General features: G+C 56.0%; 71 protein-coding genes and 14 pseudogenes. 38 read left to right on the top strand and 47 right to left on the bottom strand.

What is annotated here, in order from left to right; all coding sequences use genetic code 11:
• Positions 1 to 228, top strand: a 228-nt coding sequence (locus tag BSG17_RS19830) for a hypothetical protein (RefSeq protein WP_244531626.1), incomplete at its 5' end; no start/stop codon positions are given.
• A 147-nt stretch (positions 229 to 375) separates the two neighbouring features.
• Here the strand turns inward: BSG17_RS19830 and BSG17_RS28715 are convergent.
• Positions 376 to 456: pseudogene (locus tag BSG17_RS28715) on the bottom strand (DUF7342 family protein); the annotation flags it as partial.
• A gap of 46 nt (positions 457 to 502) precedes the next feature.
• Here BSG17_RS28715 and BSG17_RS26305 point away from each other — a divergent pair.
• Together BSG17_RS26305 and BSG17_RS19825 are read left to right on the top strand one after the other, a co-directional pair.
• Positions 503 to 670, top strand: a pseudogene (locus BSG17_RS26305) (ISH3 family transposase); the annotation flags it as partial.
• 108 nt (positions 671 to 778) lie between these two features.
• Positions 779 to 1,393, top strand: a pseudogene (locus tag BSG17_RS19825) (ISH3 family transposase); the annotation flags it as partial.
• Between the two features lie 186 nt (positions 1,394 to 1,579).
• Here the strand turns inward: BSG17_RS19825 and BSG17_RS19815 are convergent.
• Positions 1,580 to 1,825: pseudogene (locus tag BSG17_RS19815) on the bottom strand (RimK/LysX family protein); the annotation flags it as partial.
• A gap of 177 nt (positions 1,826 to 2,002) precedes the next feature.
• Here BSG17_RS19815 and BSG17_RS19810 point away from each other — a divergent pair.
• A complete protein-coding gene (locus BSG17_RS19810) occupies positions 2,003 to 3,091 on the top strand; it encodes an SPFH domain-containing protein (RefSeq protein ID WP_089827152.1) in 1,089 nt (362 codons plus the stop codon).
• A 355-nt stretch (positions 3,092 to 3,446) separates the two neighbouring features.
• Here the strand turns inward: BSG17_RS19810 and BSG17_RS19800 are convergent.
• Both BSG17_RS19800 and BSG17_RS28710 read right to left on the bottom strand, forming a co-directional pair.
• Positions 3,447 to 3,823: pseudogene (locus BSG17_RS19800) on the bottom strand (DUF7539 family protein).
• A 502-nt stretch (positions 3,824 to 4,325) separates the two neighbouring features.
• The gene (locus BSG17_RS28710) at positions 4,326 to 4,520 is read right to left on the bottom strand and encodes a hypothetical protein (RefSeq protein ID WP_089827150.1); all 195 of its coding nucleotides are present in this window, start codon (positions 4,518 to 4,520) and stop codon (positions 4,326 to 4,328) included.
• A gap of 387 nt (positions 4,521 to 4,907) precedes the next feature.
• Here BSG17_RS28710 and BSG17_RS19790 point away from each other — a divergent pair, with 387 nt between their 5' ends.
• Positions 4,908 to 5,711 carry a TrmB family transcriptional regulator gene (locus tag BSG17_RS19790; protein ID WP_089827149.1) on the top strand — a complete coding sequence of 268 codons (804 nt, stop codon included), beginning with the start codon at positions 4,908 to 4,910 and terminating at the stop codon, positions 5,709 to 5,711.
• Between the two features lie 43 nt (positions 5,712 to 5,754).
• On the opposite strand, the gene BSG17_RS19785 is transcribed toward BSG17_RS19790, so the two are convergent.
• Positions 5,755 to 6,042: a DdfA family disk-determining factor gene (locus BSG17_RS19785; protein WP_089827148.1), complete on the bottom strand. Its 288-nt coding sequence runs from the start codon at positions 6,040 to 6,042 to the stop codon at positions 5,755 to 5,757.
• Between the two features lie 83 nt (positions 6,043 to 6,125).
• On the opposite strand from BSG17_RS19785, the pseudogene BSG17_RS19780 reads away from it, so the two are divergent.
• Positions 6,126 to 6,604 (top strand): annotated as a pseudogene (locus BSG17_RS19780) (hypothetical protein); the annotation flags it as partial.
• Between the two features lie 239 nt (positions 6,605 to 6,843).
• On the opposite strand, the gene BSG17_RS19775 reads toward BSG17_RS19780, so the two are convergent.
• From BSG17_RS19775 to BSG17_RS19760, 4 genes and pseudogenes are all read right to left on the bottom strand, one after another.
• Positions 6,844 to 7,308 (bottom strand): PIN domain-containing protein, encoded by a 465-nt coding sequence (locus BSG17_RS19775; protein WP_089827147.1) that lies wholly within the window; start codon positions 7,306 to 7,308, stop codon positions 6,844 to 6,846.
• Positions 7,305 to 7,556, bottom strand: coding sequence for a ribbon-helix-helix protein, CopG family (locus BSG17_RS19770; protein WP_089827146.1), 252 nt, complete (start codon positions 7,554 to 7,556; stop codon positions 7,305 to 7,307). Before BSG17_RS19770 ends, BSG17_RS19775 begins: the two co-directional genes overlap by 4 nt.
• A gap of 193 nt (positions 7,557 to 7,749) precedes the next feature.
• A pseudogene (locus BSG17_RS19765) lies at positions 7,750 to 8,785 on the bottom strand (phage NrS-1 polymerase family protein); the annotation flags it as partial.
• Positions 8,761 to 9,507: pseudogene (locus BSG17_RS19760) on the bottom strand (DUF955 domain-containing protein); the annotation flags it as partial. The pseudogenes BSG17_RS19760 and BSG17_RS19765, both read right to left, overlap by 25 nt.
• Positions 9,508 to 9,706: 199 nt before the next feature.
• Between BSG17_RS19760 and BSG17_RS19755 the strand changes: the two are divergent.
• Positions 9,707 to 10,114 (top strand): TRAM domain-containing protein, encoded by a 408-nt coding sequence (locus BSG17_RS19755; RefSeq protein ID WP_089827145.1) that lies wholly within the window; start codon positions 9,707 to 9,709, stop codon positions 10,112 to 10,114.
• A gap of 105 nt (positions 10,115 to 10,219) precedes the next feature.
• On the opposite strand, the gene BSG17_RS19750 is transcribed toward BSG17_RS19755, so the two are convergent.
• On the bottom strand, positions 10,220 to 10,519 hold the full coding sequence (locus BSG17_RS19750) for a hypothetical protein (RefSeq protein WP_089827144.1): 300 nt from the start codon (positions 10,517 to 10,519) through the stop codon (positions 10,220 to 10,222).
• A 201-nt stretch (positions 10,520 to 10,720) separates the two neighbouring features.
• Here BSG17_RS19750 and BSG17_RS26295 point away from each other — a divergent pair, with 201 nt between their 5' ends.
• The 3 genes from BSG17_RS26295 to BSG17_RS19740 all read left to right on the top strand — a co-directional run bounded on the left by BSG17_RS26295 (position 10,721) and on the right by BSG17_RS19740 (position 13,801).
• Positions 10,721 to 11,254, top strand: coding sequence for a hypothetical protein (locus tag BSG17_RS26295; protein ID WP_139246721.1), 534 nt, complete (start codon positions 10,721 to 10,723; stop codon positions 11,252 to 11,254).
• A gap of 238 nt (positions 11,255 to 11,492) precedes the next feature.
• A complete protein-coding gene (locus BSG17_RS26290; protein WP_139246720.1) occupies positions 11,493 to 11,879 on the top strand; it encodes a hypothetical protein in 387 nt (128 codons plus the stop codon).
• 167 nt (positions 11,880 to 12,046) lie between these two features.
• Positions 12,047 to 13,801, top strand: coding sequence for a transposase (locus BSG17_RS19740; protein WP_089827142.1), 1,755 nt, complete (start codon positions 12,047 to 12,049; stop codon positions 13,799 to 13,801).
• 387 nt (positions 13,802 to 14,188) lie between these two features.
• On the opposite strand, the pseudogene BSG17_RS19735 reads toward BSG17_RS19740, so the two are convergent.
• Both BSG17_RS19735 and BSG17_RS19730 read right to left on the bottom strand, forming a co-directional pair.
• A pseudogene (locus tag BSG17_RS19735) lies at positions 14,189 to 14,431 on the bottom strand (transposase); the annotation flags it as partial.
• Positions 14,432 to 14,483: 52 nt separating this feature from the next.
• Positions 14,484 to 17,408: a PKD domain-containing protein gene (locus BSG17_RS19730; protein ID WP_089827141.1), complete on the bottom strand. Its 2,925-nt coding sequence runs from the start codon at positions 17,406 to 17,408 to the stop codon at positions 14,484 to 14,486.
• A 225-nt stretch (positions 17,409 to 17,633) separates the two neighbouring features.
• Between BSG17_RS19730 and BSG17_RS19725 the strand changes: the two genes are divergently transcribed.
• The 5 genes from BSG17_RS19725 (at position 17,634) to BSG17_RS19705 (ending at position 23,528) form a co-directional block, all read left to right on the top strand.
• Positions 17,634 to 18,452 carry a helix-turn-helix transcriptional regulator gene (locus BSG17_RS19725; protein ID WP_089827140.1) on the top strand — a complete coding sequence of 273 codons (819 nt, stop codon included), beginning with the start codon at positions 17,634 to 17,636 and terminating at the stop codon, positions 18,450 to 18,452.
• A 543-nt stretch (positions 18,453 to 18,995) separates the two neighbouring features.
• Positions 18,996 to 19,817 (top strand): IS5 family transposase, encoded by an 822-nt coding sequence (locus BSG17_RS19720; protein ID WP_089827139.1) that lies wholly within the window; start codon positions 18,996 to 18,998, stop codon positions 19,815 to 19,817.
• 252 nt (positions 19,818 to 20,069) lie between these two features.
• Positions 20,070 to 20,567: a DUF3592 domain-containing protein gene (locus BSG17_RS19715; protein ID WP_089827138.1), complete on the top strand. Its 498-nt coding sequence runs from the start codon at positions 20,070 to 20,072 to the stop codon at positions 20,565 to 20,567.
• A gap of 324 nt (positions 20,568 to 20,891) precedes the next feature.
• Positions 20,892 to 21,554, top strand: coding sequence for a DUF998 domain-containing protein (locus BSG17_RS19710; protein ID WP_170864886.1), 663 nt, complete (start codon positions 20,892 to 20,894; stop codon positions 21,552 to 21,554).
• 249 nt (positions 21,555 to 21,803) lie between these two features.
• On the top strand, positions 21,804 to 23,528 hold the full coding sequence (locus BSG17_RS19705) for a PKD domain-containing protein (RefSeq protein WP_089827136.1): 1,725 nt from the start codon (positions 21,804 to 21,806) through the stop codon (positions 23,526 to 23,528).
• A gap of 346 nt (positions 23,529 to 23,874) precedes the next feature.
• On the opposite strand, the gene BSG17_RS26285 is transcribed toward BSG17_RS19705, so the two are convergent.
• Genes BSG17_RS26285 through BSG17_RS19685 form a run of 3 tightly spaced genes read right to left on the bottom strand, consistent with a single transcriptional unit; the run spans position 23,875 to position 30,306 of the window.
• Positions 23,875 to 25,548 (bottom strand): hypothetical protein, encoded by a 1,674-nt coding sequence (locus BSG17_RS26285; RefSeq protein ID WP_139246719.1) that lies wholly within the window; start codon positions 25,546 to 25,548, stop codon positions 23,875 to 23,877.
• Positions 25,545 to 27,095 carry a P-loop NTPase family protein gene (locus tag BSG17_RS19690; protein ID WP_139246718.1) on the bottom strand — a complete coding sequence of 517 codons (1,551 nt, stop codon included), beginning with the start codon at positions 27,093 to 27,095 and terminating at the stop codon, positions 25,545 to 25,547. The genes BSG17_RS26285 and BSG17_RS19690 overlap by 4 nt, the downstream gene beginning before the upstream one ends.
• On the bottom strand, positions 27,082 to 30,306 hold the full coding sequence (locus BSG17_RS19685; protein ID WP_089827132.1) for a tubulin-like doman-containing protein: 3,225 nt from the start codon (positions 30,304 to 30,306) through the stop codon (positions 27,082 to 27,084). Before BSG17_RS19685 ends, BSG17_RS19690 begins: the two co-directional genes overlap by 14 nt.
• Before the next feature lie 1,188 nt (positions 30,307 to 31,494).
• Between BSG17_RS19685 and BSG17_RS27980 the strand changes: the two are divergent.
• A pseudogene (locus BSG17_RS27980) lies at positions 31,495 to 31,971 on the top strand (hypothetical protein); the annotation flags it as partial.
• Positions 31,972 to 32,240: 269 nt separating this feature from the next.
• Here BSG17_RS27980 and BSG17_RS19675 read toward each other — a convergent pair.
• From BSG17_RS19675 to BSG17_RS19665, 3 genes and pseudogenes are all read right to left on the bottom strand, one after another.
• Entirely contained in the window at positions 32,241 to 33,182 is a 942-nt protein-coding gene (locus BSG17_RS19675) for an isocitrate lyase/PEP mutase family protein (protein ID WP_089827131.1), read from the bottom strand.
• Positions 33,183 to 33,239: 57 nt separating this feature from the next.
• Positions 33,240 to 33,872, bottom strand: a complete 633-nt coding sequence (locus BSG17_RS19670; protein ID WP_089827130.1) for an isochorismatase family protein — start codon at positions 33,870 to 33,872, stop codon at positions 33,240 to 33,242.
• A 21-nt stretch (positions 33,873 to 33,893) separates the two neighbouring features.
• A pseudogene (locus tag BSG17_RS19665) lies at positions 33,894 to 34,682 on the bottom strand (hydantoinase B/oxoprolinase family protein); the annotation flags it as partial.
• On the opposite strand from BSG17_RS19665, the gene BSG17_RS19660 reads away from it, so the two are divergent.
• Both BSG17_RS19660 and BSG17_RS19655 read left to right on the top strand, forming a co-directional pair.
• Positions 34,660 to 35,142, top strand: a complete 483-nt coding sequence (locus tag BSG17_RS19660) for a helix-turn-helix domain-containing protein (RefSeq protein WP_089827129.1) — start codon at positions 34,660 to 34,662, stop codon at positions 35,140 to 35,142. The pseudogene BSG17_RS19665 and the gene BSG17_RS19660 overlap by 23 nt on opposite strands.
• A gap of 238 nt (positions 35,143 to 35,380) precedes the next feature.
• Positions 35,381 to 36,680, top strand: a pseudogene (locus tag BSG17_RS19655) (IS4 family transposase).
• A 119-nt stretch (positions 36,681 to 36,799) separates the two neighbouring features.
• Here BSG17_RS19655 and BSG17_RS19650 read toward each other — a convergent pair.
• The 3 genes from BSG17_RS19650 to BSG17_RS26275 all read right to left on the bottom strand — a co-directional run bounded on the left by BSG17_RS19650 (position 36,800) and on the right by BSG17_RS26275 (position 40,531).
• Positions 36,800 to 38,710, bottom strand: coding sequence for an FG-GAP repeat protein (locus BSG17_RS19650; RefSeq protein ID WP_089827128.1), 1,911 nt, complete (start codon positions 38,708 to 38,710; stop codon positions 36,800 to 36,802).
• 382 nt (positions 38,711 to 39,092) lie between these two features.
• The gene (locus tag BSG17_RS27225; RefSeq protein WP_170864885.1) at positions 39,093 to 39,488 is read right to left on the bottom strand and encodes an AAA domain-containing protein; all 396 of its coding nucleotides are present in this window, start codon (positions 39,486 to 39,488) and stop codon (positions 39,093 to 39,095) included.
• Between the two features lie 29 nt (positions 39,489 to 39,517).
• Positions 39,518 to 40,531 (bottom strand): AAA family ATPase, encoded by a 1,014-nt coding sequence (locus BSG17_RS26275; protein ID WP_244531620.1) that lies wholly within the window; start codon positions 40,529 to 40,531, stop codon positions 39,518 to 39,520.
• Here BSG17_RS26275 and BSG17_RS28705 point away from each other — a divergent pair.
• Complete coding sequence (locus BSG17_RS28705) at positions 40,505 to 40,756, top strand: hypothetical protein (RefSeq protein WP_394327976.1); 252 nt, start codon at positions 40,505 to 40,507, stop codon at positions 40,754 to 40,756. The two genes, BSG17_RS26275 and BSG17_RS28705, sit on opposite strands and share 27 nt — an antisense overlap.
• A 130-nt stretch (positions 40,757 to 40,886) precedes the next feature.
• Here BSG17_RS28705 and BSG17_RS19640 read toward each other — a convergent pair.
• Positions 40,887 to 41,456, bottom strand: a pseudogene (locus BSG17_RS19640) (TrmB family transcriptional regulator sugar-binding domain-containing protein).
• A 55-nt stretch (positions 41,457 to 41,511) separates the two neighbouring features.
• On the opposite strand from BSG17_RS19640, the gene BSG17_RS19635 reads away from it, so the two are divergent.
• The 3 genes from BSG17_RS19635 to BSG17_RS19625 are packed head-to-tail and all read left to right on the top strand — an operon-like array spanning position 41,512 to position 43,993.
• A complete protein-coding gene (locus BSG17_RS19635; RefSeq protein WP_089827126.1) occupies positions 41,512 to 42,348 on the top strand; it encodes a phosphoenolpyruvate hydrolase family protein in 837 nt (278 codons plus the stop codon).
• A complete protein-coding gene (locus BSG17_RS19630) occupies positions 42,345 to 42,773 on the top strand; it encodes a cupin domain-containing protein (protein ID WP_089827125.1) in 429 nt (142 codons plus the stop codon). The genes BSG17_RS19635 and BSG17_RS19630 overlap by 4 nt, the downstream gene beginning before the upstream one ends.
• Positions 42,773 to 43,993, top strand: a complete 1,221-nt coding sequence (locus tag BSG17_RS19625) for a Tm-1-like ATP-binding domain-containing protein (protein WP_089827124.1) — start codon at positions 42,773 to 42,775, stop codon at positions 43,991 to 43,993. The genes BSG17_RS19630 and BSG17_RS19625 overlap by 1 nt, the downstream gene beginning before the upstream one ends.
• Before the next feature lie 320 nt (positions 43,994 to 44,313).
• Here the strand turns inward: BSG17_RS19625 and BSG17_RS19620 are convergent, their stop codons facing one another.
• The 3 genes from BSG17_RS19620 to BSG17_RS19605 all read right to left on the bottom strand — a co-directional run bounded on the left by BSG17_RS19620 (position 44,314) and on the right by BSG17_RS19605 (position 47,726).
• Entirely contained in the window at positions 44,314 to 44,904 is a 591-nt protein-coding gene (locus tag BSG17_RS19620) for a DUF6653 family protein (protein ID WP_089827123.1), read from the bottom strand.
• A complete protein-coding gene (locus tag BSG17_RS19615) occupies positions 44,904 to 45,269 on the bottom strand; it encodes a hypothetical protein (protein WP_089827122.1) in 366 nt (121 codons plus the stop codon). The genes BSG17_RS19620 and BSG17_RS19615 overlap by 1 nt, the downstream gene beginning before the upstream one ends.
• 870 nt (positions 45,270 to 46,139) lie before the next feature.
• On the bottom strand, positions 46,140 to 47,726 hold the full coding sequence (locus BSG17_RS19605) for a BCCT family transporter (protein WP_244531619.1): 1,587 nt from the start codon (positions 47,724 to 47,726) through the stop codon (positions 46,140 to 46,142).
• Positions 47,727 to 49,464: 1,738 nt separating this feature from the next.
• On the opposite strand from BSG17_RS19605, the gene BSG17_RS19600 reads away from it, so the two are divergent.
• On the top strand, positions 49,465 to 49,818 hold the full coding sequence (locus BSG17_RS19600) for a 4a-hydroxytetrahydrobiopterin dehydratase (RefSeq protein WP_089827120.1): 354 nt from the start codon (positions 49,465 to 49,467) through the stop codon (positions 49,816 to 49,818).
• A 112-nt stretch (positions 49,819 to 49,930) separates the two neighbouring features.
• Here BSG17_RS19600 and BSG17_RS26260 read toward each other — a convergent pair whose 3' ends face one another.
• The gene (locus BSG17_RS26260) at positions 49,931 to 50,116 is read right to left on the bottom strand and encodes a hypothetical protein (RefSeq protein WP_139246715.1); all 186 of its coding nucleotides are present in this window, start codon (positions 50,114 to 50,116) and stop codon (positions 49,931 to 49,933) included.
• Positions 50,117 to 50,272: 156 nt separating this feature from the next.
• Between BSG17_RS26260 and BSG17_RS19595 the strand changes: the two genes are divergently transcribed.
• Positions 50,273 to 50,671, top strand: coding sequence for a hypothetical protein (locus tag BSG17_RS19595; RefSeq protein WP_089827119.1), 399 nt, complete (start codon positions 50,273 to 50,275; stop codon positions 50,669 to 50,671).
• 2 nt (positions 50,672 to 50,673) lie between these two features.
• Here the strand turns inward: BSG17_RS19595 and BSG17_RS19590 are convergent, their stop codons facing one another.
• The 4 genes from BSG17_RS19590 to BSG17_RS19575 are packed head-to-tail and all read right to left on the bottom strand — an operon-like array spanning position 50,674 to position 56,010.
• A complete protein-coding gene (locus BSG17_RS19590; RefSeq protein WP_089827118.1) occupies positions 50,674 to 51,678 on the bottom strand; it encodes a cytochrome b/b6 domain-containing protein in 1,005 nt (334 codons plus the stop codon).
• Positions 51,675 to 52,118: a hypothetical protein gene (locus tag BSG17_RS19585; RefSeq protein WP_244531618.1), complete on the bottom strand. Its 444-nt coding sequence runs from the start codon at positions 52,116 to 52,118 to the stop codon at positions 51,675 to 51,677. Before BSG17_RS19585 ends, BSG17_RS19590 begins: the two co-directional genes overlap by 4 nt.
• On the bottom strand, positions 52,115 to 52,756 hold the full coding sequence (locus BSG17_RS19580; protein ID WP_089827117.1) for a 4Fe-4S dicluster domain-containing protein: 642 nt from the start codon (positions 52,754 to 52,756) through the stop codon (positions 52,115 to 52,117). The genes BSG17_RS19585 and BSG17_RS19580 overlap by 4 nt, the downstream gene beginning before the upstream one ends.
• A gap of 35 nt (positions 52,757 to 52,791) precedes the next feature.
• Positions 52,792 to 56,010 (bottom strand): formate dehydrogenase subunit alpha, encoded by a 3,219-nt coding sequence (locus BSG17_RS19575; protein WP_089827116.1) that lies wholly within the window; start codon positions 56,008 to 56,010, stop codon positions 52,792 to 52,794.
• A gap of 261 nt (positions 56,011 to 56,271) precedes the next feature.
• On the opposite strand from BSG17_RS19575, the gene BSG17_RS19570 reads away from it, so the two are divergent.
• Entirely contained in the window at positions 56,272 to 58,437 is a 2,166-nt protein-coding gene (locus BSG17_RS19570; RefSeq protein WP_089827115.1) for a 4Fe-4S dicluster domain-containing protein, read from the top strand.
• Positions 58,434 to 59,066, top strand: coding sequence for a TorD/DmsD family molecular chaperone (locus BSG17_RS19565; protein WP_089827114.1), 633 nt, complete (start codon positions 58,434 to 58,436; stop codon positions 59,064 to 59,066). Before BSG17_RS19570 ends, BSG17_RS19565 begins: the two co-directional genes overlap by 4 nt.
• 41 nt (positions 59,067 to 59,107) lie before the next feature.
• On the opposite strand, the gene BSG17_RS19560 is transcribed toward BSG17_RS19565, so the two are convergent.
• Genes BSG17_RS19560 through BSG17_RS27220 form a run of 3 tightly spaced genes read right to left on the bottom strand, consistent with a single transcriptional unit; the run spans position 59,108 to position 59,758 of the window.
• Positions 59,108 to 59,344 carry a hypothetical protein gene (locus BSG17_RS19560; RefSeq protein ID WP_089827113.1) on the bottom strand — a complete coding sequence of 79 codons (237 nt, stop codon included), beginning with the start codon at positions 59,342 to 59,344 and terminating at the stop codon, positions 59,108 to 59,110.
• Positions 59,337 to 59,615: a hypothetical protein gene (locus BSG17_RS19555; RefSeq protein WP_089827112.1), complete on the bottom strand. Its 279-nt coding sequence runs from the start codon at positions 59,613 to 59,615 to the stop codon at positions 59,337 to 59,339. The genes BSG17_RS19560 and BSG17_RS19555 overlap by 8 nt, the downstream gene beginning before the upstream one ends.
• Positions 59,612 to 59,758 (bottom strand): hypothetical protein, encoded by a 147-nt coding sequence (locus BSG17_RS27220; protein ID WP_170864883.1) that lies wholly within the window; start codon positions 59,756 to 59,758, stop codon positions 59,612 to 59,614. Before BSG17_RS27220 ends, BSG17_RS19555 begins: the two co-directional genes overlap by 4 nt.
• A gap of 389 nt (positions 59,759 to 60,147) precedes the next feature.
• On the opposite strand from BSG17_RS27220, the gene BSG17_RS19550 reads away from it, so the two are divergent.
• Positions 60,148 to 61,176, top strand: coding sequence for a DUF7405 family protein (locus BSG17_RS19550; RefSeq protein WP_211609234.1), 1,029 nt, complete (start codon positions 60,148 to 60,150; stop codon positions 61,174 to 61,176).
• A gap of 93 nt (positions 61,177 to 61,269) precedes the next feature.
• Here BSG17_RS19550 and BSG17_RS27215 read toward each other — a convergent pair whose 3' ends face one another.
• The 5 genes from BSG17_RS27215 to BSG17_RS19525 form a co-directional block, all read right to left on the bottom strand.
• A complete protein-coding gene (locus tag BSG17_RS27215) occupies positions 61,270 to 61,425 on the bottom strand; it encodes a hypothetical protein (protein ID WP_170864882.1) in 156 nt (51 codons plus the stop codon).
• Positions 61,426 to 61,514: 89 nt separating this feature from the next.
• Positions 61,515 to 61,859 (bottom strand): hypothetical protein, encoded by a 345-nt coding sequence (locus BSG17_RS19540; RefSeq protein ID WP_089827109.1) that lies wholly within the window; start codon positions 61,857 to 61,859, stop codon positions 61,515 to 61,517.
• Between the two features lie 143 nt (positions 61,860 to 62,002).
• Complete coding sequence (locus BSG17_RS19535; RefSeq protein ID WP_089827108.1) at positions 62,003 to 62,230, bottom strand: hypothetical protein; 228 nt, start codon at positions 62,228 to 62,230, stop codon at positions 62,003 to 62,005.
• Between the two features lie 93 nt (positions 62,231 to 62,323).
• Positions 62,324 to 63,124, bottom strand: coding sequence for a DUF7124 domain-containing protein (locus tag BSG17_RS19530; protein ID WP_089827107.1), 801 nt, complete (start codon positions 63,122 to 63,124; stop codon positions 62,324 to 62,326).
• A gap of 3 nt (positions 63,125 to 63,127) precedes the next feature.
• Positions 63,128 to 64,906: an aldehyde ferredoxin oxidoreductase family protein gene (locus BSG17_RS19525; RefSeq protein WP_089827106.1), complete on the bottom strand. Its 1,779-nt coding sequence runs from the start codon at positions 64,904 to 64,906 to the stop codon at positions 63,128 to 63,130.
• Positions 64,907 to 66,028: 1,122 nt separating this feature from the next.
• Between BSG17_RS19525 and BSG17_RS19515 the strand changes: the two genes are divergently transcribed.
• The gene (locus BSG17_RS19515; RefSeq protein ID WP_089827104.1) at positions 66,029 to 66,469 is read left to right on the top strand and encodes an HVO_A0114 family putative DNA-binding protein; all 441 of its coding nucleotides are present in this window, start codon (positions 66,029 to 66,031) and stop codon (positions 66,467 to 66,469) included.
• A 37-nt stretch (positions 66,470 to 66,506) separates the two neighbouring features.
• Here the strand turns inward: BSG17_RS19515 and BSG17_RS19510 are convergent, their stop codons facing one another.
• The 4 genes and pseudogenes from BSG17_RS19510 to BSG17_RS19500 all read right to left on the bottom strand — a co-directional run bounded on the left by BSG17_RS19510 (position 66,507) and on the right by BSG17_RS19500 (position 70,193).
• The gene (locus BSG17_RS19510) at positions 66,507 to 66,737 is read right to left on the bottom strand and encodes a DUF8129 domain-containing protein (RefSeq protein ID WP_089827103.1); all 231 of its coding nucleotides are present in this window, start codon (positions 66,735 to 66,737) and stop codon (positions 66,507 to 66,509) included.
• Between the two features lie 80 nt (positions 66,738 to 66,817).
• Positions 66,818 to 66,940, bottom strand: a pseudogene (locus tag BSG17_RS28965) (DUF7389 domain-containing protein); the annotation flags it as partial.
• 680 nt (positions 66,941 to 67,620) lie between these two features.
• Positions 67,621 to 68,646 (bottom strand): alpha/beta fold hydrolase, encoded by a 1,026-nt coding sequence (locus BSG17_RS19505; RefSeq protein WP_211609233.1) that lies wholly within the window; start codon positions 68,644 to 68,646, stop codon positions 67,621 to 67,623.
• A gap of 353 nt (positions 68,647 to 68,999) precedes the next feature.
• Positions 69,000 to 70,193 carry an MBL fold metallo-hydrolase gene (locus BSG17_RS19500; protein ID WP_139246714.1) on the bottom strand — a complete coding sequence of 398 codons (1,194 nt, stop codon included), beginning with the start codon at positions 70,191 to 70,193 and terminating at the stop codon, positions 69,000 to 69,002.
• A gap of 142 nt (positions 70,194 to 70,335) precedes the next feature.
• Here BSG17_RS19500 and BSG17_RS19495 point away from each other — a divergent pair, with 142 nt between their 5' ends.
• Positions 70,336 to 70,950: a hypothetical protein gene (locus tag BSG17_RS19495; RefSeq protein WP_139246713.1), complete on the top strand. Its 615-nt coding sequence runs from the start codon at positions 70,336 to 70,338 to the stop codon at positions 70,948 to 70,950.
• 369 nt (positions 70,951 to 71,319) lie between these two features.
• Here BSG17_RS19495 and BSG17_RS19490 read toward each other — a convergent pair whose 3' ends face one another.
• The gene (locus BSG17_RS19490; protein WP_089827099.1) at positions 71,320 to 71,646 is read right to left on the bottom strand and encodes an SHOCT domain-containing protein; all 327 of its coding nucleotides are present in this window, start codon (positions 71,644 to 71,646) and stop codon (positions 71,320 to 71,322) included.
• A 580-nt stretch (positions 71,647 to 72,226) separates the two neighbouring features.
• On the opposite strand from BSG17_RS19490, the gene BSG17_RS26255 reads away from it, so the two are divergent.
• Complete coding sequence (locus BSG17_RS26255; RefSeq protein ID WP_139246712.1) at positions 72,227 to 72,424, top strand: hypothetical protein; 198 nt, start codon at positions 72,227 to 72,229, stop codon at positions 72,422 to 72,424.
• An 850-nt stretch (positions 72,425 to 73,274) separates the two neighbouring features.
• Complete coding sequence (locus tag BSG17_RS19480) at positions 73,275 to 74,531, top strand: RNA-guided endonuclease InsQ/TnpB family protein (RefSeq protein ID WP_089827095.1); 1,257 nt, start codon at positions 73,275 to 73,277, stop codon at positions 74,529 to 74,531.
• Between the two features lie 39 nt (positions 74,532 to 74,570).
• On the opposite strand, the gene BSG17_RS19475 is transcribed toward BSG17_RS19480, so the two are convergent.
• Positions 74,571 to 75,257 (bottom strand): universal stress protein, encoded by a 687-nt coding sequence (locus BSG17_RS19475; RefSeq protein WP_139246711.1) that lies wholly within the window; start codon positions 75,255 to 75,257, stop codon positions 74,571 to 74,573.
• Positions 75,258 to 75,363: 106 nt separating this feature from the next.
• Between BSG17_RS19475 and BSG17_RS27590 the strand changes: the two genes are divergently transcribed.
• Together BSG17_RS27590 and BSG17_RS19470 are read left to right on the top strand one after the other, a co-directional pair.
• Positions 75,364 to 75,516, top strand: coding sequence for a hypothetical protein (locus tag BSG17_RS27590; RefSeq protein ID WP_211609232.1), 153 nt, complete (start codon positions 75,364 to 75,366; stop codon positions 75,514 to 75,516).
• Between the two features lie 264 nt (positions 75,517 to 75,780).
• Positions 75,781 to 76,146: an alpha-amylase family protein gene (locus BSG17_RS19470; RefSeq protein ID WP_139246710.1), complete on the top strand. Its 366-nt coding sequence runs from the start codon at positions 75,781 to 75,783 to the stop codon at positions 76,144 to 76,146.
• A 377-nt stretch (positions 76,147 to 76,523) separates the two neighbouring features.
• Here BSG17_RS19470 and BSG17_RS19465 read toward each other — a convergent pair whose 3' ends face one another.
• The 3 genes from BSG17_RS19465 to BSG17_RS19455 all read right to left on the bottom strand — a co-directional run bounded on the left by BSG17_RS19465 (position 76,524) and on the right by BSG17_RS19455 (position 78,876).
• Positions 76,524 to 76,766, bottom strand: coding sequence for a helix-turn-helix domain-containing protein (locus BSG17_RS19465; RefSeq protein ID WP_089827089.1), 243 nt, complete (start codon positions 76,764 to 76,766; stop codon positions 76,524 to 76,526).
• Positions 76,767 to 77,726: 960 nt separating this feature from the next.
• The gene (locus BSG17_RS19460; protein WP_089827087.1) at positions 77,727 to 78,182 is read right to left on the bottom strand and encodes an OsmC family protein; all 456 of its coding nucleotides are present in this window, start codon (positions 78,180 to 78,182) and stop codon (positions 77,727 to 77,729) included.
• Between the two features lie 325 nt (positions 78,183 to 78,507).
• Entirely contained in the window at positions 78,508 to 78,876 is a 369-nt protein-coding gene (locus BSG17_RS19455; protein ID WP_244531617.1) for a hypothetical protein, read from the bottom strand.
• Between the two features lie 284 nt (positions 78,877 to 79,160).
• Here BSG17_RS19455 and BSG17_RS27585 point away from each other — a divergent pair, with 284 nt between their 5' ends.
• The 5 genes from BSG17_RS27585 to BSG17_RS19440 all read left to right on the top strand — a co-directional run bounded on the left by BSG17_RS27585 (position 79,161) and on the right by BSG17_RS19440 (position 82,168).
• Positions 79,161 to 79,304 (top strand): hypothetical protein, encoded by a 144-nt coding sequence (locus BSG17_RS27585; protein WP_211609231.1) that lies wholly within the window; start codon positions 79,161 to 79,163, stop codon positions 79,302 to 79,304.
• A 547-nt stretch (positions 79,305 to 79,851) separates the two neighbouring features.
• Complete coding sequence (locus BSG17_RS19450) at positions 79,852 to 80,385, top strand: hypothetical protein (RefSeq protein ID WP_089827082.1); 534 nt, start codon at positions 79,852 to 79,854, stop codon at positions 80,383 to 80,385.
• 676 nt (positions 80,386 to 81,061) lie between these two features.
• On the top strand, positions 81,062 to 81,226 hold the full coding sequence (locus BSG17_RS27210; RefSeq protein ID WP_170864881.1) for a DUF7987 family protein: 165 nt from the start codon (positions 81,062 to 81,064) through the stop codon (positions 81,224 to 81,226).
• A gap of 206 nt (positions 81,227 to 81,432) precedes the next feature.
• On the top strand, positions 81,433 to 81,621 hold the full coding sequence (locus BSG17_RS19445; RefSeq protein WP_089827080.1) for a hypothetical protein: 189 nt from the start codon (positions 81,433 to 81,435) through the stop codon (positions 81,619 to 81,621).
• 166 nt (positions 81,622 to 81,787) lie between these two features.
• Positions 81,788 to 82,168 carry a hypothetical protein gene (locus tag BSG17_RS19440; RefSeq protein ID WP_089827078.1) on the top strand — a complete coding sequence of 127 codons (381 nt, stop codon included), beginning with the start codon at positions 81,788 to 81,790 and terminating at the stop codon, positions 82,166 to 82,168.
• Positions 82,169 to 82,463 lie beyond the last annotated feature (295 nt).

The raw sequence follows: 82,463 nt of genomic DNA, 5'->3' as shown, positions 1-82,463 counted from the left end.
ACACGAATAATGCGGCATTCGTCAACCCCGTTGACGCCGTCACAGCAAACTGCGCTGGAACTGATCACGCAGGGGAGCGATGAGGACGGGACGATTACGCACGACGCAGCTGTCGATCTCCTCACTGATGGTGGCTTCGAGCGGCCAGAGGCGGAGGACCTTCTCGAGCAGTTGTTGCTGAAGGGGTACGTCTATGAATCGACGAACGGGCTCCGACTCACTCCGTGACGCGTCCCGACAAGGGCCATAAAAATCGAGACATTGAGCGCTTGCCATCCTGTTAACCAACAGTACCGGAATTGTGCAATTTCCGTTGGTTAACTCCACTGTTTCCTAAGCTCTCGGGCGAGCATGAGACGTTCACGAGTCTGGAGGATAGACGCGCTGCTCGACGTCGTCACCACGAAACGCGTCATCGAACGGTGGTGGACCGTCTGGAGACTCGCTATTGTACACTCCTGATCTTGTGTATCTAATGACATCTTCGTTCGTCCTCACAGCGAACTCGCAAGCGAAACGTGGAACAACTGCATTCCACGCCTCCGCCACACTCTACGCACGCGTGAAGAACAAACGCTACACCCTGGCGGTGTGCCGTCTCCAGACGGCGACACCGCCAGCAGTGTCCTCGCAGAGTTTCTTGGCCTCCTCGACGGCCTTGACACTTAGTTCGCAAGCTAAGTCCTGGGAGTAGGCCAATTGTAAGCGCCCGTTCCGACCCTTTTGGAGTACGAATCGATGGATTCGTAGTTGCAATACTTCTCTTACTCACTATGAGGTCAAGGCCGTCTACCTTGATCGCGGATTCTACGACAGCAAGTGTCTCACGCTGTTACAGGTGCACAACTACGCCTACGTTGTCCCGATCATTCAGTGGGGTGAAACGATTCAGCAAGAACTCTCGAAAGGGTGGAGCCGCGTCATCGAGCACGATCTGATAGGGAAACTCGACGGTCACAGCTGGACCGTCGAGTTTCCGGTCTACATCGATTGCACGTACCTGAATGGACGGTACGACGACCACGGCGTGGCGCGTCACGGCTACGCCGCTGACGCGCCGTTCATCGAGACACCGCGAGACGCTCGATACCACTACGCGACACGCTTCGGTATCGAGTCGAGCTATCGGTTGTCGGAGCAAGCGATAGCGACGACAACAACACGAGATGCGGCGGTGAGATTGCTGTACGTTGTGGTGAGCTTACTCTTGCAGAACGTGTGGCGGTATCTCCACTACGAGTTCGTGGCGACGCCCCGCCGAGGCGGGCGTCGCCTCTGGTGGTGGCCGTTCAAGGAGTTCATCAACATGGTCCAACGGGCAGTGTGGACGGCCCTCGCGACGCGTCGGGCCGTCCCCGCAAACCGGCCACCAGACGACCGGTTTGTCCGGTAATCACCACCCAGACAGCCTCCAGCGGGAGTGGCGACGCTGTCGCGTCGGCGGCAGCCGCCGCCGACAGCGACGGCTCTCCGTCGGTTCGCCCAAGATTCTCTCGTCGAGACCGCCAGTGCAACCGCTCCGCCACAGAACTCAGGCTTCAGAAACAGCTAGCCGAGGATGCTTTGTGAGGTACTGAGCATAGCTCTGGAGTAATCCCAGTTGTTCCTCAGGGAGGTCAGTGTTCGTCAGGAGGAGTCGGTTGACGAGCACATCGACAGCGGGTTCCGGATTGACATGGTTGGAGTGGATTCGGATGGTGCTGTTCTCTTCGCGCAGCCAGACTGGCTCGTGTCCGAGATCCTCGACTGCATTGAGGATCGCTTTCGTCTCTTTGCTATTGTGCAGGCTCAACACCCCGACGCTGATCGAATCCGTCGCCGACATATCGTATCATATGCTATCACACCTCAAGTGTTCTCCGTCCATACAGGGTTGTGAGTGGATTGTCGAAGTTCGCTTTGCCAGCCCTGCCCTGGCCGGGTTTGTAACTCACATAATGAAAAATCGGATGCATCTGAAAATATCGTCCTTTGATACAGCCACGGAGTGAATGTGGAACACATGTACGACTCGGCCCCACTGCAGATTGCCACTCCTGTATTCACGATCGTTGGCCTGCTCGTACTGGTGCTGGCAGTGGTAACGGTCTGGCAGATGGTGCGGATCGTCGATGCCTACGATAAACAGGCGCTCACCGTGTTCGGCGAGTACCGCGGCTTGCTCGAACCGGGAATCAACTTCATCCCCCCGTTCGTCTCGCGCACGTACACGTTTGACATGCGTACCCAGACAATGGACGTGCCCCGACAGGAGGCGATCACGCGGGACAACTCGCCTGTGACAGCGGATGCCGTCGTCTACCTCCGCGTGATGGATGCGAAGAAGGCCTTCCTCGAGGTCGAAGACTACAAGACGGCAGTCTCGAACCTCGCCCAGACCACGCTCCGGGCGGTAATCGGCGACATGGAACTGGACGACACGCTGAACAAGCGCCAGGAGATCAACGCTCGCATCCGCAAGGAACTAGACGAACCCACCGACGAATGGGGGATTCGCGTCGAGTCAGTCGAGGTTCGGGAGGTCAACCCCAGCCAGGAGGTGCAGCAAGCGATGGAACAGCAAACCGGCGCGGAGCGGAGACGCCGGGCCACGATCCTCGAAGCACAGGGCGAACGCCGGAGTGCCGTCGAGAAAGCCGAAGGAGACAAGCAGTCGAACATCATTCGAGCGCAGGGCGAAAAACAGAGCCAGATCCTCGAGGCACAGGGCGACGCGATCTCGACGGTGCTGCGCGCGAAATCCGCTGAGTCGATGGGCGAACGCGCCATCATCGATAAAGGGATGGACACGCTCGAGGCGATCGGGCAGGGCGAGTCGACGACGTTCGTCCTCCCGCAGGAACTCACCTCGCTGGTGGGTCGCTACGGCAAGCACCTCACGGGCAGTGACGTGGCGGCCAACGGACACCAGCTAGACAGCCTGCAATTCGACGCCGAGACGCGCGAACTCATCGGGCTCGACGATATCAGGGAGATCCTCGGCGAAATCGACCAGGCCGCTGAGTTGGACATCGAGGAGCTAGAGCAACAGGCCAAGGCGGTCAAGGACGGGGCACCCGAGGGTGCCGCCCACGCCGGTGACGGAGCATGACTTCTGAACAGAACCTCCCGACAGGTTTGGTGCTGGAAACCGAGCGGACGACACACGACGAAGTCATGGGTCGAGACTACACTACGGTTCGCTATCGCCAGGAACACACCAGAAGTGCAGTGTACATTAATGAAGTCATCGACGGAGAGAACGTCTGGAAATACAGCGTGCATCACTCGGGCGGGACGGCGACCTTGGAACCGCCGTCGACCTGGAGACAGCGAAGGAGATGGCGTTCGCATTCATGAACGAGTCCGTCGCAAGCGTGTAATCTCCGCCGCGCTGTCGACGGCAGGGCACTCTAGCTGGATCCAGATAGATGTGCGCGATCACCCGAAGTGGATCTGATCGGGGCTTACCGCTGGGCCTGACGGACGAACTCGTCGAGTTTCGTTTCGATGAGTGTCGCGACGCGCTCGCTGTATTGCCAGAGTGCAGCGTTGAGTCGCTCTTCGGTCTCGTCGTCGAGTTCGTCGGCCCCTCGGAGGACAGAATCTTTGGTGATCTGCGGATGATACACGCAGACCACACCGAGTGAGGTATCCGAACTCGAGGTCCCCGCCGTGTGAATGCCGTACCGATCGGTTCCCCAGACACCATCGCCGCCCTCCCGCTCCAGTTCGGAGTCGAGCGCATCGAGCAGTTGCACCTCTTCGGGGGAGAGGAGGGGGTCGTCACCCTCGAACAGTTCAGTGTACGCTTCCATCCGGGACTTCTCGTCCACTGGTCCAATTGAGAACGCGCCGGCTTTGTTGAAAACCTCTCGCTGTCTTGCGATTTTCTGAGAAGCTAGTTTCTAACTGCAGTCAGTAAAACCGAGGGGAAGAGCGCCCCTCCCGAATGTCAACGCTGAAGGGATTCAACAGAGCCGTTGATCTGTAATTATGCACTGGCTCATCGGATTCGAGTCGAGTGCGAATTGCCCACTTACTGTACCGGGGTTTCCACTCGACGGGGTTTGAATCCAATATCCAGCGTTTGCTGACTCGATGGAAACGCTGCTATCTCAGAAGAGCGTGAAGTAAGCATGGGACGCAAGAGATCGACCCGTATTCCGCGCCACAGAGCACGCCGTGCTGACTGGTCCGTGCGCGAAAGAAGCCGTGCAGGCGACGGCGGACGCCTTCGACGCACTCGTCGAACTCGGCACTGCGAAAACGTCGTACGCCCTCGTCGAGGAGGACGGCGCAATCGTCGGGATGCTCTGCAGGCCGAGTACGCGAGCGCACTCGAATTACGGCGGGGTATCGGTACGGTTGGCGAGCGCGAGCAGTCTATGCCGAGGACTGGGGCCGGTGACGTATCTGCCTCCGGACGTTAGTGTAGATATGAGTTCGACGAACGTCCGTGCGGCGTAGGCACTCAACCCGAACCGTTCGAGTTGCTCGACCGCTGCAGACTGTTGGTCCTCGATTGGATCGATACTCATTGTGTTTCTTCTGTCCAGTCACACGAAATCGGCCACGTAAGGTGGCCGAACCGACACGCAGCGTAATGTGGTTGGGACACAGAACTGGCCTACGTGCCGGTTAAATGCTTATCCCCCATTCCGTATATCTCTTTTGTGATTAAACGGGTTACAATGTCGCTATCGGATTTCTTGGACACTCATATAGTGAATCCAGTGAGTCTATTGTTGTCTCTATAATTGTTACACCGATAGCAGCGAGTCCATGAGAAGGGACTGGAAATCACTTTCAGACCAGCGATTAGCAATACCGAGACGACAGGCCGTCATATCGGGAGTGACAATACCTATCCGTCACGGGAGAGAATAAGTAGTGAACGCCTGGGACTCCCCAGGAGGTTGGGACACATGGATACAGAGGCAAACGTGGAGGAAGCAATCGAGGTCCTCCAACAACTCGGTTTGAAAGAATACGAGGCCCGATGCTTCGTCGGATTGACTCGTCTCAATACGGGTACCGCCAAGAAACTCAGCGATCTAACTGAGGTTCCCCGGACTCGGGTCTATGATGCGATACGAGTCCTCGAGGCCCAGGGGCTGGTCGAAATTCAGCATTCGAGTCCACAGCAGTTTCGTGCAGTCTCGCTGGAGGAGGCAACCGAAACGCTCCGCGACCAGTACGAGGAGCGTGTCGAGCGCCTTCACGATGCCCTCGCGACGGTCGAAATCGTGGATGAGGACGATGAGTCGTCCGTCCAAGAAGTGTGGTCAATGGCCGGGCAGGACGCGATCGAGAACCGGACGGAGCAACTCATCGGGACGGCGACGGACGAGATCGTGCTCGTTATCGGTGATGAATCGCTGTTGACAGAGGATCTCATCGAGACCCTCAACGAGGTTGAGGACGACATCGAGTTGATCATCGGGACGTTGACGCCGTCACTGCAAGAGGAGGTTCACGCGGCTGTGCCGGCCGCCATGACGTTCGTTTCGGGCCTGGAATGGTTGCACGGCGAGAACGCCACCGAAGATGACACGGCAATCGGTCGGCTTCTGTTGGTTGACCGTGGGTCGATCTTGGTGAGTTCGATTATGCCCGAGACAAAGGAGGAACAAGCGATTTTCGGCGAAGGGTTCGGGAACGGGCTCGTTGTGATTGCTCGCCGGCTCATGGCTCAGGGTCTCATACCCGTTCGTGACCCAGCTTCCTGAGCCCCTGTGAGATGGTTCGGACCACCGGCACGTAGTGTATCCGCTATCCCCGTCGTGAGTACTCGTCTGGGGAGGAACGATTTTCGAGCAGTTGGAACGTGAGATACTCCCCGTTGTCGATGGTGAACCGACAGTTGCTATAGACGAACGAGAGCCGTCCACCGGTTCGTGCCGTGCCGTCACATCGGGGGTTGAACAGGGCATCTAACGCATCGGTATCGATGACGTTCGCGAGCGGTGGGAGGGAGAGTGGGTCTCGTCCTTCAACGGCACTCACCGCTCGGATCACGGCCATGCTCACCGGTTCGTCCATCCCGATATCGTACTCCATACGATCGCGTAGTACGAGAGAAGTGAAACAGCTGCCGTATTTCACTCGGATCATCAAAACAGTTCTCGGCTTCGAACAGAGTAGTCATCAATCTCTACACGCTGTGTTCGGATGTCCAGCGCAACGCTGGTGACCTCCGTCAGTCGGTCCGGGAACTCCTGCTTGACCGACTCCATCACGACCAGCCCGTCCACGGTCAGTACGGATCCGTCCAACGAACAACGCGACGTAATCGTAGCCTCAAGGACGACAAGGACGTGCTGCGTGTTCTCGAAGACGCAGGGTCCCTCGCGAACAGGTTTTGGATGTCGATCGCGGGAAAGTCGATGAGGCACTCGACGTGACCGACCGTTCGGAGTCGGCAGTGTACGATATCGAAGAACGGGCGTACGTCCGGAAAGCCGACGTCGACGACGAACACAAGCAAACGCGACTCCAAGGGCTGAAAGATCGACTCACTGCAAGTGACGATCCGGAAGCCGAGCAGTTACGCGAGGAAGTCGAGGCACTCGAACGCCGAATCGAAGAGTTGACCGAGTTCACACCGGGGACTGAAGTTTAGCCTGGTCAGTGTCTTGGTGTACCTGTTCGCTTCCGATACCTACGGTGTTCAGTCGGACAAACTGTCTTCACGCAAGGTTTCGCGATCCCACTGCAGTTCGTGGTTGAGTTCCGCGAGCTGTGCTTGCACTTCGGCTGCGTCACTCTCGGCTTCCATCGCTTGCTTCCACAAGGCCGCTATTCTCTCACTCATCGTGTCCCTTGTTTCCGTTGCCGGACTTGCTCTAATGGTTGCTCACGCTACGTTTCATCGAGCAGTGCAATACCTTGCTCAACGACAGCGTCAGTGATGAACAGACTCGTTTCGGTCTGAAGTGCCCGCATCAGCTCGGCCGCTTCTGCCTTCTCGAGTTCTCCACGGGCGTATACGAGTACGAGAACACCAATCGATCCATGTACTTCGACATCACGGTCGTTCGCAGCGTCTCGCGCTGCCAGGTCGTCCGTCAGGAGTACTGCAGCGCGTTCAGATGCGACCGCGAGTGCAGCTGTTTCACCAGGGTCCAAATCGACGTCAAGGTTAGTTGCGTCGCTCTCGACGAGTTCGTACTCAACGGATTCGAGCGCAGGTGGAACCGTGCCTGCCTCAACCTCTTGGTAGACGGTCTGTGGAATCAGTAATTCATCGATGGCCGAGAGCAACGCAAGTGCGTCTATCTCATCGAGGTGAATAACGGGGCCTGCATCAGCAACCGCGAGAATCACGCATTCAGTCCCCACCGAACGTCGTCTTCGACGGCCTGTAACTCCCGCTCTGCCCGCTTGACACGGTCACGGCCGACGAGACCAATCGCTGTTTCGCGGTCGATTTCGTCGTTCACGTATCGCGAGAGGACGAGGTCGACCCAGAGATCTTCGACGCCGCGTTCTAACGCCTGTTCGAGGATCTCTGACTCGGGGAGGCCCCGCGCTTCGGCGATTTCTTGCACCCGTTCGGTGAGATCCGTGGCCATAGCTAAAGGATTGCGCTGTGGTAACTTAAACGTCTGTGGGCGCTATCGTGGAGTTACTCAGAATCTGTTCCAAGCAATCGCTTCGTTCGTCCCCACAGCGACGACGTCTCTGACTCTGTCTCGTCATTGGTCGCCTCCGTGCGTCTATCGTCGTCGACGTCGACAACATCGGAGGTTCCGGTCTGCGCTGTATCGACATTGGTGAGCCGTGCTACTTCTGCCTCGAGTTCCTCGATACGCTCGTCTCGCTTGTCGAGCGATGCCTCAAGGCTATTCACACGCTCTCGCAACAACCGATTTTTCTCCACGAGGTATGCTCGACTACGCGTGTTGTCGACGTCGTCGCCATCGCTGGTGGGTGTGTCAGTCTCTGCCTCCGCCTTCGACCGTGGTTCGTAGAACTCCGACGTCCGTTCGACCGCACGCTCGATCGTTTTCTCTCCGTACGTCGACCCGTCGGCGTAGTGCACTTCGTCCCACTTCTCGCGGATCAGCCCCGACTGGCGGAACAGCTGGTCCATCTGAGCCGTGTCGCCGCCGCTCCAAAAGGCCAGCAGACAGCACAGCGCCATGTCCGCTTCCGAGTTACTGTCGTAGCCGCTCGTCGACCCGTTCCACAGCCGATCGAACTTCGCTCCGTTCGAGGCGTTGCTCGCTTTCTCGAGGAGGGTGTCGTCGTTCAGTGAGGTGTTGGATGAGGACTCCTCGTGTTCTGTTACACCCGTCAGGGTGTCCGTCGCTTGCGTCGACTCTTCAGCGATGTACTCTCGGTGGATTGCTTCCAGGGCGTCTTGTCTCTGCGACACCGCTGTTGGTGTCCCTGTCACTCGGTCGCCGGTGACGGTGAAGAATCGCGCTGTGTCGTAGCACTCGATCTTCCCTCGTCGGTTGCGTCTGTCGGGTAGTGCACCCTGAATCAAGACGTGATACCCGGTTCCCGACGGCGACACTTCCGTGTAGGACTCCAACCGAGTGATGATGTCCTGTGCATCGTCGTCGACGTCACCACTCTCGGGATCACGACAGTCGTCAAGGTCGACGCCGACGATGGGGTCCTCCTCGGTGAACACAAAGCCGACTCCATCGGCCCGGCCACGTTCGAGATACGCAACTGCAGTCTCGAAGTCTGCCCACGTTTCGGGGTCCGTTGACGACGCAAACGACCCCACCCCAGGCACTACCGGAATCTTCGTCGCCTTCCCGTCGCGTTGCTCCCGTCGCCAACACACTCGAAATGCAACAGCGCGTGCGCGTACTCGTGAACCAACGTCCGTGCAAGGTCGGCCTCGTTCGCCCGATCCTTGACCTCGACAAGTGGCTGGACGTCGATGAGGCTCAGTCGTTGGCAAATACCCCGTGCACTCCCGTGGGACCACTCCTCTTCAGGGACAATTCGGACCGTCACACCAAGTTCATCAGCGGCGTCAGTCAGCTGGGACACGAGATTGCCAGCGTTACCTGTCGCGGCCGTCTCGAGGTCGGGAAGTGGTTCGCCGTCGGTCTGCGAGATGTCGAATACCGGTGCGGGTCTGAACCCGACGAGTCCTCTCGACCACTCTTCAGGTGGTGTTGCGTCGTACTCACAGTCGGTGTTGGCGTGGTAGCTCGGTGAGTTCTCACACTCGGGACACCGCTTGGTGATAATGGGTGCCCAGATCCAGATGGCTTGTTCACCTTCCTCGACGTAGCGGTCAAACTCCTCTTGCCACGCTCGGTACCCAGCGACGCGACTGGCCTCGGGACACTGCTGTTTGATGAGCAGTGTGTTCCGGTAGGAGTAATCGTGGAACTGTCGTTGCACGTCAAGCCACTCCTGGAACTCTACACTCGTTTGTGCGTCGTCGACGGAGTCGACAAGGTCGTTGATCCACTGTTTGATGATACTGTGCATCTCGTCACGTCGGGTGTCGGAGTCGTCGAACGACACCGCTGTGTAGTCACTCGTCGCCATGAATTTCTCGCGAGCACTCCAGTTTGGAATGCCCCGCACCCTTCGGGGGCAGAAAAACTCGCCGGCGAGCAGCGGTTTCTCAGTCTTTGGTTAGGTTCCTATATTCTGAGCTCACAAAGCTGCCGCAGACGAGTCCTCTGTACTGCTAATCACCAGGTTAAGATGAGAGAGCAACAAGATTCACAGACGAGCGTTACATATGCAAATTCCAGATGACTTACTTTGCCTCTTCAGCGCCCGAGTAGATGAGCAGCGAGGCTCATACGTTCTCGAAGTGCCGAAAGAGGAAGTGACAACAGGCGATGTCCAAGTGGGTGATGTTCACCGCGTGGCTGTCTTTGCGACTGACACCACCGATGACACTCCGTCAACCCACGAAGCGGTGCAGAATCGGGAGAACTTCGCACCGGTCGAGAAAGGAGATCAGCGGACCGTTGATATCGAAGATATCGGAGAACAGGGCGATGGCATTGCCCGTACTGATCGTGGATACGTTCTCATCATCCCTGATACTGAACAAGGTGAACGCGTAACTGTTGAGGTCACTGATGTGAGCGAGTCAGTCGGCTTCGCAGATGTGATTGAGCGAAAACCCTACTACGAGTAGCTGAGACTAGATACCGATCTTGGCGCATGGGGGTGACGAGGGGCGGACAAATACCGCCGCGGGATGAGTTACTCAACATCCCCGGAACCAGCCCCGATCTGTTGGTTACTCCTCGAACAAGCAGCGAGCGGCCGCCTCGTTGACAGCGATCGTCTGTTGGTTCTCGTCGATCTCGGCGAAGAGCGTCGCTTGGTCGCCCTCAGATGCTCGGGTCACTTCCGGTCGGTCGTCGATGCCGAACTCGCTCGCCGCTGGTTGGTCGCGTCGTGACTCGCAGTCGCGATGATCGACCTCTGCGCCGGAGTCTTCGAACGAGGTTTTGACGCTCGTTTCGATTACCTCGAGTTGGCTATCGTCGCCAAAAACTGTCTGCTGATGCACCAATCTCTTTGGTCGGTTGCTCATTCATCGCCGCGCTCCCAACGCGTTGTTCTTTGTGAGTGAGCAGACAGCGTTAAGGCTGGTAAAATCATGTTGCTTTACTTTACTGGTCTAAAGCAACGTGGATTCCCAGACTCGAATATCGGCGATAGAGGGCTTAGAACATGAGAATATCTACTAATCAACAATCTGTGAACTGCATCTCGATATACAAAGTACACCAGAGTGGAAGTCGCAGTTGTGGAAAACTGGCGGCCGTTCTGCAGGCGGGTCATCAATGAAGAAGTGTCGGAGCAACAAGCACTACGCAATCTAATTTCCAAAGTTGCAGAACAAAATTCTGAAATACTCAGTCATTACAACCGGGTTTCTGACGAGATAAGTGAATCGTTGGCAAAATCAGACCTCAAATCAACACCAGCCCAACAGACGAGTGACAAGGGGGTGAGTACAATGGACAACCAGCGAGTCTTCCTAAACTACGCTCGCGATGGCGGGAGCGGAGTCCTTGGCCTCCGTGACAGTAAGTACGACGTGGACAAGAATCGACTACAGGCCCTCACCGCGGTTCCTGGCGCAGGGTTAGTGTCGCAATGGGTCGAAACTGACGGGAATGTTTACATTAGTGACGGTGGAGATCACAGAATCATCTGCGACTACTACGAGAACGGTGTCGTGGCTGGTGGGAGCGCGCTATATGAGATATATATATATCTCCAGAAGATGACATCAGAACGTATGCCGAACTGGATACAGTAGGAGGGCCAGTAGAAGGTCAGAAGAGACAGGCAGTCCAGTTGAATCTGAGCGATAACACATTCTACGACATCGGCGTGCGCCTCACTTGTTCAACGTCAGGTATTGCCAAGGCAGCAACTGACTATTATACGGGGAACATCCCAAGCGGAACCAGAACACTCGATATTAATGAGTTAAGAATAGAGCGTATCTAACTCCGCCATAAAGCATATTTTTCATCAAGCTAAACACAGTACCAATGAACATAATAAAAGCTGTGACGGCCGGGAAGCTAGGTGTTGAGAGTGGTAATCTAACACTGAAGAGTATATTAAAGGGACTCGTGTTTGGCGTTCCAATAGCACTCATAGCGACGCTCCCGGTTCCGGATCCAACAAGTGTTTGGGCGCTCTTGCTAGCGGCGGTTAGTCTACTCTTATCTTTCCACGCAGCGCTGAATGAGAAAGCCCGTCATCTTGTTGTCGTCGTCGTCAGTCTCCTCGTCGTCTACGGCTCACTACTATTAATCCGTCCATTTACTGTTGGAATTGAAGCAAACTTGTTCGTGTTTATATTATTCGGATGTGTCATGTTCATTTCCTACTTCATGACGAATAGAATAGCTTCGAAAATAGCTCTCGCGTGATTCAAATCGGCTTTCGCGAATATATCTTTCTATTAATAAACATCCTCTCAATGTCAATAAATAATGTTTTTATTTCATTATTATTCATATCAAATATTTTCTAACTGTTTCTCTTGACGACTAATGTGAAGCGCTGATGGCGCTCACTCCCACGAGTTCCGAACACGATGGAAGCTGAACTCACACCCGCGGTCGCCGACGACGCCCCCGCCCTGGCGGGGGCGATCGTCATCCACGCCCAGAAGCTCTGCAAAACTGCTGACCACCTCTGGCGTGTCCTCTCGGAAGTCTCGATTCCAACGGACGGACTCACTGACGCTCGACAGCAACACAAGGTGACCTTCGGCACCGAGTCGATGGCACGGGTTTACCTCTACCAGACGATCTACGACCTCGCCCAGAGCGAGGTCGCAGATCGCCTCGCGAATCGCCCGTCGCTGCTGAAACGACTCGGCTTGGAGAAGCCACCGACCCAACAGAACATCTCCTACGCTTGGGAGCAGTTCAGTGAGCAAACCAAGACCACGCTCGACGCCGCCGCAACAGGAATCGCGCTGGAAGCACGGGACAACGACGTCATTTCCGACGCATTGGTTCCCATCGACATAGATGAAGACGATGTCGAGGATGATGAGACCGAGCAGACACTATCTCGCGCGCACGTGCGAGAAGAAGGAAGCAAAGTGGTCGAACTCGCCCGAAGGCACGGCTTCGGCGAGTTCGACTCCGGGAGAGCTGACAACAGGATCTACGAGGACGAACAGATCCTCGATCTGTTCGCCACTGCCTGCCTCACGCAAGGCAGCGCTCACTCAGAAGGGGAAGCTGGCTGGTTCCTTGACGAGAACGATGTTTGTGACGACTCAACGTTTCTTCGGGTGATCAAGCAGTTCGCGACGCCAGCAAACGAAGAGGTGACTGCCTCGGTTCAGGAGCTACAGATTGAGGATATCGTTGCGTTCACCGAACGATATCGTGACGCTGTGATGACGTCGTTCGACGAGGCGACCGAAAACATCCTCAGGACGGTTCGTCACGAGGACCCGTTCGACGACCGCCACGTCGTGGCGGCCGTCGATTTCGCACACGTGCCGTACCATGTCTGGCCGTGGATTGACAAGGGCGAGAAGATCCCGAAAGCGGAGTATCCGCCGATGGTAAGCGGCTACAAGGATGATGGGGAAATCAAGCACGGGTACACGTTCGCGACGATCACGATCGTCGGGAACAACGTCCCACTCATCTTGGGTATCGAGCCAGTCAAAGAACATTCCGAGTGGGAACCAAAAGATGCACCGTCTGACTCGAAGGGTGAAGTGGTCGACGTACTGCTGGAGAGAGCCCAGCAGTACGTCGATCTGGACGAAGTGCTGTTGGACCGGGGATTCTACAGCAACGAGGTCTACGCGACGATCCATGACCGCGGACTAGTGTATACGACGCCAGTGCCGAAGTACGAGGACGACTACGAGTCAATCAAGGAGATCAAGACCAGGGACGGAGTTGATGCGGCTGTCAAACACAAGGTTCCGTTCGCCATCGATGGCGAACTCCACCACACTGCGGAGTTCTTGTACGTGCCAGCGACCAGTGACGACGCTGATGGGAACTACGCGGTGTTCGTGACGAACCGCGACCACGTCAATCCCGCCGAAATCAGGCACGTCACCAACAGCTACAGCCGCCGCTGGGATATCGAAAACCAGTATAAGTCGATAAAATCGTTCCTGCCGAAGACCTCGTCGAAAGACTACCGCGTGCGGCTGTTCATCTTCACGTTCGCGGCGTTGCTGTACAATCTCTGGCGGCTCACCGACTACCTGGTGAAGGTCGGGACGGACCGAGAGATTCGTTCACCACCAGTCGTGACCGCCAGGACATTCGTCCGGGCGGTCGGGCGCTCACTCCGCGAAGGTGGCTGAAGAGACGACCACCCTTGTGCTCGCCTGCGGCAAGCCGCAGGACTCGCGTTCTACGCGTGAATTCGGCTGCTATCTCCTACTCGAGCCGTCTTTTCGCACCAGACAGCGATTGATAGGTAGCACGCCCCGACTATCCCTCTGATTTCGTCTCATTCGGTCGATATTCGTTTGTAGACGCTCTATATCCCAGAAGCGTGGGAAGTTGAGACTATATCCGGTATAGGGCACTCTGATGCGTGGATTTAGCCGAATTGAGGAAGAGCAGTCGCTTCGATTCCCTGTCTCACGTCGATTTATTCCGAGACTCTACCTCGTTCTGCTACACAGCAAGCGTCAGGAGAGACCTGCTGCTCACCACCAGGGCGGACGTCGAAACGAGACGTTCGTCTACCCAATCCCTGTCTGCTTCTTCGACAGCGTGAGGACGCTGTTTGCCGTCACCACTGGTGACCGGTCGTATTCCCCCGTCAATTCGACCTGCACGAGGAGATCAACCGATCTCCAAATCGAATACAGCAGGCATGCGAACGCGAAGTAGAAGAACCGCAGCACGAAGTTCTTTGACGTCGTCGCGGCCATGAACCGCTTGATACTCTTGTAACCACTCTCGATCTCCCAGCGATGCCGATACCGTGAAATCAACCGCAGTATGGGGATTCACCAGAGCCAAATATATCCAACACTAACCGAGAACCCGAATAGTGTCAGCACTAATAAATGAATGGTGTCCAATCTGTCCTTTCGCTATTACTGGTACATTGTCCCCCGAAATCAGCGTTTCGGAGAGTTCATCACGTGGTACCTTCAAAAGCAAGTCCGACCGTTCACCGTCAACATGATCTTGGATATTCGGATATCTCACAAATCTATCTGCCACAGCTACAGCACCATTCACGGTGATACTGGATATATCAATATCAGCTAGCGATATATCCAGATTCGTATTGGGAAGTGTGATGTACAGTGAGACCCATCTTCCGCGAGAGTTCGTGTTGAGTGTTTCCGGACGGACAGTGAGGGGGAGCGGCAGCAGGAGCTCATGAGCAGAGCCCAACCGTTCATAGAAGAAGTTCAAGATCTCACGCTGCGTTACTATATCTGGAGAAACTTCGGAATCCACTGTTCCATCACTGTCTGCATCAATTCGTACGTCTATGTCCATAAACGAAGATTGCAACACAGTTTCTTCAGAGACAGAGAGGTTACGATACTCTCTGGTGGTTATCGATTGATCCCTCTCGTCAATAGTGTCGAAGAGGAACGTTACTTCCCCACTATCAGTTCCAATCGCATCCATGGTATACTCGCGGTCTCCGGGAACGATGATGAATTCGTCACGGAGTGGGCCTGAATAAATTGCGCCGGGGATTTCATTTACTGTTTCTGATCCATTTTCTGTCTGTACCCGCCCCGTCTTTCGCCCTGATTCATCAGCCGCTTGAAGGTTTACTGGGGAGAGGGCCATGACCCCCTTCGCGTTTTCCAAGTCCGACTGCGAGAAGCTTTCTAAGTTACACTGTTTTGGTGTGACAAGAGATTCGAGAGCGCTTTCTGGACACGTATCGATATATCGAGGGATCCGTTTATCGACACTAATTTCTTGTGAATTATCTGGCGACGTATATTGAAGGCCGAGTTCACGTAGGTAAACATTTGGATAGTTCTCGGTACGAGCCTCCACCGCGCTACCTAATTCTTTAGTTGATTTTCCAATTGCTGTGAGAGCCAACATCAGGCCTTCAAGAAATTTCAGCCCAATCTGACCCGCTGTGGCGATGAGGATAGTTTTCTCGAAAACTTCATTGTCTACACGGGGTATTGAAACCATCCCAGGACCAAACGAAGAGTCCCACTTGGGACTTTCAAACGTTGGTTCGATGGATTCGATACCAAGCCCTTTGGCGTTCGGAACTTGGATTTCGATGTCAACGTTGATGTAGGCTTCTTGTTCATCTGGTTCATTATCACCGACACCGAATGAGAACGCGTTTTCGACCTCGTCATATACCATCGACCAGACAGTCTCGCGGTTCTCGCCAGCGAAATTGTTCGTCAACTCAATATTGATGTCTGAGCGACTGGGTCGAACAAGAATCTCTTGACTGATTGTGCTGGTATTCCCACTGTCGTCCGTCACCTTGAGGTTCACTGTCTGTCGGCTAGGAGTATTGAATTCATACTCAGCCGTTTCACCTGTCTGTTCGTACGTTCCATCATCATCAAGATCCCATTGATATTCAACAATCGACCCTTCAGGATCCACTGAATCGGATGCATCGAATGTCAATTTTTGGCCCGTTAGAGGTGTTTCTGGAGAAAAACTGAAGCGAGCAGTCGGACTCTGATTTGCTCCAGAACCATCTGTAACTGTCGGGTTGTAGGCAATCACTTCATCGGAGTGCCCAACGACAACTTCCAACTGATCATCTCCATCGACATCACCGACACCGAGAGCTTCGACAGACCGACTGACGGACTGGCGGCCCGTCACGCCAGTCGCGGGGTCAACAATCCCGACGTAATCAGACGTGGCGACGACGAACTTAGTGTCGTCGAACTTGTCTACCGGCCCATCGATGCTCGCATCAATACTGACCTCGGTCGTCTCTTGCGTGGCACCATCAACGATGACGATGTCTGTCTCGCTCCAGAGGACTGCATCGAGAGAATCTCTCCCTCGGTCGAAAATCTGCGATCTGGTACTAGAAAGCCCGGTATCGACTGTCCAGAGAGTCGTTCCATCAGTTCGGTCGAACGCATGAACCTCGCCGTTACTGTAGGCGGCAAGCACTTCTTGCGTCCCATCGCCGTCAACATCCGTGAACCGTGCATCGCGGAGCGGACTGGGGCCAGCTGTCCACTCACTGGAGATGTTGTTCTGATCCTGTTGTTCGGCGAGCGTGAGAGTATCGTTATTGTTCGCAAGCAAGAACTCGGTCGTACCATCACCCTCGAAGTCAAACGCGTCCGTATAGTCATTGATGCCGATACTTCCCTTGAGAAGAACCGAACCATCGTCATTCCAGAGATATAGCGTTCCGGGGATGACGTCGCCGGAAACCACCTCTGCTTTCCCATCACCGTCTACATCCTTGGCAACCCTTGTGCTGGAAAACCGGTCTTGATTTGCCTGCCACAGCCGCGTTCCATCATGTGAGTACGCTCGGACCCATGTGAGACCGCTTCGACCATCGAAGATGATTTCATCTGTTCCATCTCCGGTCACGTCTACCGCTGCTGAGGCATTGATTGCTCCACCACTGGATTCTTGCCAGACAAACGATCCCTCTTTTATTATTCCAAATGTTGGTGTGGGACCGAAGGAACCTTTATCGGCGATTCCAATCTCATCAGTTCCATCGCCATCCGTGTCTCCAACCACAAGAGAGGTATTTTCCTCTGAGAGAGAAACAGACCAAAGCGAACTGAAGCCCGTAGAGTTCGACTGTGCAGCAAGCACAGAATCCACACCGATCCCCGTAAGCGCACCCGCGCCCGCACCCTTCAGTAACGTTCGGCGCAACAGCGCGAGTTCATCCCGTAGGTCATGATTATCCGACCGCTGTTCGTGATTTTTGTTTCGCTGTCCATTGGTATCGTTTGGCATGGTCTAGGGTGTGAGATGACGGCAGAAATCCACTTCATGTTATCTTATACACACTAGTATGAGGGCTGCGAAGCAGGTATACAGGCCAGTGACCCGTTAACGGGTCGGGTTTGCCACTGAACCGATGTACACTCCCTGCACAGTCGTGCAAGGGAGTGACTAACGTTCCAGCGGTTCAGCATAGTCGACTTGTAACTATGATGCTGCCACTCTCAGTACACTACTATGAGGGAGGGAACAGAGGCAGTCGAATTTCTCGCGTGTTCTCAAGCCCGCGTGGACATTCTCATGTCGCTCCGCCAGCACGGGGACATGACAGAGCACGAACTCAGGGAGCGACTCGACTATGCACGGACCACCGTCACCCGAAATCTCAACGCCCTGCACGAGCAGGACTGGATACGGGTCTCTGATGGTCGCTACGCCATTACCACATGCGGGGAACTCATCGTCGAACAGTTCATCAATTTGACTGAGACCACAGCGACCACCACCCAGTTGCAACCGTTCTTACAGTGGGTGCCGAGAGACAACCTGGATTTCGATGTGACGTTGCTTCAGGATGCAGAACTCACAGTTGCTGAGCCCGGAAATCCGCTGAAAATGGTGCATCGACACGTCCAACAACTCAAAGAGACGACAGACCTTCGAGCTGTCGTTCCACTTACCGGGCTTCATCCGTATGAGGTTCAACACCGTCGGATGCTTCAGGAACAACTAGAGGCGGAACACGTCGTCTCGCCAAATGTCGCCGAGACGTTCCAGTCCGATCCTGACTTCGTAGATCTCACCCGTGACATGCTCAACTCCGGTTGGTTTGATGTCTACGTGTACGACAGCAACATTCCGTACTACCTGGGGATTCTCGACGATACAATCCAGATTGGAGCTGACGAAGCAGGGACCCCCCGAGCATTGATCGAAACCACATCTGATGAGGTTCGAGCGTGGGCTGAAGAGACATACAGAGACTACAAAGAAGCGGCTCGGCCGCTTGAAGAGAAGATGACATCCGCCGATGATGTGGCTGAGCAGCGTGTTTGAACTCGTAGCAGGGGAATGGGTAGTAGACCTCAGATTCGAGGACAATCATCGAGCGGCTATTTATAATAGCCCGTTGCACGCTTTCGATATTAGGGAGATAAACCCGACAGTATTGCTGGTACCTCCGAACAGGTTTGGTTACTGGCGACCATCTGGTCACCAGAAACCATTTAATTTTGAAAGTTCAACGAGATATATAAATGTCGGATTTACTCCTTGTTCGAGCTTGAGCAACTTCTTGATCAATCACGGCTGGAATTCTAGCGATATGAAACTACTTCGTTGGAATCCCTGTATAGACACCGTTGGTGATGCCTCTTAGCACTCAAAATCGCTAATACTCCTCAGTCGGCATCACTAACGACTCCGGCTGATACCACTGTACCGGTTGCCCAGAAGAACTTGGAGGTCCATACGGCCGCGCCTTATACTCCGCATCCAAATTCCACACCTCCACCGAGTCCTCTTCATCCTGGGGTTCAAGAATCAGCGGCTCTGTTGAAATCCTTAGTGAGTTACAGGTTCAGTCGGTAGTTTGAGTAGATGCAGTCCCTCCCAAAGTCTCGGTTGCTCCGGTTTGTCGAGGAAGCATTTCAGTTAGCGCAACGTGCCGTAGCTCGATACTCCTCGAAGTTCTCGAAGCAACGCTACACGCTCCATCAGCACATCGTTCTCCTGTGTCTCAAAGTTCGAAAGGATACGACGTACCGGACACTTCTTGACGAGCTCATCGAGATGCCCCGTATTCGGAACGCGATCAATCTCACTGAACTGCCTGCCCCATCAACACTGTGCAAAGCGTTCGATAGACTCGATATGGCCGTCTGGCGAGTGCTTCTCAACCTCTCTGTTTCACTGCTCCCGACCAACGGCGTTGCGGGGATCGATGCTTCGGGATTCGACCGTAGTCACGCCTCGAAACACTACACGAAACGAGCCAAACTCACGATTCAGCAACTCAAAGTAACACTGCTAGTCGATTCCAAAGTGAACACAGTCCTCGATCTACACGTGACGACGACACGAAAACACGATAGCCAGATCGCTCCCTCGTTGATCAAACGCAACCCCGAAGCTATCGACATCCTGCTCGGGGACAAAGGCTACGACGACCAGAAAATCAGACGGCTTGCCCGTCAACACGAGATTCGCCCACTAATCAAGCATCGTGAGTTCACATCGCTTCACAAGGCATGGAATGCACGCTTAGACGCTGACCTCTACGGCCAACGGAGTCAATCAGAGACAGTCAACTCAACGCTCAAGCGGAAGTACGGCGCGTTCGTCCGTTCACGACGCTGGTGGAAGCAATTCCGTGAACTCGCTCTTGCGTGTATCGTCCACAATCTTGACCAAGCAATCTAACGACTAGTACAGGGCAAGCACACATCGCTCAGTACAGCAGGCAGGTGTAAAATTAGTAGAGTACAGAGCGACGGCAGAATCGCACAGTTTCAGCGTCGCGGTAGATTGGTCTGGTTGCCTATGGCAGGAGGAAAAGACAGATAAGCTACAATGCAAGAACAGAATATGTGTACGTCCTCCACGAAGTCCGTCAGCAGTTTCAACACAGACCCTCTCACTTTGTCAAACCCCACCACGCGGTGGTGAAGTAGAATGGGTGACGATGGCCTCTCAATTAACGGCCCAAGTACATTTCGTGGCGCGGTTCTCATGCTGGTGATTGGCCTCATGGCGACCGGCTACGGGGCGTATGACTATACCCAGCAATCCGATGCCGTCGCAGATGCTGTTGAAGTCAACGCTGAAATCACCGAACTCGGTGTCGAATCAACTTCAGCCGGGAGTAGTACCAGTGTGGACTACCACCCAACAGTCCGCTTCACCTACGAGTACGAAGGAACAAGTTACACAAGCACGAATGTGTTCCCCTCAACTATTTCCCCGAATTACGACACCAAATCGGAGGCCCGTTCTGTCCTCAATGAATATTCAGTCAACGAGTCGGCTACTGCCTACCTTGACCCGGCAAATCCCGGAGCCGCGTTTCTAAAAGACCGCACGTCGAACGCACCGCTCCTTGTCGTCGCAATCGGCCTATTCTTCGTCCTCTTCGGCGGCGCGTCAGTGATGAAGCGGTATCGCAGCCGCTGACTCGAACCACTATCAAACAAGCAAACACGATCTCCAATTGGTCGTTCCGAATAAGCCCACCTCCGAATCGACGGAGAAGTGACAGTAAATACGCATCCCTACTTATCGGCCAATTCACCATCGAAGTGGTTGTAATCAACATCGTGGGAAGAGTTCTATGACACCCTAGCTCAGTACAGGGGATGTAGAGACCGGCATCGGTCTCGATCTATCCGGATTTTGGTAGAAGCACTGTGCAAGATTGTGAGGATGTAGTTAGCAGGGACGCACTCATTTTATCTCCGCATAGTCTTATCTCCCGACCCGAAGTACGTCTGCTTGTCAATGAGTGATTCTGCCCCTAATAGAACTCCGGCACCACCCGGGGATTCGGAAGTGTCGATTGCAGGATTTAGTATGGTGTTGTCCGGATTCGTTGCTTTCATGGGGATCATCACGGCAGAAGTCCTCTATCCGAATTATTCGACGCGACAGGACATCAGTGATCTCGGATCAACGCGGCCACCAGATCCGATTATTCACGAGCCCTCCGCAACTATCTTTAATAGTACGATGCTGGTAACGGGGGCACTTGTACTGGTTGCCGCCTATTTTGTTTATCGCTCCATGGATCGCCGTGACTTCCCGGTTGGGCTCGTCATTTTTGGAGTTAGCATACTCGGCGTCGGCGTGTTTCCAGGCAACGTGACTCCGTGGCACGGATTGTTCGCGCTTCTGACCTTCTTTAGTGGCGGTATCACAGTCGTTCTCTCGTCACGGGTTGTCTCCGGACCGTTTTCCGTTCTTTGTGGCCTCTTCGGAGCCGTCTCTCTTCTCATCCTTGTGAGCGTCTTCTTCTATGGACTCGTTATCGGTGGCCCGCACCCGCTGGCGTTTCTTGGGAGCGGGGGAATCGAGCGCTGGGTTGTCTATCCACTCGTTCTTTGGATTCTCGCTTTTGGAGGCTACCTTTTGGGAATCGCTGATACCAACCCTGCGTCGTTCTGACCAGTGAACGATACGCGCTCTATATCTCGCACGACTGTCAAAAAACCTCTTGCAACTGATAGAATCTTCGCCGGTCAGTTCGCATGTGTAGTGTGCAGTAGATTCACGTGAATACATCTCTAAAGAAGAGGGTTTCAACAGAGCCAGCTAAATAGAATCCCCAAGCCATCTATCCGAGTGAAATACAGTTTCATGTCGGTGACTATGGATAGAGGTATGTGCACATACATCATACATTGAAGGTGAGACATGAGGTTTCGAGAGTCGGGAACTCTCAGCGCACTGCTCGTCACTCTCTGTCTTCTTTCGTCTGGGGCTGGGAGTGCAATCGATAGTCCAGCAGCGAGTGCAGGTATCCATGACCTCTCAGTTATCAAAATAGTTGACCGGGATGGTGACGGTGCATATTCCGATTTCAAGCTTGTCGTCCGTGGCGATACCTCCTGCTATGGATGCAATGACGAAGATGACTCGGATATTGAACCACGAATTCGGATCTCCGTTGTTGATGAGAATGAAAACCAAGAACAGATTATCGAGGATGTGTCAGCTACAAACGACTACTCCGGTACCTTCGACGTATTAACTTCAACCGCCCGGGCGGAACTGACCTCAGGACGGATCCAGATTCAAGTGACGCTTATTGACCGAGATGTTGTCTTCCATGAAGAAATCGATGAACAGGCCATCGTCGTTGTTTACGAACCTCGCTCAGATGATGTGAACCGTGCACCGACCGCCTCAATTCACGTTCCAAAGAGTTCTCTCCAGGTTGGCCGGGATGTGGCTTTTGATGGGAGTGAATCGACGGATCCAGAGGGGCAGTCCCTAACATACAATTGGGACTTCAACGGTGATGGTTCATTCGAAACCACGGGTAAGCAGGCATCGTGGACGTTCAACAGCCCAGGAGAGCACAAGATTCGGTTACAAGTTGTCGATAAATGGGGCGCAGAGGACGTTTCGACTACGACAGTGACAGTACACAGAGATTCTGACGGCGATGGACTCACTGACCAACGGGAATCGGAGCTCGGAACAGAAGCAGGGACACCAGACACAGACAATGACGGGATTCCTGACGGAAAAGAAGTCGATCGAGGATGGAATCCCCTTGCCTCCGATACAGATGAAGATGGGCTCAGTGACGGTGAGGAAGACGAGCGGGGGCTTGATCCAGCATCTGCGGACACCGATGGGGACAGAATACCAGACAGGGACGAGCTGAATGGGAAGACGGACCCCCTGGCAAGCGATACAGATACTGACGGATTAGACGACGGCGATGAGCTGGATGCGGGAACGGACCCCGTAGTGAGTGACACCGACGGTGATGGATTGAAAGATGGCGATGAATTAGCTGCTGACGCCAACCCATTATCACCCGACTCTGATAGCGATGGAATCAGGGATGGGCCTGAAGTTGAACAGGGACTTGCCCCAGCGTCAGCTGATACAGACGGCGACGGTCTCAATGATCCTGTGGAACTAAACCAGACAGCAACCAATCCAACTCTGATGGATACGGATGAGGATGGTATCGACGACGGCACTGAGATAGAACTGCGATTAGACCCTCTTTCGAGAGACACTGACAAGGACGGAATAGGCGACGGGTCAGAGCTTGAGCAAGAACTCAATCCAGCGAAGGCCGACACTGATGATGACGGTGTTAATGACGGTCTCGAACTTGAAGAAGGTCTTGACCCTACGGTTGCCGATAGTGATTCGGATGGGCTCAACGATGGAATCGAACTTGAGTCTGGAACCGCCCCACTATCGAGCGACACAGACGACGACGGTGTCAGCGATGGCATCGAAGTGGAACAGAAGATGAATCCGCAGGATCCGGATAGTGATGGGGACTACCTTCGAGACGACATGGATCCAGCACCGACCAACGTGGTGATTCCTTTCGGGGCCGTGCTGGTAGGCCTCGTCTTCCTGGGTATCGCAAAGCGAATTTACGTCTAATTCAACAGTGATGGTGTTCGTCTTCGAAGACGAATGTTCGATGCTGTGCTTACAGCGGCCCGGACGGATGCCAAACGTCCGCTTTTCTGGCCTTGCCGTCAGAATCGCGTGATGTGGTATAGCCATCCCCAGACGAACCAGAGGACAATCATAATGACTAGTGCTCCCGCCAGTTCATTCAGGATTGGTGGATACCCCGGTAGTCCCGCGAGTAGCATGTGCCCAAGTGCTTCTGTCCCACTGTAGATCAGGGGAGCGTATCGTTCGAGATAGAGTGCGACATACGACGCAAAGAGGAGACCGACAACCCCGGAAATTGTATGCGACGTCCCTGAAAGAGTAGCCATTAGTTGTAACCTCGGAACGCTCTATTGCTTACGTCTGAGTGCAGAGGATAAGTCTCAGACGACTTCCGTTTCTCAGCCGCCATCTGGGAACGGCTATCACCGGTGCTACTTTGCCCCGGTCCTAGTAGTACAACTGTCTGCTTATCGAATTCCTGCTGATTTCGACGCGCAGTGACCGTCACAGTATAATTGTCGGCCTTTGATAGCCCAGTAATCACCTTGCTGAACCGACCCCCGTCCATCACTGTCGAATTCAAAGTCTCTGTGTACACCGGCTGATCGCCTGCACTGACTGCGATCACAACCGAGTCTGAATTCGTAGCAATACCCCGAATCGTGAACGTTGAACCATCAAATCGCTGGCCATCAATTGGCTCGTACAGGATAACTGATGCCGGTGGGACGATGCGGACGGGTTCGGGTCGCGTCTGCTGCTTGCCGGCGCTCACAGTGACTTGGTATTGCTCTGTCTCAATGGCAGCAAATTCCATCTCGAAGAGGTGGTTTACTTGGCGCGACAGCTCGAATGTACCATCAGCAGCTGTTGTGACGGGAACAGAGACGGTGTGCGATTGGTTAGAAACGTTCACCAAAACGTATTCTGTTTGCGCCGGTGCTGTCCCGGACAGACTTAGTGTTCCGGTGCTGCTGTTGTAAGTTGGGCTTTCTGTCCAAGTGAGATTACCACTGGATAAATACTCACCGAGTATCGGAACCGCAGCGACTGGTGGTGAGAAGACAGCACCAGTTACAAAGGCTACGACCAAAAGCACCACGACGAAAATAGGGACTGCAGTCGGGATGGAGGTGTCATTCTTGGGTCTGCTCTTGAGTCGACGAACTTCGCTTCGAAGTTCGTCCACTTCTGAAAGCGTCTCACTGGTCGTCGCACGAATTGGTAGTCCAGATTGACGGCAACCCTGATTAATTGCGTTCTTAATATCATCGTTGAGTTTTCCCTCCTCATAGTTGGTTCGACGTCTGATCTGCTGTACCCTGTCGACGATGGCATCGGTGATTGCTTTCATTTCTTTCTCAACGAAATGCTGACTCCAGTGTTCCCGGGCCTCTTGCAGGTCTTTTTTAGTATCCCCAATTGGGTGGAGTTGTTCCGGCCCTCTGGCACTTGGTTTGAGAACAAGGTCAGCCTCGTTGATTTCTGGAACACGACCGTTGTTGCAAATCGCAAAAATACTATTTGTGTGACCTTTTCTTAGCAGCTGCTTCAGCACACGAATACCGAATTGAACGTCGGAGACACCAAAATCAATGCGTCGCTGTTGCTCGAGCAGCCAAGAGATGAGTTGTTCTTTTTGCTCGGAAGAATCTAGCTTAATAGGTGGCTCAGTGAGTCCAAGAAAGGTATTCACTCGGTTATCGTGCGAACTGGTGTCTAACTTCCAACCGAGTTCATCCGCGCGTCGCTCGATGTGATGAGAGCAGTCTTTGAATAACGACTCAATGTCATCACCGGTGAAATGCGCTAAAAATCGATTTGACCGGCTTCCGGGTTGGTTCTGTGCTCGGAACGAACTGATAAGCGTCGGGCGAGGGCTGCTTGTGTCAAGGTAGAGGAGAACGCTTTTCCGATCGAACATCTTGTACCGTTCCTCTGAAGACACATCAGCGTCCACCGGGTCACCAAATCGGTCGTAGATTATGAGTTCACTCATCGTCCTCGCCCAAAGTGGTCTAAGAGTTGGTCAAACCCGACAGGGACCATCTGACCGTCTTCGGTTAGTGATGGGATTCGTTCGACGTTATTTTCCGTCTCTGCTGTTACTGCTGAATGTTCCCGTGTCTGATACCAGACTGGATGTATCATCGACCCGGCCGCTTGATTCACGAGGCTCTGAACTTGTTGTCTACGGGTCAATCGCTCTTGCACGTACTGCTGGAAGTCAGTGAATTGTAAGAGTGGATCAAGTCCAGTCTCCTGCTCAAACTGCTCCGCCAAGAGGTCACATTTCGTTGCGATCAAGAGCACTCTCTTCCCGCTTGTTTTCTCGCAGATTTCGTGATACGTCCCGATCTCCAGAGGCTCCCCAGCGACGTGTTTCTCTACGTCGATGAGAAACACTAACACATCTGCTGCCTTGATGCCCCGCTTAATACTGAGTAGAACATCCAAATTGTCGTAACCTTCCTCGTCGAGGTATTGGTCAAGTTGCTGGTTGTCCATCGTGATGACATCCGGAACAAATTCGAGCCATTCTCCAGCGTAGTCTACTGTGTGGACCTCAACATTTTTCGGGAACGCCGACCCGTGCACGAACTCAAAACCGATGTTCTTCGACTCGTCCGGATTATTCCCAGCTACGGGCCAGTGGATGTCCCCGCTGTTATTCATTCGACGTAAGTTGTCATCAACCTCTCCAAGCACTTGGTAAAACTCAGTGTTTGGCTGGGGAGCATATTTTTCATTGATGTTCTCGGAAGCCTGGTAATACGCCCCGAGCAGCAACAACGACTTGCCTGAGTCAGATGGACCAAGAATGAATAAGTCAGTTTCAGCATCGTATTGAATGAACTTCCCGAGTGTGTATACAAACGTTCCAGTGAGTGCAGCGTCGAACAATGCGCTTCGACCAGGAGGGCTGTCAAGTCCGAAACTCCCCCCTAAAGTTACCGCACTACCGGTGACCTCAAGCGGGTACTGGATATGAGCCTCCACAAATCCAGCGATGACCAGCAGTGACCCTAGATAGAATACCCACTGAGCAGCATCCCGGAACTCGACACTTTGGTTGTCAAGTAGCGACGGAAGGTCTCGCCCTCCACCTAAGACCGTGCCAACAAGAAGGCCAGCCCCGAGCCACTCGAGGTTATCGAATAGATTGAGGTTACCACAGACAAGACCGACCGAGCATAACCCAAGCAAAGCAACGAGGGTTCCAATAACGAGGAACAGTCCCTGAAGTCTTTTCTTCATATCAAATAACAATAACAACAGCAGAAGCCCTAACCAAACGCCGATCAACAATACTGATAGGGGAGGCAGCCCAATGAGCCCCAGTTCGACTGGAATATTCACCAGTAAAAATGCAAGGCCCCCTGTCGTCCAAGCAATCCCGAGCATCGGAGCCAAGAAGGCGGAGGTGACCAGCACCATGACGAAGTATCCAACTACCGAGAGGAACTCGCGGTTATCGGCGAGGGTCGCAAGCATCTCCTCAAAGCGGTTCATCTCTTCAACCGATTCTACTTCAAGCGTCGCCATCGTCCTCGAAGTGGGCTGGCTCATTGCTGGTCTCCACAGCCTCGTCGGTAATGCCCAACTGTCCGTCACCACTGCTCTCATCTTGGAGTGAGACCGTCTCAAACGTGTTGAGGAGCATTCCTTTGACATCCCCCTCCGTTCGCAAGAAACCCTTGACGTCTTCTATATTTTCGACGTTAAACATATTCTTACGTCGGACGAAATAACCCTCCTCTAACCCGAGGGCATGATGAATGAGGATGTCGTCGCCAAGCTTCGCCTTGTAATTGTAGTAGTGCTCTGCGTATCCATTCGGTCCAACAGCAAGACGGATATTGTCGAGAAACACTCCAGTAATGAACGTGGTCATCCCGATGTCCCACGGGCCACCAAAGTCACGCTGCCACTGTCCGTAGTGGGTCGTCAGCTTACTCTTGTCAAGTTCGAATGCATTTTGGAAAGGAGATTCCAGGTTGACAATACCGTGCAGTGACGCTTCGGAGGCGAGCCCGACATTGATGCGTATTCCTTCGTATCGACTTTTGTCACCAATCAGCTTTCGCTTGCGGAGACCACAGTACTGCGCAGACCGTGCTCTGTCCGCAAGTTCGCTGATATAGTCCTGCAGCTGCTGTTTTTCTTTTCGTTCGTCGAGGAGTTCACTATCGGCTAGTCCGTGTTTGCCGGTTGCCCGGAACACATTGTGTGGTTGAACACTTTTCAGGAACGAATATTCTTCGTCGATCGGCGATTGCTGGTGACTAGTCTCCTCTAAGCTTCTGATTCCCTCACGATATGCGTTAACTTCCTGAGCAAACGTCGTCGTTAGTCCATTCAGGTCAGTGATTGCTCTACGTGCGGCCTCAAAGAGTTCCGTCTCGTTCCGCTGTTGCTGCAGCTTCTCTTCGAGTCTGTCGGTTTCTGATTGTAGCTCATCAGCGCCACTGATTTCACGTTCAAGCGCCTGGGAGACGACCTGCCGAAGTTGTTCTTGGTCGCTTCCGTGTTCAAGCTCTTCTCTTAGTCGGGATACATCATCAGGCAGAGGGTCCGTAACGACTCGCTCGAACTCTGTAAGCATATCCTCGACAAGTTCTGTTCGATTCTCATCAATTTTTAGCAGGAGATCTGTGCCATCAAATTCGACCTTGCATTTGAATTCTCCCCCCCTATCCGCCACTTCGAGCACTGCGGTGTCTTGACCACGTAGTTTCGTACGATGCACAGCGAACTGTTTCTGTGCACTTTTGCGCTCTTTCTCCGTCTTCGATTCCCATGGAAAGAATTTGCCAATTCCCTTATCGAGATATACATTAAAGTGGGTAACCCGAGCTTTTTTTGCCGTTTCGACGGCGTCAGTTATGTCTGAGCTCTCGAAATAGACATCGACCCGATTGAGGTTCTCATCAAGTGCCGTAAGTGACTCCCTGATGTCAGTGACTTCGATAGCATCTACCTCGCCAGGGGAGCGTGCCCGCTCTAACTTTCTACGGAAATCCTGCAGACTCCCCCGGAGAGCCTCTACGTTCTGCCGTATCGGTGCCGATTCGAGCGTGTCGAGCTGCTCAAGCTGGGCGTCAACGTTGTCTGCCCACTTGTTCGTCTTCTGTGTGATTTCAGCAGATTGGTTGGTGCGTAACTGCTCAAGTTCCTCACGGGTGCTCTGTAGTTTCGATTCGGTCTGGTTCAGTGCTGTTTGTGCCTGCTCGTACTTGCGGTTCAGCTGGGTCGACTTCGCCCCTGCATTTCCTTCTTGGAGCCCAACTAGATACTCCAAAGCACCCCGTACTTTTGGGTTCGAGACGCCTTTGAGTCGGCGAAGAATGTCTTTTCGACGGCCAAGCAATAGCACGTCCTGTTCAAGTACTTCAGCGAGACGCTGGTCTTCCTTGATCGACGCGTCAAGCTGCTGGAGTGACTTTGCTCGAACTGACTCAACCATGACATCAATAAACTGTTCGAGTCCTTTCGGCGTCTCTTGTTCCTCGGCATCAATTGCCTCTCGCGCTGGTGTAAGTACCTCCGTTCGAAACACCGATGTAGATTCATATTCGAGATCGGAGAACAAATCGAGCGAGATTAACGTTTCAATCTGATCGATACGTCGCTCTAAGTCCACCTCGTCTTCTTCACTCAGTTCTCCCGACACATCGGGGTAGTATATCTCAAGAAATTCATCGATACCATCGTAGAGCCGAGTTTCGGCGTTCATCGACTCTTCTTTGCGTTCAAGATAGGCGTCGATAGTTGCTCGGAACTCTTCGATAGCCGCAATATTGTATCGCAGCACCATGGGGACCGCCATGGAGAACGGTGCGTATGACGACGAGTCAAAGAGGTCTTCTTTCAGCTTCTGCGTATTATAGTAGAGTAGTAACGAATACACAAATGCTTCGTCGAACTCCTGCAGATAATCCACACTCGGGCTCATTTGGTCGATCTTCCCCTTATAGTCCGTGGGCTCAATTGGGAACAGAATCTGTGCAATAAAAGGGTTGGAATCAGTTAACGAGAGGTACTCTAATTCCGAAAGGAGTGCAAATGCATTTGTATTTTCTTTCTTCCCCTCGGCGTTATTCGGCAGAACACCGAAGAGAGTGAGGTTCGCAGTCGACTGTTCTTCTTTGAGGTGGTGGGCGAGGTCTATCAAGAGACCAGCTCCCGTGCCACCCCCCATCCCAACCAGCAGTGCAACTTGTCCCTTTTCGGGCAAATCGATAACCGATTGCAGATCGTCTTCTGCATAGGTTTTGTAGTAGAGTGCCTTGCTCAACCCACGTTTTCGAATCACTCCTTTTGCGAAGTCGAGATTCTCGTTGATATGGCCTGATTGAAGCCACCAATCGTCTCTGGGCATCCCATTACCTGCAGTAATTCGGTCGACTTCCTCGCTGCCTATTAAGTCGAGTTGCCGGTCCAGTCGAATATTCTCTGTGAGCAATTTGTACTTGACATCGATATTGCCGGGTGCATGTTCGGTTTCCTGGTCTCGATATTCACTTCGGATAGATTTAATGTGGCGCTTAATTTCATCAACCCGCTCAAGATCGCCACCCTTCGCCCCACTCTTAGCTTCTTCTTCGGCGGTATCGACAATCGTGACCTCCATCTCACAAGGGGCTCGCTTAGGAGCCAGAATCTCTTCTAGCACCCAGTCACTCTCGAGCAATTCAAACGCCAGTTGCTTTCCTGCGCCACCAAGTGCAAATATTCGGTCCGGAACTTGTATCATACACGTTAACACACCACACAATACTATAAACATTCTGCCATTTTTCGCTAGACAACAGACGCATATTTCAATTATAGTATAATATTAATTGACAGAATTTGGCCTTCCTGATGTATACTGTACCCTCGACGGCAACAGATTGCAGCCCTCAGTGCACTCGTTCAACAGCACATACTGACTGCAGACTTACTTGGCCAGTTCAAGGCCTCGATCCAGGACGGCGACCAACCACCATCATCCCACGCGCGAGCCCAGCGACTACTGGTCGGTTGTGAGACACCAACACGACGACCGGCTTCATCGAGCGTATCCCCCCGCGTCAAGATTCATGACAAAGCACAATCGACGGAGGAGGCGGGTCTTATCCGCCTTTTGAGCCTCATCGATTCACCTGTCCGATTCTTTTTCAGAGAAGTGCTTGACGATCTCCAACCGACGTCCTCTACTCACCCTCTCTCCAAGGCACTCTCAAGATTCAAACGTACTACATCGAGACGAAAGGCCAAGTGTCGAACGAGACGATTGAACGGTATCTCGAACGAACAGAACACGTCTAAGTGCCGGCTTCACATAGGGTCAAACCCCGAGGCACTTGCCTTGTTCGTCTGTAGATTCCTCTGAGAGAACCAGCACTCGCAGTCTGTCGTAGTCACAGGAGTGTTCCGTGTGTGTGTGAACATGGTCACAGTAGCCCTCATATGATCCTCACAAAACATAAATAATTTTATTAGTATTCAAATCTACAAGTCTAGAATGTCTAAACTAGACATCAAATTTGGGAAGATCGCGATTAACCTTGTTACAGATACAACCCGTGACTTAGCTATCTTCTGTGGAACGGCACTCGTACTTGCTGTACTGTTTCTATTCTTTACGAGTAACACTGCGGATGAGCACCCTAATGCTGGGGAATTATCAGAAGGTACTCAACCAACTGAACGGTCCCAGTCACTTCCGACGGGGGCAACCGCCGGTTACGCTCCGAGTCTTCCAAAGATCATCGGAGCAATGGTCGTTATCGGTGCCATAGCGCTGACAGTCGGAAGTCCGCTATTTTAGTCGGTGAGCGTAGATTCTCTTGGTGAACCGAACACGCTCTTACGCGATGTCGAAGGCATCTTGACGCACAGTCTAATAGCGCTGCGAATCACTCGCAGTTGCCCTTTCAACTGTAGTGTGACCAACCCTGATTACGGCACAGTTACCGAGGCTGAACCCGTCACGACGACACAGGTGGTCGAGTCGGACTTCAGCGCCGATGACGAAGTCCGAACCCGAAAGTCTCGACGTCTACGCCGATGCACTGTTGCTCGTCGATGCGCTCGAACGCCACGACGTGACTGATCTGCCCGCATTGGAGACGGACGCACTTGTCAACATCTACACGCTGCTCTCGGACGTCCAATGAGATGCCAACGAATTCCGCCAAGCAGTGGCTGGCATCCTCATCGGCCGCCTACATCATGATCGCCCGCCGCCGGACAGCATGGATCTGTCTAACAGATAAGTCGGCGCAACCGCTCGCTCAAGGATGACGAGGACGTGCTAGCTCGCCTTGCGGAGGCGGGCATCGATCGCGAGCGGGTGCCGAGTGTCGATCGCTCGAAGGTCGACGACGCACTCGAGGTGACGCCACTCTCCGAATCGGCTGTGTATGAGATCGACTAGTTAGATATCTTGATACGTACGGACACCAGTTCGATGCCATCATCGGATATGCCACGAGCAAAACCTACCGGTCGGTTATCGGAGCTGCGTTCGACCGAACCAACGTGAAAGCGACTCTTCTACCTCGTAATCCACCATCACGTCACCTCCGAGAACACTTCAGAACGGAGCATCTCAACGAGTTAGCTACTGCCGTGGGGAAGGTAGGGGAACGATCGACACTGTAACAGTCTCCTTCACAACAGGACTAGGTCCGCTAACAACGACTACGCGACGTCGTCCCCGAGCGACCCATCGTATTTCTCCTGTTCCTCGTCAGGGAGGTACTGTTCTTCCCACTCGACCACATCCGGGAAGCCGGAGAACTCGTGGAGGCTCTCGAAAGGTTGCTCGTTGAACTCGTCGTCGATACGACGCATCGCTGCTACAGGATCGGCAGCAAACGCACTGAAGTCAGCATAGACGTTCGCGATGGTCGAGAGCGTCGCAGCGATGGGGAACAACACGATGTCGAAGCCCCAGTCATCCAACGCCGGCAGGTCAACGTACGGCGAAGACCCGAGGTCACCGACGAAGTTGTAGACAAGTCGCCCGTCGACCTCTCGGCCGATGCGGCGCAGTTCGTCTTCGTCGGTGGGGCCCTCCACAAATGCCACGTCGGCACCAGCGTCGAGGAAGTCGTTGACACGGCCGATGGCCTCGTCGACAGACCCATCGCCGGTCCCGCGAGCGTCGGTACGGGCGATAAGAACGAATTCCTCACCCCGCTCGTCCCGCGTATCAGCTGCGGCCGCAATTTTACCGACGGCTTCCTCACGCGGGATAACCTGCCGCCCCTTCGTGTGGCCGCATCGTTTGGGGAACGTCTGGTCTTCGATATGGATGCCGCCGACGCCGGCTTTGATGTACTCACGAACTGTTCGGATAACGTTGGTCGCGTTGCCGTAGCCGTTGTCAGCATCGGCGATGAGAGGAACACTGATGCGTTCTTGGATGTTCGCGGCGTTGTCGATCATCTCCGGCATCGTGATGAACCCAGCGTCCGGGTAGCCGATCTTCGACAGCGACGTTCCGTAGCCAGTCATGTAGATCGTGTCGAAGCCAACGGCATCGGCGACAGCGGCCGTGAGCGGGTCGTGAACGCCGGGGCAAACCAGCAGTCCGTCGCCATCGAGATGTTCTCGAAGCGCTGCGCCGGAGTCGGTCATTTCCACTCACCTCGAGCACAGGTGAGAGTCGGGTTCGATGCAGTCTGGGTGTCAAAGTCAGTATTCATTGTTTGAGAGATGGTTAACGACGGCGTCGGTTGTCACGACGTCGCCGTATTTCGCGTCGATGTCGAAGAGGTTCGCTTGGTGTGGTCCGTCGGCGCGGTCACCGACTGCGTCAGCCGGGACGATGGTCCGGTAGCCATGCTGGAGGCTATCGACGGCTGTCGCACGAACACAGCCGCTGGTCGTGACGCCTGCGAGGACGAGGGTATCCACGCGGTGTGTCGTCAGTTCTGTCGCAAGGTCGGTGCCGAAGAACGCGCTCGCGTATTTTTTGAGAATGACGCGTTCGTCACCCTCAGGTGCGACTCGATCGTCGACTTCGACCGCGTCGGTACCGAGTCGCAGCTCTCGAAGCGCGGGCACTTTCTCGATGAACCGCCCAGCGTCGCCGTAGGACTCTTCGAACGCGACAGTTGTGAAGTACCGCGGACAGTCGTGTTCGCGGAACGCGGTGAGAAGGCGAGCGGTCTGCTCGAGGACCCCGCTCACGTCCGACCCGAGTTTAGTGGTCGGATCGGTGAAAGCGTTAATCAAATCAATCACGAGGAGTGCGGGTTGGTCACCGAGGCCGACGCTCGACCCGAACGCGTCGGCATCGTACTCGGTGGAATGTGGGGAGTTCATAGTGGAGATACTAACGATGGCTCAGCTGTGCCGGTTCTCGAACGAGCGGCGTTCATCGCTAATCTGTTCCCCGAGGGTGTCCTCATCTGGGAGTGGACCATAGTCGAACTGGTCGAGTTCGTCACGCGTCTCGCGGATCTCAGAGCGTCTATCGGCTGTTGCGCTCTCGTCCACTGTACCGTCGTCTGCGATGACAACGCCATACTTCGTCTCAGCGGCCGATTCAGAGACGAGACCACGCTTCATTTCACGGGCGACGACATCGGGGTCGCGGTCGAGGGGGTCGCCGAGGCCACCACCGCCAGCGGTGCTAAAGACGAGTTTGTCTCCCGCCGCCACTGCAACGTTCTCGACTTTTGACAGCAGATGCTCTTCGCTCCCATCTGCCCGAATCAACCGCTTCTCGCTCGTCTCAGCGTGCTTGCCCCCGTCGACGCCCCAGGGGTACGTATGCGCGCGGTCGTCTTGGAAGGTTATCGCACCATCCTCCTCGAAGGTGAAGACCTTCGTGATACCGTGCCCCCCGCGGAACTCGCCAGAGCCACCGGTGTCAGCCCGTGTGCTGTACTCGTCTATCGTCAGTGGGTAGTACGCCTCTTGATACTCCGCTGGGACCGTCCGGAACAGCGGCCACCACGAGTGGCCATCGAGGCCATCGCCGCCCGGACGGGCCGGGATGCCGCCGTAGAGAATTTCGAGCATCTGGAAGTCGTTGCCCTCCGAGTCAGTGCCGGCGTAGACGAGATTCGGTGAGGTACCGTAACTTCCAGCGACGGAGAAGTCGTCGATGAGTTTCGAGAACGTCGTAGAAGCGACTGACCATGTCAAGCATGTCCGTCGGCTAAACGACGACAATCTCCTCGTAACAAAACCGTCCTGCGGTGCCTACACCGCGATCTACCAAAATCACGGAACACTTCGCCGGTCGAACACTGTCTCCGGCCGCCAGCGTGAGTATCACGTCCTAGTCTTCCGACGTGAACATCTGAAGGACATCCTCGACGACTTGTCGAGTTTCGGGACGGTCACGCTCGGGAAACTGAAGGAGTTCCGCGCCAACTCAGAATCGCCGTTGACTGAACGGCAGCGCGAAGTCACGGCCGAAGCCCTCGCACGCGGTTACTACGACTGGCCGCGGAAAATAACAAACAGTGAACTCGCCGACGAACTGGGCATCGCTCGTGCGACACTACACGAACATCTCCGGAAGGCGGAGCGAACCCTCCTTTCAGCGTCATTGCCCGATGAATACAGACGAACGGGCACGTAGCACCAAGATGGCTACACCGGCCGTGCTCGGGAAACGTGACAGACTGTGGGTCAACGACGTCGTCTGAGGACCCTGCTCGGGGGATAAGCTGTGAGCGTTAATCAAGCCGAACGACTGGGTTGAGTGACTCGGACGCACGCAGTCTCACTCGTGGGTTCATCCGTGTTCGGTTAAGCAGAGAAACCGAGAGACTGTGCTCACTTAGCTAAGTTATCGTTGTAGACCGCATGGAGAGGGTGTGCTATCCCAACTCTCCCCAGACCTTATTCGACGGCGGCTCACTTCCCTCTTTCCAGCAGAGCTTATCGAAGACATCGCGCGTGAGCGCGATGTCGTCCCAACGCCACCGTAGAGTCGATGTTACAGCCCTCGTTTGGACGCTCATCTTGGGATTCGCCGTCGGCGGCGAATCCCGCACTATCGCCGGGTTTCAACGTGCCTACGCCGCAGCGACCAATCAGACGCTCTCCCGCTCTAGCTTCTACGATCGGTTCACACCTGCACTCGGACAGTTACTCAGCAACCTCCTCGAGAGCATGCTCGAGGAGGTCGCAGTCCCTCACACACTCGCCCCACAACTCCAGCAGTTCCGCGATGTGATGATCGCCGATGCAACCGTGTTCCGGTTGCATCGGCTCCTGAGCGAGTTTCCAGCTACGCACCCTGATCAATCAGGCGCGAAACTTCATCTCGTCCACAACCTCACTAAACAGACAATCGAGCGGTTCGAACTTACCGACGAACGAAGCCACGAGAGCAGCCAGTTCCGCACAGGGAACTGGCTGCGAGGGCGGTTGTTGCTGTTCGATCTTGGCTTCTACAGCTACCGTCGGTTCGCACTCATCGAAGAGAACGGCGGCTTCTTCCTGAGTCGGCTGAAGACGAACGCGAACCCACGAATCATCGAGGGGCGTCGGAAATGGCGCGCCCGCGCCATTTCCTTACCAGACCGTCGTCTTCAGGACGTTCTCGGCAATCTCACGCGAGAGATTATCGATGTAACCGCCGAAGTAAGCTTCAAGCGCCGTCAATACGGCGAGAAGCGCTCGAGTGTAACGATGGAGTTCCGCGTCGTCGGTGTCCGCAACGAGGACACCGACGACTATCACCTGTATATCACGAACCTCCCGGATGAGTTCACGCCGGAGCAAGTCGCGGCGTTGTACGGGGTGCGATGGGAAGTAGAAGTGCTGTTCCGTGAATTGAAATCGCTGTACGGGTTGGAGAAGTTCCAGACAAGCAATCCAGCAATCGTGGAGTTGCTCGTGGTAGCGGCTCTGCTGACGCTAACGGTCAGCAGAGCCTTGCTTGGCGTCTTTCAGAAGATGCACTCAGAAACGATGTTTCCACGAGAACGCTGGGCGAAGACCTTCCGGTCTTTCGCCCAGCTCATCCTCGAAGATCTAGCCCAGTCGTTCGGACATCCACCGCCGAACTTGGCTGAGCTCATGTTTTGCAACGCACGCCAACCAGAGAAGTCACGCCTCTTACTCAACGAACGAGTGGTTGAAGCCTTCAGAACGGAGGTTAGCGCTTAACCGAACACAGATGGCCCTCAAAGATGATCCAGTCTTCGCCAGCGCGGGAACCACGGCAGCGAGTTGCCGGTCAGCGCTGAGGTCCACGTCGGGTCTTCGCCTGTCTTCTTCACATGGTACTACACTGACCATATTTCCTGCCATGCAGTGCCGTCATACACCATCTTTCCAAAATTCGCACCGGTCACGTTGGTGCCATCATCCATATAGAAGTCGCCAGTCGATGGAGCGCCTGGTGCAGCTGCTCTCAGTTGCATGGGGCTATTCGAGTGAACCGACGAGAGCGTCACGTCCGTGCCCGTTTCGAGACGGACGTAGTCGTCCTCGTCTATCTTGTTATCGTAGAAGCGCAGCCCGTTCACCCGCGAGCTAATCATCGTACTGCAATTGATGATGTTGTTCCGGACGGTGACGTCGGTCATGGGGTCTGTCCCGTCATAGGCGCGCACAAACGTGCCGCTGCCGTCCGAGGTGTAGAACGAATTGTTTTGGATTGTCAAGTCGTCCAGCACACCGCCGGATTCGACCGTCGCGTTGAGGAAGCGGTCGCTCGTTCCGCCCGCGTCCACGATGCAGCCGTCAATGACAACGTCCCGAACGACACCGCCACCAGACCCGGAGTCGCCGACCACGTAGGGAGTGAATCCGCCCGACGCACCCACTTGGTGCAGGTGGCAGTTGCTGATGCGAACCTCGCTCAGCGTGGCTTGGTCGTAGGCTTGAAACGTGATATGGTTCGCCTCACAGTCGGTGATATGTACCGAGCGGCAGTCTTTCGCGCCATCGGCGTCGCGGTAGTCTGCAATGACGTGGATGTGATCCGCCTTGCAATCTTCAAAGCGAATGTTCTCACCGGAGCGGATGTGGGCAATCATCTGCTGGTCCGTCTCACAGTTCTTGAACGTGATGTTGCTTGACGTCCCGTACTTGGATGCTCCCATGCTCGAAACCTGCACGCCACCGCCGCTGCCAGTGCGCTCGCCGCCCCAGCAGTTCTCAACGATGATGTTATCATTGTACCCTGCCAGCTTGATGCCGTCATAGCCGGGGCGACGACCCTCGCAGTCGACCATCTCGCAGTCCGTGCAATCGGACATCGTGACCGCGTTCTGGCCGTTGTCAAGTGCGAGGTGGACGTCGTGAACGTAGACGTCTTCCATGCGGCTATCCGTGCAGTTGTGCAGCCACACGCCGTTCGTGTTGGTGCCGTCGTTCGGGATGTTCGAAAAGTCAAACTCGCCGCCGCGCACCGTTACGTTCGTGTCGCCTGTCTCCGGATTCTCGTTCAGGACGATGGCCTGCCACGGGGCGCCACCGACCCTGAATGTGTCCATATCGTGGTCGGAGGAGACGTTGATAACCAGTCCTTCCTGAAACTCCACGACGAAATTTGACGGGACGCGCAGCGTCTCGGTCCACGTCGCTTCGTCACCCACGATGACCACCTTCGAACGACCGTTCGCCTTCGCGTCGGTGATGCGCTGCTGGATGGTCGACATGGGCGTATCGGCGCTCACGTAGTCAACGTTGTTCAGCCCGCCCATCGGCACGCCGCCTTGGGTCACGTTGGTCCACGACGACCCGTCAGCGACGTGGACGTTACCCGTCGCGTTGATGCGGATGATGCGACCGCGCGTCGGCCCGTGGTTGTTTAGGTCCGCTTCGGTGTGGACCGTCTCATAGTTCTGCGCTTCGGTCCAACTCCCATCTCCATCCTGTGTGAAGACGTACGCTGCCCCAGCACTGTCAGCGTTCTCACTGTCGCGGAATGCCGCGATGAACGCTGGGGGTCCCACAACTGCGACCGCATCGTCGAAGGAGTCGCCAGCGTCGCTGTCGCTGGCAGTCAGCTCCTGGGTTTCAAAATCGGGTGTAGCCTTTGCTACATCGGGGTGACTCCCGATCACTCCGCCGGGCATTGCAGCAATCCAGAGCAATTTTAAGGTATCTCGTCGCCGGATTCCCATCCGATTAGTACCTGTATTCTTCTGCTGTTCGTCTGGTTCGTAGGAATCCTCCGGTGTGGTCATGGTGATCTCCCAGACAGTATCTGGATACGACGATATATTGTCATCAGACAAAATTTTGTTCCTAAACAATCATTAAAAATAATGTTTGTACACAATGTACTAAATAAAGGATAGTCTTTTTTTCCATAACAAACAGCGGCTACTCCATCAAATTGAACGGTGTTGTGTGTCGCTGTGTTTGACTGGAAGTCAGAGATACTGTACTGAACTGCGCAGTGACACACCTCGCGTTCAGTTTAAGCTTCACAGTAGTCTTATCAGACACTTCGATGGAAAAGGGGCAGCTCCGCTATAACCTTCAGATGCGGCTCGAGACTTCAGTACCGAGTCTGGCGTTTTCAGCGATAGAGAGAGCAACTTCCTCGTCAAGGAAGTTGACAGGTTAGGAAGAGTCTTCGAACCCAGTGTACACTTTAACGGAGACATCCTGTTCGAGTTCCGTGACCATCATCGGAGAAACGGTCGTCGTTGCGGCTGGCTCCTGATTAGCCACCATTGCTTGGTACAGCTTCTTCCAAGCTTTCTGCTGCTCGTACTTTTTCGGGTCGTCACTAGCAGCACGGAACACCGACTTCGACACGATGATGAACAGTTTCTGCTTCATCCGGCTAGCACCGACATTGAACCGTGTCGCGTCCAGCAAGAATTCATTTTGCTGGTTAACGTATCCTTGGTTGGCAGCCGTCATGGCAAGCACCATCACGTCACGCTCGCCGCCTTGGAACCTTTCCACCGTGTCGACAGTAAGGTCGGACTGATTCTGGAGTCGGCGACGCATCAAGCGATACGGGACGGCAATCCCACCGGTTACTTCATCGTCTGCTGGATTAGCGTCGACAACTGGCAGTTCGTCTTCGATTTGTTTGATAAGGTACGATTCAAGTGGGCTATCTTTCGTTGCAATCGCATCATCGTGTAACAGGAGAGTAACTCTGGAGATGGGGTTGAGGGCAGTCTCCAGCCATGGAGGCTGAGACGCGTCGCGGACATCGGGCATGTGTTCGGCGTCGCTCTCCGAGTCGAGGTGATACCGTCTTCTTTATAGAACAACTCAGAGGCAAGCGCAGCCATCGCTGGCGGGAGTCGGTACGTAATCTCCAGTCGATCCATCGGAATGACCGCATCCGGATTTGGCCATTCCGGTAGCTCCCGTTCCAGTTCTTCAAACTCTGTTTCATCATCCCCACGCAGGAAGCGGATCAAATCGAGAACCGAGACATGTGGGGTGTTTTCCTCAATCGTTTGACGGTCTTTACTCTCCCAATCATGTTTCTGAATCGGCTGCATCTGTCGGTGATCGCCGACCAGGAGGAGCCGTCCTTTTGTGCGTAGGAAAGCTCCAATCAGAAATAGCAACGGCAGATCCATCATACTGGCTTCATCGATAAGCATCGCATCAAACATCGCGGCGTTACCCGAGTCCATAAGCTCCTCAGCACTTCCGTCGATGCCCTCTGCTTCCGCGTAATCGATAAGGTTACGAAGCGACGTGGGCGCAGCGAAGATGACGAACTTCTTGTCCGGTTCGTCGGTGAAAACGTACTCGTCAAGGATGTCACCAAGCGTCTCTCGGTCGTCGTAATATTGGAACTCACGGACGTTTCCAGGCAGGTTGCCTGTCCGTTCTCCTGACCGAACCCCATAGCAGACCTCAAACCGTACCTTCCATCGTTCGACGAGAGTGCCATCCGGACCACGTATCTGCAACCACACGAGAATGAGCCATTGTTCACGAACGAAGTCGGAGTGTGGCCGTATCGGCCGACTGCTCGAACGAGTCTCTCGAACCTGTACATGGCAGGCGATTACTGCCAGTCGCACGTTGATTTAGTTTCCATGGAAGGCGCAGTTACGACAGGGTTACACGCGGCAACCGCTGCCTGTGAGGACCTCGACAGAGATTCAAATGTAGATATTCGCACCCCTGAAACGTACCCACGAGAACTGCTCGTGCTGGGAAATGTTGCACTGGCACCAATTGCACTGCTTGCATGGTATCTCATCAAACGAGGGGCAGCACAAGCAGCAACTGACTCGGTGAAATAGCTATCTCGTCCCGCGAGAAGTACCAACACTACAGCGGACCGACCGATTACAACGCATATCTGGAAGGTCGTGCACCTGCAGAGTGTGAAGCGTTCTGAGGACATTGTCAGACGCGATAGAAATCAGTCAATCAATCATTCTGTCGCAAGGTAATGTAGCCACCCTCGTAGTCCTCGATAAAAGGATCCGGACCGCCAACACTCACTTCCCCCTCCTCAGTCTCGATCAGGAGGTTCATCTGGAGCGAGAATTCGTTTGTCATTGAGTCGACGAGCCCCTGCCGAATTCAGGTCACTGGCCCAGAGAGGACCTCCCCATCGCTCGTTTCAATATCCGCCCGAAGGTCGACGCCCTCCTTTTCGTGGAGTGCGGTGTGGAGAACTGCTTGCCGGAACCAACTGAATGTCTTCGGAAGCGGATATGGATCCGTCACCAACAGCTCCGTGGATGCCGGCCAGAAGGTTCCAAGGAATGTCGAGAGGACAGTACCAGTCAGCCTCGAGCGAACGACCTCAACCGCATCCGCATCTGTATGTGACCCCGAAACAAGCTCAGAATCGCCGATAAGGGCTGTTTTGTCGTCGGAGACATAGAGCAGCGGGACCTCTTCGTTCCAACAGCGAACGACACAACTTGGACACCGTCCTCGGCCGTAACCACAATCGCTTCCTCGTGAGAGGAAGCGCTTACCATCGAACACCCTGGCACCCGGGCAAATCTTGAATAGACTGCCAAATCATGGTATATATTCACACATGAAATACACACGTGAGGAGTCGCTCTCGCGGCTTCGAGAGACCGTCGAGCAGGGAGAACCGATAATCGGTGCTGGTGCGGGGACCGGTATCTCCGCGAAGTTCGCCGAGCGCGGTGGTGTCGACCTGCTCATCATCTACAACTCTGGTCGCTACCGAATGAACGGGCGCGGGTCGCTCGCTGGGCTGCTCCCATACGGTGACGCAAACGAGATCGTCGGCGAGATGGGCCACGAAGTCATTCCAGTCGTCGATGACACGCCGGTGCTTGCGGGCGTCAACGGCACCGACCCGTTCCGCCAGATGGACGTGTTCATTGCAGACCTGAAACGACAAGGGTTCTCCGGGGTGCAGAACTTCCCGACGGTCGGCCTCATCGACGAGGACAGCGATTTCCGACAGAACCTCGAAGAGACCGGGATGGGCTACGATAAGGAGGTCGAGATGATTCGAGAGGCGGCCAGCCAAGACATGCTAACCTGCCCGTACGTGTTCAGCGAGACGCAGGCCCGCGAGATGGCCGAAGCGGGCGCCGACGTCATCGTCTCGCACATGGGGCTGACGACCTCCGGCGATATCGGTGCGGAAACGGCACTCGACTTGGAGTCGGCAGCCGAGCGGGTGCAGGCCCACCACGACGCCGCAAAGGACGTGAACGACGACGTACTCGTCATCTGTCACGGCGGCCCCATTGCGTGGCCCGACGACGCCGCGTACGTCCTCGAGCACACCGACGGTGTCGTCGGCTTCTTCGGGGCCTCGAGCATCGAACGGCTGCCGACGGAGGAAGCCATCGAGAACCAGGCCCGCGAATTCAAGCAGATCGACGTCCAATGAGCGACTATTTCGTCGACCCCGACGACGTGGAGAGTCAACTGTTTGACTGGGGCGCACTGAAGTGGATGAGCACGCCCGATGTCACCGGCGGCAAGCGGTTCAGCGCCGGTGTTGTGAAACTCGAACCCGGGAAGGGACACGAGCGACATACCCACCCTGAGAGCGACGAAATCCTGTACGTCGTTCGCGGCGAAGGCGAACAGGAGGTCGCCAACGAGACCCGCGATATCGCAACCGGTGACATGGTGTTCGTCCCCGAAGGCGTCGAACACGGCACGGTCAACACCGGGTGGGAGCCGCTCGTCCTGCTGGCGGTGTACGCGCCGCCCGGACCGGAAGACGTGCTACGTGACCTGCCGGAGTGTGAGATCGTCCCGGCCGGTAAACTGCCGACGCCCGAAAACGTCGACCCGGGAGCGAAGTGATGACGGTCGTTCTCGTCGGCACGCTCGATACGAAAAGTGAGATGTTCGCGTTCGCCCGTGACGTCGTCGAGGCACAGGGCGTCGACGTACACGTTGTCGACGTAGGCGTGTTGGGCGACCCCGAGTTCGAACCGGACACAACCGCCGCCGAGGTGGCCGAAGCCGCCGGCACGACCCTTGACGCGTTGCGCGACGACAGCGACCGAGGGGAGGCGATGACAGCGATGGGCGAGGGGGCCGCTGCCGTCGTCACCGATCTCTACGAGTCGGGAGAACTCGCGGGTGTCCTCGGACTCGGCGGGTCTGGGAATACGTCCATCGCAACCAGGGCGATGCGGGCACTCCCGGTGGGCGTACCGAAGCTGATGGTTTCGACGATGGCATCGGGTGATACCGAGCCGTACGTCGGCTCGACGGACATCGCAATGATGTACTCCGTCGCCGACGTCGAGGGACTTAATCAGCTCTCACGGCAGGTCATCTCGAACGCCGCGTTGGCGATGGTTGGGATGGTGGCCAACAAATCAGACGTGACGGTCGAGGACCGCCCAACCATCGGCATCACGATGTTCGGCGTCACCACGCCCTGCGTCAAAGTTGCCCGATCATACCTCGAAGAAGAGGGGTACGAGACCATCATCTTCCACGCCACTGGCACCGGCGGGCGGGCGATGGAGGGGTTAATCCAGCAGGGCATCATCGACGGCGTACTCGACGTGACGACGACCGAGTGGGCAGACGAGCTCGTCGGCGGCGTGCTCAACGCTGGGCCAGAGCGACTTGATGCCGCCGCCGAGACGGGCGTCCCGCAGGTTGTCTCAACGGGGGCGCTCGACATGGTGAACTTCGGCCCGCGTGGCTCAATTCCAGACGAATTCGAGGGGCGGCAGTTCCACGTCCACAACCCGCAGGTGACGCTGATGCGAACCACGCCCGAGGAGTGTGCAGAGCTGGGCAACGTCCTCGCAACAAAGCTGAATGCCGCGACCGGCCCAACGGCGCTGTTCCTCCCACTCGGCGGGGTTTCGATGCTCGACGTCGAGGGGGAAGATTTCTACGACCCCGAGGCGGATGCGGCACTGTTCGACGCGATCCGCGAGCACATCGACCCGACTGTCGAACTACTCGAGATAGAGACCGACATCAATGACGAGGCGTTCGCGCTGGCGATGGCGGAGAAACTGGACGAGTATATGCGTGCGTCCGGCATCGGTCCTTGAGGGGATTCGACACCACCGGCTAGCCGTTCGAGCCGTGCCAGAACCGGTATACGGCTAGACCGCAGAAGAGGTGCGCTCCCCCTGGCGACCTTAGACTGCTCCCTGCAGTCGGACCGTTTCCCGGGGTCGAAATCGTCTACAATATCAAAAAGCGATGATTCCCGGAGCGAGCAAAAAAACGTGCTACGGAATGCTTCAGTACGCTCTTGTTTCGTCGCTTTCGTTTAACCCTCAATTAGTGATAGGTTCCTACGGCTGTGTTGAACTCAGCGCGCTTACACATCGGAGCGATGGTGAACGCGACCCCGACTCGTGCTGAGTCAGTCTTCGACTGGTGGGTGTTCATTATAGTATCGCACGAGAATGGCGAGGTAGACGAGTTTACACGTGAGCACGATTCCACCGCCGAGCGCCGTCGCTCGTGGATTGCGCTTGTACGCGCCGTAGAGTCCATAGCAGTATGCGACTGCGTTCAGAGTGTTGAGAACACCGGGAAGGTTGGGCTCAAATACCTCGTGAGCTTCCTCAAGCCAGAGTTGCCCTCCGAGGACGCTCCGGCTAACCCACGCGTCCTTGCTCTCCGGCTCCGGGAAGAGGATCGGATTGATGACGACGTAGAGTAGCGTCAAACCAACCATCCGCCAGTCCCGACGGTACAGACCAAGTAGTAAAATTGGCCCCATCAGGAGACGGGTATATCCACTCCACGGATTCGTGTGCCGTGCCCAGAAGTCCTCGCCAAGGACGTCTGCGACCACTTCGGGTGGCAAAGGAACGTCACATGATGTGAGGATGTACTGAAGCGGGTCTGGAGTGGTCTCAGCGTCGTAGTCAGCATCAGCGCGGGGCACGGCGAGGATCACAAGTGCACTCGTGTCAGCGACTGCTGTCCGGAGACGTGGCCTGCACATCACTCGTCAGCGTCACTAGTATCGGCCGTCGTCGCGTCTCCACCGTAGATGTCGATGTCTTCAGATGCAGCAAGGTCCAGCGGCTCACCCTCAAGATCCGCTTTGAGCAGACGGAGTCGCTGGGCCGTCTCGGCACCAACGAGCTGCTTGACTGTCTCGAAGTCGAGTTGGTCGTCGTAGTACTTCGTCGCGACCAATTCTTGGACGGATTCACTGTGAGCGGTCTCTTCAATGTCGTCACGGATCGCCTCGAGGAGGAGGTCGGTCCGGTCTTTATCGAAGAGGTCAGCAATCGCATCGAGGCGCTCGACGAGGTACTCAGGGGACTGAAAGTGGATTCGTCGCGGCTCGTCACTCGCACCCATCTCATGTACGAGTTCTGTACATAAGCCAATAATAATTTCATCTTGTTGTACATGTATCGCACATCAAATTTTATCAGATGGTTGGCTCTGGTGAAATCCTCTGTAACTGATGGTTTGTTGTGGTCGTGCTGAACTCAGCGCGCAAGTCGGTCACTGAACTTCTTTTCTTACACTAACGAAGTTCAGAAGGGGAAACAGAACGAAAGGGGATGGATTTGAACCATCGTGGCCATCTTTCAGGCCACCCACCGCAATGGTGGTCGCTCTGGCCAGGCTGAGCGACCCTTTCACGTGGAGTCAACCACAATACACTCATGTGGTGGAACTGTATCATGTATTGTCAGGTTACCACTCTGCTGTAGATACCCTCTGTATGTTGCACGCCGCTTCTGACAGCGTTCGAGGAGATCACTCTGTATCCGAGATTGTGCCGATTTCAACGGTTATGCGAATTCCTTCTATCTCATCGGGCAGGTCAAGCCTCGCTCTTGGTTCTTTGTCGGCAACGAGGATATTGATTGTCTCCGTAGCGTAGCCGCTGATGATCTCTTCCCCGCGTCCCCTCTCGATGAACTCGACACCGGGTTCGTGGAGATAGGTCTCGACAACCTTCTCATGGACCGCTCTGGCGTGCTGGACGTGTTCCCACCATTCGGAATTGACCTCGGACCACGTGATGACCTCGTCGCCTCTCCGGTACTTCGGAATCCGACTGGTCAGTCGTTCGCCTTCTGCTGACTCATGTTCCTGACCGAGTCATCTTTGTAGATACGTTCCCTCGAACTGCGACTGGAAAGCTTGACCGAGGTGCGCTCCGGAACACATTCGGATAACTGTGATTTGGGAGGTGGTTGCCGTGCCGCTTGAGTCTTAGTCGTCGTCGACACTTGCCCCCGCCCGGTTCGACGAACCAGCCCGCTCAGCGACTGTCGAGTCGTGCTTGCCGGAGAGTAGCGGATCAACCTGATGGAACTCCCAGGCCATGCCACCGATGGCGATGACCGAAATGAGTGCGAAAGGGAATCCAGTGATTATTGCTGACGAGCGGAGGGCGTCGATACCGCCACCGACGATGAGTAGCGACGCGAGTCCGCCCATTAGTGCACCCCAGATGACGCGATTGACTGTCGAGGGATGCTGCTTCCCGCCTGTCGTGAGCATTCCAAGTGCGAGTGTCGAGGAGTCAGCGGAGGTGATGAAGAACGTGACGACGAGGAACAGAAACACGGCTGAAAGCAGGCCACCAACTGGAAGCGAGCTGAACAGCGGGAAACCGGAGACGGCGACACCGTGCTCGGCGACCATCTCGAGCATCGGTGCGATGTTCTGCCGTTCGAAGAAGATCGCACTACCGCCCATCGTGAGGAACCACGGAGTAGTCGCGGCGGTCGACCCCACGAGTGCGGTGGCGACGACTTGCCTAATCGTCCGTCCCCGTGAGATACGGGCCACGAAGAGCCCACCAAATGGTGCCCACGAGAACACCCATGCCCAGTAGAAGACAGTCCAGTTGCCGACCCACTCGCCAGAGCCCGTGGCGTTGGTGTACAACGACATCCGAAGGAATCCAACGAAGTAGTTCCCCATCGCCTGGAGCCCGGTATTCATAATGTAGTTGGTTGGCCCCAGAAGGAACGTCGCCACCGTCAGGACGGCGAAGACGCCCATATTGAACCGTGAAATACGGGCAATACCTTTCTTGACACCGAGTGCAACCGAAGCGGTGAAGGCAACCGTTAGCCCTGTGATTACCAGCACTGTGCCGGTGTCACCGAGCGAGATGCCGAAGTTGTAGGTCAACCCAGTGAGGAACTGCTTGCCGACGAATCCAAGGGTAGTTGCGATACCACCAATCGTCGCGAACACCGCCAGTATATCAATCCCCTTCGCTAGAAATCCGTCAAGGTTGTCGACGCCGACGAACGGCGCGATAAGCGTCGACACCCGCATCGGGGCATCCTCACGGAACGCATAGTACGCAATCGGGATTGCGACGATGAGGTACGGGACCCAGTACGAGATTCCCCAATGGAAAAGGGTATACTGAATTGCCCCGACCGCCGCGCTCGCTGATTGGGCTTTGGCCCCGATGAGTGGCGGCACCGTCTGGTAGTGTTTCAACGCCTCCGCAGGACCCCAGAAAACGATACCAGCTGCAATGCCTGCCGAGAACATCATCGCGAAGTAAGACAGCAGCCCAAATTCGGGATCTTCGTCAGGTTTGCCGAGTTTGATTCGTCCCCACGGGCCAATCATCAGCCAGAGGCTGAACATGACCATCAGGAACATCGTCCCGATGTAGACCCACATATACTCCGTCCAGAGGAACTCGTTGATCTGCCCCATCGTTTCTGCTGATGCACTGGGACTGAGGAAGAAGACCAAAATTGCGAGCAGCGATACCGAGAACCCGACCCCGAAGACAGTGAAGTCAAGTTCGTTGATGAACCGTTGCATTGCTGTGTGAATTTTTACCATTCGACATGATGTCTTTCCTCATGGTGTCTCAAACTTCGGGTGAAATATGACTACTGTTCAAGTCAGTTTGGCGACTGGGATCGAACTGAAGGTTTAGCTACCGACTACTCTGGACGTTCCGGATCAACGTCACCAGAAATCTTTATTTATGGTGTGCGAACGAATCGCGTCGCGATTCGGTAACGCCTGTAGAGACTGCGCTCCCTACGGGAACCACTTCGGTTCCTGCAAAGCGCGTTATCGAAGCAGGAAGCCCCATCACCAGAAGTCAGAGACTTCTGGTTGGCAGTCAGAACTCTTTGAGTTCTGACGACACCCTCAACTGCGAGCCGTTAGGCGAGCGGTAGGGTGGGTAGCTCACAACTATATAACATATGCAAGCGCCTCTGACGGTCGAGGAGACCCTGCTGCTGACTCGGTACGGACGGCAGCACAGATAGCATGTGATAACATTCAAAAAAGTGGTCACCTGAACAGTAGTAAGGAAATGGATGAATGTCGTGCATGTGAATATAGACGTATTATCACAGTGATTTGGATGTTCGAGTACAGACGGTCCTCATGAGAAATGACCTTCTGACACTTTTTCTTAGTTATAAATTATAAGATTGAATGTAGAATAGGCAATATGTGAGTTCTCCTGTGTGCAAAACTACGACCAAGGGGGACGCTCCTGTTTGTTTCCTTGTTAATACATCGTACAACGATAATGATGACTACGGCTGCCGAACGGACGACAAATCGGTCGCTAGTAGACGAAACAAATTAGACGGCAGCTGATTCGTGTACTATTTTGCGAACGATACATCCGTAGGAATATTCATTTGGGCGCTTAGAACACAAAATACGCCCGCTGCCTCGAACATGTTAATTCGATCTAATCTGAATGAGTATGTTCACAGCACCGGTAACCGCTTTGCTACAGGTGACGACTATATTCGCTACCTGAGTTACAAACCAGACAAATGTCAGATATTTTCAAATGTCGGATATCGTAGTAGCCGAATGTCCACTTATCGGTACAAACAGTTACCGCTACCGACGGTACTTTAGCTAAGGGGACAGATATTGAACCTCTACACTCATAAAAACAGTTATACCCCCAACGCCCAGAGGTTCCGACTCCGACGGTGTCGATTTGCTGACTGGAATGTGACCGGGGTTCTCTCGTTAATAGATTAATAATTTATTATACGGTTTGGTAAGCAGGAAGTTCAACGGCCGAAGGACATTACATACCTAATTTCGTAATGACACTCTCGATATACGACCGGGTTCGGATCGAGTTCTGTCTCTCTCCCTCGTCGACTGAAAAGCGTTCTCGAGTCCACTTTTGATGCTTCACAAGCCTGAATCAACTCTGTTTGAACGACTGCTGAATCAGTACTAATAGAACGACCGTACAGAAAAAGACGTCTTCCAATACTGTCTAATTCGGGTCCCTCGCGACGACGGGCGTCTCGTCGAGACAGATCATCTGGTGTTCGAACCCTCGGTGAGCGAGCGTTTCCCCCGGTTCGAACTGTCGTTTTATCTATAATTAGACTGGTAGTTCAAAGCATCCTCGGAATTTTGCACTCCAACCGACGGCTTGTACGCCTGAGACGTTCGACTGCAAGGTCGTCCGCCGGGCCAGACCAGTTCAGGGTGACACTTGACTCCACGTATCCGCACGGAGGACTGAACCTACAAGAGCCAGCGAGTCGTACAGTTGGGTATGGCATCACCACTTGCGGATGAAGAATGTGTGGCGTGTACCTCGGAGGACGAACCGCTCACAGAAACGGCGTACGAGGAGTACTTAGACGAACTCAACCAAAACGTCTGGGAAGTAGTGCGTGAGCATCATCTCGAGGGACGATACGCGTTCGATGATTTCCGTGATGCACTCGAATTCACGTATGAGATCGGAGAACTGGCGGAAGAAGAGTGGCACCACCCGGATATCCATCTCAAGTGGGGCGAGGTTCGCATCGAGATGTGGACTCACAAGATCGACGGACTGCACAAGACCGATTTCGTGATGGCGGCACGAATGGATCGAATCTACGACGACTACCGTCCCGAATAGCGGCACTCTGGGTCTCCGCTCGGAACTCCCTTTCTCGTTTGACTCACACCGCATCGGACGTGCAGCGATTGCTCTGAAGTTCCTTCGCTGCGAATCCCGGGAGTGAAACCACTCAAGCGAGGAACTCGATCGCCAGCGCTAGCAGGAACACTGCCACGACGCTGAACGACGCCCACTCGAGCCACTGGGATTTTTCGCTTTCGGAGTTGTCAGCGACGGTTCGCGCCAGTAGTCCGATCCCGGCGATAGCCATAGCTACCACCGCGAGCAGGTACACTCCGTCGAGTACGCCCACCATAGTCAATGATTCACTATGCGGTATGGTAAGCGTTGGGCTCGTCAGGTTAGCTGAACAACACGATTCCGGTAAGATACGGTAGGCCTCTCCGAGGAGGCAGCCGTCGTCTCTCCACCAGGCGCAATTGTAATGCGACCGTACCTGATAGATGTAGACATGCGTCTCGAACTCCGGGCGTGTAAACACTGCTACGAGGGAGAGCACGGTAACGAACAGAAGACGGCGGTGACGCGAGACATGGTGGACTGCGCTCGCTGCGTCCGTGAGTACAAAGACCTCATCGGTCTCGATGCAGTCTATCTCACCTTGGTCGAGGAGGGCGACCCAGGCGGTGCGGAAGCGCTGAACGCCATCGTCGCTCGAATCGAGAACGACCAGGTAGTGTTAGCAGATACGCAGTTGGTGATGGAAGATCAGGACGGCCATATGCTCGTCTACCCCGAGCCGAAGGACATCCTCGAGGTGCTCACGCGGAACCTCAATCAGATTCAGAACCAGACACAGCAAGATGTCACAGTCGAACTCTCGGAAGAAGGGGAGGACCTCTTGAGCTAATGCTAATCGTCGACTCGTTCTCCCCCGTCGGCCGTCACACGTCTTTCCCCGGCGAGCTCTGCCTCCCAGCGCATTCGTAAGAGGTTCCCGTAAATCGAGAGGACGATACCGACGAACAGCACGAGGATTCCGACGTTGATACCGATGGTCAACAGCACGCTCGAGGGACCACCTCCGATAGCCAACTCTCGCGGGACCGGATACCCTTCGTCGAAGATGCTCCCAATCAACACGGACGCGATCCCGACAACGACCATCGAACCCATGATAGTCGAGGCGGTTCGCCAAGACGGTGAGAGAGTCAGACGCTCGATACCGGTTCCCTCGACATCCTCGTCTTCGTCGTCGTGAGATTCGGGAATCAGACGTCTCGGAATGAACGCTTTGGTCTCGACAGGGTAGAACGCCGGGTGGAAGCCGTGTTCGAAAATATGGAACATGACCCCCATCAGCATGATGACGCCCAACAGTCCGTGGAAGACCACGAACGCCATCGCTGCCGTCTTGGTCTGGAAGAGCCCCATGAGCCCAATCTTACTCCAGATGAGCACTCCGGAGATCGTGAGGAGGGTGAGTTCGATCGAGAAGATCCAGACGACACCTTTCCCGACGTACGATAGCAGTGGGACCTCGTCTGCACTGTAACCGGCGAACTGCCGGGCCGCAGGATGTCGCTGGTCGGCCCGTCCAAGCATGAACTTCACGTCCTGGACGAACGCAGCGATGTCTTCGTTCGTCGGGACGACCTCCCGGAAGTTCCCTCGACCAGTTGGTGAGATAAGTTGGAGAGCGATCCAGAAGGTGACGAGCAGGATGAGTCCGAGACCTGCCACACGGTGGACAGCCGTCACCCCCGTGTTTCCGCCCATCATCGCAATCAACCACCAAAGCTCGTCGTTGAACATGATAGCGTATCCGCTAAAGAAGAGGAAGAAAACGTCTAAAGCGAGGATAGAGTGGAACAGTGTCGTAACCTTGGTGAACTTCCCGTGGTCTAACGTCGTCATGGGTTCTCACCTCCGGCCGACCTGCCATCTCCGCCATCGGTCATGACGGCCTCCTCTCGGGCAGTGCCGGGACGTCGCATCCGGCCTGCGAGACGGCGGAACACCGTCCAGTGGAGGAAGACGAGAAAGAGAACGAACAGACCGAGGATGACGTCCAGCGCGTGGATAAGCGCGATCAGGAAGTCGAGTGTCGGGATCGTGTTTCCGGTTACCCAGTCTGCACCGACACCGCCACCGGGCACCGTCGGTCCGACACGGAAGAGTGTCTCGTAGAAGCTTCCGAAGCCACTAATCCACCAGAAGGTCAGAACGGTCACGACGAGTGCGATACCCGCGCTCGCGAGCACCTGCCACCCCTCGTAGTCGCGGAGTTCTATCTGCTCGGCACTCTCACTCTCGTCCGACGGTTCAGCGTCGCCACCGTCGTCAGAGTCGCTCATGCGAACACCTCCGCATCGTCACCGAAGATAATGTCCATCGCGACGTCGTTGAAGAACGACGCGCTTCCGCGCTTTTCGAGTTCGTCTGCGATGTCGCCCGCAGTCCCGACGAGGATGGCATTGGTCGAACACTCTTCTGCACAGGCGGGCCCCTTGCCGACGTCCTGCCGTTCCTCGCACATCGTGCACTTGTCCATCGTCCCGCCCGTGCCGAACAGTTGCGCTACGCCGTCGTCGGACTCGGGGAACTGCGGTGCCCCGAAGGGGCACGCGGACAGGCAGTACTGACAGCCGATACAGAGGTCGTCGCGAACCTCGACGAAATCCCCCTCGGTCTTGAGGAGGGAGTCGGTCGGACAGACCGACACGCAGGGTGCGTTCGAGCAGTGATAACACTGCATCGGGATACTCGTCTCACCGGGTGACTGACCCTGCTGGAGCGCCGTTGCGCTGTTTGCGTTCAAGCCGGCGGCCGCCTCCTCTCCTTCCAACATCGTCGCGATGCTGATGCGCTGTTCGTCACGTGGGATATCCCACGTCCGTTTACAGGCTACGACGCAGCCACCGCAGTCGATGCACGCCTCGACGTCGGGGAAGATTCGTGTTCCCTCGCCGACGCTCATGACGCCCTGTCCCATCACTTCTTTGGATGATTTTGACATACTAACTCACCTCATTGTACCGTCCGGTGGTCACGGACGTCGAAGTTCTTCTGCTGACCGAATCCCTCGCGGTCCTGCGGGAACTCGAGGTCGACGTCCATGCCGAGTTCCTGCAGGAGCGACGGGGTTGCCTTCTGCACTTTGACCATCGCCGCTTTCGTCTCCTGCATCTGGGTCTCGACGTCGTATCCCCGCGAGGTGATGCTGTTGACGCTGTCACCGATGGCGAACGGGGCGTAGCCGTCGGGGTACTCGTCTTCGAGACTCGTGCCCTGGAAAACGCCACCCCAGTGGAACGGCAGGAACACCTCCTTCTCGCTGGGGCGGTTCGTCACCCGTGCCTTCACCAACACCGACCCACGGTCCGTCGTCGAGACGACCACGAGTTCACCACCGTCGACGCCGAGGTTCTCAGCCATCGTCGGGTTGATTTCGACGTACATGTGTGGTTGCAGGTCGGCGAGGAACACGTTCGAGCGCGATTCCGAACCGCCGCCCTGGTGTTCGACCTGCCGTCCGGTCGTCATGATCGTGTCCATCCCCTGCTGTGCTGCTGCGGCAGTGGCCCGCCGTTGCTCTAAGGCGTTGTTCTGGTCCAGCCGGTAGAAGTTCCGCTGCTGGCCGTTTGCGGGCCACTGTTCGACCAGGTCCGGACGCGGACTCTCGATAGGTTCGCGGTGAACCGGTACCTTGTCGAGGAAGTTCCACACGACTGCCCGTGCTCGACCACGACCGGTGGGTGGGTCGGACTGTTTGAAGTCGTACTGCTCCCACTCGCTCAGAGGCATCCCGAGTTCGTCCTCGGATTTGATGCCCTGGTCGACCAACGCCTGTGCTGCGTCGTAGACCGATTTGGTCGGGTCGAGCGCGTACTCGAATGGCAACGGTAGTTCGTCGGAGTTCTCGAGGTTCTCCGGGAACGTCGTCTTCCACCCGGGGTACTCTGGGATACCCTGAACCTCCCCGTTCGACCAATCTGGGTTGTACGGCTCCCGGATGAGGCTCAGACCGTCCTCTCCCTGCTGGGAGACCGTCTGTTCAAACGGATACGGCTCGTCGGTCGGCATCGCTTCCCACTCCTCGCTGGTGGGTGCCCGGACGCCCCATCGGGTGCGGAAGTCTTGCCCCCCTTCACGTGGGTCGAGGTCGTCGCGCCAGATGATGGGTGTTCCAGGATGCCCTTCGCCCCAGCACGGCCACGGAAGCATCCAGTAGTCGCCCGACACGGGCAGGCCTGGCTTCTCGGCTCGCAGGTTCTCCGTCGAGAACGCCCAATCGTACTCAAGATGCTGTTGGAGCCGCTCTGGGTCCTGCCGATAGCCGATGGTCATCGTCCCGAGGTTGACCTCGCGCAGCACGTCTTCGTAGGTCGATCGACCACTGTAGATCTCCGGACCCGTCCCCCAGTTGAAGTGCTCGCCGAACCCAAGTCGGTCGGCCAGTTCCTGCATGATCTGCAGATCCGGTTTCGTGTTGTGCGAGGGCGGACGAACTGGCTCAGACCACTGCACCGAACGGTGAGAGTTGGTCACCGAGCGGTGGTGTTCGTACTGGCTCGCACAGGGGAGGAGGATGATATCGTCGTCGCGGTCCGCGAGGACGCTGGCGAGCGACGGGAACAGGTCGACGATGACGAGAAGGTCGATGTTCTCCATCGCGTCTTTCATCCGACGCATCTCGCTGATCGAATTCGTCGAGTGTCCCCAGAAGAAGGCGATTTTGACCTCATCTGGCTGGTAAATCGGCGTCTCGTGGAGCCGTTGCTCCTGCGGGAGCGCGGCCTCGAACCATCTGGCCACGGTCAGCCCGTTCTGGAACATCATCGAATTGTCCGCCGGGAACGACGTGTCGATGTCCTCCGTGCCCTCGGCAGTGGGACTCTGCCGGACGTACTTGTCTTCGGGCATCAGGTCGAACTTGTCGTAGAGGCTCTGGAAACTCGTCGAACCGCTGGTGTAAGGACTCCTGTCCCACACGTCAGCCCACCATGACCAGCCGCCGGGCGAGAGGGGGTAGTAACCCGGTAGGATGTGACTCGCTACTGCCAGGTCGGTCGCACCCTGGACGTTCGAGTGACCCCGCATCACCTGTAGACCGCCACCCGAGCGCGCCGAGCTGCCCGATGCAAGCGAGAGCAGCGCGTACGACCGGATGTTCTGCGTCCCGTTGTTGTGCTGGGTTCCGCCCATCGCCCACTCGATTTGGACGTTCGGTTTGTTCTCGATGATGAGGTCACCCAGTTGTCGGAGATCCTCCTCGGATATCCAGGTGATGTCTGCGACCGTCTCGAGGTCGTACCTGTCGAGTTCCGCGTCGACGTCCGGCCATCCGGTCACTCGGTCGTCGAGCATGTTCTGTCCCGTCTCGTCGCTCCCGCCCATGGCGAGTTCGTCCTGCTCGCGGAGATACCAGAGGAGCCCCATCATGAGGGCGACGTCGGTCCCGGGACGGATGCGGTAGAAGTGGTCGGCGTGTGCGGACGTCTTCGTGAAGCGTGCGTCTACCGAGGCGATGGTGCCGCCACGCTTCTGCCCCTCGAGGATGTGCTGCATCGCGATGGGGTGAGCCTCTGCGGGGTTCTGTCCGATGATGATGTTGAGATCGAAGTTCCGATAGTCGTTGATCGTGTTCGTCATCGCGCCGTAGCCCCATGTGTTGGCGAGGCCGGCGACGGTCGTCGAGTGACAGATACGCGCCTGATGGTCGACGTTGTTCGTGCCCATGAACGCCGCGAGTTTCCGTATCGCGTACGCTTCCTCGTTGGCGTGGTGGGCACTGCCGAGAAGCATGACGCTCTCACGGCTATGCTCTTCCCAGACGCGTTCGATTTCCGACGTTATCCGCTCGTAGGCGTTGTCCCACGAGACCTTCTGCCACGCTCCATCTACCTTCTGAAGCGGGTGTTTGAGCCGTCGTTCGGAGTGTTCACTCCCGTAGATGGCGGCACCCTTCGAACAGAGTGCCCCGTTATTGACCGGATGTTCGTGCCACGGCTCCTGGCCGACGAACGCGTTCCCCTTGCGTTCGCCCCGGAACCCACACCCGACTGCACAGAAGTTGCAGATGGTCTTTGTCAGTTCTCCTTCCGTATCTGTTCCGTCGACCTCGTCGTCTCCTTGCGCGAGTGCCTGCCCCACACCGCCACCGCCCAACGCTACTGCTCCCGCAAGTGCGCTCGCCTTCATGAACGAGCGCCGGTCGAGATCGAGGGAGACTGGTGTTGTACTCATGCAGTCCCTTCCTTTCGGCATGTTATGCTGGCTACACTCCCAACTGCTTAGCTAACCACTGTCATGGTGTTTGATACCATTGCACAAATATACGAGGGTTTGTTTCACCCCACGAAACGCGGATTGTGCAAAACGGAGCGGTGGCGCCCATATCGACGAGTGGTCGTTCCGCCTGCCTGTCCCTTCTATCTCCTAAATAACATTGACGTTCTGTCATTATCTCCCAAAGCCCTATTGCGTCTACGATGTGTAGTGTGAACGATGAACACTGGGGCATTCGTCTGTGCGTGTGGCGGGACGTGTGACCTCGACCTCGAGAAGGTACGCGACGGCGTACGCGACGTCGAGGTGGTGGCCAGTTCACGTCTGCTCTGTCAGGACGGACTCGGATCGATGGCACGCGTAATCGACGAGTACGACATCGACCAACTCCTCGTCACGGCGACCGCCGAGAGTTGTAAAGAACGAATCCGTTCACTGGCAACAGCGCACGGTCTCCATCCGGATGCGACCGTCTTCGTCGACCACCGCGAAGGCGCTGCCTGGGTCCACGACGAGGCCGAGGCGACAGACAAGGTCGCACGATTGCTCAACGCTACGCGCGCCGGGTTGGCCGAAGAGGCGGTCTCCCGGACTGTCTCACGCGAGGCAGGGAAGCAGATAGCAGTCATCGACGACGCCGAGACGGCGATTGCGCTCGCCGAGACCGCCGACGTCACGCTCGTCGCGAACGGGAGTGACTTCTCTGGCGTCGAAGGGTTGAGCGACGTGACTCTTGAGCGAGGTCGAGTCGAGGATATCGAGGGGTCGTATGGGGCGTTCGAGATTTCACTCGCGGCCCGGGTTACCGACGACTGCATCGACTGCATGAACTGTGTCCACGAAGCACCCGACGAGCACGTGACTGCTCGTCCCGTCGACGTCGCGCCGAGCGCCCCCGACGGAGAGTGGGTCGACGTCTGCCCGACGGATGCGATTGCACTTGACGGCGTCAGGCGCACAATTGAGGCCGACCAGATCGTCTATCCGGAGGCCGACCCCGTCGCTCGGGGTGGACACCTCGGCTACTACACCGGGCCAACAGACGGCGCGACAATCGCCGCCATCGAGTCACTGCTGGGAGGCGTCGAGAAACCGGATTTCCTCGACCTCGAGATGGACGTCTGTGCGGCCGGAGATTCGAGCCAACGAGGCTGTATTGCCTGCACTGACGCGTGCCCTCACGGGGCTATCGACCGCCCTGCAGTCGATCGCGTCGAGTTCGACAAGATTGCCTGCCAGAACTGCGGTGCGTGTACGAGCGTCTGTCCGACCGGTGCGACGATGCTCCGCGAACCGTCGAACGAGCGACTCGCCCGCGAAGTGGAGGCGCTCCTCGCGACCGACGAGTCGGGGGGGTTGCTCTCGTGGCGTGGGACAGCGGGTATCGAGACGGAAGTCGTCGCGTTCGTCTGCTCGGAACGAGCACGCGAGCGACTACACGACTACGGGAAACGTGCAGCACGAAACGACGACGTCAGCTATCCACCGATTCTCCCTGTCTCGGTCAACTGCACCGACACGGTAGGCGAACCGCACGTCATGCATGCACTGGCTGCCGGTGCCGACGGTGTGGTTGTGGTCGGCTGTGGCGACGACTGTATCCACTCGGGTCCGGACCCGAAGGCGACGCTGGTCGAGCACTGTAACCAGGCCGCAATCGACCTCGGCTTGGGTGAACGCGTTGCGTTTCTCGCACCTGGGTCCGACGCAACCTCATTCACGACCGACCTCCGGCAGTTCGTCGACGAACTCGACACCTCGCCGGTTCCTGCTGGTGAGCACGTCGCAACCGGTCGAATCGGCGAGAGGACCGCCGAATCAGCAGGTGACACTGACCCGATGCAGGCCGACGGCGGACGGCCCTATCCGGATTTCGACGGGCACGGCTGGACGCTCGAATCCGTCCGCGTCATCGTCGAACACACCGACCCGGAACGAGACCTCATCCGTGGACTGTCCGCTTTCGGGCGGATGACTGTGAGCGACGCCTGCAACTTCACCCCCACCTGCTCGAACCTCTGTCCGACAGACGCAATCCGCCGAACAGAGGATGGCGACCTCGAGTTCAATCATGAACGCTGTGTCAACTGTGGGCTGTGCGAAGAGGGGTGTCCCGAAACGGCAATCACGATACAGGGTGGACTAGATCTGTCGTTGCTCCCCGAGCGTCGCGACGGCGACCCATGGGTGACGGTGTACGAAGGGGAGCTGCTGGAGTGCGTCCGCTGTGGGAAGCCGTTCACCAGTGTCGCCTCTGCAGAGAAGATACAGGACGAGGTCGGCGACCTCGTCGCCGGAATCGCTCCGGACAGCGAGCACAGTATCTTCGAGTACTGTGGTGACTGTCGGACCCGACTGCTGTTCGGAGGCGATGCAGGACAATGAACGAGAAGGAACTCTACGAGGCGCGAATCGAACTCGTCGACTTCCTGATCGAGGTGTTTTGGGATGCCCCGAGCGAGGCGTTTCTCGGGCGACTGCTCGGCGACGAAATCAGCCTGCCGGCGGATTCGGTCAACGACTCGATGGACGAGGGGTTCGAGACGCTTCGAGCGTGGCGTGCAGAGTCTCGAGGTACTCCGATAGACAAGGTCCATCATCAAATCGAACAGGAGTATACGGCACTGTTCGTCGGTCCACGGCCACCCGTCCTCCCCCACGAGACGTACTACCGAGAGGATACCGACTTCATCGGGGAGGGGTTGGCCACAGTCGAGGCGAGTTATGCCGCCGCAGGATGGACGCCGCCCGAGAAGTATCCCGAAGAGAACGACTTCATCGCCGTGGAGTTGGCCTTCCTGCGGTATCTCATGCAAGCCCAGCACGACGGTCGCGAAGAGACGTTCGGCTTCGAGCGAGTGTTCCTCGACGAGCATCTGACCCACTGGATCGATCCCTTCCTCTCGGACCTTCGAGACGAGGCTGACTCCGGCCTCTTTCTCGCCGCAGGGCTGATATTCAAGGGGTTGATTGAATTCGAAGACGAACTCATCGCACAGGTCGTCTCCGGATAGACAGCACGACGTAAGCAACCTACCGCTGAGGCTCTGTACTGCTAAGCGCGCGCGACCGCACCCAGACCTACGAGAAGCGCGCCCCCGAGTAGCCCTGTTGCCACCGGTGTCGCGAACGCGACCGTTCGCTCCATCAGGAAGTAGTGATCCCAGTTGCTCGTGAGTTCGGCCGCAGTGGCAACTGCACCGACACCGAGAACGACGAAACAGAGCGCGCCGAAGACGGCGACAGCAACGACGACGAACAGGTCGTCTGTCACGCTGTCGAGGTTACGCATCGTCGACCACCACCCGCCCGACTACGAGCGCCAGAAACGCCGGAACGAGCACCACCAGTAGCCAACTGACGAACAAGCCCATGTAGCTTATCGTTGACTCTAGATGGATCGCCCAGTGCCACGTTCCTTTCAACTCTGCGATAACTGCGATGGTCCCGACGATGAGTAACGAGAGCGCCAGTAACCCGGTTAGGACGCCCACGAGGGTCCGCAGGAAGGAGACGACACGAGCCGGTGAGACCCTTCTGTGCCGACGCGTCTCGACGGTCATTGCTCACCTCCACTCAGCTGGTGACGGTAGTAATCGTAGGCCACGATGAGAAAGACCACGAGACCGGCGACGAGGGTAACACCTGCCGTGTCGAGAGCCATCGGCAATCCGGACGAAACGGAGTGGATGGTTGTCAATATCACACAGGGAGCTACAGCAAGGTTCAACAAAGAACTTCTGCTAGCAGCACGGACAGGTACGACTGGCTGGTGTACAGTCCCGATAGCGCCCATCACTCATCGGTCCCGTATCACAGACCCACTGGCGAAGAGTTGGGAAATCAGAAGGACGAGAAATGCTTTTACTTCTGTAGGCCCCCTTCGAACTAACTGGCATGTCATCCAGACGGAGGCTGATGCGGCGTCTTGCAGCTATCTCTGGACTCTCTAGCCTCAGCGGCTGTACGCAGTTGTTGACCAGACGCTCGGAGCCGTCCGAGTTGGGGCTTCCTCCCAACCCACGGGCCACAGAGCTGCCTACCCGACAACACGCGTGGAATACTGCTCTTGACACGGATACCCACGGAAACGCGTTGTCTCCTCGTCACCACCGGGTCCTCCTTCTCGATCTCACAACAGCCCCCTCGAATCAGGCCGCACGAACGGTCGAACTCGCGATTCGAACCATCGAAGCTGCCTACGAGTGGGCGCCCAGTGGGCTCTTGCACAGCCTCGCGTGGGGAACGAAGTACTACTCTCGCATCGGACGTCTCGGTGCCGCGCCGATCAGTCGTCCACGAGTTCTTTCACGGACTGACAACCCCGAACTCCTCTCGTTCGACGCCGCGCTCGTTCTCGCCAGCGACGTTCCTTCACACCTAACCGCCGTCGACGCTGCAATGTTCGGGACCCGCCCGTCGCTCGAAGGAGAGCCTGTCGACCACCGACTCGACGACGTCTTCGAGGTCGTCTCTCGGCGAACGGGATTCGTCGGCGAGGGGTTGCCGGCTGCCCACGCAGACGTTGAGGGCGTACCGCCAGGGTCACCGCCAGAGGAGGCACCGCTGTTCACCGGGTTTTTCTCTGGACTGACAAAGACCCAGGCCACTGAAGACCGAGTGACCATCGAACGCGGCGAGTACGCCGGTGGGACGACGATGCATCTCGCTCATCTCCGCGAGTCGCTCGACCGCTGGTGGGAGGGGTTAGACGAATCCGACCGCGTCGCGAGGATGTTCTCGCCGGAGTTCTCTCCCGACGACGTCGCGAGATTCACCGACGAAGTCCCCTTCGCCGATGCAGTCCGGGAACACGCCCAGGAGTTCGGCATCGTGGGCCACCACGAGAAAGTCGCGAGAGCACGCGAGAACGGGCGTCCGATCATCCTCCGGCGTGATTTCAACACTGTCGACGGCGGCCAGGCAGGCCTCCACTTTCTCTCGCTACAGCGGTCGCTCGAGGATTTCAGAAAGACTCGACGAGCGATGAACGGCTGGTATCTCCGAGACGACCATCCGAGCGTCACTGACCGGGAGAACAACGGACTGTTGAACTTCATTACCGTCTCTTCGCGAGCGAACTTCTACGTCCCACCGCGCGACAGACGGGCGTTTCCGAAGTGAACGTACCGCTCTCACGTTACTTACTCTCCGCTACCGGTGACGCTGCTCACGCTCAGGAGCGCGGGTCTTAGTGCCTCCCCTCGTCGACGGAAGTTATCTCTGTTCGAGTTCCTCGTCGTCGAACGAGATCTCACCGTCGACTTCGGCGTCGTTCAGTTCGTTCGGCCAGATACCGTGGTCCCATACCTCGAAGCCGTTGTACTTCTCGGTGGCACCTTTCGGTCGCCAGCCACTGTCTCGATGAGACATACGACACTGTTTGACACTGTCATACTTAAGCGTTCTCTCGTTCTTCTCGAAGCCGAACTGCCGCGTGACTCTCCGGAGCGATTGACAGGTCACTCCCCAGACGGGGGTGTCCCCGGTGGTCGTTCCGAATCGTCTCGGAGGAACGCCCGCGTGTAGAGGTCGACGTGAAGCTTTAGGAGGGTAGATTCGTCGAGTCCGGTGGCCTCGGCCTGCTTCGAGAGAAACGCTTCGAGCTCTTCCGACGGATGATGGGAAACCGTCGGAGCGTCGGTTTCGAACTCGATCTCGTGAGCACCCGAGACGAGATGTTCGATTTCGAGTAACGCCTGCTCGGCCTTGATCTCGAAAGCCTCCTCAGGGTCCATCATCTGCTGTTCAGCCCACTCGGCCGCAGCCTCGAAGAACCGCTCGCTCGCGTCGAACGTCAGGGTCAAAACGACACCCCCGAATCGGACTCGAATGCAACCTCCCAGACGGTCTGTGTTTCGCAGACGGGGCAGTGTTGACGGAGTTCGGAGCGTTCGAACGACCCGATTGTGGCCAGTTGGCCACACTCCGTGCACTCGAAGTACGGCATCTATCGAGTTGGTGGCCACACCTCGGGGGTTGGGTCTGACTCGACGAGTTCGCTGAACAACACGACGAGTAGGCCGAGGGCAATTGCGACAACGACCAAGCCGATGGCTCCGCTTATCACTCCTTGGCCGGTGACTCCCACAGTGGAGAGTTCGACCGTATCCAACACCCGCACCGCAGTGAACAGTATCCAGAGGAAGGCCAGAATCACTCCGAACGTGACCCACATTGACCGTCTCAGTGCAGTTCGAATGGCCATTGATAACACCCATCAAGGAGATTGGGTAGCTGAGAACATAAAACCCCGCCTACGCTCGCATCGTCAGGGGGACTCGTCGCGGAGTGTCCACTCGGCCTTCGTTGCTGCCGTCGACAGCGGAACGAACTCCCAGTCGGCCTCGTGAGCGATCGACTCGTCTTCCCCCACGACACCGACGACAACCATCCGCTCCGCGAAGAACATGGAGTGCTCGTCGATCTCTGCGAGGCGCTCACCCGGGGACGTCCCCGAACCATTGAAGAAGTCGATGTCGATCTGATGCTCACGCTGGAACTTGTTGATGATGTGAGCGTCGACGTGGCCGACGATACCGAGCCAGTCGGTCCACTGGGAGGCGTCAGCGACGACCTGCGTCGGATGGACGAGGCTCCGTATCGCGTTGAATGTGAAGGCCATCGTCATGTCGTCCGCTCCACCACCGTGGGGATCCGAGACCGAGTCGCTCGTGGTCGGTTGGCCGGAATCAGGACGAGCGTCGAACTCGGTCGCGTCGGCGCCCACCTGCGGCGTTTCAGTCTGCTGGTCCCGCCCCTGGCCGCCGCCAGCACCGCCGTCGTCGATTGGGATGCCCACTGGTTTATCTTTGTTCTCGCGGGGAACGTGCGGCAGCACGCTGCCGATCGATTCCTCGGACTCGTCACCTGGGTCGGGTCCGTCTGTCGACCGTGCCTCACCGTCGGAAGGTACACTGGGGTCTACGTCGGCGGGGTCTGTCGTCGTGAGCGACGGTCGTTCGTCGCCCGGGTCCCCCTCCCCCCGCCAGAACCAGTCGCCTGCCTTCGACTCTTCGTCCTGTTCGTCCGTCGATTCGGTCAGTTCGTCGAGATCGATTCGGTCGGTCATTGATCACGGGTCGTCCGGGGTATGGTCGAATGTCGGTCTACTGCTCGTCTCGATAGGTGAATCGGCGATAGGGGTGTGGTCGTCTACTGTATCCTGAAGATCGAGCCGGCGGAGCGTCGAACGGGCTGGAGTACCGTTGGGTCCCCACCCACGTGCCTCGTAGTAGGCGTCGAGCATCTCGTCGAATCGTTCTTTGGAGAGCGCAGCCCCGGTTTCGAGTGCGTTCGGCAAACAGTCGTGCTCTCTGTCGAATCCTTCTCGGACGTTGAACAGTCGAACCAGATTCCAGATTCGCTCACCGACCGTCTCGATGTCGTCGTGTGGGACGTCAATCGCGTCTAACCACGCTTCGGCGACGACTACCTCACCAGCGAAGTCGTCGGCGACGAGACTCCAGCGGACCGAACGGTCGTCTTGTGCCTCGATTATCTCTTGTACCATCGTCTCAACCCCCCACTGTTCTTCGAATACCTCTCGCTCCACAGGGCGAGCACGACGATGACAGGCACCGCGGTCGCTCGTTGCATATGCTAACGCCATACTGGCGGCACCGCGCGGGTCGTAGGCAGGCAGTGTCATCTGTTTGACTGTTGGAATAAACTCGCCCCCACCGAATCGGTCGACCGCGGTCTCTACCCCATCGGCGAGTGTGTCACCGAGTGGAGAGTCGCGTGCCGCAATCGACTCCAAGAGGGTGCGTGCCCCGTCGGGGTCGTGGAAAGCGATGTCGTAGTCGATCAGATCCTCCCCTGCTGCACGAATGGCCCACGCGACGGCGTTGCCAGCACTGATGAGATCCATCCCGAGTCGGTTGCATCGTTCCCCGAGTTCGACGACAGCGTCGAAGTCCGAGAGTGCAAGGCCGGCACCGAGACTCATCGCGGTCGCTCCACGCGGAACTGTGTCTCCGACGTCAGTCTCGAGGCGGAAGCCGCCAGGAATCACCCCATCGTGTTCGCGTTCGTATGCTCGCTCGCAGACAGCTTCGATACCGATATTCTCGGCGTCGTCGAACCCTCGATTCCGCCATCCGTGGGAGGCGAGGATGCCTGCACGGTCGGCGAAGTCAACAGTCTCGACGGTCTCGCTGGTCGTGTGCCAGCGGCCGGTGTCGCTGGCAGCGAACGTCGTCTCGTCGCGTTCTCGGCGTGCCGCGAGGGCTGGTGGTGGTTCGAGCGGACTCCCCCTCGCCACTACGGCTTTCAGTTGCTTCGAGCCCATGACTGCACCGGCTCCACCCCGACCGGCGTGGTGGTCCGCACGGTCGGAGGCGATCGTCGCGTACGCGACTCGTTTTTCGCCTGCAGGACCGATACAGGCCACAGAACCGTCGAAGGCGTCGCACGTCTTGACTGCGTCAAGCCCCCAGGTGTCGGTCTGCTCGACTCGAGCAGTTCCGTTCTCGACGACGAGGACGACAGGGTCGGAGGCCTGCCCCGAGACGAGCAACCCCACGTGGTCTCCGAGCGCGCTTGTGAGGCTTTCGGGGAACGTTCCACCGCTATACGAGTCCAGAAACGTCCCTGTAAGCGGTGATTTCGTAATCGCCGCGTAGCGCTGTTCTCCCGGGAGGTACCCCGAGAGCGGACCTAACATGAACGCGAGGATGTTTTCGGGGTCGAGCGGCTCGACGTTCGGCGAGAGGTCGTCGTAGAGGTATCTCGCTCCGAGCCCTTTCCCACCGATGTATCTTCGGCGCCACGCCTCGGGGGTGCGCTCGCTTTGGACCGACCTCTCCGAGAGGTCTACACGTAGCACCCCCATCCGATCAGGGAGCTCCATCGTTAAGTGATAACACTTATGATTAGAAAAGCGTTGGCCTGTAGAGCGGTCGATCACTGTCACGTTGTTCACGATTGCAGTTGAGTGTGCCCTCCAAAGCCGGCTCGGTATCGCGGATGAACGTCTCCCGTTCGCTGCGGGACTCTCAGAGATACCGAGCAACCGAGGGGAAGGTCATTGGTAGTCGGTGGCACAGATAGATGCATGATCGACGAAACGGTGGAGCAGATTCGAGATATGCAGACCCAGAGTCGATTGCCCATAGCAGCCCTGAACGCACCCTTTTCACGTGGCTTGATATCAGCTATAGTCAATTCGTTCCACGGCTGAAACGCCGCAAGCTTGACTGTCTTCTATGTCAAACGGCTGGAGGACCTAACTGAGCTATGCACAGTCGGTCCTCCAAATCTCGATGGATGGCGGTTGCGGTTAGTACAGTGGTTCTGTTCGTCGCGTCGGTGCTGCCATCACCCTTGCACCGGCATCCAGGGTGGAAGTGGCTGGGTCCCGATAAGCTCCTCCATTTTGCCGGCCATGCAGGCTACGCAGTGATACTAGCAGAGACACTCAGTAGTGGTCGACGTACCGACCGAGAGGCTGCCGCCCTCGCAGTGTGCATCTCGACTACGCATAGTCTCGTGGCCGGTCGCGTTCAAACACGCGTTCCCGGACGAGCATTCGAACCTGCAGACGTGCTTGCCGGCTTGACCGGGGCAGTTCTCGCTACATCTACCTGGTATCGCTTTGGTGAATCTTCGACGGAGACCGGTCAGCGGGAGTGAAGAGTGACAGCAGTCTGCCCGTCACGACTGGCTGCTGTCGAACTGTCAGGTATCCTGGCGACTCGGTACCGCTCAAAAGTACTCCCCGTGGGGTGAGAAGGGTGGAGGCACAGCGAGATGGGTTCCAACAGAGCAAGGCGTTCCCCTGGGTTGTCTCGGAACACAGGTTGGGCTACTTGGTCTTCGGCCTCGTAAATCCACACTAGGATGCACGACGAGGTACTCATTCCGACCGATGGTAGCCCGGGAGCTGAGGGTGCGACAGCTCGTGCCTTTGACATCACCCATCCCGGCAGCTACGTTGAGGTCCTTCAGCGATTTCGACGCGAGGTGAGTGAATATGAGCAAGACTGGATCAACTGGTGATGAACCGCACGACCGCCGGACGTTGACTGTTCGGGTTGGCACACCCGACGATGCGTTCGATGCGGTCGAATCACAACTAGCCGCGCTTGAAGCGGGTGATGAACCGGAGCCACTCTATGAGGTTGTCCTCCAGCGTGAGGAAGACCTTCAGCGATTACTGTCAGCGAAAAACGTCCAGCCCCTGCAGACCATTGCTCGTGAAGAGCCACAGAGTATCCGTGAGGCTGCACGGCTCGTCAATTGTGACGTCCGTCAGGTTTACGACAACCTCTCGGAGCTCGAAACACTCGTATCGGTTGAGTTCGAGCAGGTTGGACGCTCGAAGAAGCCGTCCGTGTGGTACGACAATATCAATATCGAACTTCCTGTTGCGACTACTGATACGGAACCTGTTGATGACAGCGCGAAGGTCTGAGATTCCCTGTCTGTCTCTTATCGAGAGATGATTTCTTCTAGTGCGATTCACTTTTTAGTGCTCGAATTTCCTGTGCACGCTGTTCGAGCCGTCGGAGAATCCGCACACGCTGTTGATTCGCGTTCTCGTAGGCGACACAGGCTCGAAGCGTCGCCATGTCGTGGATGGTCGCGATACCTGCGTCGACGAGGTGGGTGGTCGGCGCTTCGAGACGCTGCTCGGGTGTGAGGCCGGTCGATGTCGTTGATCCGGCTGAGTCGTTGCTCATTGAGTTTCGCCTCCAGCCATTCTGGAGGCGCGAAAACCCGGCTCCCGAGCGCTCTATTCGGCCTCGTCGTCAGGTTAAATCTACCGAACGTCTTCGGCGAGGTCGTGCAGATACGCTCGCAGCGTGTCCATGTCTTCGCAGGTCTCCGCAAGCGTTCGTGCCTTGACTTTGGCCGTCAGTTCGTCCTGGTCTCTCGTCGCTGTGGAGGTTCTTCGTCGGGCCTTCTATCGTTGAGTGGCCAGTGTGGGCGGTGTCGAGTGTTCGACGCGGCCACGTGCCATCGGAAACCGGTTGTTCGAGCGAGAGACAGCCTGCGATCGACCCGAGTCCCGCGGTGCAGGCAGCGAGAAACGACCGCCTGTTATTACGCATAGATTCGGTGTCTCTGTTTTTGTAATAAGACTTGTTTCCTATCTGGTGGCCGACTTGCGCGCTCTATTCAGCACGACCACGGCAACCTCACTGAATGCTGTCAGTAGCGGCGTAAAACAGATAGAGGGTGTATTTAGCAACCAACAAGAATCGGATTCACGGCTCGCGAGGTGAAACACCGGACAAACTGGGTGGGTTTATCGGACAATCCTTGGTGACTGTAAGGTCAGCGATGTACGATGTATCATTGTCGATACTGCTGGGGGTAGTACTATGCTACTCCACTCCATTACGGAGAAAGTAATTAATCATCTACCGTTGACTGTCCATCACCTCAAACACGATCCTCTGAGGAGTCCCCGAATAACAAGTATGTGATAAATGGCTCTGTTGAAATCCTTAGAGAGTGACAGGTGGTGCGTGCTGAATATAGGTGGTGTGCGCAGCAAGCGGGTGTCGAAAATTCGAGTAGCCGAGATCGGTCACGTCAACATGGGAAGCGCAGTTGGCCCTACTGTTGAGCAGTCGTCGACTCCACCTGGTCGATTATCGATTCGACGAACGATTGTTGCGCCCTTCGGACGCGGTCAGCATCAGGGCCGACACCCGCGAGGTGATCGGCCTTGACGCGGACAAACTCGACGTCAGGCAGCGAGTCGATCACGCACTCTGCGTGGTCGATCGGGACGGCGGCGTCGAATTCCCCGTGAAAGACCAGGACCGGACACTCTATCGTCTCGTAGTCGACGACGGGGAGATTACGGCACCAGCGTTCGTCGTTAAGGGTCCCATCGATACGGGCGCTGGCGGGGAAGATGGTCGAGGCGAACCTGAGATCCATCGCGTGCTGTGCCGGGTCATTCTGGATGTAATCGACGTAGGTTTCGAGGTCTTCGCCCTCCAACGTCGAGAGGCCGGCGTGCATGTTCTCGATGAACTGAACGGGCATGAACCGGTGGAGAAAGGCGAGCAGACCGGAGCGAATGTCGAGCACCGGCGCCGAGGTGAGCAACGGATCGATGACCGGGTTACCCGTGTCGTACATTCGCTCATCAATCTCGGTCGTGATCGCCGAGCCGAGGACCAGTCCTGCGACCCGCTCGGGATAATCGGCAGCGAGTTGGAGAGCGATCGGGCCCCCACAGGAGATACCGACGACGATCGGGCGTTCCACGTCGATGGCGTCGAGAAGCGCCACGAGTAGGGCGGCTTGGTCCTCAAAGGACTTGTGGTCATCGAGCGGGGTCCGGAGAAAGCCCGGTCTGGAGGGGGAGATGACTTCGACGTCGTCTCCAAACGCCCCCTCCCCAAATAGGAGTCCCTGATCGTAACCACCCGGAGCTCCATGAAGTATCAGCACGGGGTAGCCCGAGCCCCGTCGGGCGATTTCGACGACCCTCTGATTTGTTTCGACAAGTTCGCTCCCGGCGGAGAGGTCCGCGAGTCGGCTACGTTTCCACTGCCAAAGTGCACCACCCGCTACACACACGAGAAAGCCCGCACCGATTCCGATCGACCGTCTCCAGGTTTCGCGCATATCGACCAATACGATTGCTGCCACCATAATTTTGAGTAGGCTTTGATCTATGATGGCCGCTGCTTACAGAGAACGACGGGTGATCTGACTGTGGAGGCGGACCGAGAAATACGGTGAAACCCCGGATACTGCATGTGCGCTCTGAATTCAGCAAGGTCGCGGACACATATCATCGCTTGAGGATTTCAACAGAGCCTGATAAATATGAATTCCGTTGTGAAGAAGACGAGTGCTGCCCACGGTAGTCGGGGGATTTCCCCTCAATTTGGCATCAGAGCAGTTCGAAGCCCCGAGACAAACAGCACGAAAGTCGGTGATGGCGAGGGCGTGGTAAAACCTCGTCCCGCCACACCTTACTGCTCGTCGTTCGATGACCCGAGGTTTGGTCGGAAGAGCATGTCGGCGTCGTTTCCGTGTGTGCCTACCCCGGTCTCTGGGTTCGCAGTCGAACTCACAACTTCGCCGTCTGGATAGATGTCGAGGAGGTCTTTCGCAACGACGATCGGGCCGGCGTATCTCTGGGCGATCACCCCAAGTTCTCGTTCGAGGTCGGTGACCTCGTCCCGACTCACGTGTGAGAGGACGAGCATATTTGCGCCGGCAGTTTGAGCGTTGGTTCCAACCTCCTCCGGTGTCGAGTGGAGCGTCCGTTTAGGTCCGTAGGACCCTTTGAGCTCCGACTGTGGCTTAAGTAGTCGGTTCTGGACCAAGACGTCGGATCCCTCCGCAAGAGTAGGGACGTTTCCGAGCTTTGAACTGTAGTCGCCGGTGAAGGTGAACGTCGAACCGCCGTACGTGATGCGATACGCGAGCGATGGCATCGCACCATGTTTGGTGGGTGCCGCCTGGATCGAGAGACCGTCACGTTCGTACACTGTCTGTATCTCTCCCGACGAGTCGACCGGGGCCGAGATATCGGTTGTCTCGAGACGTACATCCGTCCCGAGATAGTCGTGTACGAACTCGTGGATGTAGCTGTAGGCGCCATCTGTCTTGTCGAACAGCTTGGAGACCCAGGCCTTGGTCCCGGGTCGGCTGCCCTCCCCGGTCGGACCGAGTATCTGCCACTGACGACCGTCACGACCCTGTTGATAGGAAGCTTTGAGCATCGCGGGGAAGTCGCTCGTGTGGTCGACGTGAAGGTGTGTGAACAACACGATATCGAGTGCCGTGATATCGATTCCTGCTTCGCTGACTGCCGCCGCCGTGCCACCACCGGTGTCCACCAGTATCCGGGGTTCCCCATCTAGATGGACGATATATCCGACTTGCGACCGACCGTTCTTCAGCGCAGACGCACCCGATCCGAGAACAGTTACATATATGTCTGCGTCCGAATCCGCTTTCTCACAGATGGAAGGGGTTGTGTCGCCAGATTGAGCCGCTCCAGTACCACTCACACCGACAGTGGTCAGTCCCGACGCTCCCGCGATCTTGAGAAACGTCCGTCGCTGCGTTCCGAGTTTGAATCCATCTCCTGAATCGGACATACTTGTATTGTTTTTACAATTTATTACAATAGTGTTTGTGGCCAAGTAATCAAGCACATTACAAATCGTTTAATATAGCAAAGGGAAACCGCTCTTTTGGAGGGGATTGTTGATACGGCTCGACCGTTGGATCGTTAATCGTCTGGTGATCACTCCGTGAAGCACAATTGTGGGTCGAAATAGACCGATAACTGTCGACATGTACAAGCGAACGCGGGCAGGCGAGGACGCTCTCTCGGCATCGAACCTAAACGTGAATCGGGAAAATGGAACCCTAGAACTCAGGGGTATTCGGGAGGTTCGAAATCCGGTTTCCGGGGGTCCACAGGTGTCGATGGATCTCGATATTTTCGTCCCGACAACCGATTCACAGACTGTCGAACATAATCGCGTCGAGACGGGACTCGGCGATATCAATGTCAGCAATACTGCGGGATATCCTGAACTGGTAACAGACCTCAGGGACATCCGAACCACAGGGGTCACCGGTTTCACCGGAATCGAAGGAGATGGGGATGTCGAACTCACGCTCCGCTCGATTGAGCGGCAGAAGGACCCAGTGAACGTCGATTCAGGCAACTTGACGCTTCGACTGACGTCGGATCTCGATTGCGTGTTCGATCTCAGCGTCGATTCTGGCGAGATCGTCAACCACGGGGTTCCACTCACTAACGTGTCACAGGGAGAGGAGTCACTTTCAGGGCAGCTCGGTGAGGGTGAAAATACCCTGACGGGTTCAGTGAGAGCGGAGATATTCACTTGTATCCGCTCGACGAATCACAGTGAAACAGCTATATTTAGTATCATTGCGTAGGATTGGAACGAACGGATCTGGCGGCATTTCTCCGGAGGAAATATGGTATTCACCGAACAACGAAAGGACCAGCCCGACGAGGCCAACGACCGAGATACCTAATCGAGAGCCGTGCTGGTAGTATCGATCCAGTTCCAGAAATATGGGCTCTGACCACATAATCGTTCTCTCAGTCCAAACTGTAAATCTCGTCACCAGCTACTAGTGTCGAAAGACAATCTATGGTTTCACTTCCTATGCTATCATAAATCACACTTATGTAGTGTGATTTGTCACACGAGAGCTCGAACCGTCGTTCGGGAAAAGACGAAAAGTGGGTTTGATTCGAGTTGCGTCTGCCAGTGAAGTGAGTGGACGGTGAGAGCAGACTCACCGAGACGTTTTCTTCTGTAATTGCTTCTGCCGTTCTTGATACTCTTCGGTTGTCAGATCTCCGCGCGCATACGCGAACTGCAGTTCCTCCATCAGCCGCTGTTCGTGCGACTGTCGTCGAGCTTGATACCAGTACCCGATGAAGAGCAACATGAGGGCCCAGACAATGAACGTGACTCCGAAGTAGTAGGGCGTAATGCCACGAGAGAGGTCCAACAGTTGCCACTCTAAGACGAGGAACAGGGCGAACGCAAACGTCGCGACGATGCAAAGGAGGAGGGCGAGCGATTCGGTGACGTGGATGCGAGTGCGAAATGTGGACACTTGTGTAGTATGTCACACTTGATATAAGCTCTATCGCCGGACAGCGTCGGTTCCGTTGTCCCGTCTTCACGTATGAACCGCCTCGGGGTCAAGCCCCGAGGCACTCGCCTTGTTCATCTATAGATCTGTTCACAAAAGCACGACTGTTCGCAAGCGGTGTTTCTCATGGAGACGTTCGGTTATCGGACTACCTACTTTGAGTAGGAGTGAACGGTCGGACCGACTACACGGCGCGAAAATCGGCCACACCGACTTACTGTTCGCTCAATTCGCACACTCTACTTACCGGCTATTCCACTCAGTGTTTAGCAGAACCAAACTTCCTACTGTAGTCGATCGACGAGCGTCGTCAGAGCTCTCAACGAGACCGGCTTGGAGTCGACTTGCCAGAAATCGATGTCCTCACGATCGATCAATTGGATACCCACGGGACGATCCGGCTCTCGTCCGGCATCCCACCCGTACCCAGTCTTCTCAGAAATATCGATCAGCCTACTCGTGGTACGCCTTACTATTCGCATCTGCGGTCGATGAACCACCAGCCAACGTAACTGTCATAAATTCCACTAACGATCAGATTGTGGATCAGACAATCATTCAGGAAACCCTCGAAGAAGCAGCAATGAGTAGCAACGTGACGAAAAACCTGGAATCAAGAGAGTACTGCCAAGTCAGAGATGACCTTGCTGAACTCCCTGAACATGATGGCCAAGAATTCGGGTATTACATTCAGTACCACGGAGATATCATTCGATTACAACTGGCTGTTGAGACTTGATTGAGAACGGTAGCATGTCGGAGAATAACCTACCCTCAGGAATCAACCGGGACAGCCTATAATACAGTCAAACATCAAAGCATAGCCGACCCCCAGAGCAATGACTAAGAGGATAGCGAGTAGGAAGGCCGCTAGTAGTCTGTTGTAGGTTAGAGGTTGTTCTTGTTCGCCCATTTGACTCCTCTTTGTCACTTTTGATAGGAAACAAATAGTTGGTTCGGTCGTGCTGAACTCACTCTCAGAGTGTTGCACGGCACTTCTGACAGTAACTGGGAGGTTTCTGTGGGCGTGCTGAACTCAGCGCGCGTATCCATCACCATGGTTATGAACAACGCAGGCGCTCAAACCTCGCCCTTGAGGGCGGGGATACAGCGCCGTCTTTGGTCGCAAACACTGTGACCCGAACGCACAACTGTCCACACTGCGTTTCTGTGATTGTCGTTGCGACGGTCTCCCGTCGTGATTGACTGTCCGAAAACTGGCCGTTGACGTGGTGTTTGCCCCATCAAAACGTAAGCCTTCGGACGACCAAACCGGCGTTAAACAATCAGGTACCTCGGAGTCCTTCACGGGAGACGAGTAACGGGGGCGTGGCACTCCCATCGGCGTGTCGGATCGTAAACGGAAGTTCCCAAACCAGCGCAATCGGGCGTGGGAAGCCCCATCCTTGAGGGCGGGGAGGATGTCACCTTCGTGTTTACTGTTGGGTTTAAAGGGTTTCAACTGATGCGGTAGCGCGGAGTCCCCTTCCTCAAGGAACGAACGAAGTGAGTGAGTAGGGAGGGGAGGAGCGCGTTCGTATCGGTTATAACCACCCACCTATTAGTAGCCACACGGTTACATTGAATACGTGGCAGACGACTACGTGCGTCGGACGGCAATCACTCGTCTCGAAGTTTCCGACGAGCAACGCACCCTCCTCGAAGACACCATCTCCGAGTGGAAGCGTGGTTGCCAAATCGCCACGGACATGGCGTGGGGCAAGTGCAACGCCAAAAGCGGCGTACAGCCCCTCGCCTACGAGACTGTGCGCGAAGAAACCGACCTCGGTAGTCAACACGCGATTCTCGCCACCCACCAATCCGCACAAGCCATCACCGGCTGTATCGAACGCCAGTCCAAAGGCAAGAAGGTGAGCAAGCCGACCTTCACCGCACCCACGGTGAAGTACGACACCCGGACCATGACGCTGTTCGATGACGAGACAGTGTCGCTCTCCACAACGCAGAGTCGCGTCCGGTGTGAACTTGCACTTCCTGACGCCGACGATGGCTACCAACGGCAGTACCTCGATTCGGACGCATGGAGCGTCACGGAAAGCACCCTCACCGCCCGTGACGGCAACTACTTCTTGCACATCGGCTTCCGCCGACACAAGAACGATACCGAACGGAACACCGCCGAGGACGGAACGGTCCTCGGGGTTGACCTCGGCATCGAAAACCTCGCCGTCACCAGCACCGCCTACTTCTTTAGCGGGCGGGAGTTAACCCACAACCTCCGCGAGTTCGAGAAAGTACGCGCCGGACTCCAACAGACCGGAACGCGAAGTGCCCATCGGACGCTCGAACAGTCAAGTGGCCGTGAGTTACGATACATCCGTGACGTTCTCCACCGAGCGTCGAACGCTATTATCGCGGAAGCACTCCGGTACGAGTGCGACGTGATCGCGTTCGAGAACTTAACCCACATCCGCGACCGAACGGGCGCGTCGTGGGGTCACAAATGGGCGTTCCGGACATTGTACGAGCAGGTGGAGTACAAAGCCGAAGCGGTCGGCGTCTCGGTGAACCAAGTCGGTTCGGCGTACACATCGAAGCGGTGCGCCGAGTGTGGATTCACGGCAGACGAGAATCGTCCAACTCGCAATGACTTCCAGTGTCAGAAGTGCGAGTCGGAAGCGAACGCGGACTACAACGCAGCAAAGAATATCGGTATGCGGTATGTCCGTCGGGGCCAACAGTCGTCTCGGCGGACGGGCAACAGTCAGCTTGCCCTGAAGTCTGGAACTGTGACGCCGAGCGGCGGGTTCACTGCCCACCCGGATTGGTTTGAGGCCGAGTTCATGGACAAGCCCCGTCCTCAACGAGCGCGTCAGCGCGAGTAGGGCGGGGTAGTTGACCAGAGCCAACGCGTGATAACCACGTCAGCCTCGCACGACTACGACCGGGACATGAGTGCGCTCCGCGATACGTTCATAGGTTGGTCCGAGAAATTGATTTGGACGTTGTAGTCCTTCCGTCTCCCCGATTATGACGACGTTGTGGCGGCTCGCCCGCTCAATAATCGCTGCCTCTGGGTCAGAAGCTACTTCCACGGTGACTTCAAGGTCGCTCTCGGTAAATCCATGGTCAAGCAGCATTCGTTCTACACCACCAAGCATCTCGCGTGCAGTCTCGACGTCACTCTCGTCTGCCACGACGTGAAATAATTCCAGTGCGAAAATTGTCTCCGGGTCGAATGCATCGAGAAATTCCGCGATTCGGTCGGCGTTCCGATCGTCACGCAGTGGGACGAGGATGTTGCTCCACTGTGTGATTCGGCTCGGAACGACCACCGCGTCGGCGTCGGATTCTTGGGTAATTCGGCTCTGAAGGGCCGCCATCTGCTCACCACCCGGACCGAAGTGCAACTGAACCTTCGTCGGCGCACCGGCACGACTGAACCGGGTCGCCAACTCGTAGAGTTCGGCTTGCGCTTCGGCCTCGTGTTCCTCGCGGACAATCGCTGGATCTACCCCCTCGGGCGTCTTCCAGTAGCCGAACAATACAATATCGAACCCAGTCAACCCCTGTACGTTCGTATCCGTCAAGGCGTCCTGTTGGGGGAACACTACAGGGATAAGTAGCGACATTCGGCTCATAGAGTGATTCTTGACTACCTTCGGGGGCGCTAAGTGAATACCGGTTAAGCCGACAGAACTCCGCACTGTCTAATAGGTGCGCACGCTCGGTTTGCAGTTCGCACTACGAACCACGCCCTACTTTGAGCCGTCGCTACAAATCAGCTACGCCGAAAATCCCGACCTGCTGTACTTCATTCCCGCATCCAGCGCGCAAGGTACGCACCCTGAATTTACCACGGCTTTTTGACAGCCACGAGGTAGGTCAATAACGGGCGTGATACATTCACGCTCTGCATTGCTCGCTCGCCTAATCACCGATTATGCTGAACTTACTCTCTGTCTGTTGCACGTCGCTTCTGACAGCATCCGATGAGGTTGCTGCGAACGGGGTGAATAGAGCGTGCAAATCGGTCACTGCTACTGACTGAGACCGACGGAGCTGCCAGCCGGAGACGAGAATCGGACCAGCTCAGCGTACTGCGAGGACTCTCTCGAAACGGGGATGTCCGTCATGGACTACCCGCTCTATTTCACTATGCGTGAGAAAGCCTTCGACAGTGACGGCGATCCCAGTACGCTGGATGATGCTGGACTGGTCGCCCTGCATCCACGCCGCACGGTAACTTTCGTCTCTAACCACGATAGCCCGCCACCGGAGAACGAGATGCTCGCGTATGCGTACATTCTCACATACGAAGGGTACCCACGCGTGTACAGTGGCCGCATCGACATTGACGACGAGGCTATCTCGAACCTGTTGTCGATCCGCCGAACCTATGCTGCGGGGCCGGCACTAATACGTCACGCAGGCAGCGACCTGTATGTGTTCGAACGGCAGGGGAACCTGCTAGTCGGGCTTAACCGCACGCAAGACTGACACTCCATACAGGTTCAAACATCCTGAGAGGAACAGCCGCTCAGTGACCACAGCGGCAGCGCCCAAGCGGTTACGACCGATAACGATAGACAGGTCGAATTTTGTATCCCACCGACTGGATGGGTCTGTTACGCTCCGTGAGTGATTCCCAGCCGTAGCCTTTTGGGATATCTCGCAGCCAGTTAGAAATGTTGGTCACGTATCCATCCGTGAGAATTAGACGTTGCTCCACTCCGCAATGAACTCACCCTCTGTAGTCAGCATGCCACTCTTCTCAGTTGGTGGGGGTTTCAACAGCGCCCTCTGGACGAGTTAGTGGAGGCTTCTGGTTGAGAAGGAGATCAGATATCGTGAGAGAGGACGCCGCTGTGAGACGGTTAGTTGTAGTTGGACACGTAGGTCTCGCCGGTTTGGTGGATGAATCCGTTCTGGGAGAGTCTGTTGAGCGTGGGGTACAGCGAGAGTTTTTTCATACCCAGCGAGGTGGTGATCTCGTCAATCGTCGTCTCGCCTTCGACGGTGAGATACAGGTAGACGAGTTTCGATTGGGGGGAGTCGAGTTCCGCAGGGACCGTGATGTTCTCGCCGGCAGTCGACTGCTGGGTCAGTGGCGCTTGCATACCTTATACAACTCGTTCTTCAATATAAATCCTCCTTAAGCTGTATCCCCTAACGTCATTACAATATATTTGAGATTATATGTACATGTATTCGGGGGAAGCTGGTTGTTTGTCACATTTTCGCCAGCCCGTATTAAGACTCTCGAGTCCTTGTTGAAATCATCAAAAGATGACACGATTCTGCGTTTGTGCTGCATACAGGGCGCAAGTCGGTCACAGAGTTCGGTTGACTTCGAGATTCGATGCAGAGTTCGGAGGACTACCGCTAGTAGGTTAGGTGGATAAGGTCCCCGAGTCATCAGCGTCTTTCCATTCTCCGAGTCCTGCCGGATCGAGATGAACGTGAACGTCAGAGACCGGATGGCACGGTTCTCAAGTTTTCCGGGCGAGATATCAAACTCAAGAGCACCTTTCGGAAGCGCGAGCGTTGAACGGTACTGCTGGTGTCGCCCTGGAATTCATCGGCGTCGGTCTCTATCGGTGGTCACTCTCGAAGTGGTCGAAGTAGTATCGTGAACGGTGATTTCGGCCGAACTCGAAAGTAAGTTCGTCTGTTGGTCCTCTCCTTGACCTTCCAAGGTGGTGGTGCGAGCGGTTAGAAGCGGAAATGGTGAATTTGGCTGTGGGAAATTGTCGACGCTCTTCGATTGTGTTTGTTCGTTCTGATGCCACGTTGTCCCTCTATCTGAGAGAAGGTGCTGGACGCTAAAAACGGTGGAGCCTGTATCTCGCACACGAAGCAGTATGAGCCTGGATCTGGTCGCTGTCTGTGAGTAGAGGGAGAAGACGTCTCGTTCAGTCAGTCGATGGAAACGATGGCCGTCGCCAGCGTCCAGGGTGTCTCGGTGTCACGGACAGCCACTCGCACGCGATGACTTCGTTGGAATCGATCGTGTTGCCCACTCGGGTGTGACGTCCACGTCCAAAGCGCCCAACAGGGAGGTGGGACTGCCGAATCGCTCAGCGGGAGCTAAAAGCGAGAGCGAGGGGCGTCCCGTTGGTGAGGTTGTCGCTAACCGGGCATCGTTCTTCGACCATCGAGAGCCACGTCTGGATGGTCTCGTCTGTCGCGTCCACATCGGCCGCGATATCGACGCGAATCTCTTCGTATCCGGCGCGCGATTCGTCGCTCTTGCCCATGAACTTCGCGGGGTTGAGGTCACCGTCGATGGTGATCTCGAGATCGCGGACGTCAAGGTTCATCTCGCGGGCGACCTGGTGGGCTGTGACGTTCATGCACCCGGCGAGTGCGCCGAGGAGGAACTCGACGGGGTTCGGTCCCTCGTCGCTCCCGCCGAGGGTCGGCGGTTCGTCGACGATGAATTCGAACCCACGGGTCGATACACGGGTCTTTGTCGGTGATTCTGCCGATGCGGAGATGTCAAAGGTGAGGTATTGTGGAGTTTCTGTGCTCATAGATACTCCCACGATTGGCAATGAGATAACCCCAAATGACAGTTCTCGGACGTTGAGAAAAATGCGTGATACTCTCTGGCTCGAATCTCTCCACAGAAGGAGACCGGCTTCGTCCAAGAGAAACAGCAGTTTGACAACGACAGCTTCGACAAGCGGAAGTTACTTGCTCACCGTCAGAAATCGTTGGACGATTCCGTAGCGGAAGTGTTTCTAAGTGTATGTGCGGGGGCTGAGTTGCTGATCAACGAGGTTCATCAGTAGGGGGCTACCTGGACGCCTGTTCAGTCTCGGCACTGGCACGTTCGTAGCGCGCGCTCTGCAGTGCTCACACGAGCAGCGTCTCAAGCTCGTCGAGGTCAGCCGCGTCGTATGCACGAATGTCGTAGCGATTGGCGCTGGAGCGCTCGGCGTAGATGTCGATGATTTCGAGATCGACCAGCAAGGCGAGCAGGCGGCCGAAGGTCCGTGTCGGAATGGGCGGATCCTCGAGGTGGGCATACAGTTGGCGGCCCGTTGGGTAGGGGCGTGTGGCGTCGGCGAGCGCTGTCTGGAGGAGTGGGAGGTGCCGTCGGAGGGTGCTGTAGTGCTGTGGCGAGCGGGCTTCAAGCGCCTCGAGCCGAATAGTGAGCGACGACGCCATCAGTGGGTTGCTGGTGAGTCGTGCGTTGGGGGTGATACATGTTGTGATGCACACTGGGTGCTGGGCGTGCGTCGGCGTCGGCGAGTGACGGTACGAGCCGCTAGGAGTTTCTCACCCGTTGGCCCTCCTCTTCGACCTTCGGGTGCACTCGGTGTCACGAACCGCCACACCCATAGCAGTTAACGATTTTACATCACATACCCAATGAGTCTCCTGCTCGATCTCTTGAAGAGCGTCTTTCTCGGGGCCATCGATATGATCATCATCGATGCAGGCGGGGACCGCGAGTCGGTGACACGTCGACTACGGGTTGCTCGACTCGTCGTCGGTTCGCGTGCGTGCTGTACAACTTCTGGCGGCTCGTGGACTTGCTGGTGAAACTCGCTATCGAGGGTGAGAACGCGACGTACGCACCGCGTGTGGACGCCAATCAGTTCCTGACGGTGGCGAAGAAATACTACAGCCTCGACCCGCCGGACTAACGCTGAACCGTTCTGTGTCCGCTGACTCCTGAGCGGCGGCACTGTTCTGCACTCCTTATTTTCGGGTGGTGGTTGACTGTTTCTGAATCGGCATCCCCATCATTCTCTGACGACGTTCGCGCGTGTGTGCCATCCCTCACTGGTAAACCGTCCAGTCACAAGTCCTCCCATCAGCCCAATCAAAAGGGATAGAACGAGCCCCACCCACATGAGCGCCCCTGGGAGTGACACGAAGTTGGCCATGAGGATTGCCAGCATCTCAACCAGAACACCGAGAGCAATAGCGGCACTACGTCTTATTGTCGACTCGTATTCCCCCCGAGATGAATACCACCCACGGAATTATCAACGTGGGTCAGCATCACGTCGGTAATGAGGTGACGATGCTTCATAACAGGATTCGTAATATATGTTATGAATAGTATTAATGAAATGCAAAATTCAGTAGACGCAATAGCCGGACGAAATCTACCGTCGGAAACGGCGATGCTTGTCAAACGAGAACTTGAGGAGACGAATCAGATCCTCAGACGTGCGCGAGACGCGGATGTCTGACGAACAGGTGCTGGCGTTTTTGACGCCGTTCACTTCGCAGTCTCCGATTACCCACTTCGTGGCCGTCCTGCTGGGCGGTGTCGTGTTTACAAGCATGTATCTCTTCACATTGGGCGACGCAGCGTTGGCAGCAGCCACCGGTTCAACGGCTATCGCGGTGCGTCAGACAGCAACGCTCGTCGCAGGAGTCGCGACGGGTGTGTACTTTGCACTCACGTACACGCGTGCAATTGGAGGCCCTGGACTCAATATCCTGTATCCGATTCTGACCATCGTCACCCTCCCCTATGCAATTGCAATGTCGCAAGGAGGGGTACCGGCGCAACTGTGGACAGAGGCCGAGTTTATCTTCTCTGTACAGTTCATCATTGACGGCTTGAAAGTCGGGCTCCCAGGTGTGGTTGCCTTCATCGCTGTCATGCTTGGTTGGTTCTTCATCGGGCTTGGTTCCGAGGATGCTGTGGAGGAGTGGCTCACGACCCACACCTCAACAACCTATCAACAGCAGGTACTCAACCGGAAGTAGCTCGGTCTCCCTCATCTGTGTGGTCTAATCCAACCGTGATTGGATTCGTCGCAGTTATCAATCGAGAGTATCAGACCGGCAACGCACCTCTGGTTTGGCACCGTAATGAGTGCAGGAGGTGAAACCTCCCTTACCTGCGGATAAGACACAGAGCGCCTCACCAACACCTAAATAGACTGTAATCCTTCTGTCCAGCCAGATAGACTACATTCAGCACGCGACTTCTGACAACGATTGAAGAGGCCGGGAAGGATCACACGGTCATGCAAGACAAGGGTTTGAGATACACCCACGATGTGCGCGTTCGTGTAATGAATCTCGACAAGAAGGACAGTGTCGCGTACGTCTATGTCGTCCCACGTGACGAGGACGCAGCTGAACCCGCAGCCCACGCCGACAAGGACACGGCCGTCGAAGCCGAGTAAGCGAACAGGCGCGGATTTTTTGTAGTAGTCAGGCAGTTCCCTAGCCATGGCTATGGGGCGCTCTCCCACTGCAGGTGGCTGTTGGACCTGCTATGCGGGAAACGGCCACGAGGGCGACACCATGTCGTTCGACATCGAATTCGATACTTTTTATCGCGAAAAATTGCCTTGACACAGCAGAATACGACTCAATCCTTGCGTACCAGACCCGTGAAGAGTTCTAATTCATCCTCCACTCACAACACTACACCATGGTCAACATCATCTACATTACCGCACCGCTCGCGCTTGTCCTGTTGTATGGACTGTCTACATTCACCGCCTTCCCCTTCTGGGCGATAATGGCCGCAGTCATCGTCGTCGGTCTCGTCATCCCGATTGCAGTCAACGAGATGGGGTCTGCGAACGAAACCTAGACACAGTCTTGTTTCCCTTGGAACCGTGTCCGCTGACAAGCCCCGAATTCACTCAAATGTAAACGTCCGGTAGGGAAAGCATCCAGACAATGGTGACTACATCCACGTCCCGGGACTCAAGCATTATCACTCGCCGCCTGTCGGCACCGCACGAAATTGACGTCGACCCCCAACAATCACGTGAGCCGAGATCCGACCTACACCTGATGCGGAACTCCTCAACCCGGCTGACCCCATCGCAACAAACAGCGTTCGAGCAGATCGAGCAGACGGTTGAGGCAGACAAGCCATTCACACACGACACAGCAATCGACTGCATCAGTGCCGGCGACGTCGAACACCCGGAGGCGGAGGCCTTCCTCAAACAGTTGCTGTTGAAAAGCTATCTCTACTAGACCGGCACAGGCCTCCGGATTACGAAGTGACGGCCGCGAGGTAGTCTACACTGTGTGTGTGTCACGGCACTCCTGACAGCGTTCGGTGAGGTCTCTGTGGCCGTGCTGAACTCAGCGCGCAAGTCGGTCAAGAACTAAATACTAATGACAACTAATTTACCATCTAATGAGGGGTAACAAGTGGATCTTGTTCGGGGTCCTGCTGATCGGTGTGGTTTTTCTTCTAATACCGCCGGTGAGGTACGCGGCTGTTCAGCCAATTGTGTTTATTTTGAAGCCCCTTCGTTTCTCTATTGGGCTACTCCCGACAGCGCTCATCGCTGCAACCACAGTCGGTCTACTTGTAGAATACATACTTGTCAGCCGTTCTGATCTTGGAGAAGCAGAGCAGTACCTTGTCGCTGCTATCCTTGGAATGGTGAGCATCGGATCGTGGGTGGTTTGGAACACAGGAACGTCAATAGTGTTCAATGAGGCCCAACCAGACCTTGTGATTCCGTTCTTGCTACGAATCCCTTTCAGTAGTACGAACCTCTACTTTCGCTAGTTGTCCACTCTCTTGATGGCGGTGGCAGCAAGAGCCGGTCTGACACGGTGAGGACGCCGATACGAGACGAAGTACACTTCTGACGCCACGGAGAGTCGAGAAAGAGTCACATATCTGGTTGGTTTCCGCTGTGGACGTCGCTCAGACCGGTCTCCGAAGACAGCTGTCGCTGTTCGCCAGCCTCGCTTCAGGCGAAGCGAGGCGGCTTAGCCGAGTCTGTGCTCGTATCCTGGTGGCAGTCCTTCACCGTTCGTCCGATGCTTTTCCTTCCAGCCGAGTTCCTCGTCTAACACCT

Source organism: Halogranum amylolyticum (assembly GCF_900110465.1).
In the GTDB taxonomy this organism is placed as follows: Archaea; Halobacteriota; Halobacteria; order Halobacteriales; family Haloferacaceae; genus Halogranum; species Halogranum amylolyticum.
Note: the sequence above shows the minus strand (reverse complement) of the source record. Positions and strands in the feature narration are given on the sequence as shown.

Excerpts from the sequence above, each read along its gene's own strand:
- BSG17_RS19810 (WP_089827152.1), top strand. The coding sequence starts at position 2,003 with ATGTACGACTCGGCCCCACTGCAGATTGCCACTCCTGTATTCACGATC.
- BSG17_RS28710 (WP_089827150.1), bottom strand. The coding sequence starts at position 4,520 with ATGAGTATCGATCCAATCGAGGACCAACAGTCTGCAGCGGTCGAGCAA.
- BSG17_RS19790 (WP_089827149.1), top strand. The coding sequence starts at position 4,908 with ATGGATACAGAGGCAAACGTGGAGGAAGCAATCGAGGTCCTCCAACAA.
- BSG17_RS19785 (WP_089827148.1), bottom strand. The coding sequence starts at position 6,042 with ATGGAGTACGATATCGGGATGGACGAACCGGTGAGCATGGCCGTGATC.
- BSG17_RS19770 (WP_089827146.1), bottom strand. The coding sequence starts at position 7,556 with ATGGCCACGGATCTCACCGAACGGGTGCAAGAAATCGCCGAAGCGCGG.
- BSG17_RS19755 (WP_089827145.1), top strand. The coding sequence starts at position 9,707 with ATGCAAATTCCAGATGACTTACTTTGCCTCTTCAGCGCCCGAGTAGAT.
- BSG17_RS19750 (WP_089827144.1), bottom strand. The coding sequence starts at position 10,519 with ATGAGCAACCGACCAAAGAGATTGGTGCATCAGCAGACAGTTTTTGGC.
- BSG17_RS26290 (WP_139246720.1), top strand. The coding sequence starts at position 11,493 with ATGAACATAATAAAAGCTGTGACGGCCGGGAAGCTAGGTGTTGAGAGT.
- BSG17_RS19740 (WP_089827142.1), top strand. The coding sequence starts at position 12,047 with ATGGAAGCTGAACTCACACCCGCGGTCGCCGACGACGCCCCCGCCCTG.
- BSG17_RS19730 (WP_089827141.1), bottom strand. The coding sequence starts at position 17,408 with ATGCCAAACGATACCAATGGACAGCGAAACAAAAATCACGAACAGCGG.
- BSG17_RS19725 (WP_089827140.1), top strand. The coding sequence starts at position 17,634 with ATGAGGGAGGGAACAGAGGCAGTCGAATTTCTCGCGTGTTCTCAAGCC.
- BSG17_RS19720 (WP_089827139.1), top strand. The coding sequence starts at position 18,996 with ATGCAGTCCCTCCCAAAGTCTCGGTTGCTCCGGTTTGTCGAGGAAGCA.
- BSG17_RS19715 (WP_089827138.1), top strand. The coding sequence starts at position 20,070 with ATGGGTGACGATGGCCTCTCAATTAACGGCCCAAGTACATTTCGTGGC.
- BSG17_RS19710 (WP_170864886.1), top strand. The coding sequence starts at position 20,892 with ATGAGTGATTCTGCCCCTAATAGAACTCCGGCACCACCCGGGGATTCG.
- BSG17_RS19705 (WP_089827136.1), top strand. The coding sequence starts at position 21,804 with ATGAGGTTTCGAGAGTCGGGAACTCTCAGCGCACTGCTCGTCACTCTC.
- BSG17_RS26285 (WP_139246719.1), bottom strand. The coding sequence starts at position 25,548 with ATGAGTGAACTCATAATCTACGACCGATTTGGTGACCCGGTGGACGCT.
- BSG17_RS19690 (WP_139246718.1), bottom strand. The coding sequence starts at position 27,095 with ATGGCGACGCTTGAAGTAGAATCGGTTGAAGAGATGAACCGCTTTGAG.
- BSG17_RS19685 (WP_089827132.1), bottom strand. The coding sequence starts at position 30,306 with ATGATACAAGTTCCGGACCGAATATTTGCACTTGGTGGCGCAGGAAAG.
- BSG17_RS19675 (WP_089827131.1), bottom strand. The coding sequence starts at position 33,182 with ATGACCGACTCCGGCGCAGCGCTTCGAGAACATCTCGATGGCGACGGA.
- BSG17_RS19670 (WP_089827130.1), bottom strand. The coding sequence starts at position 33,872 with ATGAACTCCCCACATTCCACCGAGTACGATGCCGACGCGTTCGGGTCG.
- BSG17_RS19660 (WP_089827129.1), top strand. The coding sequence starts at position 34,660 with ATGAGTTTCGAGAACGTCGTAGAAGCGACTGACCATGTCAAGCATGTC.
- BSG17_RS19650 (WP_089827128.1), bottom strand. The coding sequence starts at position 38,710 with ATGACCACACCGGAGGATTCCTACGAACCAGACGAACAGCAGAAGAAT.
- BSG17_RS27225 (WP_170864885.1), bottom strand. The coding sequence starts at position 39,488 with ATGCGTCGCCGACTCCAGAATCAGTCCGACCTTACTGTCGACACGGTG.
- BSG17_RS28705 (WP_394327976.1), top strand. The coding sequence starts at position 40,505 with ATGGCAGGCGATTACTGCCAGTCGCACGTTGATTTAGTTTCCATGGAA.
- BSG17_RS19635 (WP_089827126.1), top strand. The coding sequence starts at position 41,512 with ATGAAATACACACGTGAGGAGTCGCTCTCGCGGCTTCGAGAGACCGTC.
- BSG17_RS19630 (WP_089827125.1), top strand. The coding sequence starts at position 42,345 with ATGAGCGACTATTTCGTCGACCCCGACGACGTGGAGAGTCAACTGTTT.
- BSG17_RS19625 (WP_089827124.1), top strand. The coding sequence starts at position 42,773 with ATGACGGTCGTTCTCGTCGGCACGCTCGATACGAAAAGTGAGATGTTC.
- BSG17_RS19620 (WP_089827123.1), bottom strand. The coding sequence starts at position 44,904 with ATGTGCAGGCCACGTCTCCGGACAGCAGTCGCTGACACGAGTGCACTT.
- BSG17_RS19615 (WP_089827122.1), bottom strand. The coding sequence starts at position 45,269 with ATGGGTGCGAGTGACGAGCCGCGACGAATCCACTTTCAGTCCCCTGAG.
- BSG17_RS19605 (WP_244531619.1), bottom strand. The coding sequence starts at position 47,726 with ATGCAACGGTTCATCAACGAACTTGACTTCACTGTCTTCGGGGTCGGG.
- BSG17_RS19600 (WP_089827120.1), top strand. The coding sequence starts at position 49,465 with ATGGCATCACCACTTGCGGATGAAGAATGTGTGGCGTGTACCTCGGAG.
- BSG17_RS26260 (WP_139246715.1), bottom strand. The coding sequence starts at position 50,116 with ATGGTGGGCGTACTCGACGGAGTGTACCTGCTCGCGGTGGTAGCTATG.
- BSG17_RS19595 (WP_089827119.1), top strand. The coding sequence starts at position 50,273 with ATGCGTCTCGAACTCCGGGCGTGTAAACACTGCTACGAGGGAGAGCAC.
- BSG17_RS19590 (WP_089827118.1), bottom strand. The coding sequence starts at position 51,678 with ATGACGACGTTAGACCACGGGAAGTTCACCAAGGTTACGACACTGTTC.
- BSG17_RS19585 (WP_244531618.1), bottom strand. The coding sequence starts at position 52,118 with ATGAGCGACTCTGACGACGGTGGCGACGCTGAACCGTCGGACGAGAGT.
- BSG17_RS19580 (WP_089827117.1), bottom strand. The coding sequence starts at position 52,756 with ATGGGACAGGGCGTCATGAGCGTCGGCGAGGGAACACGAATCTTCCCC.
- BSG17_RS19575 (WP_089827116.1), bottom strand. The coding sequence starts at position 56,010 with ATGAGTACAACACCAGTCTCCCTCGATCTCGACCGGCGCTCGTTCATG.
- BSG17_RS19570 (WP_089827115.1), top strand. The coding sequence starts at position 56,272 with ATGAACACTGGGGCATTCGTCTGTGCGTGTGGCGGGACGTGTGACCTC.
- BSG17_RS19565 (WP_089827114.1), top strand. The coding sequence starts at position 58,434 with ATGAACGAGAAGGAACTCTACGAGGCGCGAATCGAACTCGTCGACTTC.
- BSG17_RS19560 (WP_089827113.1), bottom strand. The coding sequence starts at position 59,344 with ATGCGTAACCTCGACAGCGTGACAGACGACCTGTTCGTCGTCGTTGCT.
- BSG17_RS19555 (WP_089827112.1), bottom strand. The coding sequence starts at position 59,615 with ATGACCGTCGAGACGCGTCGGCACAGAAGGGTCTCACCGGCTCGTGTC.
- BSG17_RS27215 (WP_170864882.1), bottom strand. The coding sequence starts at position 61,425 with ATGTCTCATCGAGACAGTGGCTGGCGACCGAAAGGTGCCACCGAGAAG.
- BSG17_RS19535 (WP_089827108.1), bottom strand. The coding sequence starts at position 62,230 with ATGTGGGTCACGTTCGGAGTGATTCTGGCCTTCCTCTGGATACTGTTC.
- BSG17_RS19530 (WP_089827107.1), bottom strand. The coding sequence starts at position 63,124 with ATGACCGACCGAATCGATCTCGACGAACTGACCGAATCGACGGACGAA.
- BSG17_RS19525 (WP_089827106.1), bottom strand. The coding sequence starts at position 64,906 with ATGGAGCTCCCTGATCGGATGGGGGTGCTACGTGTAGACCTCTCGGAG.
- BSG17_RS19515 (WP_089827104.1), top strand. The coding sequence starts at position 66,029 with ATGAGCAAGACTGGATCAACTGGTGATGAACCGCACGACCGCCGGACG.
- BSG17_RS19510 (WP_089827103.1), bottom strand. The coding sequence starts at position 66,737 with ATGAGCAACGACTCAGCCGGATCAACGACATCGACCGGCCTCACACCC.
- BSG17_RS19505 (WP_211609233.1), bottom strand. The coding sequence starts at position 68,646 with ATGCGCGAAACCTGGAGACGGTCGATCGGAATCGGTGCGGGCTTTCTC.
- BSG17_RS19495 (WP_139246713.1), top strand. The coding sequence starts at position 70,336 with ATGTACAAGCGAACGCGGGCAGGCGAGGACGCTCTCTCGGCATCGAAC.
- BSG17_RS19470 (WP_139246710.1), top strand. The coding sequence starts at position 75,781 with ATGGACTACCCGCTCTATTTCACTATGCGTGAGAAAGCCTTCGACAGT.
- BSG17_RS19465 (WP_089827089.1), bottom strand. The coding sequence starts at position 76,766 with ATGCAAGCGCCACTGACCCAGCAGTCGACTGCCGGCGAGAACATCACG.
- BSG17_RS19460 (WP_089827087.1), bottom strand. The coding sequence starts at position 78,182 with ATGAGCACAGAAACTCCACAATACCTCACCTTTGACATCTCCGCATCG.
- BSG17_RS19450 (WP_089827082.1), top strand. The coding sequence starts at position 79,852 with ATGTCTGACGAACAGGTGCTGGCGTTTTTGACGCCGTTCACTTCGCAG.
- BSG17_RS27210 (WP_170864881.1), top strand. The coding sequence starts at position 81,062 with ATGGTCAACATCATCTACATTACCGCACCGCTCGCGCTTGTCCTGTTG.
- BSG17_RS19445 (WP_089827080.1), top strand. The coding sequence starts at position 81,433 with ATGCGGAACTCCTCAACCCGGCTGACCCCATCGCAACAAACAGCGTTC.
- BSG17_RS19440 (WP_089827078.1), top strand. The coding sequence starts at position 81,788 with ATGAGGGGTAACAAGTGGATCTTGTTCGGGGTCCTGCTGATCGGTGTG.